We start from the raw sequence: 115,343 nt of genomic DNA on the forward strand, positions 1-115,343 counted from the left end.
ATTATTCTTACAGAAATCCCGAAACTTTAAAATTAAAACGTCAACCTTACATCAAAGCAGGCGTAAACAAATTAAAGACAAAAAGGGAACGTATAGCTTTTTTAAAAACAATGAAAGAAGCCTTGTTGAAATTACTTCAAGCAGGCTTTAATCCTTATCAAGATAATTCGGAATTAGAAGCCCAATTGTTTAGTGATGCTAACGAGAATACTATTTCTGATGTTACTATTGTCGACGCAAAAATAGCGCAAGAAAAAACGCAAAAAGCGCAAATTAATTCAGAAACAATAGCAGAGTTTGAAGAAATCTCTATTGTTAAAGCTTTTGAACTCGGGTTACGTTTAAAAGAAAAATTGATGAACAAAAATTCTTATACGAAATATAAGAGTCGAATTCATCGTTTTTCAAAATGGTTAAATACAAAAGGGTATGAAAAACAGTCTATCAACTCTTTAAATAAAAAACTGATTATTGAATATCTAAATGAAGTTTTGCAAAACTCAAGTGCAAGAAATAGAAATAACACAAGAACAGACATCAGTTCGTTATTTCAAATTTTAGAAGACAACGAACTCATTACAGAAAATTACGTTAAGAAGATAAATGTTCTTAAATCAATTCCAAAAAGAAACAAAACCTATACACCTCAACTTCAAAAAGATATTTATGAGTATTTAGAAGACAACGATAAACACTTACTATTATTTATTCAGTTTATATCGTACAACTTTTTACGTCCAATTGAAGTGTGTAGATTGAAGGTTGAAGATATTGATGTCAAGGACAAAAAGCTATATGTAAAAGCAAAGAACAGTCCTGTAAAAATTAAAATTATCCCTGATATATTACTAAAACAACTTCCAGACCTTACGCAAAAAAGCGCAAAATCATTTTTATTTACACAAAACGAAATAGGAGGAGCGTGGGATATTGAAGAAAGTAACAAACGAGATTACTTTACCAAACGTTTTAAGAAAATCAAAGATTATTTTAAATTAGGAAATGAATATGGTTTGTACAGTTTTCGACATACTTTTATTACTAAATTATATAGAGAACTACGAAAAACAAACTCTCCTTTTGAAACAAAAAGCAAACTGATGCTGATTACAGGACATACTACCATTACAGCCTTAGATAAATATCTAAGAGATATAGATGCAGAATTGCCACAAGATTATTCTTCATTGATAAAATAGGTCTTAGAAACTTGGCAAATCGTTGCAAAAAGTAGCAAAACCTTGCAAATCTTCTTGAATCCTTGCAAAACGTGACAGGGTTATATTAGAAGCTATTACTATTGTGCTTTAATTCAGTTTTAAAGCAAAAAAGTAATATTGAACGCACAAGTAGTATATCAAGTGGTTAAAGCACTTCCAAGGGAAGAGCAAAAAGCATTGTTTGAATTACTACAAAAAGAATTTAGCATCAACACACTTCAAATTAAAAAGGTAAAGAAACCTGTTTTAACCAAAGAAGATGCTATTCAATACTTACTAAAGAATGTTTTTAACAAGAAGTAAAACCAAAATAAAGACTTATTGAAAGATTGGTCTTTATTTTTTTGTCTATTTCACAAAACGTTAAATTGAATAAAATTTAACGTTTTATAGCCTCAAAAAAGTATAAAATAAACTATGAAGATAAATTGTAGGCATTGTAAAGAAGCTTTTATCAGGAAAAGAAGAAATCAAGGGTATTGTAGCGCAAGTTGTAGAACCATGGCATGTTATAAAAGAAATCGGTACGAATATGTTTCAGGTAGCTATAAAAAGAATACTGATAAATTAGGTGTTATAGAACCCCAAACAACAACTCAACTGGTACCCAAAGAACTAGATTCTAAACTCAAAACCCTATTAAAAAAAGAAGAAAAAGTATTTGATACTAAGAGTATGACGAATACGGTTGTTAGTAATTTACTATCAGATACTGCTGTGTATGGAATGAAGAAAATACTCAATCCAAAATCGTTACCTGCTACAAAAGGAGATGTTGAAATGATGTTAATTCAAATTCAAGAACTACAACAATTGTTAATTGAAATCAAGTTTAAGAATAAGTATAGGATATTGTAAGCTTCCCCTAATTAGAACTGCTTGTTTTTCTAAAATTTCTATAAAGCTATTGTTTTTCATTCTTTTGGAGCTAGCTCCAAAAGAATTAAGTTTTGCAAATCTTACAGGTGGCATTTTGCCTAAAGCATCATGCGGTCTGTAATTGTTATAATCTTCTATCCATATTTATGTTTGTTCTCTTACTTGTTCTAGGTTTTCAAAAATATATTTATCAAGTACGCCCCTTAGATAACTAACGTTGAACCTTTTTATAAATGCATTTTGAGTAAGTTTTCCTAGCTGTATGTACTTGAATTCTATAGTATGTATCTTGCTCCAGTTTTCGGTTATTTTGGGAATAAACTCCGGGGCATTATCCATTTTTATTTTTTTAGGCTTCCCTTTTTTATTAATAAGGTGATTAAGCACCCATACAATACGATTGCTGGGTAAAGAAAAATGTATCTCTATATGTAATACCTCTCTGTTAAAATCATCAATTATGTTAAAAGCTCTAAAGCGTGTTTTGGAACTACTACATTTACTCGGACAGGTTTTTAAGACTGTTTAATCAAAAATAAATATCTTAAATAATGAACGAGTTTAAAGTACTGAATTTAAATCTGAAGCAGTCCGATTAAATTATCAGCGAGAAAATATTAAAGAATTAGCAGATGAGCTAGGAATTCAGGTGCAACGTATTTATAAATGGAGGGCTGGTCAAAAATCAAACCCAGTTTCAAAGGTTAATACAAAGCCATTACCAGACTCATTGGAAGTAAAACAATTACGCAAAGCACTTAAAGAAAAAGAACTAGAGCTTGAGATATTGAAAAAAGCTGTTCCCATCGCTCTTGGAAAAGATGTGAACGGCTTTTTTTAATATTGGAATATGTGTTTTTTTTGAGATAGGCAAAAAATAAAGAAGATCTTTTAGTAATGTGTTGTTTTTGATGGTTTTATTTTCTAATTTTGATTTGTAAACACAGTGAAAAAATATGGGGGACGTTTTATATTATGCAAAATTATGGTATTCGTAGTGATATAAGGATACCATTTTTTGTTAGAGATACATAAGAATTTAAATATTTATAGATATAAGATTAATTTATAAATAATAAGATAATCTTATGGTTAAGAAATTATGTTCTGTGACTTATTTTTTAATTTTGTGTCTACAAAATTAAAAAAGATCAATTAACTATAAAGTGTAATGTATGAATAAAAAGTACTTTTTTAAAAAACAAATAAGATGTCTGTTGTTTTTTATTTTAATCTTCTTTTACAAAGAAAATTCTTTTTCTCAAGCGACAGTGACAAGTAATCCTACAGCAAATGATATTGCCGCTCAATTACAAACAGCAGGTATAATAATAAGTAATCCTACTATAACTTCTGGTAGTTCAAGTCAGTTAGGTGTTTTTTCAAATGGTACTGCAGGAGCAGCTTTGGAATTAGATACTGGAGTAGCATTTACAACTTCGACTATTACAAATGCTTTTTCTACTAACAATTTGACAGCTAACTCTGATAATTTAGGAATATCTTATAATGATATTGATGTAATTAATATTGATAATACTGCTAATAATGACGTTGTAATATTTGAGTTTGATTTTGTTGCACAACCAAATTATTCTGGAGTGTTGGTTGAATATCAATTTGGCTCAGATGAATATCCTGATTATGTAGGTTCTAGGTTTAATGATGTGTTTGGTTTTTTTGTTTCAGATCCTTCAGGTTCGGATCCATCAATACCTAATGGAGTGGATTTGAATAGTAATGGGCTTTATGATGGTTTAGAGGAACCTTCCCTAAATTTAGCTTTAGTTCCTGGTACTACTAATTCTGTGTCAATAAATAACATCAATGGAGGTTTTAGAGGATGTAACCAAGATGGAACCGCTGCTGATTTAACACAAACAGCATTATATATTAATAATGGGCATACAGGTGATGGAAGTACTTGTAGTACCAATACAGGAACTAAGCCTATTCATGTTGAGTTTAACGGTATAACACAAAAGTTTTCTGCGGTGATTAATTTGATTGTAGGAGTTACTTATCACATGAAAATAGCTATTGCTGACGTTGGTGATGCTACTTATGATTCTGGGGTTTTTATCTCTAGTGTTGGAGGATTACCTATAATAACAACAAGTAACGATTCTGGTTCTACTACTACCTTGGGAGGAGTTGCAGTAACTAATGTTTTGTTAAATGATACAGTTGGAGGGGTGGTAAATCCTTCAGTTAGTAATGTAGAATTAGCTCAGATTAGCTCTACTAACGCAGGTGTTTCTCTTAATACAGCTACTGGGGAGGTAATCGTAGCTCCTGGAACTCCTGTAGGGGATTATACTTTAGTTTATAATGTTTGTAAACCTTCACCTACTAACTGTAGTTCTTCTTCAGTATTGGTTTCAGTTTTACCGGTTATAGATGCGGTAACAGAGACTACTACACCAGTGAATGGATTACCAGGAGGAACAACTTCTGCATTAACAGCGAATGATACATTAAATGGGTCACCAGTAACAGTAGGTACGAACCCAGGAGATGTAACAGTAACACCAGTAACAGTTCCAACAGGATTGACATTAAATTCGGATGGAACAGTAACAGTGGCGGCAAATACACCAGCGGGAAGTTATAATGTAGAGTATACAATTTGTGAGGTAAACAATCCTACTAATTGTGATACAGTAACTTCTGTAGTAGAGGTAAGTGCACCGGTTATAGATGCGGTAACAGAGACTACTACACCAGTGAATGGATTACCAGGAGGAACAACTTCTGCATTAACAGCGAATGATACATTAAATGGGTCACCAGTAACAGTAGGTACAAACCCAGGAGATGTAACAGTAACACCAGTAACAGTTCCAACAGGATTGACATTAAATTCGGATGGAACAGTAACAGTGGCGGCAAATACACCAGCGGGAAGTTATAATGTAGAGTATACAATTTGTGAGGTAAACAATCCTACTAATTGTGATACAGTAACTTCTGTAGTAGAGGTAAGTGCACCGGTTATAGATGCGGTAACAGAGACTACTACACCAGTGAATGGATTACCAGGAGGAACAACTTCTGCATTAACAGCGAATGATACATTAAATGGGTCACCAGTAACAGTAGGTACAAACCCAGGAGATGTAACAGTAACACCAGTAACAGTTCCAACAGGATTGACATTAAATTCGGATGGAACAGTAACAGTGGCGGCAAATACACCAGCGGGAAGTTATAATGTAGAGTATACAATTTGTGAGGTAAACAATCCTACTAATTGTGATACAGTAACTTCTGTAGTAGAGGTAAGTGCACCGGTTATAGATGCGGTAACAGAGACTACTACACCAGTGAATGGATTACCAGGAGGAACAACTTCTGCATTAACAGCGAATGATACATTAAATGGGTCACCAGTAACAGTAGGTACAAACCCAGGAGATGTAACAGTAACACCAGTAACAGTTCCAACAGGATTGACATTAAATTCGGATGGAACAGTAACAGTGGCGGCAAATACACCAGCGGGAAGTTATAATGTAGAGTATACAATTTGTGAGGTAAACAATCCTACTAATTGTGATACAGTAACTTCTGTAGTAGAGGTAAGTGCACCGGTTATAGATGCGGTAACAGAGACTACTACACCAGTGAATGGATTACCAGGAGGAACAACTTCTGCATTAACAGCGAATGATACATTAAATGGGTCACCAGTAACAGTAGGTACAAACCCAGGAGATGTAACAGTAACACCAGTAACAGTTCCAACAGGATTGACATTAAATTCGGATGGAACAGTAACAGTGGCGGCAAATACACCAGCGGGAAGTTATAATGTAGAGTATACAATTTGTGAGGTAAACAATCCTACTAATTGTGATACAGTAACTTCTGTAGTAGAGGTAAGTGCACCGGTTATAGATGCGGTAACAGAGACTACTACACCAGTGAATGGATTACCAGGAGGAACAACTTCTGCATTAACAGCGAATGATACATTAAATGGGTCACCAGTAACAGTAGGTACAAACCCAGGAGATGTAACAGTAACACCAGTAACAGTTCCAACAGGATTGACATTAAATTCGGATGGAACAGTAACAGTGGCGGCAAATACACCAGCGGGAAGTTATAATGTAGAGTATACAATTTGTGAGGTAAACAATCCTACTAATTGTGATACAGTAACTTCTGTAGTAGAGGTAAGTGCACCGGTTATAGATGCGGTAACAGAGACTACTACACCAGTGAATGGATTACCAGGAGGAACAACTTCTGCATTAACAGCGAATGATACATTAAATGGGTCACCAGTAACAGTAGGTACAAACCCAGGAGATGTAACAGTAACACCAGTAACAGTTCCAACAGGATTGACATTAAATTCGGATGGAACAGTAACAGTGGCGGCAAATACACCAGCGGGAAGTTATAATGTAGAGTATACAATTTGTGAGGTAAACAATCCTACTAATTGTGATACAGTAACTTCTGTAGTAGAGGTAAGTGCACCGGTTATAGATGCGGTAACAGAGACTACTACACCAGTGAATGGATTACCAGGAGGAACAACTTCTGCATTAACAGCGAATGATACATTAAATGGGTCACCAGTAACAGTAGGTACAAACCCAGGAGATGTAACAGTAACACCAGTAACAGTTCCAACAGGATTGACATTAAATTCGGATGGAACAGTAACAGTGGCGGCAAATACACCAGCGGGAAGTTATAATGTAGAGTATACAATTTGTGAGGTAAACAATCCTACTAATTGTGATACAGTAACTTCTGTAGTAGAGGTAAGTGCACCGGTTATAGATGCGGTAACAGAGACTACTACACCAGTGAATGGATTACCAGGAGGAACAACTTCTGCATTAACAGCGAATGATACATTAAATGGGTCACCAGTAACAGTAGGTACAAACCCAGGAGATGTAACAGTAACACCAGTAACAGTTCCAACAGGATTGACATTAAATTCGGATGGAACAGTAACAGTGGCGGCAAATACACCAGCGGGAAGTTATAATGTAGAGTATACAATTTGTGAGGTAAACAATCCTACTAATTGTGATACAGTAACTTCTGTAGTAGAGGTAAGTGCACCGGTTATAGATGCGGTAACAGAGACTACTACACCAGTGAATGGATTACCAGGAGGAACAACTTCTGCATTAACAGCGAATGATACATTAAATGGGTCACCAGTAACAGTAGGTACGAACCCAGGAGATGTAACAGTAACACCAGTAACAGTTCCAACAGGATTGACATTAAATTCGGATGGAACAGTAACAGTGGCGGCAAATACACCAGCGGGAAGTTATAATGTAGAGTATACAATTTGTGAGGTAAACAATCCTACTAATTGTGATACAGTAACTTCTGTAGTAGAGGTAAGTGCACCGGTTATAGATGCGGTAACAGAGACTACTACACCAGTGAATGGATTACCAGGAGGAACAACTTCTGCATTAACAGCGAATGATACATTAAATGGGTCACCAGTAACAGTAGGTACAAACCCAGGAGATGTAACAGTAACACCAGTAACAGTTCCAACAGGATTGACATTAAATTCGGATGGAACAGTAACAGTGGCGGCAAATACACCAGCGGGAAGTTATAATGTAGAGTATACAATTTGTGAGGTAAACAATCCTACTAATTGTGATACAGTAACTTCTGTAGTAGAGGTAAGTGCACCGGTTATAGATGCGGTAACAGAGACTACTACACCAGTGAATGGATTACCAGGAGGAACAACTTCTGCATTAACAGCGAATGATACATTAAATGGGTCACCAGTAACAGTAGGTACAAACCCAGGAGATGTAACAGTAACACCAGTAACAGTTCCAACAGGATTGACATTAAATTCGGATGGAACAGTAACAGTGGCGGCAAATACACCAGCGGGAAGTTATAATGTAGAGTATACAATTTGTGAGGTAAACAATCCTACTAATTGTGATACAGTAACTTCTGTAGTAGAGGTAAGTGCACCGGTTATAGATGCGGTAACAGAGACTACTACACCAGTGAATGGATTACCAGGAGGAACAACTTCTGCATTAACAGCGAATGATACATTAAATGGGTCACCAGTAACAGTAGGTACAAACCCAGGAGATGTAACAGTAACACCAGTAACAGTTCCAACAGGATTGACATTAAATTCGGATGGAACAGTAACAGTGGCGGCAAATACACCAGCGGGAAGTTATAATGTAGAGTATACAATTTGTGAGGTAAACAATCCTACTAATTGTGATACAGTAACTTCTGTAGTAGAGGTAAGTGCACCGGTTATAGATGCGGTAACAGAGACTACTACACCAGTGAATGGATTACCAGGAGGAACAACTTCTGCATTAACAGCGAATGATACATTAAATGGGTCACCAGTAACAGTAGGTACGAACCCAGGAGATGTAACAGTAACACCAGTAACAGTTCCAACAGGATTGACATTAAATTCGGATGGAACAGTAACAGTGGCGGCAAATACACCAGCGGGAAGTTATAATGTAGAGTATACAATTTGTGAGGTAAACAATCCTACTAATTGTGATACAGTAACTTCTGTAGTAGAGGTAAGTGCACCGGTTATAGATGCGGTAACAGAGACTACTACACCAGTGAATGGATTACCAGGAGGAACAACTTCTGCATTAACAGCGAATGATACATTAAATGGGTCACCAGTAACAGTAGGTACGAACCCAGGAGATGTAACAGTAACACCAGTAACAGTTCCAACAGGATTGACATTAAATTCGGATGGAACAGTAACAGTGGCGGCAAATACACCAGCGGGAAGTTATAATGTAGAGTATACAATTTGTGAGGTAAACAATCCTACTAATTGTGATACAGTAACTTCTGTAGTAGAGGTAAGTGCACCGGTTATAGATGCGGTAACAGAGACTACTACACCAGTGAATGGATTACCAGGAGGAACAACTTCTGCATTAACAGCGAATGATACATTAAATGGGTCACCAGTAACAGTAGGTACAAACCCAGGAGATGTAACAGTAACACCAGTAACAGTTCCAACAGGATTGACATTAAATTCGGATGGAACAGTAACAGTGGCGGCAAATACACCAGCGGGAAGTTATAATGTAGAGTATACAATTTGTGAGGTAAACAATCCTACTAATTGTGATACAGTAACTTCTGTAGTAGAGGTAAGTGCACCGGTTATAGATGCGGTAACAGAGACTACTACACCAGTGAATGGATTACCAGGAGGAACAACTTCTGCATTAACAGCGAATGATACATTAAATGGGTCACCAGTAACAGTAGGTACAAACCCAGGAGATGTAACAGTAACACCAGTAACAGTTCCAACAGGATTGACATTAAATTCGGATGGAACAGTAACAGTGGCGGCAAATACACCAGCGGGAAGTTATAATGTAGAGTATACAATTTGTGAGGTAAACAATCCTACTAATTGTGATACAGTAACTTCTGTAGTAGAGGTAAGTGCACCGGTTATAGATGCGGTAACAGAGACTACTACACCAGTGAATGGATTACCAGGAGGAACAACTTCTGCATTAACAGCGAATGATACATTAAATGGGTCACCAGTAACAGTAGGTACAAACCCAGGAGATGTAACAGTAACACCAGTAACAGTTCCAACAGGATTGACATTAAATTCGGATGGAACAGTAACAGTGGCGGCAAATACACCAGCGGGAAGTTATAATGTAGAGTATACAATTTGTGAGGTAAACAATCCTACTAATTGTGATACAGTAACTTCTGTAGTAGAGGTAAGTGCACCGGTTATAGATGCGGTAACAGAGACTACTACACCAGTGAATGGATTACCAGGAGGAACAACTTCTGCATTAACAGCGAATGATACATTAAATGGGTCACCAGTAACAGTAGGTACGAACCCAGGAGATGTAACAGTAACACCAGTAACAGTTCCAACAGGATTGACATTAAATTCGGATGGAACAGTAACAGTGGCGGCAAATACACCAGCGGGAAGTTATAATGTAGAGTATACAATTTGTGAGGTAAACAATCCTACTAATTGTGATACAGTAACTTCTGTAGTAGAGGTAAGTGCACCGGTTATAGATGCGGTAACAGAGACTACTACACCAGTGAATGGATTACCAGGAGGAACAACTTCTGCATTAACAGCGAATGATACATTAAATGGGTCACCAGTAACAGTAGGTACAAACCCAGGAGATGTAACAGTAACACCAGTAACAGTTCCAACAGGATTGACATTAAATTCGGATGGAACAGTAACAGTGGCGGCAAATACACCAGCGGGAAGTTATAATGTAGAGTATACAATTTGTGAGGTAAACAATCCTACTAATTGTGATACAGTAACTTCTGTAGTAGAGGTAAGTGCACCGGTTATAGATGCGGTAACAGAGACTACTACACCAGTGAATGGATTACCAGGAGGAACAACTTCTGCATTAACAGCGAATGATACATTAAATGGGTCACCAGTAACAGTAGGTACGAACCCAGGAGATGTAACAGTAACACCAGTAACAGTTCCAACAGGATTGACATTAAATTCGGATGGAACAGTAACAGTGGCGGCAAATACACCAGCGGGAAGTTATAATGTAGAGTATACAATTTGTGAGGTAAACAATCCTACTAATTGTGATACAGTAACTTCTGTAGTAGAGGTAAGTGCACCGGTTATAGATGCGGTAACAGAGACTACTACACCAGTGAATGGATTACCAGGAGGAACAACTTCTGCATTAACAGCGAATGATACATTAAATGGGTCACCAGTAACAGTAGGTACAAACCCAGGAGATGTAACAGTAACACCAGTAACAGTTCCAACAGGATTGACATTAAATTCGGATGGAACAGTAACAGTGGCGGCAAATACACCAGCGGGAAGTTATAATGTAGAGTATACAATTTGTGAGGTAAACAATCCTACTAATTGTGATACAGTAACTTCTGTAGTAGAGGTAAGTGCACCGGTTATAGATGCGGTAACAGAGACTACTACACCAGTGAATGGATTACCAGGAGGAACAACTTCTGCATTAACAGCGAATGATACATTAAATGGGTCACCAGTAACAGTAGGTACGAACCCAGGAGATGTAACAGTAACACCAGTAACAGTTCCAACAGGATTGACATTAAATTCGGATGGAACAGTAACAGTGGCGGCAAATACACCAGCGGGAAGTTATAATGTAGAGTATACAATTTGTGAGGTAAACAATCCTACTAATTGTGATACAGTAACTTCTGTAGTAGAGGTAAGTGCACCGGTTATAGATGCGGTAACAGAGACTACTACACCAGTGAATGGATTACCAGGAGGAACAACTTCTGCATTAACAGCGAATGATACATTAAATGGGTCACCAGTAACAGTAGGTACAAACCCAGGAGATGTAACAGTAACACCAGTAACAGTTCCAACAGGATTGACATTAAATTCGGATGGAACAGTAACAGTGGCGGCAAATACACCAGCGGGAAGTTATAATGTAGAGTATACAATTTGTGAGGTAAACAATCCTACTAATTGTGATACAGTAACTTCTGTAGTAGAGGTAAGTGCACCGGTTATAGATGCGGTAACAGAGACTACTACACCAGTGAATGGATTACCAGGAGGAACAACTTCTGCATTAACAGCGAATGATACATTAAATGGGTCACCAGTAACAGTAGGTACAAACCCAGGAGATGTAACAGTAACACCAGTAACAGTTCCAACAGGATTGACATTAAATTCGGATGGAACAGTAACAGTGGCGGCAAATACACCAGCGGGAAGTTATAATGTAGAGTATACAATTTGTGAGGTAAACAATCCTACTAATTGTGATACAGTAACTTCTGTAGTAGAGGTAAGTGCACCGGTTATAGATGCGGTAACAGAGACTACTACACCAGTGAATGGATTACCAGGAGGAACAACTTCTGCATTAACAGCGAATGATACATTAAATGGGTCACCAGTAACAGTAGGTACGAACCCAGGAGATGTAACAGTAACACCAGTAACAGTTCCAACAGGATTGACATTAAATTCGGATGGAACAGTAACAGTGGCGGCAAATACACCAGCGGGAAGTTATAATGTAGAGTATACAATTTGTGAGGTAAACAATCCTACTAATTGTGATACAGTAACTTCTGTAGTAGAGGTAAGTGCACCGGTTATAGATGCGGTAACAGAGACTACTACACCAGTGAATGGATTACCAGGAGGAACAACTTCTGCATTAACAGCGAATGATACATTAAATGGGTCACCAGTAACAGTAGGTACAAACCCAGGAGATGTAACAGTAACACCAGTAACAGTTCCAACAGGATTGACATTAAATTCGGATGGAACAGTAACAGTGGCGGCAAATACACCAGCGGGAAGTTATAATGTAGAGTATACAATTTGTGAGGTAAACAATCCTACTAATTGTGATACAGTAACTTCTGTAGTAGAGGTAAGTGCACCGGTTATAGATGCGGTAACAGAGACTACTACACCAGTGAATGGATTACCAGGAGGAACAACTTCTGCATTAACAGCGAATGATACATTAAATGGGTCACCAGTAACAGTAGGTACGAACCCAGGAGATGTAACAGTAACACCAGTAACAGTTCCAACAGGATTGACATTAAATTCGGATGGAACAGTAACAGTGGCGGCAAATACACCAGCGGGAAGTTATAATGTAGAGTATACAATTTGTGAGGTAAACAATCCTACTAATTGTGATACAGTAACTTCTGTAGTAGAGGTAAGTGCACCGGTTATAGATGCGGTAACAGAGACTACTACACCAGTGAATGGATTACCAGGAGGAACAACTTCTGCATTAACAGCGAATGATACATTAAATGGGTCACCAGTAACAGTAGGTACAAACCCAGGAGATGTAACAGTAACACCAGTAACAGTTCCAACAGGATTGACATTAAATTCGGATGGAACAGTAACAGTGGCGGCAAATACACCAGCGGGAAGTTATAATGTAGAGTATACAATTTGTGAGGTAAACAATCCTACTAATTGTGATACAGTAACTTCTGTAGTAGAGGTAAGTGCACCGGTTATAGATGCGGTAACAGAGACTACTACACCAGTGAATGGATTACCAGGAGGAACAACTTCTGCATTAACAGCGAATGATACATTAAATGGGTCACCAGTAACAGTAGGTACGAACCCAGGAGATGTAACAGTAACACCAGTAACAGTTCCAACAGGATTGACATTAAATTCGGATGGAACAGTAACAGTGGCGGCAAATACACCAGCGGGAAGTTATAATGTAGAGTATACAATTTGTGAGGTAAACAATCCTACTAATTGTGATACAGTAACTTCTGTAGTAGAGGTAAGTGCACCGGTTATAGATGCGGTAACAGAGACTACTACACCAGTGAATGGATTACCAGGAGGAACAACTTCTGCATTAACAGCGAATGATACATTAAATGGGTCACCAGTAACAGTAGGTACAAACCCAGGAGATGTAACAGTAACACCAGTAACAGTTCCAACAGGATTGACATTAAATTCGGATGGAACAGTAACAGTGGCGGCAAATACACCAGCGGGAAGTTATAATGTAGAGTATACAATTTGTGAGGTAAACAATCCTACTAATTGTGATACAGTAACTTCTGTAGTAGAGGTAAGTGCACCGGTTATAGATGCGGTAACAGAGACTACTACACCAGTGAATGGATTACCAGGAGGAACAACTTCTGCATTAACAGCGAATGATACATTAAATGGGTCACCAGTAACAGTAGGTACGAACCCAGGAGATGTAACAGTAACACCAGTAACAGTTCCAACAGGATTGACATTAAATTCGGATGGAACAGTAACAGTGGCGGCAAATACACCAGCGGGAAGTTATAATGTAGAGTATACAATTTGTGAGGTAAACAATCCTACTAATTGTGATACAGTAACTTCTGTAGTAGAGGTAAGTGCACCGGTTATAGATGCGGTAACAGAGACTACTACACCAGTGAATGGATTACCAGGAGGAACAACTTCTGCATTAACAGCGAATGATACATTAAATGGGTCACCAGTAACAGTAGGTACAAACCCAGGAGATGTAACAGTAACACCAGTAACAGTTCCAACAGGATTGACATTAAATTCGGATGGAACAGTAACAGTGGCGGCAAATACACCAGCGGGAAGTTATAATGTAGAGTATACAATTTGTGAGGTAAACAATCCTACTAATTGTGATACAGTAACTTCTGTAGTAGAGGTAAGTGCACCGGTTATAGATGCGGTAACAGAGACTACTACACCAGTGAATGGATTACCAGGAGGAACAACTTCTGCATTAACAGCGAATGATACATTAAATGGGTCACCAGTAACAGTAGGTACGAACCCAGGAGATGTAACAGTAACACCAGTAACAGTTCCAACAGGATTGACATTAAATTCGGATGGAACAGTAACAGTGGCGGCAAATACACCAGCGGGAAGTTATAATGTAGAGTATACAATTTGTGAGGTAAACAATCCTACTAATTGTGATACAGTAACTTCTGTAGTAGAGGTAAGTGCACCGGTTATAGATGCGGTAACAGAGACTACTACACCAGTGAATGGATTACCAGGAGGAACAACTTCTGCATTAACAGCGAATGATACATTAAATGGGTCACCAGTAACAGTAGGTACAAACCCAGGAGATGTAACAGTAACACCAGTAACAGTTCCAACAGGATTGACATTAAATTCGGATGGAACAGTAACAGTGGCGGCAAATACACCAGCGGGAAGTTATAATGTAGAGTATACAATTTGTGAGGTAAACAATCCTACTAATTGTGATACAGTAACTTCTGTAGTAGAGGTAAGTGCACCGGTTATAGATGCGGTAACAGAGACTACTACACCAGTGAATGGATTACCAGGAGGAACAACTTCTGCATTAACAGCGAATGATACATTAAATGGGTCACCAGTAACAGTAGGTACAAACCCAGGAGATGTAACAGTAACACCAGTAACAGTTCCAACAGGATTGACATTAAATTCGGATGGAACAGTAACAGTGGCGGCAAATACACCAGCGGGAAGTTATAATGTAGAGTATACAATTTGTGAGGTAAACAATCCTACTAATTGTGATACAGTAACTTCTGTAGTAGAGGTAAGTGCACCGGTTATAGATGCGGTAACAGAGACTACTACACCAGTGAATGGATTACCAGGAGGAACAACTTCTGCATTAACAGCGAATGATACATTAAATGGGTCACCAGTAACAGTAGGTACGAACCCAGGAGATGTAACAGTAACACCAGTAACAGTTCCAACAGGATTGACATTAAATTCGGATGGAACAGTAACAGTGGCGGCAAATACACCAGCGGGAAGTTATAATGTAGAGTATACAATTTGTGAGGTAAACAATCCTACTAATTGTGATACAGTAACTTCTGTAGTAGAGGTAAGTGCACCGGTTATAGATGCGGTAACAGAGACTACTACACCAGTGAATGGATTACCAGGAGGAACAACTTCTGCATTAACAGCGAATGATACATTAAATGGGTCACCAGTAACAGTAGGTACAAACCCAGGAGATGTAACAGTAACACCAGTAACAGTTCCAACAGGATTGACATTAAATTCGGATGGAACAGTAACAGTGGCGGCAAATACACCAGCGGGAAGTTATAATGTAGAGTATACAATTTGTGAGGTAAACAATCCTACTAATTGTGATACAGTAACTTCTGTAGTAGAGGTAAGTGCACCGGTTATAGATGCGGTAACAGAGACTACTACACCAGTGAATGGATTACCAGGAGGAACAACTTCTGCATTAACAGCGAATGATACATTAAATGGGTCACCAGTAACAGTAGGTACGAACCCAGGAGATGTAACAGTAACACCAGTAACAGTTCCAACAGGATTGACATTAAATTCGGATGGAACAGTAACAGTGGCGGCAAATACACCAGCGGGAAGTTATAATGTAGAGTATACAATTTGTGAGGTAAACAATCCTACTAATTGTGATACAGTAACTTCTGTAGTAGAGGTAAGTGCACCGGTTATAGATGCGGTAACAGAGACTACTACACCAGTGAATGGATTACCAGGAGGAACAACTTCTGCATTAACAGCGAATGATACATTAAATGGGTCACCAGTAACAGTAGGTACAAACCCAGGAGATGTAACAGTAACACCAGTAACAGTTCCAACAGGATTGACATTAAATTCGGATGGAACAGTAACAGTGGCGGCAAATACACCAGCGGGAAGTTATAATGTAGAGTATACAATTTGTGAGGTAAACAATCCTACTAATTGTGATACAGTAACTTCTGTAGTAGAGGTAAGTGCACCGGTTATAGATGCGGTAACAGAGACTACTACACCAGTGAATGGATTACCAGGAGGAACAACTTCTGCATTAACAGCGAATGATACATTAAATGGGTCACCAGTAACAGTAGGTACAAACCCAGGAGATGTAACAGTAACACCAGTAACAGTTCCAACAGGATTGACATTAAATTCGGATGGAACAGTAACAGTGGCGGCAAATACACCAGCGGGAAGTTATAATGTAGAGTATACAATTTGTGAGGTAAACAATCCTACTAATTGTGATACAGTAACTTCTGTAGTAGAGGTAAGTGCACCGGTTATAGATGCGGTAACAGAGACTACTACACCAGTGAATGGATTACCAGGAGGAACAACTTCTGCATTAACAGCGAATGATACATTAAATGGGTCACCAGTAACAGTAGGTACGAACCCAGGAGATGTAACAGTAACACCAGTAACAGTTCCAACAGGATTGACATTAAATTCGGATGGAACAGTAACAGTGGCGGCAAATACACCAGCGGGAAGTTATAATGTAGAGTATACAATTTGTGAGGTAAACAATCCTACTAATTGTGATACAGTAACTTCTGTAGTAGAGGTAAGTGCACCGGTTATAGATGCGGTAACAGAGACTACTACACCAGTGAATGGATTACCAGGAGGAACAACTTCTGCATTAACAGCGAATGATACATTAAATGGGTCACCAGTAACAGTAGGTACAAACCCAGGAGATGTAACAGTAACACCAGTAACAGTTCCAACAGGATTGACATTAAATTCGGATGGAACAGTAACAGTGGCGGCAAATACACCAGCGGGAAGTTATAATGTAGAGTATACAATTTGTGAGGTAAACAATCCTACTAATTGTGATACAGTAACTTCTGTAGTAGAGGTAAGTGCACCGGTTATAGATGCGGTAACAGAGACTACTACACCAGTGAATGGATTACCAGGAGGAACAACTTCTGCATTAACAGCGAATGATACATTAAATGGGTCACCAGTAACAGTAGGTACAAACCCAGGAGATGTAACAGTAACACCAGTAACAGTTCCAACAGGATTGACATTAAATTCGGATGGAACAGTAACAGTGGCGGCAAATACACCAGCGGGAAGTTATAATGTAGAGTATACAATTTGTGAGGTAAACAATCCTACTAATTGTGATACAGTAACTTCTGTAGTAGAGGTAAGTGCACCGGTTATAGATGCGGTAACAGAGACTACTACACCAGTGAATGGATTACCAGGAGGAACAACTTCTGCATTAACAGCGAATGATACATTAAATGGGTCACCAGTAACAGTAGGTACGAACCCAGGAGATGTAACAGTAACACCAGTAACAGTTCCAACAGGATTGACATTAAATTCGGATGGAACAGTAACAGTGGCGGCAAATACACCAGCGGGAAGTTATAATGTAGAGTATACAATTTGTGAGGTAAACAATCCTACTAATTGTGATACAGTAACTTCTGTAGTAGAGGTAAGTGCACCGGTTATAGATGCGGTAACAGAGACTACTACACCAGTGAATGGATTACCAGGAGGAACAACTTCTGCATTAACAGCGAATGATACATTAAATGGGTCACCAGTAACAGTAGGTACGAACCCAGGAGATGTAACAGTAACACCAGTAACAGTTCCAACAGGATTGACATTAAATTCGGATGGAACAGTAACAGTGGCGGCAAATACACCAGCGGGAAGTTATAATGTAGAGTATACAATTTGTGAGGTAAACAATCCTACTAATTGTGATACAGTAACTTCTGTAGTAGAGGTAAGTGCACCGGTTATAGATGCGGTAACAGAGACTACTACACCAGTGAATGGATTACCAGGAGGAACAACTTCTGCATTAACAGCGAATGATACATTAAATGGGTCACCAGTAACAGTAGGTACAAACCCAGGAGATGTAACAGTAACACCAGTAACAGTTCCAACAGGATTGACATTAAATTCGGATGGAACAGTAACAGTGGCGGCAAATACACCAGCGGGAAGTTATAATGTAGAGTATACAATTTGTGAGGTAAACAATCCTACTAATTGTGATACAGTAACTTCTGTAGTAGAGGTAACGGGGGCGCCAATAATTGCAACGGATGACTTAACCCCAATTAATTTGTCAAATGTAAATGGATTTACAGGAGGGGTTGCAGGAGATTTAACAGTGAATGATACATTAAATGGAATATTAGTTAATGATAGTGATATTATTATAAATGTAGTTGATGATGGAGGCTTAATTGGTGTTACAATAGATGCAGAAGGTAATTTGATTGTTCCAGCAAATACACAGGAAGGGGTTTATGTTATTCAGTATCAAATATGTGAGGTCTTAAATCCTGGTAATTGTGATACTGCAGAAGCAATTGTAATTGTAGAACCAGATAACGACGGAGATGGAATTGTAGATGCCTTAGATTTAGATGATGATAACGATGGAATTTTAGATGTTGATGAAGGAGATGGATCTGTTGATACTGACGGAGACGGAATTCCAGATAGTTTAGATTCTGATAGTGATAATGATGGAGTACCAGACGTAATAGAAGGAAATGATGATAACGGAGATGGAATTCCAGATGTACTTCCTTCTGGAAATGATACCGATGGAGATGGAATAGACGATTCTTATGATCCAGACAATGGAGGAGATCCAGTTGATATTCCTGATTCTGATGGAGATGGAATTCCAGATTATCAAGATACCGATGATGATAATGACGGAATTGATACCATGGATGAAGGTCCAGGAGATGGAGATCCAACAACAAATGATGCTTTAGATACAAATGGAAATGGTATTCCAGATTATTTAGATTCAGATACCAACCCTTGTGGAACTCCGTACAATATTTTAACTCCAGATGGAGATGGAGATAATGATGTATTCTATATTTCTTGTATTGACAGTCTGGAATATCAAAACAATTCAGTTGAAATATTTAATAGATGGGGTAATACTGTTTACAAAGCATCAGGCTATAATAATGAAGACGTTGCTTTTAGAGGTATTTCAAACGGAAGAGCGAATATAAATGTTGATGAAAAATTACCTTCAGGAACTTATTATTATGTCATTGATCTCGGAGACGGGTCTAAACCTAAAGTAGGATGGTTATATATTAACAGATAAAAAAATAATATGAAATTAAGATATATATATACAATAGTAGCATTGATATTTAGCGGATTAAATATCAATGCACAACAAGATCCACAGTATACACAATACATGTATAATACAATGAGTGTTAACCCTGCATATGCTGGTTCTAGTGGACATACCATAATAAATTTATTAGGAAGAACACAATGGGTTGGGGTTGATGGAGCTCCTGATACGCAGACCCTAAGTTATGATGCTCCGCTTGGTTATAGCGGAGTTGGATTAGGAGTAAACCTTACCAATGATAGAATTGGACCAGCAAGAGAGATTTTTTTAGATATTAATGCTTCTTATAGAGTAAGAACTAGTGATGAAGGGAATTTATCATTTGGATTGAAATTAGGTGGAAGACATTTAAATGTAGACTGGAGTAGAGGATTGATTCAAGATAGGGAAGATAAAAGGTTACGAGGGAATATCAATCGATTTTTACCAACTATTGGAGCGGGAATTTATTACTACACTGATAATTGGTATTTAGGAGGAGCAGTTCCTAATATCATAAGAACGGAGCATTATGATGATGCGAATAGTGGCGGAGATGTAGCAGAAGAAAGAATGCACTTTTTCTTTATAGGTGGATATGTCTTTGATTTAAATGAGAGTATCAAGTTTAAGCCTGCTTTTTTAACAAAAATTGTAAGTGGTGCTCCTTTATCACTAGATGTGTCTGCCAATTTTTTATTCAACCAAAAATTTACAGCAGGAGCAGCTTGGAGATGGGATGACTCCATTAGTGCTTTACTTGGGTTACAGGCTACCGAAAATTTACATATTGGGTTTGCTTATGATTTGACCACTTCAAATTATAGTAACTACAACTCAGGTACCTATGAATTAATGATAAAATGGGAGATATTCCGAGAGTTAGCAACTAAATCTCCAAGATTCTTTTAAAAAAAGTAAAAATGAGAAGAACAATACCACTACAAATATTGATATGTATACTATTTACAACAATTACGTTTGGGCAACGTAAGTATGCTGCAGATAGATATTTTAATGAATTTGCGTATAAAAAGTCAACGGAGTTGTATAAAGTAATTTATGAAAAAGGAGATGATTCCTATTTAGTATTGAGCAGACTAGGCGATTCACATTACTTTAACTTTGAGTTTGATTTAGCAGAGAAATACTATAACAAGCTTATGAATTCTTATATGTCTGTTGCTTCACCAAAGCATATTTTTCGATATTCACAAGTTTTAAAGACTAATGGAAAAGTAAAAGAATCAGACAAATGGTTGTTTAAATTAAAAAATATTGGAAATGATAGTAGAGCAGAAGCTTTGGAAAAAAATGAAGATTACTTTGTTGAATATTCTAACAAGCCAAAGACATACATAAATATTCATAATATTTCATCCAATACTAAATATTCCGATTTTGGAGGATTTCTTTATAAGAATGGTTTTTACTTCGCTTCGGCAAAACCGAAGTCAGAAAAAGACAAGAAGTTATATAGGTGGAATAGACAGCCATTTTTAAATATCTATAAAACAGAAAAGAAAGAAGTTAAGGAAAATAAAGTTTTAGAGGTTGAGGATGCTAACATGATCAATGAGTTGAGTTCAAAATATCATGAATCTAATTTAATTATTACAAAAGATGGAAAAAAAGCATATTTCACAAGAGATAATTTTGATGGGAAACGATTGCAAGGAGATAAAGACCGAGTTTCTCATCTTAAGATTTATTCCGTAGAAAGAATAGGAGATGTTTGGGGGAATATACAAGAATTACCATTTAATAGTAAAGATTATTCCTGCGGACATCCTGCTTTAAGTCCAGATGAAAGAACATTATATTTTGTATCTGATATGGCAAATGGTTATGGAGGAACAGATATTTATAAGGCTGATATTTTAGGAAATAATACTTTCGGAGAACCAGTGAATTTAGGTAAATCAATAAATACAGAGGGAAGAGAAATGTTTCCATTTATGGGGAATAACGGAACCTTGTTTTTTGCTTCTGATGGACATTTAGGATTAGGAGCTTTAGATATTTTTGAGTCAAAGAAAGAAAATAACAGGTTTACATCACCGGTAAATTTAGGAAGTCCTGTTAATGGTCCCTTTGATGATTTTGCATTTGTAATTAATGATGAGCATACATATGGTTTTTTCTCATCTAATAGAAAAGGAGGAGAAGGAGATGATGATATTTATAGTTTTACAATCTACAATTGTAAAGAAGATATAAAAGGAATTGTTTCAGATTCGAGAACTGGAGAACCAATTTCGGAAGTGTTGGTTCAATTAATGAATTCAAAAGGAGAACCTATAGAAGAACAAAGAACGAGGGGAGCGGGAGAATATTTGTTTAAAAAGATAGATTGTGAGAAAAACTTTGTAGTAGTAGTTTCAAAAGAAAATTACAGGAATGCAAAAAAGGATACAAAAACGTTGGATATAAATAAAGAAACAGTGGTTGAGAACATTCAATTAGAATCCTTGATAGTAGAAAATCAAATAGTAATCAATCCAATTTATTTTGATTTCGATTTGCATAATATTAGAGAAGATGCAGAATATGAATTGGAACATATTGTTTCGGTTTTAAATAACAATCCAGATTTAATTATCAAAATAGAATCTCATACAGATAGTAGGGGTACCAAAGAATACAATAAAACCTTATCCAGTAACAGAGCAAAATCTACCAGAGATTATATAATTTCTAGAGGAATTAATGCTGATAGAATTGAAAGTGCTATTGGTTATGGTGAAGATAAACTACTGAATGATTGCGATGATGCAAATCAAAGTAAATGTACTGAAGAAGAACATCAAAAAAATAGAAGATCTTATTTTTATATCGTAAAAAGAGGAGACAATATTAAAGTAACTAATCAAAAAAAGGAATAATTTTTAAAAAGCTATACATATTGTATAGCTTTTTTGTAAGTTAGTGGCAAGAATTAAATATAAAATTACCGTAGTGCACTTTTTATTAAAAACCACAACAAAAGGGTTCGAATATTGGAACACTTAATTGATATGTTTTTATTACCAGTTAATTACGGCTTAACAAAATAACCTCTACTTTTAATTGTAAAGTAGAGGTTATTTTAGATTTAAAATTTTGTTGCTACAAAAATTATTTGTGGTAGTTATCCTGTATTTTCTGGTTTCTATTGTGCTATACAAGACACTTTTATACTACAATTGTTAAATTCTTGATTATTGTTCTTTTTTTTCTAGCAAGTTGTATTTGTTGCTTATAGAGGTCTTTATTTGGAGTTTTACCTTGAATGATTTCCATAGGAGTATATCCATACAATTCGGTTAGATATCTGTGATGATTATAATATTCTATAAAACGCTGTAAATCGAGCAAATGTATTTGTTGATTTAAAGAATGTTTTCCGTGGAGAAACTCGGTTTTATAAATGCTATGCGTACTTTCAGCCATTGAATTAGAAAATGGAAATTCTTTTGTCCTAGCAGTAATTTTAGTAACAAGTGGAGGGGCTTTTATGCTATTAATCCAAGTTAGAAGTTTTCCTTTATTTTCAGAGCCTCTATCAGACAAAATACTAATAGGTTTAGTAGTGTTGAGTAAATCATACTTTGTAAAAGTCTCTTGAAAAAGGTTTTTAATAAACCTGCTTCCTGCTTTTCCATCTGTAGAAGCTACATGCAAAATAGCTTTAGAAAAATTATCTTTTACAAAGGCAACTTTTTGTATGCCATCTTCAATAGTAGTAACTTTGAATCGTTTTATCTTTTGATATCCTAAAGCAGCAGTATATTTGAAAAAGGTAGATTTTCCGCAGGAAATAAGATTGTTTTTAAGAGCGTAATAGTATAAAGTGGTTTTAGTTTTTCCAAAATGGATAGAGTCTTTAATTAATTGTTCAATAGTAATTATTTCTTGTATCGTTAGTTGATTGGGGTATTGTTTATAACATTTTTTTAAGGGGTTTAGGCTACAAATAATTTTTCTTTTTTCTTGATAATACCAATCTTTAGAAATCCCATAATATTTACAAGCAGTAGCTACTGATATTTTTGATAAAGAAGCCAAATGTTGCACAGAAGCAACAATTTTTGAAGTATGTAGTTTTAATAGTTTTTATTTTGTGAAAATTCTCCTAGCATGTGTAAATACCCTTTTCTAGTTTCGATAAAAAACGCATAGCTTTAAATAAAAACTTAGAAGCAAAAACATCTTTGATAGTATCAAACTGATTTTCACAAGTATGAACCCAATCACTTCCATAGTAATGCTCATGTGCAAACTGATTTCAATTATGTTTAGTGGTCTTGGGGATTTGAGTAATTTGTTGATTGTCAGGTATTCAGACAGCGTATAATACTATCATCAATGGATGATAATTTCGCTTATACATTTTTCATAACATTTAAAGGCTGGCGAAAATAAAATAATTTTTATACTTTTTATTAAAAATAATGTATGGAAATTTCTATATTGGGATGCAGTTAATTGTTTAATTTACCGTAAACGGTTTCGTAAACAGTTTACAATTTTTTACATAGAAAAAGCGTGAAAAAAAGGTGATTCTTCGAACTCATAACCCGAAGGTCACAGGTTCGAGTCCTGTTCCCGCTACTAAACAGAAAGGATTGTTAATTAACAATCCTTTTTTTATTCTTTTAATTCAGTAATTTCATTTCTTAAAATAGGAGTAATTGGGCTAAATCCCATATTTACCTTTATTTTTTTTCAAAATCCATTTGGATTCAAACCACTTAGTTGAAAAAATTTTTCACCGATAATTGATTTCGGATAAATTACATTGCTGTCGAAATTGACACTTGAAAACAGCTTTGGTATTATTTAGTTATTCATAGTTGAATTTTTAATGTTTGTCAACGTATTTGTGTATGAAACGTAGCGTATAAAAAGACACTAACTTTAAGAATTAATATGGAGCAGAATTTTTATATTTTGTTTTTTAATGCATTAGAATTGTTCCATTCGGAAACTCACCTTCATATCCACAAGGTAAATGTCCATTTTTGTAAATCGGAATCAAATCAGAATAGAATGTTGGAATATTATATTTTTTATACGCTACTTCTTGGTAGTAACTCAAAATATCCCATTCTAGAGAAGCAAATATTGAGTCGGGTAAATCACTTTGATTTAATTTTTCTCTTGCAGTTTTAAATATTCCGTTATCCAAATAATTCTTTATTCCAACAGTAATTGTGTTCCATTCAGCCGATTCATTTTGTCGAGTTCTGTTCAAGAATGAAGTTAAATCATTTATTTTCTCTAATTGAAAGTTTTCCCATTCAATAGAATTACATAATTCAACAGATTGCGTTAAAGATTCAATTCTTTTTAGCTTGTGTTTAGAAGAGAATTCAATTTCTTTTCCACAATTACTAAACCAATTTATATTTTCTAAACTGGAAAAATGTTCAGGTTTTAGAGGTTTTAAATATCTTAAAGGTTTACCGTATTGAATTATCATTTTGTGGCTTTATTGGTTTTCTTAAATTGCCATTATACATTATTGTATGCAGTTTATTTAAATATTCCTTTAATTTTTTCAATAATCGAACGAGGGGGCAAAGAACTTGAAATATCTGATTCCTTAAGGACTTCTCGAGCTTTAATTTTTACACTTACATCTGCATTATTAGCTAATTCTATTATTCGATTAATCCAAGTTTCTGCTTCTGAAATTTCATCATCTTCATCAAGTTCAATTAAGAACCAACTAATAACATCTAAAAGTTCTATATTAAATTTTGGTTCATTTTGAAAATTAAGATTAGAAGTTAAAAACTCCATAATATCAATATAGATATTTTCAGTTTTAGAATAAATATCCTCAGTCTCAATATCAGTAAGTACTTCTAAATATTCGGGTTTAATTCTTTTATTTTTTGCCAAATTAACCACACGCTGTATTTCCTCGAATAAAAATTCATTAAAATCAATTGAAAATTCAGAAAACGCTTCATAAATAATACTTAAACTTGAAAATTCACTTGGAATAGTATTTATACAGTATTGCTTAATTTCATTCAAGTTAGCTTTTGAATATTTGACCAACTCTTTTGAAAATTTTCGAGATTCTTTTTCATCACTGTTAATCCATTCATCAAGTTCATTTTCTTGATGATATTTTAATTTCTCAATTACATTCATGCTATTTTAGTATTGGTTTTAATTGTGTGCAACGGTCTCGTATAACCGTCAGTTACCGTTTAAAATTACTAATTTTTAATGATGCACCAATGTTTTTAAAGTACGAGTGGATTTGGACGTAGTCGAATCCGCCGTAATTGGGGTTATACATTTTTGGTAAATCGTTTTTATCTTTTCTTGTGTTTTCCATTCTCAATTATACATCCACAATCAATTTCCGAAATTGGCTTTATTCCGCTCTTTTTTATTTTCCATTCTGTTAAACTCAAATCGGGATATACTGGAATTCCCATTCCAATAAAAGTTGAGTCAGATTTTATTATTGAATCTCGTTCAGATTGTAAATATTTTTTGGTGTATTCTCGGTCATTTTTAAATCTTATTTTTTTGTCAGCAACAGAGTAAGTTCCAGTTATTTCAGCTTGACAAGCACTAAGTCCGTATTTGTATTTAAAAGTTCCGTTTGCTTGTAATTCAATAATCGACCATCTTTCGAACTCATTGTCAACTGAGTAATAAGTTCCGACCAATTCAGTTTCTGTGTTTTGTCCAAATAGGACTAAAAATGTTATGGTCAATAATGAAAGAATGATTTTCATATGGTTTAGTTAAATGTTTGTAAACGTTTTGGCTAAGTTGCGTTTTAATGAAGTTTAGGTGGTGTTGTAAGTAGTTTTATTTTTTCTTTTTAATTATAATCGGATGCTTTTTCCCACTGATATATGTCCAACCTTCAACTAAAATCCAATTATCGTAAACACTTAAATTTATCTCAACGTCATTGTGTTCCATAAAATAAAGAACAGTTTCATAATTATATTGATTTTTTTCATTGATTACTATTTGATTCCTTTTTCCGAGGTCGATTTCACGCGCATAAAATTCAGGGGGATAGAGTCCATATCCAAATTCAAAATTATCGTTTTCGCATAGATTTTCATAAACATTTTCATCTGCTTTGATTGTTAAGTCAATAATTTTATTTCCATCAATTTCTATGGTCGAATTACCAGAATCAATTTTAAAATCAAATTCTCCAATGGTGAACTCTTCTATTATTTCTTCCTTTTTCTTTTTAAATACATTTATCATTTTCTCGAATTACTTACAACGTATTTGTGTATGATTTTTTTCGGGAAAAGGACGCGAGTTCTTTTCCGTTGTTTAGGAAATTCAATTTTATTAATTATACATCTTGTTAGCAATAGTTTATTTTAATATGTAATTCCTCTTGTAGATTTGAAATAGAATGAATTCATTTTTTTCATTTTTTCAAATTCAGTTTTATTCACTAAAAACTCAAATTCACCATTCGAGTATAGTTCTCCGTTGTATCTAATAGAATTAAGTAACATTTTTATTCCTTTCTTTACTACAGATTTGTTTGGCAATCTTTCATAATCATAGCGTAATATACTACCGTCACTATTGATAATCAATTCTCCTGTACTTCCGTTAATAATTTTATATTCACCATGTTGGTTTTTCTGTAAAAATAAAATGAGATTTTGTCCTTTTAAATGTTTAATTTGTCTTGAATCACACATCCACTCTTTCCATTTATTTACTGTAATAGTATTGCTGGTTTTTCCTTTTATGAAGTCTGTAATGGAAAATTCATATGTTTCATCATTAACGTTCTTAATTTCTCCTTCTACGATTAAATCTGATTTTGCTGTGACAATTGAATATGATATTACTTGTTTATCTATATCCATATCATTTAAAATTGTTAATAGTAAAACTAAGGAAATTAAGGTTTTCATAATTATTTCTAAAGTTTTAGGCTATGATTTCGTTGTGGAATAAGTTGTAGACTTTTCCGCTTTGGAAATCAGCCTGTTTAAAATTAAAGTTTTTGTTTTATTATTCATTCAGCACGCTGAATTATAGCTGTTGTTGGTGTGTCGTTTTACTTCCCATGTGTCAGTCGTACTATTTTGCAATTCCGAGAATCAATAATTATTGTGAATGTTCCTCCTTTCCATCCTTTCGGTAAAGTTCCACGCAAAAACCAATAATTATCAATTAGAAAAACGTCGTATGGTTTTTGTTTCTTAATATTCTTTTTTCCATAAATATCCCAAAGAACAAGTTCAGCAAATTCAATAACTTTTTTTCGTTTTGTTAGAATCGGTCGTAGACCGATAACATTATGACGAGTTGAGTCAGACAAACTTTCACGAATGATTTCTTTAGCTTGCTTTTCGGTTATTTTCCACCTTTCTGTTTCTTGTCCAAATATGACTGAGCTGGTTAGAATCATTGTCAGTAGAATAATTATATTTTTCAGTTTTCTCATAGCTTTTTTTAATGCAGGCCAACGGTTTCGTATAATCGTTAGTTACGGGTTAAAGTACGCAAATTTTTCGGTTAAGAACTGACGTTAGCAATTCCGAGTGGATTCGGACGTAGTGGAATCTGTCGTAATTGCCGTTATACTTTGTTGTACACAGTATTTTTTAGAGTCCTACTTTTTGTTATCATTATCTAAAGAAGCAAAAAATGTGTCAAGGTCTTCTTCTTCATATTCATTCAATATTATTTCTTCATTTAATAACTTTTGAATCATTTCATAAAGATATCCAGTATAATTAACTTCAAATTTGACATTTACATCTGGACTATTAAAAATATCTTCTCCATTAAAATTTGGCTTAACACTCATTTTGTTATTTCCAAGAAAAAGGATTTGTATGTGAGGCTCTCTATCTAAACCATAGTTTCTATTTCTTGATAATATGAAAGTTGTCAATGTCTGTCCAACTCTTATTTTTTCATCTAACCCTAAATCTCGCATTTGTTTAATCAAGCGTATAGCATCTTTACCTCTTGAACTCCAACTTCCTTCAAAAGAACTGTAAAATTCTTCAATAGAATTCCAACTTTCAATAAAGTCTATTTTATGACAATCTTTTTTAGGTTTTTTCATTTTTGTTTTTGCCTAGTGATATTGTGTACAACGGTCTCATATAATCGTCAGTTACCGTTTAAAATTACTAATTTTTAATGATGCACCAATGTTTTTAAAATACGAGTGGATTCGGACGTAGTCGAATCGGCTGTAATCGAGTTTATACATTGTTGTGCGTTCGGCTTTATTCATTTTCGTTATCGAGATTATCTAAAAACTTAATTGGGTCTTTCAAAAAACTATGAGCGTCCGAATTCCGAATACTTTCTTTAATTTCTTCAAAATCGGCGTTCATTAGTTTGCCTTTTCTGTCCATAAACATCCAGTCGTTTTCTTTTCCCAATTCAATCATATTTTTCAAGAACGTAAATCCATTTTCTCGCAAATCCGTTCTAAAGGAAAATTCAGTTATCGAGAATGTTTCTTCATCCAATCCCATAAATGCATCATTGTCCAAAGTTTCAGTATAAGTTTTCCAATTAAAACTTGAACTACTATTTCCCTAATTAGCTCTTTTTACAATTGAGTCAATTTTTGGCGTTATTTCCTCTGCTTTTTTGTCAATTTCTTTCCAATATAATTCCGCATCAGACTCAAAGTATCCAGATTCGGTACAAACTCCGATTTTGGTTGGAATCAAATCGTGTTTTTTTAGAATTCCTTTTTTAGGAATAGCTGCTAAATAATATTGATAAATTGCCATTTGTTTTAGGTTTCTTCAGCTGATGCTTAACTGGTTATATACAATCAAGTATTATTTTTTATTACTCATTCAATATTGTTAAAATATCCTTTTGCACACTTGTTTGAGTTCTAAGGAGTTCTTCCATCATTAATTTAAGAATGCGTTTTTCTTTAGCACTTGTTGCGGTCAAGTTTGCATAGACAAAGTCTATGATTTTGTCTCTTTTGTATATTAAGAGGTTATTTCCATCTTCAATGTCTGCTAACAGAGATAATTTATCATAAGAAATGAGATCTATTTTTGAGTTAGAAAGGGCTTTCCAATAGTTTAATTTAATGCGAGGACCATTGATACCTCCAGCTTTAGTAATTACATTAATTAATGTCAATTTCTCATTGTTTGAATAAAAACTAAGAGAGTCTACTAACATTTTTTGAGAAGATATTTTATTGTTTATTTCTCTATTGGTTTCGTTAAATTCCTTTTTTAAGGAAGTATAGAAGTTTTTTATATAATTCTTATCTTTTCTACTATCGTTCCAGTTATTAATCCATAAAGCAATTAATACACCTAGCAATACAGGAATCATTTCTTTAATGAATACTTTTAGTTTATTTTTCATCTATAGCGTTTTTTATATTACTTCCTTGATTTAATGAATCAATGAGTAGTTTATAGGATACATTTTTGCTTGTCGAAAATAAAGTTAAATATTAAAAGTCTCAAACGATTTTTAGTTTTTTAGAGATGTTTTGGTTTAAAGGTTTTGAGAGTAGATTGTTTAAAAATTGGTTCCGATTGTGCGTATAATTTATTTTTGACTTCATTTGAGGTTAAAATAAATGTGATTTTATTTGGATTTTATCTAGAAAAGGTTGTATATTTGCAACCGCAAATCGCGGGATAGAGCAGTAGGCAGCTCGTCGGGCTCATAACCCGAAGGTCACAGGTTCGAGTCCTGTTCCCGCTACTAAACAGAAAGGATTGTTAATTAACAATCCTTTTTTTTATTCTTTTAATTCAGTAATTTCATTTCTTAAAATAGGAGTAATTGGGCTAAATCCCATATTTACCTTTATTTTTTTCCAAAATCCATTTGGATTCAAACTACTTAGTTGAAAAAGTTTTTCACCGGTAATTGATTTCGGATAAATTACATTGCTGTCAAAATTGATACTTGAAAACAGCTTTGGTACTATTTCGTGATGTAATGTTTTTGATAATTGTTTTAACGTATCTTCAAGTCCAACTGCATATGTAGGAATATATATGACTTCATTATTCTTCTTAACTATTATTAAGTACCAGTCTGTTGCAATTGGGTCTGCATTTGTAGTGAATTCACCTATGACTTTTAAGTCTGAAATTTTAATATTAACTAGTTGTTTTTGATTGTAGTTAAAAACTATTTCGTTATTTATTATTTCAAGTTTCCCCGCCCACTTTTCTCTTTCTTCGATCTCCTCCTCAGTCAGTTCTCTTTTAGTTTCAATTATCTTTTCCAAATCTTTATCAACCGAAATATTTATCAATATCCATACTCCAAATATTATTGTTACAGTGAGAAATATTGAAAATACGATTGATGAATAATCCTTTCCAAGAAACTTTTCTCCATTTACCAAAGTCATCAACGATATAATTAATGAAACTGTGAAGACAAGTATTTCTTTCCAATTTTTAGCAATCATCTATTTTTTTTCTTTTGGTTACTTAGTTCAATGAATTATAGCCATTGTTGTACTTGGTTTATTTTTTCCAAAATTCCAGCCATTTTTTAGGAGAACTATCCATTTCATAAGAGTCGGCATAACCATTAAAATTGAGAACTAACTTTGCATGATGAGCTACTAAAAAATATTTATGTTCTACGAACCCTTTAATTAGATTGTTAATCCTTTCACTTTTGAATTTTATTAAATCATTAAAAATAGGACCTTGAACCTCGTAAATAAATTCTAATTTTTGCAATTGTTCGAATGCAATATTTTCCATTTCTAAATCTCCGCCTTTTATCTCATTAATGAAACTTGCCCAAGTTATTTTTTCAAAAGGATCTTTAATCGATTCTAATTTTTTCAATAAGGTTGGCACAGAATCTAATGATTTTAATTTGATAAGAGTTTGAGGAATTAGGATGTCATTATCAGTTTTAAGCATTTTTATTAACCCATGCTCAACAATTTTTAATTCTTCTTTATTAAGTTTTGATAGAATTTCATCGTTATTAAACCATTCCCTGTCTTTTCCGTCAGGTCTTGAAATAGTAGGTATAATTTTTTTTAATAATTCTTTATCTTTTTTCATTTTCTTATGGGCTATCTTTTTTTTCAGTTGTATCGGAATGAATTTGTTTCCATTTGTCATTTTCCTGTTTAAAAATAAATTTTATTTTAACTCCTTCATCATGAATATTAACAGTGAAGGAAATTATATGATAACACCTCTTAATTTCTTCAAATTCTAGATAAAAGGTTTCTTGAATTTGTTCTTTAGGTTTAAAGATTGCTTTTATATTCTTAACTTCAATGTTAGCCTGTAATTTATGATAGTTAGCAATCACTAATTTCCGTTCATTAACAGAGTTAAAATGATAAAATTGTTTAATCACATTAGAATTAAGAGCTAGATTAAGAACTTTTTCCATTTGCGTTATCGATTCAGCTTTTACTCCTTTAATATTAGGGTATTGTAAACAACAATTGTCATAAAAGTAAATGGGAGAATTTGGTTTAGACAATACATATCCATATCCTAAATGAACGTCAATTAAAACGTTGTCATCAATTATATATAGTTCGTTGATAGTACTATGCGTTTTCTGATATCCAGAAATTATTCTTATCGTATCATTCTCAATTTTATATTTTCCTTTTACAGTGGTAAATCCATAATGTCCATCTGAAATACGTTTATAATTACCATTTTTTGAAAATTGAAATTTCCAATTCGTATCACCCCAACAACCTTGAAAAGTTTTTTCAATAGTTTGACCATAAGTAATACTTGAAATGAATGTAATTAATAATGTTTTAAAAACTATTTTCATTGGATTGCCCATATGGTGGTTTTGTGAATGATTTTTACAGAAAAGAACGCCAGTCCTTTTCTGTTGATGAGAAAAGATAATTAATAAGATGTGCTGTTTATTCTTTTCATAAAGTCTTCTGCTGAGATAGTATTTCCGTACCAGTTTGCTCCATCAAACTTAGTGTTTAAGAAACTACAGTTTATAAATTCAACTGCACTTAATACACACCCACTTAAATCGGCATTTTCAAAGTTAACATTTTGAAACTTACAGCATTTAAATTTGCAATTTCTCAAATTGCAATTTCGAAAACTACTTCCAGTAAAGTCGGCACTAAAAAATGAAGAGCCTTCAAGGTTTGAGTTGTCTAAAATCAGATTTTGAAGGTTTTCATGTTTTTCAAAGTTACAGTTAGGGAATTGACGTTCTCCCGTCTCATATCTATCTAATAAATCTCCAATATATATCGGGGTTTCATATTTCATTTTTCAATATTTATAGCAGTTTTAGTCATAGTCACAGTTGTAAGTAATTCTTATTCCCAGTTTTCTTTTAAACGATATACTTTTCCTGATTCTCTCAATTCATCATCCAAATTATCATCAAATCGGAAATTTTGAACCTGCCATTTGTCTTTTGGTTTGTAAAATACAAATGTAAATCGAATAGGTTGTCGGTCATATTTAACCATATAACTCACAAGTTTATAGCTCTTACCAATGCTTTTATCTGTAATCTTTTCATGACCATAATAATCGCCAACTAAACCAAGAAAATTTGTTAATTGACTTTTTACGTTTTCAATTCCGTCTTTATTTCGATCAATCATTCATTTGTTAGTTGAAAAGACATAATTAACCGCTTCTTGAGGTGATTTTTTATAGGTGCTAAAAAAATTAGTTATGATTTCTTCAGTAGTTGATTGTGCTGTCAACATAGTAGATGATGTAGCAATCATAATTATCAAGGTAAAAAGTTTAGTTTTTCTATTCATAATAGTTTGTTTTTTAAGTGGACTAAATGCCACATTTAATTATAGATAGGATGAGTAATATTTTTCATTTTTATGTAATTATAAAATGTTTTTGTGTACTGATTTTTATCAAATTTTATAATTAGTTTATCTTTTTCATTATTCTTTGGTATATATTCTGGATTGACGGATTGCCTGCTTTCTTTTTCAAACTCCCATTGAAAATAACCTTTTTTCTTTTTGATCTTTACAAAATAACCTCCATGTTCCAATTCTCCACATTGAGGACATCCATAAATATGGATGTTTTCATTTTTAAAGGCTTCTAAACATTGATTAATTTCATAACTATATTGTTCTATTATGTTATCACAAGTTTCATTATGTTTAGTGTATAATGCAATTACATCATTTTTTTTAATTTCTTGTTTAAGTAATAATTTGATGGTGATTAAATCTAATTTTTTACTAAAAGCTCCTATCATTCCTACCCAATTGTAAATTATAGGTGTTTTATTTTCAAAATATTGATCAAGTATAAATGATAATGGTTTGTCATTTACATAAATTTCATAAAAACTCTGATACACCTTCTTCAATTTACCATCTTTTCTTAATATTTCAACTTCATTATAGTATGATTTGCTTTGGTCATAAATACTCTTTACTGAAGAAAGTGAAGATAAATCTTCTAGAACTCCGATATTACTAATAAAGTATTTAAGTGAGATTTTATCATAGTGAGATATAGTAGGCATTCTTTTTCAATTAACTTATTTCTATCATGTTTACATGCGTATAATATACGTTGTTATGTACCAAAAAAGGTTTTAAAATTGAGATTCTTGGTTACTGATATATAACAAATATAAAAGTTAAATATTGAAATCCTCAAAAAGGTTTTTTTACTTTTCCTCATCTACAAATGCTATTCATTAAAAAAGAGTTTCTAGTTTTCGGATAAATGAGATTTGAAATATCACCCTTTTAGGGTGAAGAACTGCGTTAGCCTATACATTAGTTTCGCTGCGGGAATTTAAATCAATAAAAAAAATGAAAATTAAGAATTACTTTAAGGTATTACCTTTAGTATTAATTACGCTATTAGCATGTAATGAAGAAGAAGAAATAAATTTAGCTCCAGTCATAACCAATCAAACATTAGAAGTACTAGAAAATATTGAAAGTGGTTTAAAGTTTGGCTCTGTTGTAGCATCCGATCCGGAGAACGACCAGCTAGTTTTTAAGATTAAAGAAAATGATGCCGACTTATTTTTACTTTCAGAAGAAGGTGAATTAGCGGTTGCTATGAATAAGAGTCTTGACTATGAAACAAAAGGAATACATAAACTGATTGTTGAGGTTTCAGATGGAACTCAAACAGCATCGGCAGAGATTAGTATTAAAGTGAAAGATGTTGATGAAACGCCAGTAATAAATAATCAAGTATTTACTGTAGTTGAGAATGTTTCGGCGACTCATGTTATTGGAACTATAATTGCTACAGATCCTAATAACGATGTGTTAACTTATAGAATATCAAGTAAACATTTTGAAATTTCTAATTCAGGAGAATTAAGTTTAATTGAAGGGAAAGAATTAGATTTTGAAACAAAAGAAGAATATAGTTTCATTGTTGAAGCTTCAGACGGAACCCATGCTGCTACAGCAGAAGTTACAATTAATGTTACAGATGAAAACGAAGTGCCAGTAATGGAGAATCAAACGTTTACCGTAGCCGAAGATTTAACTGCGACTCAAATTATTGGAAAGGTAGTTGCAACAGACGTAGATGGAGATGAAGTGCGTTTTAGTATGAAATTGAACGATAAAGACATATTTCGAATTTCAGTAGAAGGAGATTTAAAGTTGTCTCCAAGAGCTAGTTTAGATTATGAAACTAAAACTGAACACCAAATAACTGTGGAAGTTTCAGATGGATCTTTAACAACAACAGCAGAAATTATAATTAATGTTACCGATGTTGAAGAAGACCCTGTTGTTCATATACCAGATGATAATTTTAAGAAAGCACTTATAGTTAATACTAGTTTAAATACAAATAACGATACTGAAATTCAGGAAAGTGAAGCAGAAAGTTATGTAGGAAGATTAATAGTATCCAATTATTCGATTAGCGATTTAACAGGAATAGAATACTTTCCTAAGGTAACTCAGTTATATTTTAGTAATAATAAACTAAGCAATGTTGACTTATCAAAAAATGTGAACTTAGAGGTATTGTTCGCAGATGGTAATTCTTTATCTAGTTTAGATGTAAGTAAAAATGTAAAACTAAAGTCGTTGGTAGCAGATACCAATCAATTATTATCAATAGATGTTACCAAAAATCCTTTATTAGAGATAATGATGTTAAGAGAGAATGAACTTACAAGTTTAGATATTTCTCAAAATACAAAGCTAAGGGAATTGTATCTTTCAAATAATAAAATTACTGCCATAAACACTTCAAATAATCCTTATTTGGCAGTAATGGTATGTAAATCTAATAAATTGTCTTCACTAAACTTAAGTAATAATGCAAGGTTGCAGTCTCTTAATGTGTCTCAAAACCTATTGACAGGACTGAACGTTTCAAATAATTTAAGTTTATCTTTTTTAGATTGTAGTTACAATAGTTTAACAAACTTAGATATAGAAGATAATAGTGCTCTAAGAACTTTATTCGCAGCAAAGAATCAATTGACAACAGTAACTTTACCAAATAGTTATATGTTAAACGAAATAAATTTACAGCACAATCAAATTTCAACAATCGATGTTACAAAGATCACTCATTTGAAAATTTTCAAATTAGATTATAACGAGTTGTTTTCTGTAAATTTATCAAAAAACATAAATTTAACGAATGTTTCTATTACCAAAAATAGTAAACTTGTTGCTATCCATATTGCTAATGGAAACAATCGTCTTGTAGAATATTTTAATGTAAGTGAAAATCCAAATTTAATGTGTATTCAAATAGATAACACTTTTGAACCAAACCCATCAAAATGGATAAAAGATAGTACAGCAGGTTATAATTATACTACCTGTCCTTAAATTCCAAATAATAATAACTAATAAAGAAAAGAGGTAATTTTAAATTGCCTCTTTTTTATTTTCCTTAATTTTAAATGGGGTTTTTCCTGTTTTTTTTTAATAGGGTTTCCCTGAATCGAAGAAGATTTTTCTCAAATTTATTTAGGGATTTTGTTAAAAAAGAATCAATGTTTTCAACCTTGATTGCATGGGAGGTACCGAAGTAATTTTACATCGTCAACAAAAAACTTACTCGGAAATGAAAACTACACCACCCATGTATCAATGGAAATTATTCTATTGTTTTGTTTTTACGTACCTATTATTATGTACAATTCAATTAAATGCTCAGAACTTTAGTGGATTAGAAAACAAAAAGCTCAATAAATTAGACGATGTTACAGGATTGTTAACAGGTTTAATTTCGAAATTAGATGGAAAGGTTGAATCTGTCACAGTCACTTATGATAGTGAGAGAACCTTAAAACTTAGCATTGCTTATACTGGACTAAGCAACGCTTATTTTAAAGCAAGCGTTTTAGACGCTCAGAAAAAGCAATTAAAAGGAACTCCTAAGATAGAATATTCATTAGAAGGAAAAACGAGTCCTTTAGAATTAGAATTTGCACTTTCAGAAGATCTTCCCGAAGGGCTTACATTAGACTCACCTTACTTAGAAATCAAGTTATCTAAATCTAAAAATGAATTCGTAAAGAACACCAATTTATATAACTTAAATAAGCAATGGAAAACAGATGTTAATCCAGAAAACATTACTATTCAAGCGGTTTTAGATCCTATTGGAAGTGCCGCTAATTTAAAAGAGAATAATCAGAAAATTATTATTCCTAAGAAAAAACCGCAGATAAAACTTAACTATAACAAGGCTATTTTATCAACAATTAGAACAACTCCTACAAGAACTTTAACACCTACCGTCAATAAAAATACCATAGACGGTACTTGGGTAAATACAAACGCGAATACCAGAAGTATTACCAAAGTGGTAGTTTCTAACAATGGTAAAAACGTTAGAGTGTATGGTAAATGTAGTCCTAGAGATTGTGATTGGGGAACAAAAACGTTATCACCTTTAAGAGGATTAAATATGTATAGAGCTGTTTTTGATAGTAGAATAGCTACCTCTACCTTTACATTCACGTTTAATAAAAACTTATCGGCAAGACATACTAGAAAGTATAAGTCCCAATCAAGAGTTAAAACGACTACAGAAACGTTTAAGAAACTTCAAATTTTTATGCCCATTTATACTGGGATAAGAACTACTACAACTTCAGGAGGAACCACACAACCAGAAGAAGATAAGACACCACAAGGACCAGATAACAATCCGATTTCATTGTGGGAAGATTTAGTGGCGGATAATGATTTTGAGTTTCCATATGAAATAACCAATATAAGAATGGATGTATATCCTGACAAGAATTTAAAATCAGGGGTATTTTATTACTTGCCAAACGCATATCATTTAAGATGGAATGCAGATGAAAGATATAAATTCAGAATGTTATACGGAGAAGCTTCAGAAGGAGATAATGGAGCGAATGTTAGAATGGTGGGTACATTAACACCAGGAATTAGTTCAAAAGAAATTGCACTTATTAAAACATTATTAGAGTCATATGTTAAAAGCAATACGAGCTATAAGTTTACCGATTTAAAGATTATTCCAATTCAATCTGCACCGAAAATTTCACTTTCCTCTGGTTTAGAAGGACAGTATGATATTTCTTCAGATAAAATAAATGTAAACGTAACATCTTCTATCTCTAATCCTATTGACATTTCTTGGGTTACAGACACTAAAACAAAAGAAGAAATTCAAGTGGCTTTATCAGAAGGAGTAGGAGTGCAAGGAGCAATGACACTCGTTCCCGATAGTGAGTCTGTACCAGAGCAGTTAATTCCAGTTAGAATTACGTTAGCAGATAAAAGAACTTTAGGAAAGTTTATGTTACAGCCAAATTCATGGAGAGATAAAAAATGGAAAAATGAAACGCAATTTCCATTAAAGCTAAAAATGATTCATGCATTAATTATAGAAAAACAAGGAAACAAGACAATTCCTATAGTTTACTCATGGAGTTTAAACAATGTAACTGTACCTGCAAAAGCAAGTGTTGAGTTTGACACATCAAAAATGCCAAAGTGGATTGAAACCAAAGGAAAAACAGAACAAATTTGGATTGACTATAGCATTGATGATTGCCCTAGTTGTGTAGATGAAATTATTGAAGAAATATCAAATGCAACCTCTTTGTTAAATAAGGAAATAGCTTTTGAAAGTGTTGGGGTTTTCGAATCTATAAAGCCAGCTTTTATGAAAATTAAAGTTAGAACGAAACAGGCAGATCCAAAAGGAAAAACAGTAATAGAGTTACCAACTATTCGAATAGATAAAGACATGGAGGTGTTTTCAACCGGACCTTTATATCTTAAAAAGGAAGATACTCCAAATTTCGAATACCAAATTACCGTGGTAATGCCCGATGGAGAAGTTCATAGATCAGATAGCTGGATTTTTTCAGATGAAGTAGACCTCATTTTAGGTTCAAAGATTTTAAAAGAGAATATTTCAAGTTTAAATACAACTCCTCAAGACTAGTAAAAAACAGTATACATCACTTCTAAATTTTTAATCATGAAAACCCATCACAGTTTTTTCATAGCACTACTATTGCCTATATATATGGTTTTTGGACAGCCTAATTTAGCATCAAAACAATTGGTTGATAGTGTTGTAGTGTATCAAGATTTCTATAAAAAAGGAGTGTTTTATTATGCGCCATATGGTTTGGAGTTGATAAAATCAGAAGAAGGAAAACCTAGTTTTAAGTTTTTACAAATAAGATATACAGGTACTAGGGCAACAGCAGATCAAGGTACTAAAAGATTTAGAAGTTTAATCCATTTTAAAGTTGTACAACACATACCAACTAAAGAAAGGTTGGCCAGAGTTAGAGAATTTTTAAAAAACTCAAACAAAAATATCAAAGAACTGCAACCAATAGCGGTAAGTAATTTGAAAGCTTATTTAACTCATGGAGCAAGTGACTATAATGATACTATAACAAACAAAGTATCTGGAGGTTTTTTTGAGAATAGCCAAGATGAATCATCTGCCACCAATTGGAAAGAACGTGATTTTACAATAAGACTCTCAGAACATGATTCGCAAATTTTTTGGAGCACCTTACAGGGAGAACAACCTACGTTAAGCGTAAACTACACGTTTTCTGCAAAATTTCTAAACGCTGACGCAACTGAGTTAAAACTAACAGGAAATGGAGACTTAAGAAAAACTTTAGAAGAAAGTTTGTCAAGTATAGATTCAACAAAAACAAACAACCTGTCTGAACAAATATTTAAATCGGAAGCTCTTAATATTCAAATAGATACCCAAAAGTGGCCTGATTTATTAAAAAGAGTTGATATCAATCAACGAACAATTCCTCCAGATTATGCAGCACTAGATATTTACTGTTTCGATTTCAACAATGACATTGCAGAAGGAGTATATGCAAAACGTATAGAAATAAAAGCGAAAGGAGTAAGTGGAAGCGATATTGTTTTGAAAAAAATGTTCAAAGCAAATGAACCAGAAGTTTATGCACAAACTATCCGTTTTACGCATGCAGTAAAACTAAGTGAACCTTATGAGTATCGAATTACTACAATATTCACAGATGGAACTTATGAGCGAAGTAAATGGAAAGAGAATGAATCTTGGCATGAACGATTGGATATAACACAGAAACCAAACAATCAATAAAAAGAATAATTATGAACACAAAAAGAAACATTATAGCCTTAGTAGTTTTACTGTTCGTAAGCCTTAGCATGCTTGCAACGGTAAAATATGATGAAGGTAGAGTGCAAATTGATGGAATTCAATTGTTGCAAGATAGTGAAGATGAAAATGCATATTACTATTTAACACGATTTGTAAGACTCTCTCAAAAAGAAGATGGAAGTTTTGAGTTTTTATGTATTAAGTATGTAGGAGAAGACGAACAAGCTAGTGGAGGTATTTTTCATGCTTTAGTAGAGTTTTCTTTACCAAAAGAAACAGTAGATGCTGTAGAAGCTAAATTGAAAGAGAAAGTAGGGGAGAATGCTAAAATTGTTGGACCGGTGCCTATGCGTCAGTTTACACAAGAAGGAGATAAAGGTATTGGTAAATTTGATGTAGTATCATCAATTTTAACGAATACAGAAGGAGAAGATGCGTTTACTTCCAATATTTTAACCTCAGGGTTTGCACCACTTCTTCCTAATTCAAAAGCAGCAATAGCGGCTAAATTGAATCCAGCAGGAGCAACATTACTTTGGGAATCTTTAAAAGGAACTACTTCAGATGTATCAGTATCTGTTCATGGATATTATGAGGCCGTAGTAAAAGGTTATAACGCCACCGTAAGTGCAGAAGCAAGTACCATTTATACTCACTATAGTAAGATTAAAAATTTTCAAGAAGGATTTACGCGCGATCAAATGCGAAAAATAACCAATCAAATGATTCAAGATCAAGTATTGAATGTAGAAGTTTTTGATCGATCAGAAGGATTGGGAATAGATACAAAAGATATGCAGGGTATTGTAGATGTTGTAACTGAAAAATTAATCGAATTAATGTTCGATACCAAAACAGGTTGGGCTCAAAAACCAACTGAAGAAGTTGCGGTAGAGGCAAATCAAATTAAAGGAAGACAAAAACGAGGATGGTTTAGTAATGTTTTTGGAGGGAAGGACAATACAGAATATTATTCAGATAATCAGTACGTAGTAAAGAGAAGAGAAGATGTTAGAATGAATAAGTTTTACTTAAACTTAAGTAAATCAACAACGATAAAAGTACCAATTCATACTTCAGGAAACATTGGAGGTATTTATGAAGCAATGAAAAATGATGATCGCTATTTTAAAGTAGTCAATTTAGCTGATTCAGACTTTCAAAAAAGAACGGTACACTTTCAAATAGATGGTGGATTTACGGATGCTTTCAATGACATTTTAAACTCTGTGTCTGTTTCTTTCAGAAAAAAGTACTCGGAAGAAACTGATGATGCTACAGGTGACTTAATGTTTACTGCAAAGGATTTAAAAGAAGGTAAAGATTTTAAGCAAATCATTTATCCGAGACTTGGAATTGCTGGAAGTGAATGGCTCGATTATAATTATAAGATTAGTTGGAATTTAAAAGGAGAGCCTAAGCCTATAGAAATTCCAAGAGGAGTAGGTATGTGGAAAACAGACAATACTTCATTAATGACTCTGGTTCCACCTTTTAAAAAGAAAAATGTTGAAATAGATGCAGATGTAGCTGGATTTAAAGAAAGTGGTATTCGATCGGTAGTTGTACGATTCATGGTGGTGTTGAATAAGAAACCAACTACAATACGCACGCTAGTGGTTCGTGAAGGAAGCACACAAAATACTTCCAAAGTAAAGTTATACCATGATGAGGGTGAACCTATCGCATATCAAGTAACCTGGTATAGTAAAAAAGGAAAGCTTGTAGAAGGGTTGAAGCAACTTGAAGAAGACTATTTATTCTTAGTAACTCCTGAAGCAGAAGATTTTAATAGAGAGTAATTATGAAAACGATTATCACATATATTGCTTTACTATGCTCTATTTCAATATTTTCTCAACAAATTTATATTGATCAAGGAACTCAGGTAAATGGTTTATGGTGTTTTCCATTACACAACGATACCAATACCTATCTATATCTGCCTACTCAGGCAAGGTTGGCTTTAGATGAAGAAAAGCATCCTAAGTTTTCATTTATGAGATATATCACTGAGAAGCCTTCAGAAGACAATGCCAATAGTGTTTCAGAAGCAGGAGGTGGAGGTATTCTACATTTTTTAGTGTTATACGATACACCGCAAGAGCAAATTGTAGAGGCGGAAAGGCAGTTAAAAGAAAAGTTAGATAATGATGAGGTAATTATCAAAGGACCTATCATTTTTGAAAGTGCCTCATATACTTTGGTCTCTTCTATTTTAAACAAAGAGAGTAAAGAAAGTGAGCGAAAAATACTTTCTGTAGGAACCGCTCCTGTTATGGAAAACAGTAGAATAGCACTTTCCTTTGAAGTGAATCCGTTAAACTCCAAATTACTGTTAGAGAGTTTTAAAATGGATACACCAGACATCTCACTGATTTTTGATTTACAATTTTCAGGACTTTCAGAAGCATATGATGCTACTTTAGAAATTGATTGGTCTGAAGTAAAAAAGAGCAAAAGTTTTGGCGCAGGGGGAAATGTTTATTTCGTTAGTGCTGATGTGGAATTGGGCTTGGATGAACTTTTCAAAGACAATAGCATAAAACTTATTACGAACGGAAGTGATGATAAAATGGAATCGCTTTTAAATACCGTATATGAAAAACTATTAGAATTAATGTTTGAACCAGTTCAGCCAGCAATTGTACCAGAAGCAGAAAGAGCTGGATTAATGGATGCTTTAACAGCTATGGTAGGTCCAGATGGGCCATTATCAAGCGGAAATACTTTCAATTTCGGATTGAATGCTTCATTTCAAATGAAAGAATTAAGAGTTGAAGGACAATCAAGATTGTTTTTTAAAGGACGCTCAACAGTAGATCGTCATCATTTTATCACTTTTAATATTGGCGATTTACATCAAACCTATGGAGAAGATACACGATTCTTTAAAGATGTACCTATTTGGGATCCTGCATTTCAACAACGTGAAGTTTTTGTAGGAGTTGATGGAGAACTAGAAAAAGAGTTTGAGAACATGTTGAATAGTGTTACGCTATCGCTCCGAAAGAAACATGCCAATGGAAATGAAACTTTAGCCGAAGTATTTATTAACAAAGAAAGTTTTAAAGACTATGATGGAAATCTTTCCATGAGATATTTAAATCAAGGAGATTCTATAAGAACCGATTGGTTAACCTATGAATACAGAACTGTGTGGAAGTTTAAAGGAGGAGGTAGCTATGAGTCTGATTGGAATCAGGAGAATGGAGCTATGGTAAATCTATTTACTCCATTTGAAAGAAAAACAATCTATTTAGATGGTGATTTATCCTCTATGAAAGATCAAGAAGTTCGAGCAATATCCATTCAAATTAAGTATCCATTTTTTAATCAAGTTAAGAAAGATCGAATGACCATACGTCCTACAGATAAGCTGGATGAAAAATCATTTGAAATCACCTTACCCATAACCATTGAAGAAGTAGACTATACCATTACATGGTTAAGGAAGAATAATCCACCTGTGTCTAAAAAAGGTAAAGATAAATACGGGTTAATTTTTATTGATGAACTACCTAAAGAAGAATAAGATGAGAAGAGTAATAATCATACTAATAATGAGTCTGTTTAGCTCATTGTTATACTCGCAAAGAATTTGTGAAAAGACGAGAGAACTTGTTCGATTATCGGGTAATACAACAGTATATCTATATCAAGAAGTAAGCAATAAGCAAGGATTTTACTATGTGCCTGCTGAAGTACAATTGCTTAAGAAAAATGGAAAACCAGCATACTCTTTTTTAGAATACGGGAAAGGAACTCCAACTGGAGCAATTCTTCATTGTATGCTAAGTTGGGGATTGGATAAAAAACAATTGAATGAGTTGAAAAGATACGTACAAAAAAAACATGGAGAACAAGCTAAGCTATTGGGAGGTGTTCATTTAGAAAGTGTCAACAATGAATTGATAATAAGTACTTCAAAGCCTTTAGGAGCGATTTTTAAAAAATCATTAAAAAGTAAAGGGTCTTTACCAACAATGCCTTCAGGTAAAATGGCGGTTTCATTTAGAATGAATACATCAGATGCCAAGCTAGTAAAGCAGGCAATAAAGAATCCTTCAAAGTTTAGAGGAGTACAATTTAGAATGAAGTACCACCTAATTACGTATAACTGTCGTTCTGCGATTAAAGCAGCTAAAAAATCAAGTATTCAAATAGAAGGGAAACTTACCAAATGGTTTTAAGTTATGGAAGCACAGAAAAAATATACAATACTACTGTTTAGCATGTTATTGTCACTTTGTTTCAATTCATATGCAAGTAAAAGCGATGTTTACTTTGTTTTTTATGCAACAATAAATGGAAAAAGTGGGCATGCTGGTATTGCAGTTGACAATTACAAAACAGTTGTTAAAGAGTACAGGAATGAAAAAAATGAACTCGTAAGAAAATATGAAAAGCTTAAAACAGGAACCTTAACCTACTATGACCTGTGGCCAGAGAAAGACGATTTCAATGCTCAAAATGTAGATAAAGATGTAAAAGCTAAATATTTTAAACTTCCGAAAGCTACTTGGGAGGAACGAATCACTGTAAACTCTTTAATTACCAAAGGTATTCCACATGAAGAACATTACCCAGTTGATGGGTTGCTTAAAATTTCATCTACCTCTTCATCGGATGAGATATTAAAGAACTATATAGAAGAGCTTATTGATGAAAACAAAGCCTTTAATGTGAGAACATTTAACTGCGCAGACTTTGTAGAACTCATTATAGAAAAACTTTGTGCATGTGAAATCTATGCAGAAGAAGCAATTCTATTTAGAAAATCAACAACACCAAACAAACTTTACAAAGCAATTGAACAGCTTAGAAATACAAGCATTTTAAAAGATGGGAGTAAAAAAGCTGAGGGATCATTTACACTAGAACGATTAATCAAACAATAATTAAAATTAGAAATTATGAAAACTGTAAAACGAAAATTAAATAAACTATTACTTATGAAAAACATAGGTAAGATGTTGATCTTTATTTTAAGTGTCCATTTCACTCAAGGACAAGTAATAATGGATTCACAAAATAGAGTAGATGTTGTATTAAGCGACGGAACTCAGGTTGTAATGTACGGAAAAGCAAAAACTAGAAATAGATCTTTTTCAAGTGAATATGTGTACCTACCTACCAATCTACACTTATCAAAGCGTCCAGATGGAACACCAGAGTTTTTATTCTTAAAATATACAACTGAAGAAAGAGAAGATGCTGGAGGAACACAAGGAGCCTTAATGCATTTCTTAATGGAATGGGGGTTAACGCCACAACAAGAAGCAGAAGCACAAGTTAAACTAAGGCAAAAAATAGATCAGCTAAATGAAAACCCAAGAAGTAAATACAAAAGAGTAAAGAATCCAGTAATTATAGGAGCAGCGGATGTTTCTGTAGAACAAGGAAACTCATTTAGAATCATCTCTTCTGTATTAACAGATGATGGAATGGCAAAAGTAGTTGCAGCAGGTAGTGCTTCTCCATTACCAGGTGGGAAAATGGCCGTTGCAGCAAAGTTAGATAAGAATGCTGCGCAATTATTGGCGGCTACTTTTGAAAAGAATAGATCTATAACCGATGTTTCATTAGAGCTAAGTTTTAAATATGATGTGTTGTTTCCTGCAGTAGATGGAATCATTATTATCGACTGGAAAAAAGTGCAAAAATCATACGAAAGCTTTCGTGCAAAGTATACTCGTAATGATAGAGATACAAAAAGCGGAAAAGATGATAGATATACCTATAACGAAGTACAACAAATCTATGATTACATGATGGAAAGTAAAGCGGTAGTATTTAATATAGATAAGAATACCACTGATGATGAAACAGTAGATAAAATTGTAGAAAGTTTTATGAATGTATTTACAGAAGCACTAACTGATAGAGATACAGAAACACCACCAGCACCTCCATCGGAAGAAGAGAAAGCTAAGAATCCAAATATTAAGCATGGAAGTAACTATGTGTATAACCGAAGCAAAGCAGAAAAGAGATTTCAAAGATTAAGAGAAGTTTATAGGTTAAAGTATAGAATAGCTATTTCAAAACACTTTCCATTAACAGGAAACTTGGGTTCATGGTACGATGCGGTAAGAGATAATCCGAAATGTGTATCACATGTTAATCTAAACGAGGCATTTTTCAGACATAGAGATATCAACTTAATTTTAGATGTAGAAGCAAAAGATATGTTTGGTAAAGAGGTAAACTATGTAACCGTAAATGTTAGAAAAAAACGAAACAAAGGAAATGACTTTCAAGACCAAATTACCATTGATACAGAGTATTTAAAAAATAAAGGAACAAGAGCTGCATTGACCTATGCTAGAGGAGAAGATAAAAATCCAGATGTATATGAATATAAAATGCAGTGGAGCTTACGTGGAGGTGAAGTTTATCCTAAAGATCCAGATTGGACTGTTGGAGATTGGGAAGGAGTTTCATTAGCTGCTCCAGTAAGTCCTAGAACTGTTGAATTAGAGGCAGACATCGATGAATTAAAAGACAGTGACATTGTTCGTGTTACCGCGGCTATAAGATACTTTAAGTTTGGTAAAGAAGTAGAAACCAATATCCCATTAACAGTATCAAAAGAAACCCCTTTAATTACAGAAACTTTCTTTACAGATAAAGATACCAAAGGTTATGCTTATCGATTAATTTTCACACATAAGAGAGAGGGGAAATTAGCGCTTCCGTGGGAAACAAAAATCAATGATGACTATATCTATGCTTCAATCCCTGAAGAGTTTTTAGATAAGGAATCAGAGATATTTAAAGAAGCAAAAGAAGCTGGAAAAGATATTATTAAAACCGCTAAAGAAACGGTGTTAGATAAGTTCAAGGATTTAATAAAAACAGAATAAAATTAAAATAAAAGAAAGATGAAAGTCATAAAATATATAAGCATATTTCTAATAGCATTGTTGTATAGTTTTTCAGTACAAGCTCAAAGAGATTTCAATATGCAAATCGTTTTAGATAAACCAGTAGATGCTGGAGAATTAAAACTGTTTCCAGGAGTAAAAGACAAGGATTCGTATTGGTATTTACCGAACAAATTACGTTTAGCTAAAAACGAAGATGGTACACCAAAATTATCATTTGTAAAATGGGTACACAATACTACCAATGGAACTAATGAAGGTATTGGTGGAGGTGTGTTGCACTGCGTATTCGGGTTTGAAATTACCGACGAAGAATTGACAGAAGCAAGAAAGGAACTGCGAAAAATTAATGGTAGTGGGAAAATAGTAGGTGCAGTAATCTATAAAAGTGGAACGGTAGCAGTATCGGTGCCAAAAATAAATGATCCAGATAAAGAAGAGATTGTAGCAACGAGTCCTGCACCAACTATGGAAGGAAATTATGTGGCTGTGAATATGCAATTAGATAAGCGTTCGGCTTCTTTATTATGGGACTCTTTTGATACACCAAATCCGCTTGTTACGTTTAACTTTAATATGGTTTTATCGGGATACAATTCTCCTATGGAAGCAAAAATTACCATGAATAGAGAGCAGGTATATGATAGTCAAAGTTTTCAAGCAGGAGTTGCCACTCCTTGGTTATCTGCTGAAATAGGTGTTTTTGTAGAAGAGTTAATTGATAATGGAGCTATAACTATTGAAAAAATAGGAGAAAACTTTAGTATGAAAGAAGCTATTGATAGAACCATTCAAAAAGCAACAGAAGAGTTTTTTACACCATTAGGAAGTTCACAAGGACCGAGTTTACAACAATTAACATCTACGGTAAACTCCCAGAATAATAAAAGTTTTTTAGATAGAGCAAGCGATTTGTTAAACACTTCTCGTAGAGATGCAAGAACTGAACGTGATGCGGTAAGAAGAAGAAATGAAGCAGAAAGAGCGAGAACAGAACGTGAGAATGAAAGAAATCGAACTTCTACAACAAGACCTAATAATGAGCAGCCAAGAGATTCATTAGTAGCAGAAACACCAGGGAATGTTAGACCTGGAGATTCAGAAAGAGCAACTAACGGACGTGCTCCACAAACACCGAATTTAGAAGAAGAACCAAGTGTTCCTTCAATTGCAGTGGTAGCTTCTTATGTGGTAAAGAAAATTAAAATTTCAGGGAAGAAGGTAATCACATTTAAAGAAAGTTATCCAACTACCATTCCAATGCCTTTTGGAGGTAATTTAGGAGTGAGTAGAAATAGCTGTCCGAAGTGTTTTGTTGAAACCAATTTAGATGATCCAGTTTTTAAACAGAGAGAAATTTTAACCTTATTAGATGGTTTAAACGCAAATGATTTTGATAAGTATATCAACTACGGAACGGTACAATTGCGTAAAAAACATGAATCAGGCGAATACACATATGATGAGGTTAGAGTTACACGTAAAAACTTCAATCAAGAAGGTAATTTATTCAAAATGTTATATGGATGGAAAGGAGATAATGCAAGAGAAAAATGGTTTGATTACGATTACAAAGTAGCTTGGAGTTTCTTCGGAGGAAATAATTTTGAAACCGATTGGGAATCTACCAATAGAAGTGCTATTAATTTGGCGCCTCCTTTAAGCAGAAAAATAGTAACCATTGAAGCCGATAAAGATTTGTTAGCAGATGCTAATGTTAGGGCAGTAGATGTGAAACTGTACTATAGTTTGGGAGGTAAAGAGCAAAGAAAACAATTTACTATTAATCCTAAAAAAGATATAGTAAATGGACAAATAGAGTTTATGCTTCCAGATGGAAAACAAGAATATGATTATGAAGTAACATGGAGATTATGGGGTAATCAAGAAAAGAAATCAGGAAGAAAAACAACAAGTTTTGAAACATTATATGTTGATGAATTACCAAACTAAAATCTTAAAAAAAATGAAAAAAGTAACCATAATTTTTATACTATTTTTTGGGACACTATCATCGAATATAGTTTCTCAAACTACAGACAGAGCTTTAATAGCAAGTAAGCTAGAATTCTTTTATTACGACAATCCAAGAGTAGATAGTTTGATTGGAGTAAATAATACACAAGTAGCAGCAGGAACAGAGAATGGAGCTTTTTGGACGAATGCTAATACAGGACCTTTAAGAACTTTTGTTAGAGCATTATTAAAAGATCCAAGCAATGGAGGAGATCAATCATTACAGTATTATACTGCTAAGATGTTACGATTGAATAGCAGGAAAATAGCGGTGTTTTTATGGAATGATTTAACCACATTCAACCAATCGCAAGTTCCTTCTAATATACACAATCCTAGACCAGATAGTCGAGGTAGAGTTTGGCCACATGCATCGCACTGGACAACGAGTCAGCAACCAAATTGGGGAGGTTATATGGATATTGGAATTTATTACATTAACAGAACTTCAAGAGGTACTGCACGAGCTAACGGACAGGCTTGGTTAAAAGAAACATTTTTACATGAATTGATGCATGCAGAAGACCAAACGAATTCGTTACCCCTTCCTTTTTATGTAGATGGACACTGGTATCATTACGGACAAGATGGAACACATTTTTATACCGAAGCTGTTCCTAGCAAACGATTTGCTTATATGGAATCTATTGCGCACGTAGCACCTTTTTATTACAACTTTAGTTTGTTTGAACATCATTTTAATTGGTTTACCTCAAACGGAACTATTAGGGTAGAACGAAATGCACCTCCTCAATGGAGAAGGTGGATGGCACAAATCTTTGGAACATACAGCGGGCATGTATGGTTGTATGATGAGATTCGAGAAGCGACAGGAAGTAATGGAACTAACATAAACTCTAGTTATAGAGGATATAGAATTCAAGACATACCACCTAAATTTATCGTGCATAACGAAACAATTATGGGAATGATTATGACCATGACTTCGATGCATGTTGCCGAGATAGACCCGTTTATGTGGGCTGTAAAAACATTTAATACAAGGATATCTGCAAACCAAAGTCAAGATCCTTTTGCATTATTTATTGAAATATTTGCTGAGGGGATGTTGCAAGATGGAGAATCGTTTTCCGCAATTAAACAAGAGTTAGCTTCAAGAAACTATTCTTCGGCAGACGTAGATACTCCTTACACGTTCATATTACCTTTAGCTTATTCCGATTATTTCTCTGGCTATACAGCTACAAATAAAAATGACTTTAAACAGATGTTTAATAATGAATTGGATTCTGATTTAGTTGACATTTATTGGGATCATTTCAAAGATAGAGTAAGAACAGGAGTTCCAATTCGTAGTGGAAGAAGTTGGACTGATATGACAACAATAGCAACTCAATGTGGAGTTAACCAAAGTTATCTTCCTGGTACCAGCGGAAGAAGGTACGAAGGAAACTAACTTTTGATTGATTGTTTAGTGTTAAGCCGTAATTTTTAATTACGGCTTTTCTTATGATATCTTTCTACGTGGAAAGGAGTTATGTTTAAACTTGTCTTTTTCTCAGAGATAAGTTCAGAAATAACCTTTCCTGTTGCGGGGCCTAAGCTCCATCCCATCATGGCATGTCCGGTAGCCACAGTAGCGTTTTGAAAACGAGATAGTTTTCCTATATACGGCAATCCGTCTGGAGAGCAAGGTCGTAATCCTGATTGAGTATTTTGAATAGCCTTTGAATCTATCTTTAATCCTTGGTAATAATTTTCAGAAGCATTGGCTATTGTTTGTACTCTTTTTATGTTAATGTCTTCATTTATACCAGCTACTTCCATAGTTCCTGCAAAACGGGTGTAACCATCCATCGGAGTTACAGCAACTTTAGCTTCCATTAAAATGGAAGGGACTTGAATTCCTGTTTCTTGAGCTACATTGATACGGTACCCTTTTCCGGCTTGTACAGGAATGCGAATTCCTAGTTTCTTAGAAAGCTTTTGTGTCCATGAACCTGTAGCAATTACAAATTCGTCTGTTGAAATCTGTTGGGTTTTAGTAGTTATAGAGTTAATAGTGTTTTGAGAAGTTGTAAAATCAAGTACTTCTTCATTTGCTATAAAGGTAACACCAGCATTTTCTAAATATGCTTTGAGTTGTTGCATAAATTCATTCGGACTCATATGAGCATCTGAATGATAGTATACAGCTCCTTTAATATTTAAATCTACATGAGGTTCTAATTTTTGAACCTGTTCTTTTGTTAAATTTTCAACTTTCAAACCCTCTTGAATAGCACGCTGACCAACTTTCCATTCTTCTTCCCCTGCTTTATCAGTTTGATAGTGCATTAACAGACCTTTGTCTTGATAATAAAAATCAAAATCGTTACTGTTTTGCATCTCTTCATAAAGCTCTTTACTGAATAGATTGATGTCTTTAATCACAGGAATCGAAGCTTCCACTTTTTGCGCTGTAGAAGCCTTTTTAAACAGCCAAGACCAATAGATAAAATCAAAATCAATACGAGGCTTAATTGAAAAAGGACTTGTAGAACTAAACATCCATTTTATTCCTTTGTTAATCATTCCAGGAGCAGCCAAAGAGATAATATGACTAGGGGTAATTATTCCTGCATTTACATAGGATGCACCTTTGCTAAAATCAGATTGATCTATAACAGTAACTTGATGCCCTTCTTTATGTAAGTAATAGGCAGAACACATACCAATGATTCCACCTCCAATAACAACTACATTTTTACTCATAATTAAATCACTTGAAAACCGAATGCATATGGATCATCTTCATCATCAATAACAATATTGTTATATCCGTATACTTTTGCCCAACCTTGAATACTAGGAACAATAGCAACCTTACCATCGAGTGTGGTTTCTTCTTCTACACGACCAATAAACTTACTTCCAATAAAACTTTCATGAATAAACGCTTCGCCTTTTTTTAGTTTTCCTTTAGCATGAAGTTGAGCAATACGTGCAGACGTACCTGTTCCGCAAGGACTTCTATCAATTGCTTTATCTCCATAAAACACAGCATTTCTTCCTGAAGAAGTAGGGTCTAAAGGTTCTCCAGTCCATAACATATGCGAAACGTCTCTAATGGTATCATTTTCTGGATGGATAAACATATCAGGGTATTTTTCGTTAATCCTTTTTCTAACTTCCTGCGAGTATTGTATAATCTTTGAAGCAGTGAAATTTTGAATTCCTGAAAAGTTTTGTTGAGGATCTACAATCGCATAATAATTCCCACCATAAGCCACATCAAAAGTAATTTCACCGAGTTCAGGGCATTCAATTGTTAAATTTTCTGCTGCTAAATAACTCTTTACGTTAGTTAATCGAACCCAATCTACTTTTTTATTGGTTTGCTGATATTCAATTTCAACCAAACCAGCAGGAGCTTCCATTTTTATTTTTCCTGGAACTTTGGGAGTGATTAAACCTTCTTCAATAGCAATAGTAATAGTACCAATAGTACCATGACCACACATAGGAAGACAACCAGAAGTTTCTATAAATAAAATTCCAAAGTCATTTTCAGGGTTACTTGGCGGATATAAAATAGAACCGCTCATCATATCGTGTCCTCTAGGTTCAAACATTAAACCTTTGCGAATCCAATCATATTCTTTTAAGAAATGTTGACGCTTTTCGCTCATATTGGCACCTGTTAAGTTTGGTCCTCCACCTGCAACCACACGAACTGGATTTCCGCAGGTATGCGCATCAACGCAAAAAAAAGTTTTTTTCATATTAAATTGAACAGCCAACTGTAACCTTCTATTCGAGTTAAATCCCTTCATATTTAACTGTTCAAGATAGGCTAAGTTGGCTTAGTTATCAATTTCTTTAACGACCGCAAAGGTAAGGTTTTTACCTGAAGGGGTGTCTAAAGAAATTCTTAATTTTTATTAATTAATCTCTTCTTTTGTAAAGTTTCCGTTAACCGAACGTAAAATTTGTAAAGGGTTGTTGTTTTTTAACTCTTCAGGTAATAATTCGTTTGGAAAATCTTGAAAACTAAAAGGTCTAACCCAACGATCAATAGAGCTTATTCCTACAGCAGAAAATCTACTATCAGAAGAAGCTGGGTAAGGGCCTCCATGCGTCATTGCAGAAGTTACCTCTACACCGGTAGGTACACCGTTAAAAATAATTCTTCCTACTCTGTTTTGGAGTGCAGATATAATATCAGTTAAGTTTTTATAATCAGTGTCTTCAGCAATAATAGTTCCTGTTAGCTGACCTTCTAACTGCTGTATTATTTCGATTAACTCCTGTTCGTTTTTACATCTTACAACAAGTGAAAATGGACCAAATACTTCTAAATGAGTTTTAGAATTTTTTATAAAATCTGCTCCAGAAATAGTAGCTATTTGTGTTGGAGCATAGTTGTTTGTAGTTTGATCATTAGAAATTTCAGATACAACTGTAACTCCTTCCTGTGCAGTGACGGATGTTTTATTAGCAAGATATCCTTTTTTGATATTTGGATGCAACATACACTGCGGTGCAATAGCAGTTGTTTTTTCTCCTAAATCTTTAATAAAAGAGTCTAATTGCTCATTTTCAATAGTTAATAATAAACCAGGGTTGGTGCAAAATTGACCTGTGCCAAGAGTGATTGAACCAGCATAAGTAGTAGCAATTTCTTCCGCTCTATTTACAATTGCTGTCGGTGTTATAATAACTGGATTGATACTTCCCATTTCAGCAAATACAGGAATAGGTTCTTCTCTATTGGCTGCTAAATTAAATAAAGCTCTTCCTCCGTTAATACTCCCTGTAAAACCTACTGCTTTTATCTTAGGATGTGTAACTAATTGTTGTCCTACTTCAATTCCGGTAGAATTAAGATTAGAAAAAACACCATTTGGCATACCTGTTTGCTGGGCTGCGTTGATAATAGCAGAAGCGATTAATTCTCCGGTTCCGAGGTGCATTGGATGAGATTTTACAATAACTGGACATCCAGCAGCTAAAGCACTGGCAGTATCTCCTCCTGCTGTTGAATATGCTAATGGAAAATTACTAGCTCCAAAAACAACAACAGGACCTAAAGGAATGTTTATTTTACGTAAATCTGGCTTGGGCATTGGCTGTCTATCTGGTACTTCAGTATCAATCGTTGCATTTGCCCAAGATCCATTGGCAACTAATTCGGCAAACATTCGCAATTGAAAAACAGTTCTTCCACGCTCTCCAATAGCGCGTCCTTCTGGCAAACCTGATTCAGACATATAGGTTTGAATTAATTCATCACCTAGGTCTAAAATTCCATCAGCAATAGCGTTTAAAAAAGAAGCTTTTTGAACTCCTGAATAGTTCTTGTATTCTAAAAAAGCACTTTGTGCTAATGCTACAGCTTCATTCACTTCTTCGGTAGTTGCTTCATAAAAATCACAATCATTTTCTTTATTCAATTGTGGATTAAAAGTTTTGTGTGTTTTATTTCCGTTTGATGAAAGCTTGTTTCCTATATAGTTTTTCCCTGTAATTGTTGAGGTTATTGTGGTCATGTTATTTTGTTTTAATGAAGCATTGTTTAAAAACACCAAAAGTAGAGAACGAATTCTCTACTTTAAATTATACGGCTAATTCTAGGTTTTTATAATCTGGCAATGTTGGGCGGTTTTTGAGCCCTTCTTCTATAATCTGTAAAACGCGTTTTCGTTCATCGCCTATTAAAGTTAAACGAGGAGCTCGTACATTTTCGGTACCAATTCCTGTTGCTACTTCTGCTAATTTAATATTTTGTACTAATTTAGCATTAATATCTAATTCAAGCAAAGGCAAAAACCAACGGTAAATAGTTAAAGCTTCTGCTGCTTTTCCTGCTTTTTGTAATTCATAAATAGCAACCGTTTCTTTTGGGAATGCACAAACTAATCCTGCAACCCAACCATTGGCTCCCATAAAAAGACTTTCTAAAGCTAATGTATCTACGCCGCTCAAAATAGCTAATCGATTTCCAAAGCGATTCTTAATACGCGTTACGTTAGATAAATCTCTTGTAGATTCTTTAACAGCTTGAATGTTTGGACAGTCTCTCAATAATTCATCAAACATGTCTAAAGTAACTTCAATACCATAATCTACAGGGTTGTTATAGACCATAATTGGTAAATCTGTAGATTGTGCAGTCTGTTTGAAAAATTCTACAGTCTCCCTTGCATCAGCTTTGTAGCGCATTGGTGGAAGCATCATAAGCCCAGCAGCGCCATCTTCCTTTGCTTTTTGAGCTGCTTCTATCGCTCCTTTGGTTGTTTGTTCTGCAATATTGATAATTACAGGAACCTTACCATCTACAATACGAACTGCTTCTCGAACTAAAGTTCTTTTTTCGTCATCAGATAAAGTAGATGCTTCACCAAGGGTACCTCCTAATATTATTCCGTGAACACCTGCATCTAATTGTGCTTTAATGTTTACTTCAAACATTTGTAAGTCTAAAGTGTCGTCTGAGGTAAACTTAGTTGTTACAGCTGGCATTACGCCTTCCCATTTTATCATAATTCTTGTTTTGATGACAAAGTTATAGGTTAAGAAGTCTTATTTTTTGTTAGTTTTTAGCTAGTAGTGATACAATATTACCCTTTGAGTTTGTTTTAGTATTGTTTTTGGTGTATATTTTATAAGTTTGATGTAAATCCTTAAAAAAATGAAAGTATTACCATTTAAAATTCCAAAGGCAAAAAACATTGGATTAATCTACCAAGAAGATAAGGGAGCATATTTTTATGATAAGTTTCATCAGCATGAAGAAATTCAATTATGTTTTATTGTCAAAGGAGAAGGAACGTTGGTAGTTGGAGATTCTATAGAGGAATATAAAAAAGGAGATATCATTGTTATTGGAAGCAACCAACCTCATGTTTTTAAAAGCGATAATTCCTCCGTAAAAAATTCCTATATGATTTCGTTGTTTTTTACGGAGATTTCGTTTGGAGATAATTTTTTCGGGCTTGATGATTTTAAAGAAGTAGGTACTTTTTTTAATAAGTCGAAAACTAGTTTTAGATTAACATCAAACAAAGAAAAGCTAGAAAAATTGTTTTTAAAATTGCCAAAAAGTAGGGATTTGGAGCGCTTCATTGTTTTTATTAGGATTATAGATGTTATTTTGAATTCAGAAACGAAATCATTGTCTTCATTTGTGTATAATAAAAACTATACGGATAATGAAGGGAAGAGGATGCGTGACATCATGGATTATACACTTACAAACTTTAATAGAAAAATAGATTTAGAGGAAATAGCTGAGGTAGCAAACATGACTTCTAATGCGTTTTGTAGGTATTTTAAACAAAGAACTAATAAAACATATTTTAGTTTTTTAAATGAGTTAAGAATTGAAAAAGCTTGTAAATTATTACAAGATAAAGATTTTCTAATCACTGAAATATCTGAAAAATCTGGGTTTAAGAACATCTCTAATTTTAACAGAAAGTTTAAAGAGTTGAAAGGAGTAACTCCTTCTGCTTATAGAATTATTCATTAATTTAGATTAAATGTTACATTTTAAGCATAGTTTTTTCGATTTTAACAGTAAATCTTATTTAGCTTGGTTATATTTGACGGCTATTTATCAAGTTGGATATATGAAAAAAATTGTTGGAGTATTATTTTTATTATTTTTCTCTTTGAAGGCTACTTCACAAGAGACATTACCTATTTATGCAGATTACTTATCTGATAACGTTTATTTACTACATCCTGCGGCCGCAGGAATAGGGGAGTGTGGAAAAATTCGTTTTACAGCGCGTCAGCAATGGTTCGGTGTAGATGACGCTCCTAGTTTACAAACATTAAGTTATCATGCCAAAGCTGGAAATGAATCAAATTCTGGATATGGTTTTATTTTATTTAATGATAGTAACGGATACCATTCTCAAATTGGATTTCAGGGTACTTATGCATATCACTTAAATATGGGAAATGATAATTTGTTCAATCAATTATCATTTGGATTATCAATGTCGGTAGTTCAAAACCAGGTAGATCAAAGAACATTCTCTGGAGATAGAGCAGATGTAATTAGCCAGGTTATTGAAAGTGATTTTTATTTTAATGCCGATTTCGGTATGGCGTATCACTATAAAGGATTTGCGTCTTATTTTACAGTAAAGAATTTATTTTTAGCCGCAAAAGGTAATTTGAATCCGAATTTTGAGTCGTTAAACCTGAGAAATTATATTCTTGGAGCAAGTTACTTTTTTGGAGAAGAAGATGTATTACAATATGAGCCATCCTTAATGTTTCAGTATAAAGAGTTAACTGGAGAAAAGATTGCTGATATTAACTTTAAAGTATATAAGAAAATTAGAAACACACAGTTTTGGGCAGCGTTGTCATACAGATCTAGTTTTGATGGAAGTGTATTTGGAGAAGCACAATATTTTACGCCAATTGTAGGTGTTAATTTTGATAGATTTATGGTTGCTTATACTTATACGCAACAAACTGGTGATATCGTGTTTTCTAATGGAGGATTCCACCAAATATCTTTAGGTATGAATATTTTATGTAGAAAGAGAAGAGCTTCTGCTTGTCCTAATATTAACGGAGGATTATTCTAAAACGATAACTCATTAACTATTAAACTAGGATTAATAGTTTTTAAAATATTTTCTAAAACAGCTTTGTTTTTATTTATGTAGAATAAATGCGAAGCTGTTTTTGTTTTGGTAGTATTCAGTAAATGGTGTTGTTCTAATACGTTTTGAGTTTGCTTAGCAACAGCTTCTCCAGAGTCAATTAATTGTACTGAATTTCCAGTAATTCTTTTAATGGCATCTATTAAATACGGATAATGCGTACATCCTAAAACGATACAGTCTGCTTTTTTATGTAACATAGGGTTTATGTACTTTTTTAATAAAAGATCCATCTGAGGGGTGTTTATAAGGCCTCTTTCTATAAGGTCAACTAAACCCTCTCCAACCTGTTCAATGATAGTAATATTATTATCTAAAAGAGAAGATGTTTTTTCAAAAAGTTCACTGTTTAACGTTCCTTTGGTAGCTAGAATACCTATAACATTGGTTTGTGTTTGTAGGGACGCAGGTTTTATAGCAGGTTCAATACCAATGAAGGGAACATCATAATGTTCGCGTAAATATTTAATGGCATTGGTGGTAGCAGTATTACAGGCTACAACAATAATCTTTGCGTTTTTGTTTAATAAGAACTCTGTATTTTTTTTTGAAAGATGAATTATTTCCTCTTTAGATTTTTGACCGTACGGAGCATTGATACTATCTGCTAAATAGATAGTATGCTCATTAGGTAATAAGGTGTAAATTTCTTTCCAAATAGAAGTTCCCCCAATACCCGAATCAAAAATACCTATAGGTGAGTTCGTTATTTTGTTCATGTTATAGCAAAAATAAAAATCCTGCTAAACTAGCAGGATTTTTAAGATATATTTTTTTGAAAAAATTAGAAACCTAATTTAGCTTTTACAGCGTTGTAAATATCTTCTCCTTTATCGTAAACGATTAATCCCTTACCTGGAGCAGCATCTAATACATAAACAATTCCTTTCTCTGAAGCAACATCTTTGATAGCTTTTTCAGCTTTCTCTAAGATAGGAATAGTTTTTTCTTGGTATTTTTTTTGCATTTCTTGAGCTGCAGCTTGTCTAGCTTGCTCAATTTTTTGTCTATCTAATTGAACTTCTTGAGCTCTTTTTTGATTTACTTCTTGAGTTTGGCTTTTTCCTTCAGCTTCATACTTCTTTACTTTAGCCTCTAATTTTTTAAACATTCCTTCAATCTCGTCTTGATAAGTCTTGTTTAATTTTTCTAAATCAGCTTTCATTGCTTTAGTTGCAGGCATTTCAGCTAATAATTTATCAGTGTTAATATGTGCTATTTTTTGTGCATTCGCAACACCACCCAAACCAACTGTAAAAATTGCAACTAATAATAACGTTTTTAAATGTTTCATTCTTTGTTGTTTTAATTAAATAATTGTTTTTATTCTTGATTAATTGTCTTTTTTAGCTTCTTCTTGCTCTTTCCTCTTTTTTGCCTCTTCTTCAGCTTTCTTTTTAGCTTCTTCTTGTGCTTTCTTTAAAGCTGCCCTTTTCTCTAATAATAATTTTCTTTTATCAGCTCTTTCTTTTAAGCGAGCTTTTCTAGTTTCTTCTATTTGTTTAATACGAGCTAAACGTGCTTCTTCTTTTTTCTTCCTAGCCTCATCCTTTTTTGCTTGTTTAGCCTGTTGTGCTTCTGATAAATTATTATTTTTTAATAACTCTTTCTTAGCAGCTATTTTATCTTTCTTTTCTTGTTTACGTTGATCAATATTGATCATTTTTACAACAAGGTCGCTAATATCGTGTTTTTTATTTGAATACAACATTACCAATTCACTTGATTTGTCAAAGACAAAATCATACTTCTTTCTTGAAGCAATGGTCTGTACAGCATTGTATACTTGATCCTGAACTGGCTTTATTAATTGCTTTCTTAAATTATACATGTCTCCGTTAGGACCAAAGTATAAAGATTCTAATCTTCTTAACGATTCTTGTTTGATTGTAATATCCTCTTCACGCTCATCAATTAAATCTTTTGTTAAGATTGCTTTTTCATTGGTTAGATCGGTTTTTAAAACTTCTATCTTTCGTGCTTCATCATCTAACCTTTTTCTCCACTTTTCTACCTTGTCATTCAACGTGTTTTGCGCTGTAATATACTCAGGTATATTTTGAAGAATGTATTCCATGTCTATGTATGCAATACGCTGGTTTTTTTGACCAAAACTAACAATGCTAGTAAATAAAAGAACGATTAATAAAATGTTTTTTTTCATCTTGTATAATGTGTTTAGAAAAAACCGTGCCAAAAACCAGACACATTACAAATGTAAGGTTTTTTAGAACTGTCTACCAATAATAAAATGTGTTTGCCATCCAGACTTTGTTGGGTTTAAAGATTGGTCTACTAAAGGTAACGGATCGAAACCATGAGCAAAGTCAATTCCTAATAATCCAAAGGCAGGCATAAATATACGAATACCTACTCCAGCCGAACGCTTAAGCTTAAACGGATTAAATTCACTAAAATTGTCATAAGAATTACCTGCTTCTAAAAATCCTAATGTATAAATAGATGCAGAAGGTTTATCAGTTATAGAATAACGTAATTCTAATTGGAATTTATTGTAAATAGCTCCACCGTCTAAATCAGATAAACTATTGTTTTCGTATCCTCTTAATCCTACAACTTCACGACCATCTAATTGCCCTTGTGCAATACCATCTCCTCCAACAAAATATCTTTCTACAGGAGTTAATCCTAATTTATCGTTGTATGACCCTAAGTAACCCACTTCGAAATTAGACATTAATACTAATTTGTTAGCAAGTGAGGTATACCATTTACCTTTTGCAGATAATTTGTAGTATTCTAACCACTGGTATTTGTTAGCTAAATAATCATTTCTTATTTCATCAGTAGGGTTATCTGGTTCTGTAAAATCTTTTCCGTTTACTAATGAGTAAGGGAATGTAGCTTTTGCTCTAATAGTAAATTCAGAACCATATGTTGGGAAAATTAAACTAGGACCTGCTGAATTACGTGTTAATGCAATGTTATAAGCTAAGTTGTTAAGATTTCCTTGACTCAAGATGTCGTTAGAAGAACCAACTCTATATTGATAGTTATCTAAACTAATTCTTTGGTAACTGATACTTTGCGAAAGTGTAAAATAATCATCAGGCCACTGCAACCTTTTACCTAATCCAATAGAGGCACCAATAATGTTTAATCCTTGATCTTTTAATACTCTATTCGTTTGGAAATCAAATCTAAATTGGTTAGAGTAATATAAAGAGAACGATAATGATTGTGGTCGTTTACCACCTAACCAAGGTTCTGTAAAAGATATACTATAGGTTTCGTAAGTTCTAGCAGCTTGTAATCTTAAAGATAAGCTTTGCCCATCTCCCATAGGTAAAGGTTTGTAGGCATCTTTATTAAAAATATTTCTAATAGAGAAGTTATTGAATGATAAACCTAAGGTACCAATAAATGATCCACCACCATAACCTCCTTGAAGCTCAATTTGACTACCTCCTTTTTCGGTAACTGTAAATTCAATATCAGCGGTTTTATCTTGATAGTTTGGTTTAACATCTGGAGTAACGTTCGTGTCAAAGAATCCTAACTGACCAATTTCACGAATAGATCTGATAATATTTTGACGACTGAATAAATCTCCAGGTTTTACTCTTAGTTCTCTAAAAATAACGTGATCGTTTGTCTTTTCATTACCAACAACAGTAACTTTCTTAATGGTTGCAGGTTCATCTTCACGAATACGAATTTCTACTGTAATAGAATCGTTTTTTACTTGTGTTTCAACAGCATTTACTTGAGAGAATAAGTATCCGTTGTTATGATAAAGTGTTTGAATATCTTGAGAATCAGGAGTACCATCACCAGAAATTCTTTCTTTTAACACTTTTCCATTATAAATATCACCTTTGTCTATACGCAAGAAGGCATGAAGTTGTTCATCTGTATATTGTTTATTACCAATAAACTTAATATCAGCAAAACGATATTGTCTACCTTCTTCTACTTCAATTTCTAAATTGATAGTATTATCATCATTCCAAGTAAGGTTATCAGAAATAATACGAGCATCTCTATATCCTTTCTCACTATACTTTTCTAAAATGCTTTCTAAATCTTCTTTGTAGTCATCTAAAATATATTTAGAAGCTTTCCAGAAACGTCCAAGCATTTTACGCTTTGTATTCTTCATTAAACCTCTTAAAGCACCATCTGAAAAGGCTTCGTTACCAGTAAAACTAATCTTCTTAATTTTAATACGATTTCCTTTATCAATAAATATTTTCATACTTACCGTATTGATATCAGTAGTGTCTTTTTCGGTATTTAAAGTAACTTTTGTTTTTAAGAAACCTTTATCTGTATATTTCTTTTTAATAAAGTTTCTTGTGGTTACAATTAAGTTATCAGTAACCATAGTACCTTTTTTAAGGTCTGTTTCTTTCTTTAAGTCTTTTGCTTTAGATTTACTAACACCTTTAATAATTACATCTGTAAGTTGAGGAAGTTCTGTTACATTAAATTGAAGGTATACAGTGTTTTCGTCTCTTTTAGAAAGATAAACATCTACTTCACTAAATTGCTTACTTTCATAAAGCTTTTTTATCGCACTGGTTAACTTATCACCAGGTAATTTGATAGTTTGACCAATAATTAAACCGGTATATACTCTTACAGTTTGTTCACTAAATTTTTGTAATCCAGTAACCGTAATTCCTCCTAAAATGTAGTCCTTACCCTTTTCATAAGATATAACATTGGTTTTAGTACTGTCTTTAGGAGTTATATCTTGTGCTTGTTGCTTACTTACCGTAAATACGGTTAATATAAATGCAATTAAAAACGAATATCTATTCATTACTTTCAATCTGTTCACTGGTTTTTCCAAATCTTCTTTCTCTGTTTTGATAATCTAATATTGCGCTATAAAGATGTTCTTTTCTAAAATCTGGCCATAAAACTTCAGTAAAATAAAGTTCAGCATATGCCATTTGCCATAATAAGAAATTACTTATTCTTTGTTCACCACTTGTACGTATCATTAAATCAACGTCGGGCAAATTAAATGTATATAAATGACTATTTATAATTTTATCGTCTATTTTTTCGATATCTAATTCGTTATTAACAACTTTTTTAGATATGTTTTTGATAGCATTAACAATTTCTTCTCTTCCACCATAACTTAAAGCAAAAGTTAATGTGATGGTAGAATTGTTTTGGGTAGCATCAATTACTTCAGCTAAAACTTTTCTCGCTTTTTGAGGTAATCTTTCAATGTTACCAATGCTATTTATTTTAATTCCATTTTTTTGAAATTCAGGAAGTTCTTTCTTTAATGAATTCACTAAAAGACTCATTAAAGCGTCTACCTCAAGTTTAGGTCGATTCCAGTTTTCGGTAGAAAAAGCATATAAAGTAATATACTTCGTGCCTACATCAGATGCGCCAGCAACGGCTTCTCTTACTGCTGTTAAGGCATTTTTATGTCCAAATACTCGCTGCATTCCTTTACCTTTTGCCCATCTACCATTACCATCCATGATAATGGCAATATGATTAGGTGTATTTTGTAAATTAATGCTTTGTAGTAGTTTTGACATATGTTTATTTTGTTAATCCGTTGTAACAAGCAGGTCTTCCAAAGGTATAAACAATTGATATTCCAGAAAAGAAATACCAGTCATTTCCGTTTCCTTCAAAGTTTAATGATTGAACTGCACTAGTGCTATAATCTAATTGATCAGTAAAAGTGTATCTAGCTCCAGTTTCTACTGCAAAGGCAAGATCACTAGTTAATCGTCCTTTAATTCCTATACCTACAGGTAGTGCATAAGAAAAAGAGTTTTTTACCTCAATAGTATTGGTGTTAACAAGGCGATTAAAACTTTTATGATTGATTGTAGCAATTTGAGCTAATATATAAGGGGTAAATGAAGTTCTATATTCTGCTATATTATATTCATAGAAATTGAATTCAACACCTGCTGCAAATTCGTGTATTGTGTTTGTGAAACTTCGTCCAGATTGTTGTCTAAATGCATTTTCAGCATCCTTATCGTTTCCAGAAATAGGAATAAGATTATAGTTAGCTCTTAAGGCAATTCGAGGGTTTAAATTGTATTTGTAAACAATACCTCCCGCAAATTCATTAGGATATATATAATTGGTTCTTCCGATGTCTCCAACATAATTAGAACCTCCAAGAAATAATCCAATTTCATGACTTTGCCCCTGTACAAAGCCTATCGAACTTAACAATAATATAAATAATATACGTTTTCCCATTATAATAATAGCGTGCAAATATAGATAATTGAATTTGCTTTAAAAAGTTAATGATATGTCTTTTTTGATTAACTTTTTTTTCTGCGTTTTATTGTAAGGCGATTTTGATTAAATAGATTCATTTCTTGTGTCCTCACCCCATAAGAGTTTGCTTCTTAGAGTTTTTAGGTAAGATTGCTTGTTTAGCTGTATACTTTTTATAGTGAAGCTAGCTTTTTTTATTTTAACCTTGGTCTCTTGGGATACCGTAGTAATCCTAGAATCGAGGGAGATTAAAAAATCTTTTTCTCGAGCGCTTACTTCTAATTCAATTGAAGTATTATCTGGAATTACCATTGGTCTAGCGTTTAAATTATGTGGAGCTATTGGGGTAATCACAAAATTGTTCGCATTAGGTAAGATTACTGGACCATCGCAGCTTAAAGAATATCCTGTAGATCCTGTTGGGGTCGCGATTATTAATCCATCCGCCCAATAATTAGTAAGATATTCATTATTAAGATAGGTTCTCACTCCAATCATGGAAGTAGTGTTTCTTCTAGCGATGGTAACTTCGTTTAAGGCAAAGTTTAATTCAGAAAATTCATGAGTTTTAGGACTGGTTTCGATTTCCAATAAGGTTCTTTCCTGAATTCGATACTCTTTATTAGCTAGTTGTTCAATAGCTTCTACGATTTGATCTTTTTGAACAGTCGCTAAAAAACCTAAACGACCAGTATTTATTCCCATAACAGGAATGTTTAAGTTACGTATATAGGTAACTGCTCTTAAAATAGTTCCATCACCACCAATAGTAAACATACATTCAAAATCGTCGGTTAAATCTTTAAAATCAGAAAATACTGAGTAACTACCATTTAAAGAATTGTTTTCTTGTAAAAGTTTGTGAAAACTACTTTCAAAAAATACTTCTGTATTGTGTTTTTCTAAACAAGTTAAAAGTATTTGTATTTCTTTCTCGGCAGTTATGGTATATGATTGTCCGTATATGGCTACTTTCTTCACGTAATAAAAAATTTGATTAGCTGGTAAGTGTTGCTTACATGTCTAAATATCTTCTCAAATATTCAGCTCTGTCTTTAAGTTCTTCAAGGTAAGTGTCATCTTCGTGTTGTGTAACAACATTGTAATTATATCTACGAAATGTTTGAATGATTTCATTTACCTCTTCAGAAGTTACTTTTAGCGTAACTTGAACGTTGTCTTGGTTTTGAGATGAGATATATAATCCTAATAACTGGGCATTGTTAGCTTCAACAATTTGAGCTATTTGGCTCATAGAATAGTCATTTCTGTTTTTTTCTATAATTAAAGTCTCACTTTCATTATGTAAAAATGGGCTATCAGCAAAAGCATCTAGAATATCACTTAACTCATAGTAACCAATATAATTCATGTCTTTGTTTAAAACAGGAATTAGGTTACAATCATTATCAGCAAATAAAACGATTAAGTCCAGCAAAGTAGCCTTTTCATTAGTGTGAAAATGATCTAATAAATAGGCATATTCTTTTAGAGATTGGTCATTCTCCTCAATCGTTTGTATATCACTTTCAGGTAAGCACCCAATAAGTTTTCCATTTTCTACAATGGGTATATGCGTAATCGGGAGATCTTTACACATTTGTTGTGCACTTTTTACTGTATTACTTAGTTCAAGTGCTTTAATTTCTTTTAGTATGAAATCATTAATATTCATTACTACGAATATAGTTTAAAATCTTGGAATGCGTTACCTTTGTGGTCTAATTTTATGACATGACAAAATTAAGCGTAAATATTAATAAAATTGCAACCTTACGTAATTCAAGAGGAGGAAATGTACCTAACTTATTACAAGTAGCAAAAGATGTTCAGGAGTTTGGAGCAGAAGGAATCACGATTCATCCAAGACCAGACGAACGCCATATACGTTATCAAGATGCTTATGACTTAAAACCAATTGTTACTACAGAATATAATATAGAAGGAAATCCTATTAAGCAATTCATGGATTTAGTTTTAGAGGTGAATCCTACACAAGTAACGTTAGTGCCAGATGGAGAAGATGTATTAACGTCAAATGCTGGTTGGGATACGGTTACCCATCAATCCTATTTAAAGGAAGTAATTGCAGAGTTTAAAAAAGCAGGAATTAGAACTTCTATATTTATTGATACCGATTTAAAATTGATTGAAGCAGCAGCAAAAACTGGAACAGATAGAATAGAATTGTATACAGAGAGTTTTGCGTCTGAATTTGAAAAAGGAAATAAGGAGGCAGTAAAACCTTATACAGAAGCAGCTGTATTGGCTCATGAATTAGGTTTGGGGATTAATGCTGGTCATGATTTAAATCTTGAAAACATTCAATTCTTTAAACAAAACATACCAAATTTAGCAGAGGTTTCAATAGGGCATGCATTGATTTCTGAAAGTATTTATTTAGGAATTGAAAATGTCGTAAACATGTATTTACACAGATTACAATAGCTTATGCAAATTCTCCACTCACGTATTGTAGGTAGCGGTCACCCATTACTAATTCTTCATGGGTATTTTGGAATGGGTGATAATTGGAAAACTCATGCAAACAATCTTGCTGAAGAAGGTTTTGAAGTGCATTTAATAGATCAGAGAAACCATGGTCGTAGTTTTCATGCAGATGCTTTCGATTATGAATTATTAGTTGAAGATTTACATAGTTATATTGTACATCATCAACTTAAAAATGTTGATTTGTTAGGACATTCCATGGGAGGTAAAACCGTTATGTTATTTGCAACAGAATATCCTGAATTGATTAATAAATTAATAGTTGCAGATATTTCTCCAAGGATGTATCCACCACATCATCATGATATTTTAGCTGCCTTAAATTCGATAGATTTTGAAGTTCAGAACTCCAGAAAATTGGTCGATGAAAAACTGGCTGAATTGATACCTGAAGTAGGAATACGTCAGTTTTTATTGAAAAGTGTATACCGAAAAGATAAAACAGAATTGGCTTTTCGTTTTAATTTGAAATCTTTAACAGAGAATAATAGTGAAGTAGGAGAATCGTTACCGTCTTTTACTATTTTTGAAGGAGAAACACTATTTTTAAAAGGAGCGAATTCTGGATATATTTCAGAAGAAGATGTTCCTTTAATTAAAGCGCATTTCCCTGAAGCTGTAATAACTGTAGTAGCTAACTCTGGACATTGGTTACATGCAGAAAACCCTAAAGGTTTTTACGATGCTTTAATAGCATTTTATAACCAATAGGGCAGGGGAATAGGTTGTTAGATTGAATTTTACTTAAGAATAAATTTTTCTCCTTTTTTAGCAGTCTTTACTTTTTTCATATAGATATTAAAAAAGGAAGGAATACTTTCTTTAGAGCCATAAATGATTCGATGTTTGACTTTTGTAAAAGTTAGTATGGTTATTTCAAAGCTGGGATACCCGGTAATTAATGCTGGTTGGTTTAATGACCAATGCCAATCATATTTACCTCCGAAGTTTCTTCGAGCTACTTCAAAAATGTAGCATCCAATACGATGAATAATATTGGTTAGTTCTTGTTCATTCATAACCTGTTGGTTATTATGTAAATGATTTAAGATTTCGTCGTCAAGAACAAGTAAACTTTCTACACTATAATCTAGCGAATTGTTTAAGGCTTGGTTAAAGTTATTCACAAGGTGGTTGGCGTTTACTGTAATATAAGATATAAAGTCATCTTGAATTTCTTTTTTCATGTTTGGTGATTTTACAGAATGTAATTCTTAACGAGAAGAAAGTAACTCGGTTATAAGTTAACTTCCTTACAGGAAAAGTATAGTTGAAATTTGATTTTGAGATATATAATTCTAAACTGGTGTAGTGCTACTGGTGTAGTGCTACAGAAAATTATATATGTATTGAGAGAGACATTAGCTTTTCTTTAATAAGAATGGAGAGAAATAGAGTTAATTAAAGAATATAGGCTATAAAATGTATGGGTAGGTTTAGCATTTTGTTAGTTTCTTTTTCATTTTTTCATAACAAGTCGTTTTTGTTTATTTGGTTAATTAAATTATTAATCTTTAGATGTACTGATTGTTGTTCTTTTAAATGCTTGTTGAAAACTATAATTATTGCCTTGGCAATCATTAAGTTATTTCTCTTTCCAGAATAAACTTTTTGAATCGTTTCTAAAGAAAAATGATGACCTTTTTGAATTAGATATTCTTTCACTTTTTCCCTGTATTTAGGAGGTTTAATTTTTTCTAATTCACTTCGTTGTGTGGTTGTTATCATAAAAACTCTAGCTAATTTTTATAAAACACGTTACAATTCATCTATATTTGTACGTGTCTTGTACTTATAACACTACAAAGACACAAACAAAATTCTTAAAAAGAAACAAAAATATAAATAAATTAGAAAAATGTTATTTTTTTAATGAGTGATTTTATTGATGAAACATACAAGAGAGTTGAAGAGATTATTAATTATAACCGGTTAAATATAAGGTCTTTTGAAGAAAAGATTAATGTTTCTAACAACTCTATTGGTACCGCTATAAGAAGAAAGTCAGCTTTTAAAAGCAATGTGTTAAACAAAATTCTACACGCCTTTCCAGAAGTAGACCCAACATGGTTATTAACTGGAAAAGGAACCATGTTCTTAAAAAATGAAAATGGAGAAATAAACGATACTCCTATTGAATATAGAAAACTAGAATTTAAAGATAAAATTAAAGCGGTACTGCTAGAACTCTTCTTAGAGGAAGATGTTGTAGTTAAAGAAGTAATAAAAAAGGAAATTAAAGGTTACTTAAAAGAAAAGTAATATTCAACTATAAAAAAGCCTCGAGACATTCTCAAGGCTTTTGTTTTATTACTTAATCTCTAAGATAAAAGGAAGTCTAGCCTGTATTCCTTTTAAATTTCTCATTTGATTAATGTTGTTGTATAATCTAAAGTTTTCTTCACCAAGAGCTTCTTTAATAATTTCATCTCTTGAAACTTTACCAAAAGGAGATAATTTAAAAGCGTCTTTAATGTCTTTATGATAGTTTGGGTAATTTCTTACACGATAATTTTCAACCTCTGCTAATTCAGCAGCCGCTTTAACAGCAGTATCTAGTCCACCCAGTTCATCAACTAAACCATTAGCAATGGCCTCTGTTCCAGACCAAACTCTACCTTGTGCAATTTCGTTAACCTGCTCAAAAGTCATGTTTCTTCCTTCTGAAACTCTGTTTACAAAAGTTTTGTAAATATCTTCAACTCCTTCTTTAGTAACATCATAAAACTGTTGAGTCATAGGTTCAAATATACTATAGCTAGGGCTATTATTTGTTGCAACTTGCTCAGCATTAATACCCATATTGTTTGCTAATTCATGAACGTTAGGGATGGCTCCAAAAACACCGATAGACCCTGTAATAGTTGTAGGTTCTGCGATAATTTTATTAGCATTACAAGCAATATAATACCCACCAGAAGCCGCAACATTACCCATAGAAACAACAATAGGTTTCTCTTTTTTGGTTAACTCTAACTCACGCCAAATAAGTTCAGAAGTTAAGGCACTTCCTCCAGGAGAATTTACACGTAAAACAATCGCTTTAATGTTATCGTCTTTTCTAGCTTTACGAATAGCTTTATTAATTAGCCCTTGACCGATTCGGTTTTCATCACCTTCACCATAAATAATTTCTCCTTGAGCGTAAATAACAGCAATTTTGTTTTTAGCAGTTGAAGAAATACGTCCTTTACCAGATTTAATGTACGCTTCAATCGAAATTGTATTTGCTTCTGCATCTGCTGCATTATCCAATTTCTCTAAGTACTCATCCATATAAATAACACCATCAACTAAATTGTTTTCTTTTGCTAGTTCAGGAGTTCTTGCATTTAAACTATCAGCAATTGCATTTAAATTTTCAGTAGAAATATTTCTAGTCTCACTAATATCTTTAGTAATTTGTGACCAAATAGACTTTAAGAATGAAGTAGTTTGCTCTCTGTTGGCTTCACTCATTTTATTCGATAAAAATGGCTCAACTGCACTTTTGTATTTTCCATGACGAATAACTTCCATTTTTACACCATACTTATCTTCAAAATCTTTATAATATAAAATCTCAGTTGATAATCCTTTGAAGTCTACCATTCCTGCAGGGTTTAAGAATACACTATCTGCAACAGAACTTAAATAGTAATTTTTTTGAGTATAAAAATCATTGTAAGCATATACAAACTTTCCACTCTCTTTAAACTCTGCTAACTTTTTTCTAACTGCTTGAGTTTGTGCAATACCAGCACTTACTATGGTAGATTGAATACTAATCCCTTTTATTTTAGAGTCTGTTTTAGCATTCTCAATAGCATTTAAAACTTTATTTAACGCTAGTTTTTCATCTGTTAACTCCAACGCTTCAGCAATAGGATTGTCTTCCTTTGGAGCATAATCTTTAAGAGCAGTAGATAAGTCGATTTCTAAAATAGAATTATTTTCAACAATTACTTCATCTCCGCTTCCCGCAATTGCAGCGATACCAATAAAGAGTAAGAAAATTAAAAATAGGGCAATAAAAAAACCTAAAATAGACGCCAATAAGTTTCTTAAAAATTTCATATGTGTTTTATTTTTAGCGGCAAATATACATTATTTAAAGAATTTCGTATTTACCACTATCGATTCACATTTGTAAAATTACCTAATCGCATATTGTACTTTTGTTGTGCAAACATGAAATAATTAAAAAGTTTATAATTTACCTCATACCCATAATTAATACCTGGTCTATAATCAATAATAGTTTCGTAAATAGCAGGATCAAAACGTGATGGTGTCTGTGCGCGGTAATTCCAAATAGGAACCATTAAGCGATTACGGTTTTCTAAGAACGACTGACTATGAAAACCAACAGGCCTCGCTATTGAATTTAAATACCCCGTAAACCCAGGGTCAATTATAATAATTTCATACTCTAAACTGTCATTTTTAATAACAACAGGTTCTTCTTTTTCAGTTGAAGTAGATGCGCTAGGAGTTGAGCCACAAGCCCATAAAAAAACTCCTAAAATAAATAAGGATAATATATGTGGTAATCTTTTCATAATCAGTAAATTTTAATAGATATAAAATTGCAAAAATTATTCCGTTTTTCATTGATTTTTAACTTGTTTAACAGTAATTTTCAGCATTAAACAAAGAAAAAATGAAGAAAAGATGTTTTTGGGTTAGTGAAGATCCCTTATATATAGAATATCATGATAATGAATGGGGAGTACCAGTATATGATGATGATCGTTTGTTTGAGTTTCTAATATTAGAAACATTTCAGGCAGGATTGAGTTGGATAACCGTACTCAAAAAGAGAGAGAATTTTAGAGAAGCCTTTGATCATTTCGATTACAAAAAAATAAAAGGGTATGGAGAAAACAAATTTGAAGAACTTCTACAAAACGCGGGAATTATAAGAAATAAGTTAAAGATAAAAGCGACTATAAGTAATGCGGCAGCTTATATAAAAATACAAGAGGAATTTGGATCATTTTCATCATACATTTGGGGCTTTGTAAATGGAAAGCCTATAAAGAATGCATTCTCTAAAAGAGAAGATGTGCCAGCAACTACGGCTTTATCTGATCAAATTTCTAAAGACTTAAAAAAGAGGGGATTTAAATTTGTTGGATCTACAGTGATTTATGCATTTATGCAGGCAGTAGGTATGGTAAATGATCACACAACAGACTGTTTCCGATATAACGAAGTTTAATTTGTACCTTTAGGCTCCCAAAACAAATCAATTTAAATATTTATACAATGAAATTAAGATATATGCTTTGTGCTGCAGTGGCAACAAGCTTATTGGTCTCTTGTGTTGTAGAGGTTAAAAAAGACCCTAAAGCAGAAACGAAAACAGAGGCAAAAACAGAAAAAACTTTTGAATATGAAGTAGAACAGTTTGCTGATATTAAAGTATTGCGCTACCAAATTCCTGGGTTTGATCAATTAACATTGAAAGAAAAGAAGTTAGTATACTACTTAACGCAAGCTGGTCTAGCAGGGCGAGATATTATGTGGGATCAAAACTATCGTCATAATCTTGAAATTAGAAAAGCTTTAGAGAAAGTAAACGATGAATTTAAAGGAGCCAGAGATACTGAAGACTTTAAAAAGTTTACAACCTATTTAAAACGTGTATGGTTTTCAAATGGAATTCATCATCATTATTCAAATGATAAAATTAAAGCTGAATTTTCTAAAGAGTATTTAGAAAACCTACTAAAAGAGACTAGCACAACGTTGTCTGGAGAAGCCTTAGAAGTAATTTTTAATAATAAAGACAGTAAAAAAGTAAACAAAAAAGCAGGGGTAGATAACGTATTAGCATCGGCAGTAAACTTTTATGGTCCAGATATTACAAGTGAAGATGTAGATACATTTTATAAAACTGCATACAAAGGACCAGAAGGAAAGCCAGTAGAAGCAGGATTGAACTCTAAGCTTGTTCGTGAAGATGGAAAACTTGTTGAAAAAGTGTGGAAGTCTGGTGGAATGTATGGAGCCGCAATCGATAAAATTGTGTATTGGTTAGAAAAAGCACAGGGAGTTGCAGAAAATGAAAAGCAAGCAAAAGCTCTTGGGTTGTTAGTGGAATATTACAAAACAGGAAGTTTAGATACTTGGGATCAATATGCTATTGCTTGGGTAGAATCTACTGAAGGAAATATTGATTGGATTAACGGATTTATTGAAGTATACAACGATCCAAAAGGATACCGTGGTTCTTATGAGACAATTGTTGAAATTAAAGATTTTGATATGTCTAAGAAAATGAAGGTATTATCAGATAATGCACAATGGTTCGAAGATAACTCTCCCTTAGATCAAGCGCACAAAAAAGAAAACGTAGTAGGAGTTTCTTATAAAACGGTAAACGTAGCAGGAGAAGCAGGAGATGCTTCACCAAGTACACCTATTGGAGTAAACTTACCAAATAACAACTGGATTCGTCAAGAGCATGGATCAAAATCAGTATCGCTAGGAAATATTATTGGGTCATACAACAATGCCGGTGGAACAGGAAGATTAAAGGAGTTTGCTCATGATCAAGAAGAGATTGATTTAGAAATTAAATATGGAAAGTTAGCTGATAAATTGCATACAGCATTACATGAAGTAATTGGTCATGCATCGGGTAAAATTAATGAAGGAATCGGGCAACCAAAAGAAACCTTGAAAAATTATGCATCTACAATGGAAGAGGGTAGAGCAGATTTAGTTGGTTTATATTATTTAATGGACCCTAAATTACAAGAATTAGGACTGGTTGAAGATTGGCAAAAAGTTGGAAAAGCAGCTTATGATGGATATATTAGAAATGGGTTAATGACACAGTTAATCCGTATCAATTTAGGAGATGATATTGAAGAGGATCATATGGTAAACCGTCAATGGGTATCTGCTTGGGCTTTTGAGCAAGGAAAGAAAGACAATGTAATTGAAAAAGTGGTAAAGGATGGTAAAACATTTTTCGTAGTAAACGATTACATGAAATTACGTGATATCTTCGGACGATTATTAAAAGAAACACAAAGAATCAAATCAGAAGGAGATTTTGAAGCTGCAAAAGCTTTAGTAGAAGGATATGGTGTAAAAGTAGATCAAGCTATTCATAAAGAAGTATTAGATCGTAATAAGCAATTTACATCGGCTCCATATAGTGGGTTTGTAAATCCAGTTTTAGAACCTGTAGTTGATGCAGAAGGAAACATTACAGATGTTAAAGTAGCACAGCCTAAAACTTTTGAGGAACAAATGAAGTTTTATGCTAAAAACTATAGTTTCTTACCAGCAAAGAACTAAGATTGATAAAAAGTAAGAATTAAAAACCGATACTTTTAAAGTGTCGGTTTTTTGTATTTTTAAAGCAGAAAGTGAGTAGTATGGCAAAAAAGATAAAAGATCCAGGGTTAGGACATAACTCCAAGAAAAATATCAAGGGGATTGTAAATAAAGATGGGAGTTCTAATGTGATTCATCTTAATAAAAAGTTCAATTTAGATGATTTATATACCTTCTTTATAGAGTTAACTTGGTGGCAGTTTTTCCTTTTTGTGTTATTAGGATATACCTTACTTAATATTGTGTTTGGTTTTGTGTATATGGCCATAGGTATAGAAGAAATCACTCCTTCGAGAGGTAATTTTATCGATGATTTTTTAAATGGATTCTTTTTTAGTGCACAAACATTAACAACAGTGGGGTACGGTGGAATTGCACCGCAAGGAGTAACAGCCAATATGATAGCTGCGTTTGAAGCTATGATAGGATTACTTAGTTTTTCATTTATTACGGGGCTATTGTACGGTCGATTTTCAAAAGCGAAAGCAGCAATTCACTTTAGTGATAATGTAATTTTAAGAGATTTTAAAGAACACAGAGCAATCATGTTTCGTTTAATGAATAGTAGAAAAACGGTAATGATAGAGCCAGAAATTACGGTAACACTTTCTATAAATGAGAAAAATAAAGAAGGAGAATATAAAAGAGAGTTTTATCGATTAAAGCTAGAACGCGATAAGATTATGTATTTACCAACGGTTTGGACCATTGTGCATGAAGTTGATGATAAAAGTCCATTATTCAAATATTCAGATAAAGAAATAGAAAATCTAGAAGCAAAATTGTATGTGCTTATTCAGTATCATGAAGAATCATTTGGACAAAAAGTATATCAAATGACTTCCTATGATTTTGCAGAACTGCAATCTGGAGTGAAATACACTCCGTCTTTTAGTTTTGATAATGAAGGGTACACTATTTTAGATCACGATAAGCTAAATGAAGTGATACCGATGGATTAATTTACCCCTTGATTAAAAACTTCGAAAGAAATAAGAAACCAATAACAGCAATTATACCAATAGCTACATATAATGCTCCGTTTTGATAATGTTTCTTGTTGTTTTTAGCATCTTTCTTATAACTAAAAAGCATCATAGCAACAAAAGCAATTACAAATAAACTAGCAAAAATAATTCTTCCAGTAGTAAACATCTTAGCAGCAATAAGCGTAAACATAATATTTTATATTTTTAAGCAAAATTACATAGAATCTGTGAGATATTGGTAGAAATACTATTTGTAAATTGTAGGCTATTCTGAATATGTTTTTAGATTGTTATTAACCTTATTTAATTTTATTTAAATGAAAAAAGCTATTGTTTTTGGTGCAACTTCAGGAATAGGAAAAGCCCTAACCGAACTTTTGGTAAAAGACAACTATATGGTTGCAATAACAGGTCGTCGGTTAGAAAAGCTAGAAGCCTTAAAGAAAGCTTATCCAACACAAATTTTGGTAAAGCAAAATGATATTCAACAAGTAGCGGATGTAGAAAAAGTGTTTCATGAGATTGTCGAAACATTTAAAGAAGTAGATTTGATTATTCAATCTTCAGGAGTAGGTTTTGTAAACTCTAAGCTAATTTGGGAAAAGGAAAATGAAACCATTCAAACCAATGTAGTTGGTGTAACAAAGCTATATGATTTGGCATACAATCTATTTCGTAAACAAGAATTCGGGCATTTGGTAGGAATTTCATCAATAGCATCTTTGAGAGGTAATAGAGCAGCACCTGCATATTTTGCTTCAAAGGCGTATCAAAAAGCCTATTTGGAAAGTTTATACATTAAAACAAAATCTATCAAATCTAGAAAGGTGTTTATTACCGATATTCGACCTGGTTTTGTAGATACAGCAATGGCGCTAGGAGACGGAATTTTTTGGATGGTTCCATTAGAAAAAGCTACAAAACAAATTTATTCAGCAATAAAAAAAAGAAGGAGGGTAGCCTATATTTCAAAAAGATGGAGGCTCATTGCATGGGTGTTAAAATTAGTACCTTCTTGGATGTTAAAACTAGCAACATAATTTTATGAGAAAGAAAAATCTAATCGTTTTTGATATAGATGATACGCTAACAAAAAGCGAAAATCAGCATCAAACAGCATTCGTAGAGGCAATGCTTGGTATAGGAATAACTGAAATAAATAAAGATTGGAAGTCGTATAAAAACATGACAGATAGTTATATTCTAAAGAAAAATTTCGAACGTAACTTTCATAAAGAATTTAATTTTTCTGCAATGCCTCAATTTGAGGAAAAAATGACAGCACATTTATGCTCTTTACCTGAAACAGAAGAAATAGCTGGTGCGGGAGCGATTATCAATTTTTTTATGAAAGAAACTGATTATGCTATTTGTTTTGCAACAGGGTCATTATTAGAACCGGCATTAATAAAGTTGCAACAAGCCAAGATTAACTTTATACCAGATGTAATTGAAACGGCAAGTAGTTTTTATACAAGAGAAGAAATTGTAACCTCTGCTATTACAAAAGCAAGCAATTATTTTGGTGTGGAGAATTTCGAAAATATTATTTCCGTAGGAGATGGTATTTGGGATTTACGAACAGCTAAAAATCTAAACTTACATTTTTTAGGAATTAGAAATAAAAATTTATCAGATTTTAAAGAAGAAGGTATAAAAAGTCATATTGAAGATTGGAGTTCATTTGATTTTAAAAAAGTACAAACAGAATTAGGAATTATATAATATAACACAGGAATGAAAAGTAAAATAAACGCAGTACACGAGTTTCATACAGCATTCGGATTAGGAATTAAAAACGAACCAACAGCGAGTATTGGTAAAGATAGAAATACACTTCGTTTTAATTTAATGAAAGAAGAAAATGAAGAGTATTTTGAAGCAGCTCAAAATAATGATTTGGTTGAGGTAGCAGATGCCTTGGGAGATATGTTATATATTTTATGTGGTACAATTATAGAGCATGGAATGCAACATAAAATAGAAGAGGTTTTTAATGAGATTCAACGAAGTAATATGAGTAAGTTAGGTGAAGACGGAAAACCAATTTACAGAGAAGATGGAAAGGTCTTAAAAGGACCTAATTACTTTAAGCCAAATATTAAAGAAATCTTAGAAAACTAAAAAGTCAGCATATAGCTGACTTTTTTATTTTTCTAGTATTCTTTCTAATTCTGATGACAGTGTTTTTACACTGTTTACCATTTTTAATATTTTTCCATCCTCATCAACTATTAAGTGAGAAGGATATTGTTTAACCTTTAACTTTTTAGCCATATAGTCTTTTTGCATAGGGATGGTTGAAAACTTAAATGGTTTGGTTTTTAAAAACTCAGCTAGTTTATCTTTTTCATCAAAAGCCAAACTGATAAATTCAATATTTTCATCTTTATATTTATCTACTAAGTCATTTAACTCAGGAAACTCTTCAACACAAATTTTACAAGTAATAAACCAGCACTTTAATACTAACATTTTTCCTTTTGTATCAGCTTTATTGTGCGACTTACCGTTGATGTCTACAAAGTCATATGTTGGAAGTTTTTTTCCTTCCATTTTGTAGTAGCTATTCGCCATAGAAGCTTTTCCTTGAATCGATTTTTTAATTTTTGGATCAGCGTCACTGTTTAAAGGAGTTAACTTATAGTAGTCTTTTCCTTCTTGTTGCATTTTTACAGGGATATAAGCTCCCGTTCTTAATAATGCTAAGAAAATACTTTTCTTTACTTCCTCTCCTTTTTCATCTAAACCACTAAATGAAGACATTAAATCTACATTGTTTTTGGTGTAGTTGTTCCAGTCAGCATAGCTTTTTTGAATTGCTTCTTCTTCACCAGAAGGTTTTGCAGTGTTTGTTTTACTTGCTGTGGTGTTTTCCTTTTTACTTTTCTTGGCAGTTTTCTTTTTAGCAGTCTTTGTTTTTGAGTTGTTTGTTGCAGGAACAATATTTAAATTGTTCAAAGCAAACGTGGTAGCTCCAAAACTTAAAATAGTTGCTAATAATGCCGGAATTAGGTTTTTCATATTTCCCCTATTTGTTATGAAAAAGTGTTTTTTAGTACTACTAATATAGTGTTTTTTAACATAAAAACTAAATTTTCACACGCCATCCGTGGTTGTCGTTACTTTTGTTGTATTGAATATTTAACAGTTTTTCTTTAAAAAGAGAAGCATAAGAATTTTTTAAAACAGGTAATTCAAAAGCATCTGAATTGTGTTTGAATCCTTTAATTGGATTAATTACGGCAGCAGTACCTGAACCAAAAATTTCCTTCAATTCTCCATTGTTTGCTGCCTCTTTGATTTCAGCAACTGAAACACGTCTTACTTCTACGTCAATATTATTGTCTTCTGCTAATTGAATAATAGATTTTCTAGTAATTCCATCTAAAATTCGATCGTTGTTAGGAGCAGTGATTAACTTGTCGCCAACTCTAAAGAATATATTCATTGTACCTGCCTCTTCAAGATACTCATGCGTACTCGCATCTGTCCAAATAATTTGTTGGTATCCTTCTTTGTGAGCTAGACTTGTCGGATAAAATTGAGCAGCATAGTTTCCAGCAGCTTTAGCATAACCAACACCACCATCAGCAGCTCTACTATATTTTTCTGCCATAATTACACGTACATCTCCAGCATAATATGATTGAGCAGGAGAGCAGATAATAATAAATTTATATTCTTCAGCAGGAGAAGCAGCGATAGCTCCTTCAGTAGCTATAATAAATGGTCTTATGTATAAAGAGTTACCAAAACCTTTTTTAATCCAATCATTGTCAATTTTAAGTAACTGTTTTAACCCGTCTATAAATACATTTTCAGGTACAGGGGGCATAGCTAAACGTTCACCAGATTTGTTTAAACGTTTAAAATTTTCATCAGGTCTAAATAAGAAAACATCGTCATTATCGTCTTTAAAAGCTTTCATACCCTCAAAAACTGCTTGTCCATAATGAAAAACTCTTGCAGAAGGCTCAAAGCTAATAGGTGCGTAAGGCATTATACTTGGTGTTTGCCATGCTCCGTCTTTAAAATCACAAACCAGCATATGATCTGTAAAAACCCTTCCGAAATTTAAATTATTAAAATCGACAGTGTCAATTTTAGATTGTTGTATTAGTTGTGTGTTAATGTTCATAAAAATTGCATTTAAGAAGCGCTACGAAGGTACAAAAAGTACATTGATAATTAGTGTATTATTGGTTAAAGCTATTTGATTATTAGCTATCTTTGTTGTATTGTTTTAACTAAATTATTGATAATGAAAAAACTACTGTTTTATAGTCTGTCTTTAATGTTTTTACTTACAGGATGTAAAGTCGAAAAAAATGAAGAGAAAGAAAAGAAAGAGGAAGTAAAAGCAATTGAGCTCGTTTCTTTTGGAAAGGAAATTTCTGCCGATCATGCTATTAGTAAAGAAGATATGGCTAAGAAATTTGAAACGATGAATGTTGGTGATACCCTTGATGTAAAATTTATGGGTGAAATAGGAGAGGTATGTCAGAAAAAAGGATGCTGGATTAAAGTTCCTTTAGATGAGAAAAAAACATCTTTTGTAAAGTTTAAAGATTATGCATTCTTTATGCCTTTTAACTCTGCAAAAAGCAAGGTGATTTTAAATGGAAAAGCATTTAAAAGCGAAGTTTCTGTAGAAGAATTACAACACTATGCTAAAGATGCTGGAAAATCTGAAGAAGAAATAGCAAAAATTACAGAACCGAAAGTAACGTATTCTTTCTTAGCTGATGGAGTATTGTTGGAGGCAAAAGCAGATGAAGAATAAATTTTTATTGGGACTTTTTTTAAGTTTGATGATTGGTTGTCAATCAAAAAAAGAAACAAAAGAAATAAAGATTGTAAAAAAGATTCCGTCAAATTTTCAGATGTATAAAACATCTGAAATGGCGGAGCTTATGAGGAATATGTTGGCAAAGAACAAGGAAGTTCGAGAGCAGATCATTGACGGGAAAGAAATTGGTGATTTTAATAAAGAGTATATTAAAATACATACAGCAAAGTTGACCGATAGTACTGATTATGATGAAACTTTTTTAACATTTGCAAAGCATTTTGAACAAACACATAGAGCTTTGTTTGAAGTAAGCAAAGAAGAAAGAAAAGAGCAATATAACAATGCTATTGAATCTTGTATTGCATGTCATCAAGTCAAGTGTAGAGGACCAATTCCGCGAATTGAGAAATTATTGATTAAATAATTTGAAGCGAGAAATAATCATAACATCCGATGGTTCTACAACCATTCATTTACCCGACTGGAACGAGCAGTATCATTCGAAACATGGTGCTATTCAAGAAGCGTATCATGTATTTATTAAGAGTGGATTAGAAGTAGTAACGAACAATAAAGTTGCTATTTTAGAAATCGGGTTTGGAACCGGTTTAAATTGTTTTATTACTTTTTTAGAAGCAAAGAAACCAATTGAATATGTAGGAGTTGAGGCCTATCCAGTAGCACAAGATGAGGTTGAGAAGCTCAATTATGTAGCTGAATTAGACGCAAAAGAGCATCAAGGTGTTTTTGATAAGATTCATAAAGTTTCTTGGGAAGAAAGACATCAAATTACTACAGATTTTCAACTAACAAAAAGAGAGCAGTTCTTTAAAGATATTGATGATAAAGAAATGTTTGATTTGATTTATTTCGATGCTTTTGGAGCTAGGGTACAACCTGAACTTTGGACTGAAGAAATCTTTAAGAAAATGTATGAGGCATTAGTTCCTAACGGAATTTTAGTAACCTATGCTGCCAAAGGGAGTGTACGCAGAGCCATGCAAGCAGTTGGGTTTTCGGTAGAAAGATTACCAGGGCCTCCGGGTAAACGCGAAATGCTACGAGCTACTAAACCTGAATTGTAAGCTAACTTTTTATACTTAAAGAAAATTATAACTCTTGTTGAATAGTTCCCGTAATTTCTAAATTGTTTTTTTGAACGAAAGCAATTAATCTTAAACGAGTTTCGTTGTTAAACTTTTTAGGAATTTCAATAGAAATGTTTCCGGGGGATGAAGATAGTGGGGTAGTTAACTGATTTAAAACAATATTGCTATTCGTAATTTCTCTATTTCTATTTTCTCCGCTTTTTACAAGTGTAGATTTTCGTTCTAAAACTAGCGCAAACACAATATTCTTGTTTTCAATATTTCCTGTTACTGCGTAGTTAACTTTTATTGTGTGCTTTGTTTTTTGTACTTCAGGTAAAGAAATTGTATTTGAGGCAATGTTAGAAGTATATCCTCGGAGAATTCTTTGAACACGTGCTTGATTAGAACCTACAAAATGCTCATTTCCGTTTACAACCAATTGTGGAGTATATACTCTGTTTTTTCTGAATTTTTTACCATAGGCATATTGAATTTTGGTAAATTCTTTTGAGCTAAAAGGATCATTCCAGCCAATATAATTCCAATAATCAACATGGTATGACAGAATAGAGATGTTCTTATCTTGTGTTTCTTTTTTAATTTCTTCTAGAAGCGCATCTGCTGGCGGACAACTACTACAACCCTGAGAAGTAAATAATTGTAAAACTAAATAGGGTGTTTGAGTTTTTGTGGTAGTGGTTTGAGCATAAAGAGAAAAGTGAAACATTACAGCTAAAAAAAGAAATCTCGTCATAAAAATAAGGTTTGTTGATTTAGGCGGATTAAAAAGGAAAACCTTACTTTTTTAATTCTTTTCAGAATAGAATATCTATCTTCGAAGCGTAAAATACTTGTAGAAATGAAGTTCGAAAAAAGATTTGGTAATAGAAAACGCACTAATCCTAAAAAAGGATTGTTTTTAGTACTTCTATTAATTATTGTACTGTATTTATTTTTTAATGCTGAAAAGTTTTTAGAAAAGATCTTATAAATGAAACCATTTCAATTTAAAGAGTTTGTGGTACATCAAGATAAAACTGCAATGAAGGTAGGTACCGATGGAGTTTTATTAGGAGCTTGGTGTGAGTTAGGTGAATATCCGGATGCAATGTTAGACATAGGTTCTGGTACAGGTGTAATTGGATTAATGTTAGCACAGCGAAGTGATGCTATGACAATTGATGCCGTAGAGGTGGATGAAAATGCTTATGAGCAAACTGTAGAAAATTTTGAGCGATCAGATTGGGGAGATCGATTGTTTTGTTACAATGCCTCTTTTGATGAATTTGCAGAGGAAATGGCAGAAGAGGAAGAACAGTATGATGTGATTGTTTCTAATCCACCATTCTATACAGATACCTTTGAATCGGAGGATGAAGCTAGAAATAAAGCAAGATTTACTTCTTCATTATCTTTTGAATCTTTAATTAACGGAGTTTCTAAATTGTTATCTGAAAACGGGGTATTTTCAGTAATCATTCCATTTAAAGAAGAAAGTAATTTTATTGAATTGGCTAAAAAGCACAATCTGTTTGCTAAAAAAATATGCAGAGTTCGAGGTAATGAAACTTCTGAGATTAAAAGAAGTTTATTAGCATTTACTTTTACCGAAACTTCGGTTGCGGAAGAGGAATTAATCATTGAAAAAGAAAGGCACCAGTATACTGATGCCTATATTAATCTTACCAAAGAGTTTTACTTGAAAATGTAATGTTTTGTTGTTAGTTTTTAGAAACTGTTTGCAAAATCGTTATTGAGAGCAATTTCCATCTATTATATCTTGTCTAGTTGGATTGTATGCATTGTAATCAATATATAAATCAAAATCTTCACCATTACCTGCTAAATTTTCTATTGCGCAAAGGTTTTTTAAGTTACGATTGTTTCTTATGAAACAAGTGTTTTTAACAGAACTTAAATTATTTAAACCGTTAAGGTTTTCTAAACTATTATTCTCACTAATATCTAGAAGATTACTAAGAGAATTGACAACTGATAATCCGTCAATGTTTTTTAAACTCTCATTTCGTATTATTGATATGCTACGAGCGCTAAATGAGTTTATATTTTTTAATCCATCAACATTAAGTAGTGATTTATTATTTAATATCTCTAGTACACCTTTATAGTTTTCAAGATTGCTTAACCCATCGATATTAACCAAATTATCGTTTGAAACTATTAATGAAACCCAAAGACCATCTTTTTCATTATCATCAACAATAGATTTTATATTTTTTAATTCATCAATGTGTGTAATTTTATCTGCATCCATTATCGATAAAAATTGAGTGGATCTGATGTTGTTTAATCCTTCAAGTGAATTTAGATTAATAGTGCCTTGAATATTTAAGCCTCCATTAATTTGAGTCAAACTTTCTAATCCTTTTAAAGAAGTTATATCACAATCTGACAATACACCAATAACTAAAGTACCATTAATAATTGTATAGCCCTTTTTTGCAAAAGTATTAAGTTCATGCTGATTTTTAAGATAAACATTTCCATCATGTATAATATCTGTAGGTGCAGTTGGCTCCGTGCCATCACCTAAATCATCTTCACTGTTGCTTGTACAACTTATTAATACTAAAAAGGAGAATACAAATGATAAATAACTAATAAAATTTGTTTGAGAAAATACTAAGGAGTTTTTTGTTTTTTTCATAATCAATGTTTGTTTTTTCAATGCTTTTTTTTGTTAAAAATAATTCCCCAAACTTACTAATAAATTTGAGGAATTGATATAAGTTTTTTTAAGATAAATTATCCTTTTACACTTTCTGGGTTATAACCTAAATAAGGAACTTTTTTCTCTACAAAAGTAATTCCGTAGTCTTCTAATTCTTTTAAGATTGGCTCGTATACCTCTTTGGTAATAGGTAATTGCACTCCTGGAGTGGTAATTTCACCATTTAAAATTCTTACAGCTGCCATTGCTACAGGTAAACCAACGGTTTTTGCCATAGCAGTATAGGTTTGATCATCACCTTTAATAACCATACTACTTTCTATCTGGCGCTTTTCCTCTTTGTACTGGTAACCAAATTTGTGATGCATTACAATCATGTCTTTATCATCAGCTTCTAATGTCCATTTCTCAGACAATATTTTCTGTAAAATCTGAGCAGGAGTAGCGTTCTTTAATTCCACTTTTTTAGTTGGGTCAAATAAATCTAACTCTAAGAACTTATCCCACATAATATCATCCTGATCAATTTTTAAATACGAACGGAACTTTAATTCTACTGAATCAGATGGAGAATAGGCTAAGAAAAGATTGGTGAAATCGCGATAGCTCATGTTTTCAGAATCCTCAATCGTATAAGTATCATCGGTCATTCCTAATTGAACAAAAGCATTCCATGCTCTAGAAAAACCAACTTTTCTAATCGTTCCACGATACATGGTTGGAATATCATCTAAACCATAAACACTTGTATATGATAAAGAATCACGGTTTGCATATGCTTCAAACTTTCCATGACCTTCAATATCTAAAAACTCAGTTCTTCTAAATAATTTATGATATGGAATGTATTTGTATGTGTTTTCTTGTCTAAACATGGCAGCACCACCTTGTCCTGCTAAAACCACATTTCTTGGATTCCAAGTAAACTTATAGTTCCATAAATTGGTATCACTTTCTGGAGCTACTAAACCACCACAAAAAGATTCGAATAATAACATTTTAGCACCATGATCATGAATTCTATCAATAATTTGCATAGCACTCATATGATCAATACCTGGGTCTAAACCAATCTCGTTCATGAATACCAATCCTTTTTCTTTTGCAGCTTCATCTAAAGCTTGCATCTCCTTAGAAATATAAGAGGCAGTTACCATGTGTTTACCATAGGTAACACAATCTTTAGCAACTTCAATATGAAAACGAGCTGGTAACATCGATATCACGATATCTGCGTTTTGGATAGCTTCAACACGCTGCTCTTCATTAAAAACATCTAATTGAACAGCAGTTGCGTTTGGGTGATTGTTAATTTTTGCTTGTGCGTTTTCAACAGAAACATCACCAATAGTTATATGTAAGTTTTCGTTTGATGACTTATCTAGTAAGTATTTTATTAGAGAAGAGCTCGATCTACCTGCACCTATAATTAATATTTTTCTCATTTATAATGTACTTTTGTTATCTAATGTTTGAGGCGACAATATCGCTAAAAAAGTTTAAAATTAAACAAAAATAGATAAAATGTATAAAAATTTAACAATCGCATCCATCTTAGGAGTAATCGCAATAACTCTAGGAGCCTTTGGAGCACATGCATTAAAATCAAAATTGAGCCCAGAAGCTATGCAAAGTTTTGAAACGGCTGTGAGATACCAGTTTTTTCATGTGTTACTTTTACTTTTTGTAAACATGTTTGCAGGTTTTTCAGAAAAACAAAAAAGAACCATAAGTACATTTTTGATAGGGGGTATTCTATTGTTTTCAGGTTCTATTTATGCTATTTACCTTGGAGGAGTGCCTGCCAAAAGTATTTGGTTTATAACGCCTTTAGGAGGAGTTTTGTTAATTGTAGGGTGGATTTTACTATGTTTACGTTTCGTCGAAAAAGTTATCAAAAAAGAATAGTTAATAAAATTTTTCTATGATTAATGAGTTTAGACAAAAAGAACTATTTTTGTCGAAAATAAAACACAACTAAAATATTTTAAGATGACAAATCTTGATGCGAAAACGATTTCGATAGACAATCTTGGTATAACAGATGCTACCGTGCGTTATCAATTGACTTCAGACGAGTTACATGATATTACAATTGAAAAAGGACAAGGAGAAGAATCTAGTTTTGGAGCAATAGCTGTTAAAACTGGAGAGTTCACAGGACGTTCTCCAATGGACCGTTTCATCGTTAAAGATGATATCACGAAGGATGAAATATGGTGGGGAGATATCAACATTCCATTTGATTCAGACAAATTTGACAAATTATACGATAAAGTAACTGCTTATCTTTCTGGTAAGGAGATTTTTGTACGTGATAGTTATGCATGTGCAGACGAAGACTATAAATTAAACATTAGAGTAGTAAACGAATATCCATGGAGTAACATGTTTGCTTATAACATGTTCTTACGTCCAACTGCAGAAGAATTGAAAGGTTTTTCTCCAGAATGGACCGTAGTAAATGCTCCAGGTTTTATGGCTGATCCAGCAGTTGATGGAACACGCCAACACAACTTTGCTATCTTAAACTTTAGTAAAAAAGTAGCTTTAATTGGTGGTACAGGATATACAGGAGAAATTAAAAAAGGAATTTTCTCTGCGTTAAACTTTATCTTACCAGTATTCAAAAATACCTTACCAATGCACTGTTCTGCAAACGTTGGTAAAGAAGGAGATACAGCTATTTTCTTCGGGTTATCAGGAACAGGAAAAACTACGTTATCTACAGATCCAAATCGTAGTTTAATTGGAGATGACGAGCATGGTTGGACTTCTGAGAATTCAGTATTCAACTTCGAAGGAGGTTGTTATGCGAAAGTAATTGACTTATCTCAAGAAAAAGAGCCAGAAATTTATGGTGCGATCAAGAGAGGAGCAATTTTAGAGAATATTGTAATGGATGGAGAAAAGAACGTAGATTTCAACGATACATCTATTACTCAAAATACACGTGTAAGTTATCCTATTTACCATATTGAGAATATTCAAACGCCATCTATAGGAAAGAATCCAAAGAATATTTTCTTCTTAACAGCAGATGCATTTGGAGTATTGCCTCCGATCTCAAGATTAACACCTGGGCAAGCAGCATATCACTTTATTTCAGGTTATACTGCAAAAGTAGCAGGTACTGAGGCAGGAGTTACTGAGCCACAACCAAGTTTCTCAGCTTGTTTTGGAGCACCATTTATGCCGTTACACCCAACTCGTTATGCAGAAATGTTAAGTGAGAAAATGAAAGAAACTGGTGTAAATGTATGGTTAGTAAACACAGGATGGTTTGCAGGACCTTATGGAGTAGGAGATAGAATGAAATTAAAGTACACGCGTGCTATGATTAATGCAGCGTTAACTGGAGGGTTACCTCAAGAGATTACTCATGAGAACTATCACATTCACTCTGTATTTGGTTTAGCACAACCAAGACAATGTCCTGGAATACCTTCAGAATTATTAAGCCAACGTCAAGCTTGGAATAATGACGAAGAGTATTATAAAACAGCACATAAGTTAGCGGATTCATTTAGAGAGAACTTCAAGAAGTTTGAAGAATATGCAAACGAAGAGATTTTAGCAGGAGGACCACCAAGCGCTAAATAAGAGATAAAACTAAAAGCATCCAATTGGATGCTTTTTTTATGCAGAAATACTACCTATTTTAGCAGTCTTAATTTTGAATCATATGAAAGTACAAGGAAATATAGTTGATATAGAAAACAAACGAATTTTTAAAGGAGAAGTTGAAATAGCCAATGGAAAGATAGTGGCTGTTAGAGAAGCAGATCATTCTATAGAGAATTATATATTACCTGGTTTTGTAGATGCACATATTCACATAGAAAGCTCTATGCTAGTACCTTCAGAATTTGCCAAAATAGCAGTAACACACGGTACAGTAGCTACAGTTTCAGATCCGCATGAAATTGCCAATGTATTAGGAGTAAAAGGAGTTGACTTTATGATAGAAAACGGAAAGAAAGTTCCGTTAAAATTTAACTTTGGAGCACCTTCTTGTGTACCAGCAACTTCTTTTGAAAGTGCGGGAGCGGTAATTGATTCTGATGATATCAAGAAGATGATGGAGAATCCGGATATTAAATATTTGGCAGAGATGATGAATTATCCGGGAGTTATTTATCAAGATGAAGAAGTATTAAAAAAGATAGCTTGGGCTAAACATTACAACAAACCTGTTGATGGTCATGCACCAGGAGTTAGAGGAGAAGATTTAGACAAATATATTGCTGCAGGTATTTATACCGATCACGAATGTTTTACCTATGCAGAAGCCTTAGAAAAGTTACAAAAAGGAATGAAGGTAATTGTTCGTGAAGGAAGTGCTGCTAAAAACTTTGAAGCATTGATAGATTTACTTCCTGAGCACTATGAAAATATGATGTTCTGTTCAGATGATAAGCATCCAGATGATTTGTTAGTTGGACATTTAAACGAACTTTGTGAAAGAGCAGTAGCCAAAGGAATGGATGTATTCAAAGTATTGCAGGCGGCTTGTATAAATCCTGTTAAACATTATAATTTAGATGTAGGATTATTAAAAGAAGGAGATGAGGCCGATTTTATTGTAGTAGAAGACTTAGAAAAATTCAACGTAATCAAAACCTATATTGATGGAGAGTTGGTTGCTGAGAATGGAAAATCGTTTGTTAAGCATGTAGATTTTGAAGTATTGAATAATTTTGATACCGATAAAAAGGAGGTAAACGAGTTTGAATTTTATTCTGCATCAGAGAAAATCAGAGTAATTGAAGCTTTAGATGGAGAGTTGGTAACCAATGAAATTGAAGTAGATTCTTTAATTAAAGATGGAAACCTAGTTTCTAATACTGAAAATGATGTGTTAAAAATGACGGTGGTAAATCGTTACAAAAATGCAGAGCCTTCTATAGCATTTATAAAAAACTTCGGATTAAAAGAAGGGGCTATTGCAAGTTCTGTAGGACATGATTCTCATAATATCATTGCTGTTGGAGTTTCAGACGAAGCCATTTGTAAAGCAGTAAACTTGTTAATTGAAAACAAAGGTGGAATTTGTGCCGTATCGAATACAGAAGAAAAAGTGGTTGCTTTACCTGTAGCAGGAATTATGAGTGATAAACCAGCAGAAGAAATAGGAAAGGCATATGCAGCATTGGATGCGATGGCGAAAGCTATGGGAAGTTCTTTAAGAGCGCCTTATATGACCTTGTCTTTTATGGCACTATTGGTAATACCAGCATTAAAGTTATCAGACAAAGGATTATTTAACGGAAGTACATTTCAGTTTACTTCTGTTGAAGTAAAATAATGGTTTTAATATATGAAATATGCGCTTCTTAACTAAAAGAAGCGCATACTATATAAACTCATATTCACTTAGAATATAGTAACCTATTTAATATTTGGGTTAGGTCCTAACCAAACTTTTTGAGGATAATTAGGATTCACACCTACATTTCCTTTAAAACCTTGGTTTCTTAAAAATTCAACAAATTCTTCTGTTGTTTTTGGCTCCGATACGATTACTTCATAATCAACAGAGACTTCTTTTTTGTCTAAAGTTTTCATAAGATTAGTTTTATTTAGGTTTATAAATAGTTACCATTTAACAACAGTTTCTTTGTTTTTATAAACAACTTGACCATACTCGGTAATTTCAAATGTACATTCTATTGAAGAATTGAAGTAGTTGGTAGTAAGCTCTCCACTATATTCTTGTATCCCTGTATTTTTCCATAAAGTTTGTTGAGGATTTTCAGGGTTCATTGTTCCATTTCCTAATTCTAATCCATCAAAATTTGATGAAGTAGTAATGATATTCGTTGTGGTGTCGATACTGTATGAGATTTCAAGACCTCCCATTCTTTTGACACCTTTAATTGGTGATGTTGCTGTATTGTTTGACATTTTGAATCTGTTTTAGTTATTATTGAATTGTTTTTTGGTAAGTATTATGCTAAAGTAGCTACATCAAAAAATGATACTTCCAGTGTATTTACTTTTGCAGGATCTAAAGAAATCTGCACCGCAGAGAAACGATCTGAATACGCAAAGTTGTATGCTTGCGATAATGTTTGTAAAGTAGCTGCGTACTCATTATAGTAGGCATCGTTACTCTGTAAATTTCCAAATAGTTCTGTGTTTGGTATTTTGCTAAACCAATCACTACTTTTCATAGCTCCAGCTTCTGTACCACTGATAGAAGTTGTAGAACCAATTGCTCCAATATTGAATCCAGCTAATAAATCACCAGTAATCCATCCGTATACATCATTTGCTGGACTTTGTTTAGCAGCTCCGTTTAAAGAGAACATAGCATTGGCACCATAGATTCCATCAGGATTAATTAAATCACCTTTTTTATATACTATAGTTACAGTACTTCCTCCAACAGTTCCACTTAAGGTAATATCTAAACTATCATCAATAGAAGCTGTTAAGTTGTAATCTTGAGCACTTTGTGGACCTGATGTTGGTACGTTAGGTCCTACACCATTAAAATGTCCTGCAATAGTTGCAATGGTACCCTTTCCTAAACCGTTAATACTAACTGCTCCTGCTTTAGGAGATGTTCCGAAATTATCGTTTAAATACGTTAAATACGACTCAAATAAATGGTATGGTGTAATAGGTACTCCGCCAATTGGAGGGTATGAAGATGGACCAATAATTCTTGCAAATCCAGATCCTGGTTGGTTTGAATGTTGTGTGAAATCTCCAGGAACTAAAGCAGGTTTTGCATTGGCTAATCCAGACTTTGGAGTCTGTGTTAACCCATTTAGAGCGTTGTAAACTTGGCTTGAAGTAACGCCAGGTTCTAAACCATAATCTGTTTGTACAGGAATTAAACCATCTAATGAAGTTTCTAACTTCATAGGAATACTCCAATAATCGATACTTGTTAAATCAGCCACATCAGTAGCAGCTCCATTAAACGTAAGTTCCATTTTGTCGTATCTTAAAAAGAAGTTTGGATCGGTAATGTTTTGCGCAGGTTCGTAGTAGGCATTTTGTACCTTCCAAGCTTGTCCGTAACAAACATAAATTCTTCCACTAAAGTTCGTTACTTGAACTCCTTCTTTTAATTCTTCATAAGAATACCAGTTTCCAGTACCAGCTTCAGTGTTTAATGGTTTAATATCAACTTCAAGAGGTTCAAATTCTCCAGCTTTATAACTGATGTTAAACGCATCGTCTGTACTTCCAGAAACAAAACCGATGTAAATGTTTTCTTCGGTTACTTCCCCTTTGTTAAATTTTATAGTTAAAACGCTCATAGTATGTAGTAGTTTGGTTAGTTAAGTTAGTTGAGAGAAATAAGCTCTTTGAAATAAAGCAAAGAGCTTATTGAATTAGTTGAGTTTATAGGTTAAAAGTATCTCCGTTTATAGGAAGGTTTTCATAGTTTTTACCTCTAAAAGTGATTCCACCTGAACCTTTCCAATCTGAATTTAAAGCCATATGAGCTTCAAAAGGAAGTACTATTCCGCTAAATTTGTTCTGTGGAGGAAAGTTTCCTCTAATACTGATCAACCTAACAACATCATTAAGTCCAGAAGCATGAGTAACTCCTGTTACTTGACCTGAGTAAACTTCCTCATCTCCATTGCTTATAGTTAGTTTTACTGTTCCATCAACCGTATTTTCTTCTGGATGAATTAAAAGAGAGAACCTTAATAATGGTGATAAAGGATTAGCAACTTTTCCCATAGTTCCTTTGAAATAAACTGTTTGTGCTGTTTTGTTTGCTGTTGTAGCCATAATAAATTTGTTTTAAAGTTTGGTTAGTATTTTGTTGTTTTAAGCCAATTGAGGTTTTTTAAGAGATTCAGCTTTTGCAGCTTTATAATCTTCTTCATTCGTTAATACTTTTACAAATGGATCCCAAGAATAGAACCCTAAACTAGTTCCTTCTTTATTCATGATTTGAAAAACAACATTGTATTGTGTTATTCCTGTATTTATAACATGAGAAACATAATCTCTTTGTTGTACAATTTGATACCCATATTGATTTGGCTGAGTATAAATGTGTCTAGTTGTCATTACTGCTTCAGGAGGAGTTAAAGAAATTGGATTAGGTTGCGCTCCTGGGTTAACCCCTGCAATAATTGCGTTAAATTGTAAACCAGAGCCAGGACAAGTAAGTTCCCATTGAATAGTGTCTCCTATTCTGGCGTCTATAGTTAATTCTGAATTTGCTCTAATTCTTTCGTCTGAGTCAATAAAACCTTGAGCTGTAATCATGTATACATAAGCATCTGAATCTCCGTAAGACCCTAAAGATGTTGCTGATTGTGGTGAGTTACCACCTTGAAGGTTATTGCTTAAAATAGTTTCAACGTCAATAACGCTTAAAATGTTAATTGTATTTGGCATAGTTAATAGTTTTAAGGTTCCTACTCGTAAGGCTTTTCGGATTCCGCCTCGTTTTTTTTAGTGGGGACTGCTCCACAAAAGGTTGGTTAGTTGAAATAAGTATGCTAGCGATTATTTCTGAAGTAAAACTACAGTAGAATAAGAGGTGAAAAGATTAAAATGGAATAAGAGCGGATTTCTTTTCCATAAAAAAAGGAATTGTTGGAATATGGTAGTTTAGTTATTAGTTGTGAGTTGTGAGTTGTGAGTTGTGAGTTGTGAGAATTTAATATGTAGTTGTGTTATTCGATGTCACTTTGAGTGAAATTGTAAGAAGCGAAGCGAATTAAGTAAGAATGGTTCTCGATACAATTTTTCTTCCATTGCATTCAGAAAAACCACTCGAACTGACAGATCAGGTTATTACGAGCGGAACAAAGTGGAGTGAAGTAATCTTATCAAAGATAAGTTAGTTTTCGGTGTCACTTCGAGTGAAATTATAAGAAGCGAGGCGAATTATAATTTAGTATCGAGAAGAGAAGAAGCAAAAATAGTTCTCGGTACAATTTTTCCTCCATTGCATTCAGAAAAACTACTCGAACTGACAGTTGAGGTCATTACGAACTGAACAAAGTGGAGTGAAGTAATCTTTTTATTTGGGGCTACGAATTTACTTTAGTGTACGGAATCGTTTAATGATATCCTTATAACGTTCGCTAAGCGTTACCGTATGGTTTTCTTGTAGTACAATTAAATTGTCGGTAGGAACAATCTCGGTAATCTTTTCAATGTTTACAATGAAGTTTCTGTGAGTTCTAGAGAATTTGGTATTGTCTAATAATTGTAAAATCTTTTTCAAAGAAATCAAAATAACAAACTTCTCACTAGAGGTAATAATATTGCAATACTTTTCTTCTACCTCAATATAAATAATGTCAGAAAGCAGTACTTTTTTTAAGGATTTCCCTTTTTTAATAAACAAGTAATCATTGCTAATAACAGTATCCTCTTCTTCCGTAATAAATACATCCTCTTGCTCGTAAAACTTCTCCACAGCCATTTCTATGGCATATAAAACCTCTAATTCATTAAAAGGCTTCATTAAAAAACTAAAAGGTTGGGTAAGTTTGGCGCGTTCAAATATTTTACGGTCGGTACTACTGGTTAAAAACACAAATGGTTTCGAAGCTTCTGGTACCGTATTAATGGTTTCTGCAAAAGTAATTCCATCAGGTACTCCATCTAGGAAGATATCAATAATTACAATATCTACTTTTACCTTGTAAAATAACCCCAAAGCATCTTTAAAATTACGGGCAATCCCAGATACCGTATAGTTATTGTCTGCTAGTACTTTAACTAATCGATCGCTTTCTTGAGGGGTATCCTCAATTATTAAAATATTTACATTATCCATTAAGAGGTGTTTTAGGTAAAGATACAATCATTTTAGTACCTTTTCCTAATTCACTTTCAATATCAAATTTTCCGTGATTCTTTTTTATCATCGATTTACATAATTGCAACCCTAAACCGGTTCCAATCACATCTTCATGCTCTTTTTTATTTAAAAGAACAGAGTCTTCTAATAATTTTAAACGGGTTTCTTCGCTCATTCCTAATCCGGTATCTTCAATAACCAAATCGCAATAATCTTCAGAAGAATTTCTAGAATATATTTTAATACTTCCGTTGGGTTTAGAGAATTTAATGGCGTTGTCTAACAAATTTCTCAATACAATTTTAAGAGATTCTTGATCGGCGTATATGACTTCTTTTTTAGAAACGGTATTTTCAAAAGACAATTCTTTTTCTAGTAGTAAAGGTTGGTAATTGTATGAAACGTGTTCTGCTATAATAAACAAACGATGTTTGTCTATATAAAAATACTGTTGTTCGGTTTGTAGTAAAGCCCAATTTAGAAGATTGTCTAATAACCCATAGGCACCATTTACAATACTACTGTTCTTTTGTAATAAGTTCTCTAGGGCAGTTAGGTTTTTAGATTCTAAATTATCAATAAGTACTTTGTTACTCGATTTTAAAGCATTTACGGAAGAACGTAAATCATGACTTACAATAGAAAAAAGTTTGTCTTTGGTTGTGTTGAGTTCATCTAAAGTCTCTTTTTGAGAAGCAATAATTTTATTTGATTTAACCTTTTCTCTATAAAAATAAACAGCAATGCCTAATAGGATTAATAAACCGATAGCAGAATATAAGAAGATCTTACGTTGGGTTTCTTTCAATTCATTTTGTACCTGTAAAATATCAACCTCATTTTGTTTTTGCTGTACAGCAAATTCTTTTTCTTTTTGACCCAATTCATAAATTCTTGCTTTATTATATATTGAGTCTACCCAAATTTCCATTTCTTTTCTATATTTTAAAGCATCTTGAAAATTTTTGCGATTTTCTTCAAAAACAGCCATATTTTTAGCAGTTTTTCTTTTAATATCAAATAAGTCTTTTTTTTGATTAAATTGAATGTTGTTCAATTTCTTTGATAATTTATAAGCTTTCTTGAAATAATTATAAGCTTTGATATCTTTTGATTTTGAATAATATAAATTGGCAATATTATTAGAATTATCAATGAGTTTTAATGTGTCTTTTATGTTATTATCAAGTTTTTTAAAGTAAAAATCAGCTTTGTTATATTCATCTAATAAAAAATGACACAGAGCAAGATTGTTATAAATAGAGTTTTTATCAAAGTAAAGTACTTTTTCTTCTGGTAATTTGGAAAGGGGAATCAAGTATTCTATAGCTTTGGTATAATCAGATATTGACATATATATATAAGCTAAATAAAATTCTTTAATATTGTAAAACTTAAAATCTTTTGAGACCAAAAGCAAATGTTTTTCTGCTTCATTAAAAATTCCTTTGTTAGTTAAACTTATTCCTTTAAAATAGTGATATAATTCAACGGATTTTTTGTTTTTAGAAGATTTTATAACTTGATTTTCAGTATATATTAATGTAGAATCCCACTGTTTTTTTGAGAAAAATGTTGCAGCTTTTCTTAGATTTGGAGAGCTTTTAAATTGGTTTGAATATTCAAGTACTTTTGTATAGAGAAGACTATCTTTTTTTTGGGAGTAAACGAAGCAAAAAGTAGATATATAAAAAAAAAATAAAAGTAATTTTTGACGCATATCTGGTTTAATAAATTACTCACAAATTAAAAAAAAAAACGTTCTGATTTCAATCAGAACGTTTTTTTGTTTTATTTATTTTTTATTTCTTCTTCAGGCGGTTTACTAAAAGATACTTCAGTACCTTTTGAGGTTTCGGTACCATCTCCGTTAACCATTATGTGGATTGAAGTGTTAATAGAGTCATATAGATGAACAGATGGATGTTTAGTACCTGTCAATATTCTTCCATCACCATTTTGAACACTTATGGTCCATTTATATAGATTTGAAGGTATTTCGGTATGTTCATAGTTAAATTCTACAATAAAAGCAGATTCCGAATCGTCATAATATAAACTAGGTGTTCCAGTATATCCTGAGTCTATACCAACTACAATAGTTAAGTCATAAGGCATTCTATTGGGGTCATAACCAATAGGGTTCATGTAAGCACTTAATGGTTTAGCAACAAGTATTTGATTTCCTTTGGCATCAGTGCCAAAATGAAAATCACTGCTAGGAGAAGTAGTATTTTCTTTAGTTGCCGTACTTGGTATTAATGTTTTTCCCATAATAATATGTTTTTTGAATGATTAGACAACCGAAAAGTAGTAAATAAAAAATGGCTAGGTATTAATTTATGAATAAGAGTGAAAATAAATGGAACAAGAGCAGATATTTGTGGAATATGATTAAAATCGGATAGCTAATTTTTTCAACAAACGCAACACTTCTACATACAACCAAATTAAGGTGATCAATAATCCCCAAGTAGCCAGCCATTCACGTTCTTTAGGACATCGACCTACTTGTTTGTCAATATAATAAAAGTCTAAGAGTAAGCTAAACGAAGCCACGAAAGCTGCAATAACGTTAAAACCTATGGCAAACCACGAAGTTCCCCATAAATAAGGAACGTCAATTTTTAAGAACCATAAAATCCACCCAATAAAATAGAACATAAAAATACTTACAGTTGCCGTAATAATAATGGCTCTAAATTCTTTGGTAACCTTAATTATTCGCCATTTATATAAGCTAAGCATTACAAAAAAAGTAATGATGGTTACTCCAATAGCTTGAAAGGGTAGGTTTGGAAAATGTTGATGAGCTATAGCACTAATGCCCCCTAAGAAAAAGCCTTTAGCCAAAGCATATACAGGTAATACATATTTAGCAGCACTATGTTTAAAGGAGATAAATAAACTACAAGCAATGGCAACAAATCCACCAATAGCCGTATACCATTTGGTATTCACACCACTAAAAAATAAATGCCAAGTATAACTTGCAGTTAAAGCAACCAAGCTGAGCATACAAAGAGATTTTAGTAAAATACCTCCAATAGACATGTTGGTTTTTGAGTAGTACCTTGATTTTTTCCAGAAGTATCGATTAAAAGCCGGATTAGATGTTCGTAAACCAAAAACGCCCATAAACAATTTAAATGATTAGTTTTGTGTTTGTACAAAGTACGAAAATTTGAAGACAGAAAAAATCATATTAGGTATTGACCCAGGAACCTCTATTATGGGGTTTGGAATTATTAAGATCATCGGAAAGAAGATGGAATTTGTTCAAATGAATGAGCTACTTCTAAAAAAGTACGATGACCATTATTTAAAGTTAAAAATCATTTTTGAAAGAACCATTGAATTGATTGATACATACAATCCAGATGAAATTGCTTTAGAAGCGCCGTTTTATGGAAAAAATGTACAATCGATGTTGAAGTTAGGTCGTGCACAGGGAGTGGCGATGGCAGCCGGATTATCCAGACAAATTCCAGTAACCGAATATGCGCCTAAGAAAATAAAAATGGCGATTACAGGAAAAGGAACTTCTAGTAAAGAGCAAGTAGCTTTAATGCTAAAATCTTTATTGAACCTGAAAGAACTTCCGAAGAATTTAGATGCTACAGATGGTTTAGCAGCTGCGGTTTGTCATTATTATAACTCAGGAACCAAAATAGGAGGGAAGAACTATACTGGTTGGGCAGCCTTTGTAAAACAGAATCCTAAAAAGATAGGGTAATTCATTATGGAAGCTATTTGTAAAAATTGCGAATCGAAAATAGAAGGGAACTACTGCAATCATTGTGGACAGAGAACTGCTATAGATAAAGTTTCTTTCAAAGAAACGTTCCAAGACTTAGCAAATGCTTTCTTCTCTGTAGATGCACCGTTTTACTTAACATTTAAAGAACTCTTTTTAAATCCAGGAAAACTCTTTAGGGCATTTTTAGAAGGTAAACGAAAAACCTATTACAAACCAGTATCTTTTTTTGTACTTACCATGATTGTGTATTTGCTAACAAGATCGCTTATAAATTATGATCCCATGACTACGGCAGGTGTTAAAGTAGATGGACATATTTTAGCCAAAGCTGGTAAATACATGGTAAAGAATATCAACAATATCATGTTTGTTTTTGTGTTCTCTCTAGGGGTGTTTTTAAAAGCTTTTTTCTATAAAAAATATAGTTTAGCAGAGTATACTGCGATAGCGTTTTATCTAATTGGTGTATATACCATATTCGGAACCATAACGATGTTTTATTTAAAGTATAAAGGACCTAATTACAAAGTAGTTCCAATGATACTTTTTTTGATGTACTTGATATATGCTTTGATTTCTTTTTTTCAGAAAAATAAAATTGTTGTGTTAATCAAAACTATATTTGTGTTTTTATTATCATTTAGTACCTATACCTTACTAGGGTTTTTTATGTCCTTATTGATCGTTTGGCTTAGAAATTAATCATGGCAGGAATTTATATACACATACCTTTTTGCAAGCAAGCTTGCTATTATTGCGATTTTCATTTTTCAACATCATTGAAGAAGTATGATGAGATGCTTTCTGCAATAAAATTCGAGTTAATTTTAAGGAAAGATGAATTGAAGGATGAAGTTGTTGAAACGATCTATTTTGGAGGAGGAACTCCGAGCTTATTGGCTGCTGAAGATGTAGAGTTTTTACTAAACATCATAAAAATAAATTACACAGTTTTAGAAGACCCGGAAATTACGCTTGAAGCAAATCCAGATGATTTATCTAAAGAACAACTCATTAAACTATCTAAAACTCCTATAAATAGATTAAGCATCGGAATTCAATCTTTTTTTGAAGAAGATTTAAAATTAATGAATCGTGCGCACAATGCAGAAGAAGCAAAGAACTGTTTATTAGTAGCAACTCAATACTTCGACAATATAACGATTGATTTGATATACGGAGTTCCGAATATGACTAACAAGCGATGGAAGGAAAACTTACAAATAGCTTTTGATTTTGGGATTCATCATATTTCGAGTTATGCGTTAACGGTAGAACCTAAAACAGCTTTAGAATCTTTTATAAATAATGGAAAAATACCTTCGCCAGATGAAACTGTAGCCAAAGAACATTTTGATATTCTGGTGGAAGAAACAGCAAAAAACGGATTTGTACATTATGAGATTTCTAATTTTGGAAAGCCTAATTACTTTTCAAAACACAATACCTCTTATTGGTTGAATAAAAAATACGTAGGAATAGGTCCTTCTGCACATTCCTTTAACAAAACACATAGAAGTTGGAACGTAGCTAATAATGCTAAGTATATAAAAGTCTTAAAAGAAGGAACACTTCCTTTAGAAGTAGAAGAATTAACCAAAGAAGATCGGTTTAACGAATATTTAATGACGGGTTTACGAACCATATGGGGAGTGTCCTTAAATCAAGTTGCTGAAGAGTTTGGTGCCGAATTCAAAGAAACCTTACTTAAAAATGCCAATCGATTTATTCAAGAAGGATTATTAACTGTCACTTCGAGTGATTTTGATGAAAATCAAAAATGTATCGAGAAGTTAAAAACAACTCCAAAAGGAAAATTTTTAGCTGACGGATTGGCTTCTGAATTGTTTATAATTTAAGTACCTTTGGGTATGCAAGCAACTATCCATCATAATTCTCGTAAATACACTATAGATTTAACCGAACCATTAGATATTTCCATAGCCATTGATACTTCTAAACAGCATATTAATGCGTGGTATTTAGATGACCCTGAAATAGTTCCTGTAGCTTCAGGAGATTGGGTTGGGAGTGTTGCTGAAGGAGCAGATGTGAATTTTAATAATATATCATTTAATCCACATTCTCATATTACACATACCGAATGTGTAGGGCATATTACGGAAGAAGTATATTCAATAAATAAGCATTTAAACACGTTTTTCTTTTTAGCAGAAGTAGTTACCATAGCTCCAGAACAATTGGAAAATGGAGATTTTGTAATTTCTAAAAAGCAATTGCAACATAATTTAGGAAACAAGAAAAGAGATGCAATTGTTATTCGTACAATTCCGAATCTTTTAGATAAAAAAGAGATGAGGTATTCTAATACCAATCCTCCATACATGTTGGAAGAGGCAGCAGTGTATTTAAAAGAGAAAGGAATAAAACACTTGCTTATAGACCTACCTTCAGTCGATAAAGAAAAAGACGATGGTAAATTGTTGTCTCACAATGCTTTTTGGAATACTCAAGGAGTGCTGCGTTTTGATGCTACCATTACTGAGTTCATATATGTGCCCAATAATGTGGTAGATGGAACTTATTTTTTAAATTTGATGGTAGCACCTTTTGAAAACGATGCAACTCCTAGTAAACCAATTTTGTATAAAATCGAAATGTAGTAGGTTTAGCGATTTGATAAAAATTTACTCTTGCGACGACCTTTAATCAAGGTTTGTTATTTACATTTTTTATAAATGTTTCTTTTTAGGGACCTCTATCTGTTTGGCGAGATTTACTTTATGTTTCATTTATACTTCAAAGATATAACAGCATAGGAATAAATTCAGCAACTAAAAGTCAAAGTGTCGTTTTGTATCGATGAATGGAATTTGAATACCTATTAAAGGTATTGCTGTTTCGTTATTTAAAATACTGATATAAAGGTGTTTTTTTATTTAGATTCAATATGAAATAAACGTTAAGGATTGATTTTTTGTAAAACCTGTTTCTTTTTTTTATAGTTTTACCACTCAATTAAATAGACAAATGACAAATTATACTACATGTAAGCAATGGAAATCTACTGTAAGATACAGGAGATATCGGGCTATGTATGTATTATAATTATTTTTAAATAAAATATAACTATTACGAAAAGTCCGACTTCATAGTCGGACTTTTTATTTTTATAAAAAAAGAAAACAACTAAACTTAGAAACTATGAAAAAACTGTATTTAAATTATTTAAACACATTTAAAGGCCTCTCAACAGAGGTATGGTGGTTGGCGCTTATTACATTAATAAACAGAGCAGGAACAATGGTGATTCCTTTCTTGTCTTTGTACTTAACAAAAAGCCTAGATTTTAGTTTAAAAGATGTTGGATGGATTATGACTTGCTTTGGATTAGGGTCGGTAATTGGGTCTTGGCTTGGAGGAAAGCTAACAGATAAAATTGGCTTTTATAAAGTGATGAAGGTAAGCTTATTCTTAACCGGATTATTATTTATAGCATTACAATTTGTAACAACTTTTGTTGGTTTTTGCATCGGTATTTTTTTAGTAATGTTAGTGGCAGATACTTTTAGACCAGCAATGTTTGTTGCTTTGAGTAACTATAGCAAACCAGAAAATAAAACAAGGTCGGTAACCTTAATACGTTTGGCTATTAATCTTGGTTTTTCGGCGGGTCCAGCAGTTGGAGGATTAATTATTACCTCTTTAGGTTATAATGGACTCTTTTGGGTAGATGGAATCACTTGTATTTTAGCTACATTTCTACTGATGAACGTATTGCATCCAAAGAAAGCAAAAATAGTAGATGAGGTAAAAGTAGAAAACCCGGTGTCTATCTTTTCTGATAAGGCGTTCTGGGTATTTTTTGTGAGTATGTTTGTTTTTGGATTCATATTCTTACAATATTTTTCAACGATGCCTTTGTATTATAAGGATACGCATCATTTAACAGAGTTGGAAATAGGTTTGTTAATGGGAATGAATGGATTTATCATTTTTGCATTAGAAATGCCCTTAATTAAATGGTTAGAGGATAGTAAGTATTCAAAAGAGTTTTTAATATTTATAGGACTCCTGTTAACTGGAATTAGCTTTTTTGTACTACTATTAACTAATTGGGTAGGTGTACTAATTGTTGGGATGTTGTTTATGACAATTGGAGAAATGATTGCATTTCCTTTTTCAAATGCTTTTGTAATGGATAGAGCAAAGAGGGGAAAACAGGGAGAGTATATGGCTTATTATAGTATTGCATTTTCCATTTCGCATATATTCGGACATAATTCTGGAATGCAAATGGTAGATAAGATTGGCTTTAATAGTACATGGAGTATTATGGCTATATTATCAATTGTAGGTTTGGTATTTCTATTATTGTTAATGAGTTTAATTAAAAAAGAAGGAATCAAAGGATGAATTTAAATCAAGTTACAATTCCATCAGTAGATGTGAATAGATCTGTAGAGTTTTATAAAAAACTAGGCTTGCATCTTATTGTAGATGCAAGTCCTAGATATGTTCGATTTGAACTTCCAGAAGGCCAAAGTACTTTATCTATTCATCAAGTAGAAACATTACCCAAAGGAGAAGGGATTGTATTGTATTTTGAAAATGACAATTTAGATGAACTTGTCAATCAATTACAAGATAAGGGCGTAAATTTTATTCATTTGCCAAAAGATCAAACTTGGTTATGGAGAGAAGCTCGTTTGGAGGACCCTGATGGAAATAAATTAATCTTATTTAAGGCAGGGGAACATAGAAAAAATCCTCCTTGGCGAATTAATTAGCTGGAAGTTTTATCTTTGAACTCCAAATTAGAATAGATTACAATGAATATACAAGACGCACAAAAGCAAGTTGACGATTGGATTAAGAATCACGGAGTTCGTTATTTTAATGAGCTAACAAATATGGCTCAATTAACGGAAGAAGTTGGGGAAGTAGCACGTATTATTGCACGCCGATATGGAGAGCAAAGTGAAAAGGAAAGTGATAAACAAAAGGATTTAGGAGAAGAACTGGCGGATGTAGTTTTTGTTGTTTTATGTTTGGCAAATCAAACTGGTGTAAACCTACAAGAAGCCTTTGATAAAAAGCTGGATTTTAAAACAAAAAGAGATCACGATCGTCATCATAATAATGAAAAATTAAAATAATGAGTTTAGCGAATAATATTAAAAAAGGATTTTTCTGGATCAATGTTTTAAAAATCGGAATGGTGTTTTTACTCGTTGTAGCTGCGTTCTCATTATTTTTTAAAACAGGAGGAGCTATTTTTTCTGGTGATTTTGAAACAGTTTATAATGTACATTTTGCAAATAACCAATGGGTGCGATTTTGGCTTAGTAAGATTGTTATAAGTTTGTTATATGCAATGTATACCGTGAATAAAAAAATGAAGTAAAATAAAAAACTCAGCAATTTGCTGAGTTTTTTTATTTTTTGATTCTATCTTATTTCAATCGTGTTAAACTTAAATCATTGTTGTATCTAACTAAATACAATCCTTGATTCGAATAAGTTCCTGACTTTTTACGATATTCAAACTTATTTTCTAGTCTAAAAGAAGTACCATCTTTAAAAGTTCTACTTAACTTTTCTCCAGAAGCCAAACGCATAATAATATCGTATGTAATATCAAACCCTTTAACGGCATATTCAGAAGGTAGAGAATTGTTCTTTTCTAAGTATTTTTCATTAAAAACATTCACTTCTTTCGAGTTGATGTCAGCAAACATATTGGTGACATAAGTAAAATGAATTTGGGCTAATTTATTGTTGTCAATTTTGTTATAACCCTTATTTTTATTCACTGCAAAAACTTGAACGCTTACGTCATCAGGAAAACCAATAGCACTGTTTAAGGCATCAGCAACAGCAACGTTGTCATCTGAAGTCATAATAAACCAAGCTTTTTTATTGTCTTTTAGGTTTTCTATAAAACGGTCTTTTTTAATATATCCTTCTTCAGGTTTTAGTATATGAACTGTTTTGATCGAATCATGTCTTCGTAATCCATAACTGATTTTATCTACCATTGCATTTGATACTTTTTTCCCATCTCCAATTACAAAAATAGTTTCATTGTTGTAGTTGTCTTTTAAATACGATAGTAAATACTCTGTATATAAGTTGCTATCTGGAGCGGTTTTCACCAACTTAGATGATGAAAAGTCTTTTTGACTATTTGAAAAGTGAGGGAAAATAATAGGATTGTCTACCTCTCTAGCAAGTTCAATGGCTTCTTCTGAATAAAAAGGACCAATGATTGCATCCATATCGTCTAATTGATCAGATGTAATAATACTTTCAATATTTTTTCCTTTTCTACCAGTGTCTAAAATTAATGTATTAACAGTAATTCCCTGATTACTTAAAGAGTCAATTGCTATTTCTGCTCCTAAATAAAAGTCAGTAACCATATTCGCAAGTCTGTTTCTTTTGAATATTTCTTTATTAGCAATAGTATCGTACTCATTTGCTCTAAAAGGAAGCAATAAAGCAACGTTAACGGAAGCATCTGTTGTAATAGAGTCTCTATAAAACTTATATTCAACTTGCTCTGTCTCTTCGTCTTTTGGTCTTATTTTAATTAGTTGACCTACTTTTAAAACATTGTCTTTGATTTCTGGGTACTCCGGATTTAAATACATTAAATCCTCTTTTGAAATGTTGTAAAAACGAGTAAGACTAAAAATGGTCTCTTTACTTTGTACTTCGTGAGTAACATATTTTTTCAAGATTTCATTTTTATCTACAACAATAGTTCTTGTGTTGGCCTTTACTTTTAATACTTGTCCAACTGACAGTTTATTAAAAACTAAATCAGGAAATTCTGGATTTAGTTTTAATAGTTCATCTTTTGAGATATTGTACTCTTTAGTAATACGATATACCGTTTCTCCTTGCTGTACAGTATGTGTTTCGTAATCGGTAGTAACTACAGTATATACGTCGTCGTTTTTAGTAGCCTCTTCAGTAGTTTCTTCTTCTGTAGGAGTAGATCCTTCCACTATCTCTTCTTCTGAAGTTGTTTCTACAGGAGAGTTTGTACTATTAATCGTTTTGTTAGGAATAATAATAACGGTATTTGTAGGAGGAGTTGCGCTTACATCTGGATTTAAGCGAAGTAAATCATCTTCACTCATATTCAAACGATTGGCAATGTCTTCAATAGTTTCTCCCTTTTGAACTTTATAAGAAACATAGCGTTTCTGTTGTCCACAAGAAACAGCAATTGTCAATCCGAAAAGAAATACTAATAACTTTATTTTTTTCATGTATACACTTTTAAAAAGATGTTATTCCCACTCAATGGTTGCTGGTGGTTTAGAGCTTATATCATATACAACTCTGTTTACACCTTTTACATTGTTTATTATTTTATTTGATATTTTTTGTAAAAACTCATAAGGTAAATTTACCCAATCAGCTGTCATACCATCCGTACTTTCTACAGCACGCAATGCAACTACTTTTTCGTAGGTTCTTTCATCACCCATTACTCCAACAGAGTTCACCGGTAATAAAATGGCACCTGCTTGCCAAACTTTATTATAAAGTCCGTGTTCTTTTAATCCGTTGATGAAAATCGCATCAACTTCTTGCAAAATACGAACTTTTTCTGAGGTGATGTCACCTAGAATTCTAATAGCTAAACCTGGTCCTGGAAAAGGATGACGACCTAATAATTCTTGATCAATACCCATTGATTTTCCAACACGACGAACTTCATCTTTAAAAATCATTCGTAAAGGCTCCACTACTTTTAACTTCATGAAATCTGGTAATCCCCCCACATTATGATGACTTTTAATAGTTGCTGAAGGACCTCCATTTACCGAAACTGATTCGATAACATCTGGGTAAATAGTTCCTTGCGCTAACCATTTAGCATCTTCTATTTGAGCTGCTTCATCATCAAAAACGTCAATAAAAACTTTACCAATTGCTTTACGTTTTGCTTCTGGGTCACTCAATCCAGCAAGTTCATTCAAGAAGCGTGCCGAAGCATCTACTCCTTTAACGTTAAGTCCCATACCTTCATATTGTTTTAATACGTCGGTAAATTCATTTTTACGAAGTAATCCGTTATTTACAAAAATACAGTGTAAGTTGCTTCCGATAGCTTTGTGCAATAATACTGCTGCTACAGAAGAGTCTACACCTCCAGATAAACCTAAAACAACTTTGTCATTACCAATTTGTTCCTTTAAGTTTTTAACAGTTTCGTCTACAAATGAATCTGGTGTCCAGTTCTGTTCAACCTTTGCTATATTAACTAAAAAATTGGCTAATAATTGTTTTCCGTCAGTAGAATGATACACTTCTGGGTGAAATTGAATGGCATAGGTAGTTTCACCTTCTATTTTATAAGCTGCATTTACTACGTCGTGTGTACTTGCTAATAAAACACCATTAGTAGGTAGTTCTTTGATAGTATCTGAATGGCTCATCCATACTTGACTTCCTTCTGAAATATTTTGAAAAAAGGTTTCGTTTTCTTTTACAAAAGAAAGATTAGCTCTTCCATATTCTCTTGTGTTAGAAGGCGCTACTAAACCACCAGAAAAATGAGCTAAATATTGAGCACCATAACAAACAGCTAATAGTGGTTTTTTACCTCTTATTTCTGATAAGTCTGGATGAGGTGCTTCTTCAGAACGAACTGAAGATGGGCTTCCTGATAAAATTACGGCTTTAAAGTTGTTTAAATTTTGAGGAATTTTATTGTAAGGATGTATCTCACAATAAATGTTTAATTCTCTTACTCGTCGCGCAATAAGTTGCGTGTATTGCGATCCGAAATCTAATATAAGTACGTTGTGTTGTTGCATGCGCAAAAATAGTACTTACAATTTAGATTTTTAGTATTTAAAAATAGAATTTTTACAAGTTTTTAATAGCGATAAACAATGGCATTAATATTCATTCCAGCACCAACAGAAGCCAAAATAATAACATCTCCTTTTTGCACTTCTTGGTTTTCAATTTGATTTTTAAGAACTAAATCTAAAAGAGTAGGTACCGTTGCTACAGAGCTGTTTCCGAGTTTATGAATACTCATTGGCATAACACCTGTTGGAGGTTGTTTTTTATAAAGACGGTAAAAACGTTTGATAATAGCCTCATCCATTTTTTCATTTGCTTGATGAATGAATACTTTTTTAACTTCATCAATAGAAACCCCACTCTTATCTACGGCGGCTTTCATGGCTTTGGGCACATTGGTGAGTGCAAATTCATAAATTTTACGCCCGTGCATTTTTATATAGCGTACATCTGGGTGTTCATTTTTATCGTAAGAATTTCCGAAGAATAAATAATAGGCTTCTTCTTTTGTAAAAGTTTGCGAAGCATGACTTATGATTCCGTTACTTGTTTCATTAGAAGCCTCAACGATACAAGCCCCAGCACCATCACTGTAAATCATAGAGTCTCTATCATGTTTATCTATTACTCGTGATAATGTTTCAGCACCAATAACGAGACATTTTTTAGCAATACCAGCTTTGATAAAAGCTTGTGCTTGTATAACACCTTCTACCCATCCAGGACAACCAAACAAAATATCATAAGCTACACAATTAGGATTGCTAATTCCTAATCTGTATTTCACTCTTGTGGCTAAACTAGGTATAATGTCACTTTGTATAGCAGCACTTTTAACATCTCCGAAATTATGAGCAAGAATTATATAATCTAAATCTTCTGGATTAATTTGAGCATCGTCAATGGCTTTTTGAGCAGCAAAATAACCTAGGTCAGAAGCGTTGTATTTGGTTTCGGCATATCTGCGTTCTTCTATTCCAGTAATATCTTTAAATTTATCGATGATCACATCATTTGAATTTCCAAAATCAGAACCATCTGAGTTTAAAAATCGATTGGAGTTAAATTTCGAATTCTCTTTTTTAATATTAGGAATATAAGAGCCAGTACCTGTAATTTTTGCTGAAACCATTTGTTAATTTAGGAAATTGATTGTAACAAATGAACGCTTTTTAATCGTAAAAAACTAAAAATGAATTACTTTTATGAGAGTAATAAATAGAGGTGTTCTTTTTTAATGAAAACTTAAAAATAAGTTGCTTAAATAAGAATACAATAACTCTATAAGTAAGAACTATCAAAAGAAAATGGTAGTAAAGACAACAAAGATTCAGTTTTTACAATTTTTCCAACCTCTCCCATAAATAAAACTTCCATAGGTTCTTTTTGGTTGATTTCGTATTCAGATAATGTTTGTCTACATGCTCCACAGGGTCCAACAGGCTTGTCAACTTTTGAATTAGTAGAAGCAGCGGTGATGGCAATTTTTTTTACTTTAATACCAGGGTATTCAGATCCAGCTTTCCAAATAGCTACTCTTTCAGCACACATTCCAGATGGATAAGCTGCATTTTCTTGATTATTTCCTAATATAACTTCACCATTATCTAATAGAAGGGCTGCGCCCACATTGAATTTAGAATAAGGTGCATATGCTTTTTGTCGAGCTTCCACAGCTTTATTCATTAACATCTGATCTTCTGATGATAATTGAGATACATCATCATATATAGTAGCTGAGGCAGTAAAGTCTATTTTTTTCATGACAAAATTTTAGTCAAAAAAAGCAGTCGATTTGACTGCTTGTATATTTTCGGTACGAATTTATTAAAAATAAACGAATTTCTAATAATCTTCGAAGATTTCTCCTAAATCAAACCCTAATGAAAAACGTAAAGTGTTTTCTAATGGGTTGTTAATTTGAGAAGTGTTAATTAAATATGATAAGTTCAATGTAAATGATCTAGCAGTAAAACCAGCACCCATTGTAAAGTATTGACGATTTCCTTTTTCTGAACTTTCGTGGAAATAACCCGTTCTTAAAGCAAAAGCATTGTTGTATAAGTACTCAGCACCTAAAGCCCATGTAACTTCTTGTAATTCTTCGCTGAAACTTCTATCTCCTAATGAAGTGAACATTCCTTCGAACCATCCTCTTGAAGAGTTACTACTACTAGAAGGAACAAGTAACTTAGCAAATTCTAGATTTAATCCTAAGATGTTCTTGTCATCAAATATAAAGTCAAATCCACCACCTAACTTAGCATTTGTAGGAATAAAGTTTTCTTGACCAGGTGTATATTCTACTTTAGGTCCAATATTAGCAATATTAATACCTAAGCGGTAACGTCCATTAAAACTTCCATAATTTTGTTCGCTTGATTGGTAGTATGCAGATACATCAACACCAAAAGAGTTTACAGCTGTTAAGCTAGAGTTAACATCTAAGTTTGAGTTAATATACTTTAACCCAATACCCATAGAGAATTTTTCGCTTAATTTAAGAGAGTACACCCCTGTAATAGCAAATTCACTTGGATTATCAGAACCTGTAGATACTCCATTTGCATCTGTTAAATCGATTTGACCTAACGAGAAATATTTAATGTTAACACCCCAAGCAGAATTTTCCTTGAAACGATTAATATAAGACACGTCTCCAACAAAAATATCATCTGTTAAATTACGTAACCAAGGTGTGTAATTTAATCCAATACCTATTTTGCTTTTGTGAAAAGCAATTTTTGCAGGATTGTGAAAAATAGAGTTAACGTCTGAAGAGGTTGCAACTCCCACATCTCCCATACCTCCGGCACGTGCGTCGGTATTAACCAACAAGAAGGGGGTTGCTGTAGTTATTCTATCTTGAGCTTTTGTAACAAAAGCAACAAATAATAAGATGAAAGTTAATTTTCTCATGTAAAAGTTGAATTTAGTTTGGCAAATATATAATTTTATTACAGTATTAATAAATCTAATTTATAATTTCAAAGTATCCTTTAAAATTTGCTAATACCTAATAGGTAACAGTTTAGTTCAAAAATACCCTAAATAAAATTCTTTTCTAAAAGAAATAACGCAACTTACTTGTAGTTATTTTAATCTTTTTATTAGTTTCGTAATACTAAAGTAAAAAAACTATCGTTTTTAGTTTGCATGTGAATTGTAAGGTGAATGATATTTTAGAGAGTTTATATTGTAAACTATGATAAATATTGTAAATTGCCACACCCTTAAAAATAGTAAAAGATACATGAGAAGTACATCAAAATTAGTTAGCGTATTAGTAATTGCAGGTTTAGCATTTGCTTCTTGTAAGAGTAGTAGCGGAAGAAGAGGAGGTAATAGTTCCTCATTAACAGGTTGGAATTTTAATGATCCTAACTATGGTAATTTTATTAAAGGAAGTCATAAGCCTAATAAAGATGTTCCTCCTGGGATGGTACATATAGAAGGTGGAGCTTTTACAATGGGATTAGTTCAGGATGACGTAATGTTCGATTGGAATACTACCCCTAGAAAAATGCACGTGCGTTCATTTTATATGGATGAAACGGAGGTTACCAATGCAGAATATGGATTATTCATGCAGTATACGAAAAAAGTATTCCCTGCTGAAGAACCTCAATTTAAAAATATTTATGAGTCTGTTTTACCAGATACCTTAGTATGGAGAAAAGGTTTAGGTAATACAAATTTATTATCTGAAAGTTATTTAAGACACCCGTCTTATGCAGATTATCCTGTAGTAGGAGTTAGCTGGATACAAGCTAATAAATATTGTAAGTGGCGTACTAATGCAGTAAATCTTAAGATTTTAATGGATAAAGGTATTATTAAGAATATCTTTAAAGAAGATTCATTAAGTTTTTACGGTAAAGATAATTTTGATACAGATACTTACTTAACAGATCCATATGCAATTTTTGATGGAGACTCTACAATCTATAAAAAAGGGTTACCAGTTCCTAAAGTAAAAGGAGAACCAAAAGCTCCAAAAGGAACATTCTCAGGAAGACAAGTAACATCTTCAGATGGTATTTTATCTCAGAAATTTAGATTACCAACCGAAGTAGAATGGGAGTATGCAGCAAAAGCATTATTTGAAAATAGAGAGTATAATAACATTAGAGGAAGAAAGAAGTATTCTTGGGATGGAAAATATACGAGAGATAGAGATAAGAGAAGAAGAGGAGATCAGTTAGCAAACTTCAAGCAAGGAAAAGGAGACTATAGTGGTATTGCTGGATGGAGTAGTGATGGTGCTGATATTCCAAATGCTGTTAAGAGTTATCCTCCAAATGCTTTTGGTTTATTTGATATGTCTGGTAATGTTGCAGAATGGGTTTCTGATGTATATAGACCAATTATTGACAACGAAGCAAATGACTTTAACTATTTTAGAGGTAACATTTTTACTAAGAAATTAATCGATGAAAATGGTAAAGTAGTAATCGTAGGAGATGAAATAGGTGAAGTAGAATACGATACTTTAGAAAACGGTAGAATAGTACCAAAAGCTTTACCAGGAAGTGTGAAGTATATTCCAATTACAAGAGAAGATACTTACATGAGAAGAAATTACAACTTAGCTAATAACTCTAGTTTAGGTGATGGAGATCAAGCTTCTTCTAAGTTCTATGATTTAGAGAAAGATCAGTTAGACCAAGGAACAAGAATGTATAATGCTCCTGTAAAGCCAGAAGCGGAAAAGGATTCTTTAGGTAGAGTTATTGATAACTATAAATATGATGCTAAGAATAGAACTACGTTAATTAGTGATAGATCTAGAGTGTATAAAGGAGGTTCTTGGGCAGATAGAGAATATTGGTTAGATCCAGCTCAGAGACGTTATTTCCCAGAGTACATGGCAACAAGCTTTATTGGTTTTAGATGTGCTACAGATAAAATGGGACCAATGATGTTGAATGAAAGAAAAACAGCAACTCCTAGATATGTAAAACAACGTAGATAAGAGTTCAAGATTTAAGATAATATAGAATAACCTCATTGAAATTTCAATGAGGTTATTTATTTTTACAATATGAATATAGAAGGATTATACGAGCTATTTAAGAAGAGTTGTTTAGTAGATACAGATACAAGAAATATTAGGAAAGGTAGTATTTTCTTTGCGTTGAAAGGAGCTAACTTTAATGGGAATAAGTTTGCTGAAGAAGCTTTAAATAAGGGAGCTAGTTATGCTGTTGTTGATGAAGAAGAGTATAAAAGAAAAGGGAATATTATACTAGTGGAAGATGTGTTAACTTCTTTACAGAAATTGGCAAACTATCATAGAAGACAATTAAAGTGTCCAATTATTGCATTAACTGGGAGTAATGGAAAAACCACTACAAAAGAACTTATTAATGTAGTTCTCTCAAAAAAATATAAAGTAAACGCTACTAAAGGAAATTTGAACAATCATATTGGTGTTCCACTAACTTTATTATCTATGACAGAGGATACTGAAGTGGGAGTAGTAGAAATGGGAGCTAATCATCATAAAGAAATAGCTTTATTAAGCGGAATTGCTGAACCAGATTTTGGTTATATAACTAATTTTGGAAAAGCCCATTTAGAAGGTTTTGGATCTGTTGAAGGGGTTATTGAAGCTAAGTCAGAATTGTATGATTTTCTGATAGTAAACGATAAAAAAGTATTTGTTAATCCTTCCGATAAAATTCAAATGCAGAAAACAGAAAAGGCGAAACGAATTTTGTTTTCCTCAGATATTAGATTCGAAGAAGTGAATCCTTTTGTGAAGTTATCTTATAACACGGTTCAAATTCAAAGTAACCTTATAGGTAAATACAACTATAATAATATTGCAGTGGCGATTACTATTGGAGTACAATTTGACGTAGCAATGGATGATATAAAAGAAGCAATAGAATCGTATGCTCCTGATAATAATAGATCTCAAATTATCAAAAAGAATAGTAATAAAATTATATTAGACGCCTATAATGCGAATCCAACGAGTGTTCAAGCGGCAATAGAAAACTTTAAACTATTGAAAGATTCTTTTAAAGTGGTAATTTTAGGAGATATGTTTGAATTAGGTGAGAATAGTCATAAAGAACATCAATATATTGTTGATTTGATGGATGCTTGTGAGTTTGACGAATCGATTGTAGTAGGAGCAAATTTTTATGATACCACAACGAATAGTCAACAGTTTATAAATTTTGAAAGTTTAAAAGAAAAACTTTTGACTAAAAAATATACTAATGCCACAATATTAGTAAAAGGTTCTAGAGGTATGGCGCTAGAAAGGGTTTTAGAGTATCTTAATTAATGTTTTCCTTGTGGAAACTAACTAAGTTGTCAATTGGTCGTTGAATTACTTCTGTAATCTCTAAATCGTACTTGTTAGCTACTTTTTCTAGAATATCTCTAAAATAAAAAGCAATGGATCCGATAAAATATATAGGGGTTTCTTTTGTTTTTTGATAAGGTAAAATACGGTGTTTAAAAAACTCAATAAAACCTTTGCGAATTAGCTTTTTAACGTACTTTTCATCTTTGTAGTCAAACATAAATTTAGCAAAAGAAGCTAAATACATGTTCGGATTCGTTTCTTTATATAAGTGGTGCTTGATATGATCAGCGTCTAAATTAAAAGCTTCTTTGAATTTTTTAGCAATAGTTTTAGGCATTTTTTCATAATAGAAATCACGAATAAGTTTTTTCCCGAAGTAATTACCACTTGCCTCATCCATTAAAATATATCCAAGTGATGGAACTAACATTTCCATAGAGTTACCATTAAAATAGCAGCTGTTAGATCCTGTTCCAAGTATACAAACAATAGAAGGTGTTTTGCCTGCGCTTGCATATACTGCAGCAAGCATATCTTCAGCTACATGAACTTCAGCGTTTGTAAATATGTTTTGAAGCAATTGAGTTAGTATTGCTGAAGGCTTTTCAGTTCCGCATCCTGCACCATAAAAATATATTTCAGTAACACTATCCTTAATGTTCATTAATTGAAACATATTAATAATTCTGTTCTTTAACTCATCTTGGGGTACTACAGCAGGATTTAATCCTAATGTACGAACTCTAAAAACTTCTTCCTTTTGGTTATTAATAGCTATCCAATCTGCTTTAGTAGAACCGCCGTCTGCAATTAGTATCATCTTTACTCGTTATTTGAGCCAAATATAGACGTTCTCTTTTTTACTTACAATAGGTGATAAAAACTCAATCGTTTTCGTTAGTGAATTAACTTTAATTTTAATAAAAAACCATAAATTTGTATTCCTTTTAAATTTTAAATATGCTTTTTTTTAAAAAGAAAGAAATACCTTTAAAAGAACTATTTCCGGATAAATTTATAGATATACATTCGCATTTACTTCCTGGAATAGATGATGGAGCAAAGAGTATGGAGAATACAGTAGAGCTAATTTCTAAAATGTATTCTTATGGTATTAAAAACTTTGTAACGACACCACATGTTTTAGGTGATGTTTATCCAAATTCTTCTACTTTAATCAATGACAAATTACAAGAAGTAAAGAATGAACTTTTATCTAGAGGGTTGAAAGATATTCATATAAGAGCTGCTGCTGAATATATGATGGATGAACGTTTTGTTGGTTTGTTAAAGGATAATGACATTTTAACTATTAAGGATAATTATATTTTGGTGGAAATGTCATATTTCAGTGCTCCTTATAATTTATATGATATACTATTTGAAATTCAGTTAAAAGGTTATAAGCCAATATTAGCTCATCCGGAAAGGTATAATTTTTATCATGATGATTTTAATAACTATTATAAATTAAAGAAAGCAGGTTGTTTGTTTCAATTGAATTTATTGTCATTAACAGAACAGTACGGTAAAGGGGTTCAAAAAAGTGCTCAACGATTGATTAAAGAGAATTTATATGATTTTGTAGGAACAGATACGCATCACATGAAGCATTTGAGTTTATTGAAGAAAATTGGAACCCAAAAAATAAAGAAGCAAATAGCAGGATTATTGCATAACAATACAAAGTTGTTGTAAAAAAAAGGGGAAACTTTTAAGTTTCCCTTTTTTTTAACTAAATATCTTTTTATACCATGGTCTGTCATCTTCTTCAGGAACTCCATAACCATATCCGTAACCATAACCATAACCATATCCGTATCCACGCTTTAAATCGGTATCATTTAAAACAATTGCAAGGTTAGGTAATTTCTTTTCATTGTATAATGTTTGAGGAACTACGAGCATACGTTTGTCTAGATAATTCGCTCTTGTAACATACATTACCATGTCTGCATATTTTGCAATAAGTAAAGTATCAGTTACCAAGTTTACTGGAGCGGTATCAATAATTACATAGTCGTATTTTTCCTTTAACTCATTAAAAAGAGTTTCAATCTTTCCACTCATTAATAATTCAGCTGGATTAGGAGGAATGGCTCCCGATGCTATAATATCTAAATCTTTAATTTCAGGAATATTGAAAGTTAAAGATTCTAAGGTTGTTCCGTTATTAGCTAAATAATTAGTAATCCCTTTACGATCTGGAATCTCTAAGTATTCTGTAATCTTAGGGGCTCTTAAGTCCATTCCAGCTAAAACTACTTTTTTTCCTGATAATGTTAAAGAAGCTGCTAAATTGATTGAAGAGAATGACTTTCCTTCACCACTTGTTGTGGAAGTAACAAAAATTGTTTTTCCTTTGTCATGTGATACATTAGATAAAACAAAGTCTAAATTAGTTCTAATCAATCTAAACGCTTCAGCTGAACTAGATCTTGCATTAGAGTTAATTACTATTTTTTCTTTTACATGAGAATGAGGGATATCTCCTAAGAAAGGAATGTTTGTTAACTCTTCAATATCCTTTTTAGTATGAACTTTTGTGTCTAATAATTCTTTTAAATAAATGAAAGCAAAAGGAATTAGTAAGCCCAAAACTAGTGCAGCAAAGTATACCATTCTTTTTTTCGGACTTATAGGACTTCCATAACCAAATGCTGAGTCAATTATTTTTGCATTTGATATAGTGTTAGCTGTTAAAGTAATTGCTGTTTGTTCTTTTTTCTTTAATAAATAAGCATACAACCCAGCTATAATTTCTTGTTGCCTGTAAATATCGAAAAACTCCTTTTCTTTTGTAGGGATTGAAGATATTTTACTATTGTAAATATTATTTTCTCTTTTAAGGTTGTTTACAGCAATTTGCTGAGAAGATATTGTGTTTTCAATACTTCTTCTTAAAGATGATTTAATACTTTGAATATCGTTGTTTAAATCAATTAAAATAACATTTTTATTACCTGCACTTTTACTTAATTCTTCTTTTTTAGATATTAGGTTGTTATAGTTATTGATATACTTGCTAATATTGGCATCGTCTAAACCTAAATTAGCTGGAAGATAGCCTTCAGTATCTAACTCTTTTAAAAGAGATTTAGCTAAATTTAAATTTGTAGTTGCTTCAATTAATTTTTGTCTCGTTTCAAGATTTGTTGAAAGGTTTAAATCTACTTCTGTGGTGATATTTGTAATTTTGTTC

General features: G+C 32.8%; 102 protein-coding genes, 1 tRNA gene and 2 pseudogenes (2 of these 105 cut by a window edge). 48 read left to right on the top strand and 57 right to left on the bottom strand.

Translation table 11 applies throughout. From position 1 onward, the window contains the following. The 3 genes from ABNT22_RS03685 to ABNT22_RS03695 form a co-directional block, all read left to right on the top strand. Positions 1–1,199, top strand: the 3' portion of a protein-coding gene (locus ABNT22_RS03685; RefSeq protein WP_086031725.1) for a tyrosine-type recombinase/integrase. The gene continues 172 nt to the left of window position 1, outside the view; 1,199 of the gene's 1,371 nt are visible here — the last part of the coding sequence; the start codon falls outside the window, past its left edge; the stop codon is at positions 1,197–1,199. Positions 1,200–1,337: 138 nt separating this feature from the next. Continuing rightward, positions 1,338–1,523 carry a hypothetical protein gene (locus tag ABNT22_RS03690; RefSeq protein WP_086031724.1) on the top strand — a complete coding sequence of 62 codons (186 nt, stop codon included), beginning with the start codon at positions 1,338–1,340 and terminating at the stop codon, positions 1,521–1,523. Positions 1,524–1,637: 114 nt separating this feature from the next. Continuing rightward, positions 1,638–2,078: a hypothetical protein gene (locus tag ABNT22_RS03695; RefSeq protein WP_086031723.1), complete on the top strand. Its 441-nt coding sequence runs from the start codon at positions 1,638–1,640 to the stop codon at positions 2,076–2,078. A gap of 27 nt (positions 2,079–2,105) precedes the next feature. On the opposite strand, the pseudogene ABNT22_RS03700 reads toward ABNT22_RS03695, so the two are convergent. Then, positions 2,106–2,591 (bottom strand): annotated as a pseudogene (locus ABNT22_RS03700) (integrase core domain-containing protein); the annotation flags it as partial. Positions 2,592–2,676: 85 nt separating this feature from the next. Between ABNT22_RS03700 and ABNT22_RS03705 the strand changes: the two are divergent. From ABNT22_RS03705 to ABNT22_RS03720, 4 genes and pseudogenes are all read left to right on the top strand, one after another. Continuing rightward, positions 2,677–2,940 (top strand): annotated as a pseudogene (locus ABNT22_RS03705) (transposase); the annotation flags it as partial. A gap of 334 nt (positions 2,941–3,274) precedes the next feature. Next, positions 3,275–19,645, top strand: a complete 16,371-nt coding sequence (locus ABNT22_RS03710; protein ID WP_348727218.1) for a choice-of-anchor L domain-containing protein — start codon at positions 3,275–3,277, stop codon at positions 19,643–19,645. 9 nt (positions 19,646–19,654) lie between these two features. Next, a complete protein-coding gene (locus ABNT22_RS03715; RefSeq protein WP_086031651.1) occupies positions 19,655–20,575 on the top strand; it encodes a type IX secretion system membrane protein PorP/SprF in 921 nt (306 codons plus the stop codon). 11 nt (positions 20,576–20,586) lie between these two features. Then, positions 20,587–22,548, top strand: a complete 1,962-nt coding sequence (locus tag ABNT22_RS03720) for an OmpA family protein (RefSeq protein WP_086031652.1) — start codon at positions 20,587–20,589, stop codon at positions 22,546–22,548. A 289-nt stretch (positions 22,549–22,837) separates the two neighbouring features. Here the strand turns inward: ABNT22_RS03720 and ABNT22_RS03725 are convergent, their stop codons facing one another. From ABNT22_RS03725 to ABNT22_RS03775, 11 genes are all read right to left on the bottom strand, one after another. Beyond that, on the bottom strand, positions 22,838–23,719 hold the full coding sequence (locus ABNT22_RS03725) for an IS3 family transposase (protein ID WP_143592197.1): 882 nt from the start codon (positions 23,717–23,719) through the stop codon (positions 22,838–22,840). Positions 23,720–24,602: 883 nt separating this feature from the next. Then, the gene (locus ABNT22_RS03730; RefSeq protein WP_348716659.1) at positions 24,603–25,127 is read right to left on the bottom strand and encodes a hypothetical protein; all 525 of its coding nucleotides are present in this window, start codon (positions 25,125–25,127) and stop codon (positions 24,603–24,605) included. Between the two features lie 53 nt (positions 25,128–25,180). Beyond that, the gene (locus ABNT22_RS03735) at positions 25,181–25,810 is read right to left on the bottom strand and encodes a hypothetical protein (RefSeq protein WP_348716661.1); all 630 of its coding nucleotides are present in this window, start codon (positions 25,808–25,810) and stop codon (positions 25,181–25,183) included. 167 nt (positions 25,811–25,977) lie between these two features. Beyond that, positions 25,978–26,409: a hypothetical protein gene (locus ABNT22_RS03740; RefSeq protein WP_348716663.1), complete on the bottom strand. Its 432-nt coding sequence runs from the start codon at positions 26,407–26,409 to the stop codon at positions 25,978–25,980. Positions 26,410–26,485: 76 nt separating this feature from the next. After that, positions 26,486–26,902 (bottom strand): hypothetical protein, encoded by a 417-nt coding sequence (locus ABNT22_RS03745; RefSeq protein WP_348716665.1) that lies wholly within the window; start codon positions 26,900–26,902, stop codon positions 26,486–26,488. A 122-nt stretch (positions 26,903–27,024) separates the two neighbouring features. Next, the gene (locus tag ABNT22_RS03750) at positions 27,025–27,576 is read right to left on the bottom strand and encodes a hypothetical protein (RefSeq protein WP_348716667.1); all 552 of its coding nucleotides are present in this window, start codon (positions 27,574–27,576) and stop codon (positions 27,025–27,027) included. Between the two features lie 146 nt (positions 27,577–27,722). Continuing rightward, entirely contained in the window at positions 27,723–28,112 is a 390-nt protein-coding gene (locus ABNT22_RS03755) for an NTF2 fold immunity protein (protein ID WP_348727220.1), read from the bottom strand. Between the two features lie 168 nt (positions 28,113–28,280). Next, on the bottom strand, positions 28,281–28,742 hold the full coding sequence (locus ABNT22_RS03760; protein WP_348716670.1) for a hypothetical protein: 462 nt from the start codon (positions 28,740–28,742) through the stop codon (positions 28,281–28,283). Between the two features lie 166 nt (positions 28,743–28,908). Next, a complete protein-coding gene (locus ABNT22_RS03765) occupies positions 28,909–29,181 on the bottom strand; it encodes a hypothetical protein (protein WP_348716672.1) in 273 nt (90 codons plus the stop codon). Positions 29,182–29,226: 45 nt separating this feature from the next. Further along, positions 29,227–29,427: a hypothetical protein gene (locus ABNT22_RS03770; RefSeq protein ID WP_348716674.1), complete on the bottom strand. Its 201-nt coding sequence runs from the start codon at positions 29,425–29,427 to the stop codon at positions 29,227–29,229. Between the two features lie 61 nt (positions 29,428–29,488). Continuing rightward, positions 29,489–30,031, bottom strand: coding sequence for a hypothetical protein (locus ABNT22_RS03775; RefSeq protein WP_348716676.1), 543 nt, complete (start codon positions 30,029–30,031; stop codon positions 29,489–29,491). A gap of 275 nt (positions 30,032–30,306) precedes the next feature. On the opposite strand from ABNT22_RS03775, the gene ABNT22_RS03780 reads away from it, so the two are divergent. Then, positions 30,307–30,379 (top strand) — tRNA-Met (locus ABNT22_RS03780). Positions 30,380–30,416: 37 nt separating this feature from the next. On the opposite strand, the gene ABNT22_RS03785 is transcribed toward ABNT22_RS03780, so the two are convergent. From ABNT22_RS03785 to ABNT22_RS03815, 7 genes are all read right to left on the bottom strand, one after another. Beyond that, a complete protein-coding gene (locus ABNT22_RS03785; RefSeq protein WP_348714291.1) occupies positions 30,417–31,100 on the bottom strand; it encodes a hypothetical protein in 684 nt (227 codons plus the stop codon). A 58-nt stretch (positions 31,101–31,158) separates the two neighbouring features. Beyond that, entirely contained in the window at positions 31,159–31,716 is a 558-nt protein-coding gene (locus ABNT22_RS03790; protein WP_348714292.1) for a hypothetical protein, read from the bottom strand. 4 nt (positions 31,717–31,720) lie between these two features. Next, the gene (locus ABNT22_RS03795; protein ID WP_348714293.1) at positions 31,721–32,458 is read right to left on the bottom strand and encodes a hypothetical protein; all 738 of its coding nucleotides are present in this window, start codon (positions 32,456–32,458) and stop codon (positions 31,721–31,723) included. A gap of 80 nt (positions 32,459–32,538) precedes the next feature. Next, positions 32,539–32,925 carry a pentapeptide repeat-containing protein gene (locus tag ABNT22_RS03800; RefSeq protein WP_348714294.1) on the bottom strand — a complete coding sequence of 129 codons (387 nt, stop codon included), beginning with the start codon at positions 32,923–32,925 and terminating at the stop codon, positions 32,539–32,541. Between the two features lie 50 nt (positions 32,926–32,975). Then, on the bottom strand, positions 32,976–33,269 hold the full coding sequence (locus tag ABNT22_RS03805; protein WP_348714295.1) for a hypothetical protein: 294 nt from the start codon (positions 33,267–33,269) through the stop codon (positions 32,976–32,978). Continuing rightward, positions 33,270–33,434, bottom strand: a complete 165-nt coding sequence (locus ABNT22_RS03810; RefSeq protein WP_348714296.1) for a hypothetical protein — start codon at positions 33,432–33,434, stop codon at positions 33,270–33,272. A 35-nt stretch (positions 33,435–33,469) separates the two neighbouring features. Next, on the bottom strand, positions 33,470–34,171 hold the full coding sequence (locus ABNT22_RS03815) for a hypothetical protein (protein ID WP_348714297.1): 702 nt from the start codon (positions 34,169–34,171) through the stop codon (positions 33,470–33,472). Positions 34,172–34,466: 295 nt separating this feature from the next. Between ABNT22_RS03815 and ABNT22_RS03820 the strand changes: the two genes are divergently transcribed. From ABNT22_RS03820 to ABNT22_RS03865, 10 genes are all read left to right on the top strand, one after another. Continuing rightward, positions 34,467–36,476 carry a cadherin domain-containing protein gene (locus ABNT22_RS03820; protein WP_348714298.1) on the top strand — a complete coding sequence of 670 codons (2,010 nt, stop codon included), beginning with the start codon at positions 34,467–34,469 and terminating at the stop codon, positions 36,474–36,476. Between the two features lie 238 nt (positions 36,477–36,714). Then, on the top strand, positions 36,715–39,081 hold the full coding sequence (locus ABNT22_RS03825) for a hypothetical protein (protein ID WP_348727222.1): 2,367 nt from the start codon (positions 36,715–36,717) through the stop codon (positions 39,079–39,081). Positions 39,082–39,117: 36 nt separating this feature from the next. Further along, positions 39,118–40,248: a hypothetical protein gene (locus ABNT22_RS03830; protein WP_348714300.1), complete on the top strand. Its 1,131-nt coding sequence runs from the start codon at positions 39,118–39,120 to the stop codon at positions 40,246–40,248. A gap of 11 nt (positions 40,249–40,259) precedes the next feature. After that, complete coding sequence (locus ABNT22_RS03835; RefSeq protein ID WP_348714301.1) at positions 40,260–42,071, top strand: hypothetical protein; 1,812 nt, start codon at positions 40,260–40,262, stop codon at positions 42,069–42,071. Positions 42,072–42,073: 2 nt separating this feature from the next. After that, complete coding sequence (locus ABNT22_RS03840; protein ID WP_348714302.1) at positions 42,074–43,804, top strand: hypothetical protein; 1,731 nt, start codon at positions 42,074–42,076, stop codon at positions 43,802–43,804. Position 43,805: 1 nt separating this feature from the next. After that, the gene (locus ABNT22_RS03845) at positions 43,806–44,462 is read left to right on the top strand and encodes a hypothetical protein (RefSeq protein WP_348714303.1); all 657 of its coding nucleotides are present in this window, start codon (positions 43,806–43,808) and stop codon (positions 44,460–44,462) included. 3 nt (positions 44,463–44,465) lie between these two features. Beyond that, positions 44,466–45,170: a hypothetical protein gene (locus ABNT22_RS03850; protein ID WP_348714304.1), complete on the top strand. Its 705-nt coding sequence runs from the start codon at positions 44,466–44,468 to the stop codon at positions 45,168–45,170. A 15-nt stretch (positions 45,171–45,185) separates the two neighbouring features. Beyond that, positions 45,186–47,138: a hypothetical protein gene (locus ABNT22_RS03855; protein WP_348714305.1), complete on the top strand. Its 1,953-nt coding sequence runs from the start codon at positions 45,186–45,188 to the stop codon at positions 47,136–47,138. A gap of 18 nt (positions 47,139–47,156) precedes the next feature. Beyond that, the gene (locus ABNT22_RS03860) at positions 47,157–49,112 is read left to right on the top strand and encodes a hypothetical protein (RefSeq protein WP_348714306.1); all 1,956 of its coding nucleotides are present in this window, start codon (positions 47,157–47,159) and stop codon (positions 49,110–49,112) included. Positions 49,113–49,125: 13 nt separating this feature from the next. Next, positions 49,126–50,592, top strand: coding sequence for a hypothetical protein (locus ABNT22_RS03865; RefSeq protein ID WP_348714307.1), 1,467 nt, complete (start codon positions 49,126–49,128; stop codon positions 50,590–50,592). 35 nt (positions 50,593–50,627) lie between these two features. Here the strand turns inward: ABNT22_RS03865 and ABNT22_RS03870 are convergent, their stop codons facing one another. The 4 genes from ABNT22_RS03870 to ABNT22_RS03885 all read right to left on the bottom strand — a co-directional run bounded on the left by ABNT22_RS03870 (position 50,628) and on the right by ABNT22_RS03885 (position 55,664). Further along, positions 50,628–51,890 (bottom strand): NAD(P)/FAD-dependent oxidoreductase, encoded by a 1,263-nt coding sequence (locus tag ABNT22_RS03870; RefSeq protein ID WP_348714308.1) that lies wholly within the window; start codon positions 51,888–51,890, stop codon positions 50,628–50,630. Positions 51,891–51,892: 2 nt separating this feature from the next. Further along, positions 51,893–52,900, bottom strand: a complete 1,008-nt coding sequence (locus ABNT22_RS03875; protein WP_348714309.1) for a 4-hydroxyproline epimerase — start codon at positions 52,898–52,900, stop codon at positions 51,893–51,895. Positions 52,901–53,059: 159 nt separating this feature from the next. Beyond that, the gene (locus ABNT22_RS03880; RefSeq protein ID WP_348714310.1) at positions 53,060–54,667 is read right to left on the bottom strand and encodes an aldehyde dehydrogenase (NADP(+)); all 1,608 of its coding nucleotides are present in this window, start codon (positions 54,665–54,667) and stop codon (positions 53,060–53,062) included. Between the two features lie 67 nt (positions 54,668–54,734). Further along, positions 54,735–55,664, bottom strand: coding sequence for a dihydrodipicolinate synthase family protein (locus ABNT22_RS03885; RefSeq protein WP_348715390.1), 930 nt, complete (start codon positions 55,662–55,664; stop codon positions 54,735–54,737). Positions 55,665–55,809: 145 nt separating this feature from the next. On the opposite strand from ABNT22_RS03885, the gene ABNT22_RS03890 reads away from it, so the two are divergent. Continuing rightward, entirely contained in the window at positions 55,810–56,649 is an 840-nt protein-coding gene (locus ABNT22_RS03890) for an AraC family transcriptional regulator (protein WP_348714311.1), read from the top strand. A 10-nt stretch (positions 56,650–56,659) separates the two neighbouring features. Further along, positions 56,660–57,727, top strand: a complete 1,068-nt coding sequence (locus tag ABNT22_RS03895; protein ID WP_348714312.1) for a type IX secretion system membrane protein PorP/SprF — start codon at positions 56,660–56,662, stop codon at positions 57,725–57,727. Here ABNT22_RS03895 and murI read toward each other — a convergent pair. From murI to ABNT22_RS03935, 8 genes are all read right to left on the bottom strand, one after another. Further along, positions 57,724–58,524 (bottom strand): glutamate racemase, encoded by an 801-nt coding sequence (murI, locus tag ABNT22_RS03900; protein WP_348714313.1) that lies wholly within the window; start codon positions 58,522–58,524, stop codon positions 57,724–57,726. The genes ABNT22_RS03895 and murI overlap by 4 nt on opposite strands. Before the next feature lie 65 nt (positions 58,525–58,589). Next, the gene (locus ABNT22_RS03905) at positions 58,590–59,099 is read right to left on the bottom strand and encodes an OmpH family outer membrane protein (RefSeq protein WP_348714314.1); all 510 of its coding nucleotides are present in this window, start codon (positions 59,097–59,099) and stop codon (positions 58,590–58,592) included. Positions 59,100–59,138: 39 nt separating this feature from the next. After that, on the bottom strand, positions 59,139–59,969 hold the full coding sequence (locus ABNT22_RS03910) for an OmpH family outer membrane protein (RefSeq protein ID WP_348714315.1): 831 nt from the start codon (positions 59,967–59,969) through the stop codon (positions 59,139–59,141). 63 nt (positions 59,970–60,032) lie between these two features. Beyond that, positions 60,033–62,594 carry an outer membrane protein assembly factor BamA gene (gene bamA, locus ABNT22_RS03915; protein WP_348714316.1) on the bottom strand — a complete coding sequence of 854 codons (2,562 nt, stop codon included), beginning with the start codon at positions 62,592–62,594 and terminating at the stop codon, positions 60,033–60,035. Then, positions 62,587–63,339 carry an isoprenyl transferase gene (locus tag ABNT22_RS03920; RefSeq protein WP_348714317.1) on the bottom strand — a complete coding sequence of 251 codons (753 nt, stop codon included), beginning with the start codon at positions 63,337–63,339 and terminating at the stop codon, positions 62,587–62,589. The genes bamA and ABNT22_RS03920 overlap by 8 nt, the downstream gene beginning before the upstream one ends. A 4-nt stretch (positions 63,340–63,343) precedes the next feature. Beyond that, positions 63,344–64,024 (bottom strand): DUF6089 family protein, encoded by a 681-nt coding sequence (locus ABNT22_RS03925; RefSeq protein WP_348714318.1) that lies wholly within the window; start codon positions 64,022–64,024, stop codon positions 63,344–63,346. A gap of 108 nt (positions 64,025–64,132) precedes the next feature. Beyond that, positions 64,133–65,029, bottom strand: a complete 897-nt coding sequence (locus ABNT22_RS03930; protein ID WP_348714319.1) for an NAD kinase — start codon at positions 65,027–65,029, stop codon at positions 64,133–64,135. A gap of 34 nt (positions 65,030–65,063) precedes the next feature. Continuing rightward, on the bottom strand, positions 65,064–65,723 hold the full coding sequence (locus tag ABNT22_RS03935; RefSeq protein ID WP_348714320.1) for an HPP family protein: 660 nt from the start codon (positions 65,721–65,723) through the stop codon (positions 65,064–65,066). 59 nt (positions 65,724–65,782) lie between these two features. On the opposite strand from ABNT22_RS03935, the gene ABNT22_RS03940 reads away from it, so the two are divergent. Together ABNT22_RS03940 and ABNT22_RS03945 are read left to right on the top strand one after the other, a co-directional pair. Beyond that, positions 65,783–66,496: a pyridoxine 5'-phosphate synthase gene (locus ABNT22_RS03940; protein WP_348714321.1), complete on the top strand. Its 714-nt coding sequence runs from the start codon at positions 65,783–65,785 to the stop codon at positions 66,494–66,496. Positions 66,497–66,499: 3 nt separating this feature from the next. After that, positions 66,500–67,270 (top strand): alpha/beta fold hydrolase, encoded by a 771-nt coding sequence (locus ABNT22_RS03945; RefSeq protein WP_348714322.1) that lies wholly within the window; start codon positions 66,500–66,502, stop codon positions 67,268–67,270. Positions 67,271–67,299: 29 nt separating this feature from the next. On the opposite strand, the gene ABNT22_RS03950 is transcribed toward ABNT22_RS03945, so the two are convergent. Together ABNT22_RS03950 and ABNT22_RS03955 are read right to left on the bottom strand one after the other, a co-directional pair. Beyond that, positions 67,300–67,746 carry a hypothetical protein gene (locus ABNT22_RS03950; protein WP_348714323.1) on the bottom strand — a complete coding sequence of 149 codons (447 nt, stop codon included), beginning with the start codon at positions 67,744–67,746 and terminating at the stop codon, positions 67,300–67,302. Between the two features lie 280 nt (positions 67,747–68,026). Continuing rightward, entirely contained in the window at positions 68,027–68,287 is a 261-nt protein-coding gene (locus ABNT22_RS03955) for a hypothetical protein (protein WP_348714324.1), read from the bottom strand. A 144-nt stretch (positions 68,288–68,431) separates the two neighbouring features. Between ABNT22_RS03955 and ABNT22_RS03960 the strand changes: the two genes are divergently transcribed. Next, entirely contained in the window at positions 68,432–68,821 is a 390-nt protein-coding gene (locus ABNT22_RS03960; RefSeq protein WP_348714325.1) for a hypothetical protein, read from the top strand. Between the two features lie 48 nt (positions 68,822–68,869). On the opposite strand, the gene sppA is transcribed toward ABNT22_RS03960, so the two are convergent. Then, positions 68,870–70,615, bottom strand: a complete 1,746-nt coding sequence (sppA, locus tag ABNT22_RS03965; RefSeq protein WP_348714326.1) for a signal peptide peptidase SppA — start codon at positions 70,613–70,615, stop codon at positions 68,870–68,872. A 56-nt stretch (positions 70,616–70,671) separates the two neighbouring features. Next, positions 70,672–71,100 carry a DUF6146 family protein gene (locus tag ABNT22_RS03970; RefSeq protein ID WP_348714327.1) on the bottom strand — a complete coding sequence of 143 codons (429 nt, stop codon included), beginning with the start codon at positions 71,098–71,100 and terminating at the stop codon, positions 70,672–70,674. Between the two features lie 101 nt (positions 71,101–71,201). Between ABNT22_RS03970 and ABNT22_RS03975 the strand changes: the two genes are divergently transcribed. The 3 genes from ABNT22_RS03975 to ABNT22_RS03985 all read left to right on the top strand — a co-directional run bounded on the left by ABNT22_RS03975 (position 71,202) and on the right by ABNT22_RS03985 (position 74,856). After that, on the top strand, positions 71,202–71,762 hold the full coding sequence (locus ABNT22_RS03975) for a DNA-3-methyladenine glycosylase I (RefSeq protein ID WP_348714328.1): 561 nt from the start codon (positions 71,202–71,204) through the stop codon (positions 71,760–71,762). Positions 71,763–71,809: 47 nt separating this feature from the next. Beyond that, the gene (locus ABNT22_RS03980; RefSeq protein ID WP_348714329.1) at positions 71,810–73,855 is read left to right on the top strand and encodes a dipeptidyl-peptidase 3 family protein; all 2,046 of its coding nucleotides are present in this window, start codon (positions 71,810–71,812) and stop codon (positions 73,853–73,855) included. 80 nt (positions 73,856–73,935) lie between these two features. After that, entirely contained in the window at positions 73,936–74,856 is a 921-nt protein-coding gene (locus ABNT22_RS03985; protein ID WP_348714330.1) for an ion channel, read from the top strand. Position 74,857: 1 nt separating this feature from the next. Here ABNT22_RS03985 and ABNT22_RS03990 read toward each other — a convergent pair whose 3' ends face one another. Next, positions 74,858–75,073 (bottom strand): hypothetical protein, encoded by a 216-nt coding sequence (locus tag ABNT22_RS03990; protein ID WP_348714331.1) that lies wholly within the window; start codon positions 75,071–75,073, stop codon positions 74,858–74,860. Between the two features lie 127 nt (positions 75,074–75,200). On the opposite strand from ABNT22_RS03990, the gene ABNT22_RS03995 reads away from it, so the two are divergent. Genes ABNT22_RS03995 through ABNT22_RS04005 form a run of 3 tightly spaced genes read left to right on the top strand, consistent with a single transcriptional unit; the run spans position 75,201 to position 77,007 of the window. Continuing rightward, complete coding sequence (locus ABNT22_RS03995; RefSeq protein WP_348714332.1) at positions 75,201–75,923, top strand: SDR family NAD(P)-dependent oxidoreductase; 723 nt, start codon at positions 75,201–75,203, stop codon at positions 75,921–75,923. Between the two features lie 4 nt (positions 75,924–75,927). After that, a complete protein-coding gene (locus ABNT22_RS04000; RefSeq protein WP_348714333.1) occupies positions 75,928–76,608 on the top strand; it encodes an HAD family hydrolase in 681 nt (226 codons plus the stop codon). 12 nt (positions 76,609–76,620) lie between these two features. Then, positions 76,621–77,007: a nucleoside triphosphate pyrophosphohydrolase family protein gene (locus ABNT22_RS04005; RefSeq protein ID WP_348714334.1), complete on the top strand. Its 387-nt coding sequence runs from the start codon at positions 76,621–76,623 to the stop codon at positions 77,005–77,007. Between the two features lie 24 nt (positions 77,008–77,031). Here ABNT22_RS04005 and ABNT22_RS04010 read toward each other — a convergent pair whose 3' ends face one another. Together ABNT22_RS04010 and ABNT22_RS04015 are read right to left on the bottom strand one after the other, a co-directional pair. Then, a complete protein-coding gene (locus ABNT22_RS04010; protein WP_348714335.1) occupies positions 77,032–77,907 on the bottom strand; it encodes a TlpA disulfide reductase family protein in 876 nt (291 codons plus the stop codon). Between the two features lie 67 nt (positions 77,908–77,974). Beyond that, positions 77,975–79,024 carry a branched-chain amino acid aminotransferase gene (locus ABNT22_RS04015; protein ID WP_348714336.1) on the bottom strand — a complete coding sequence of 350 codons (1,050 nt, stop codon included), beginning with the start codon at positions 79,022–79,024 and terminating at the stop codon, positions 77,975–77,977. A gap of 123 nt (positions 79,025–79,147) precedes the next feature. Between ABNT22_RS04015 and ABNT22_RS04020 the strand changes: the two genes are divergently transcribed. The 3 genes from ABNT22_RS04020 to mnmD are packed head-to-tail and all read left to right on the top strand — an operon-like array spanning position 79,148 to position 80,763. Continuing rightward, positions 79,148–79,669, top strand: coding sequence for a DUF4920 domain-containing protein (locus tag ABNT22_RS04020; RefSeq protein ID WP_348714337.1), 522 nt, complete (start codon positions 79,148–79,150; stop codon positions 79,667–79,669). Next, positions 79,659–80,102, top strand: a complete 444-nt coding sequence (locus tag ABNT22_RS04025; RefSeq protein ID WP_348714338.1) for a hypothetical protein — start codon at positions 79,659–79,661, stop codon at positions 80,100–80,102. Before ABNT22_RS04020 ends, ABNT22_RS04025 begins: the two co-directional genes overlap by 11 nt. 1 nt (position 80,103) lies before the next feature. Beyond that, entirely contained in the window at positions 80,104–80,763 is a 660-nt protein-coding gene (gene mnmD / locus ABNT22_RS04030) for a tRNA (5-methylaminomethyl-2-thiouridine)(34)-methyltransferase MnmD (RefSeq protein ID WP_348714339.1), read from the top strand. A gap of 25 nt (positions 80,764–80,788) precedes the next feature. Here mnmD and ABNT22_RS04035 read toward each other — a convergent pair whose 3' ends face one another. After that, positions 80,789–81,523, bottom strand: coding sequence for a DUF1223 domain-containing protein (locus tag ABNT22_RS04035; protein WP_348714340.1), 735 nt, complete (start codon positions 81,521–81,523; stop codon positions 80,789–80,791). Positions 81,524–81,628: 105 nt separating this feature from the next. On the opposite strand from ABNT22_RS04035, the gene ABNT22_RS04040 reads away from it, so the two are divergent. Together ABNT22_RS04040 and ABNT22_RS04045 are read left to right on the top strand one after the other, a co-directional pair. Then, positions 81,629–81,760 carry a hypothetical protein gene (locus ABNT22_RS04040; RefSeq protein ID WP_348714341.1) on the top strand — a complete coding sequence of 44 codons (132 nt, stop codon included), beginning with the start codon at positions 81,629–81,631 and terminating at the stop codon, positions 81,758–81,760. Further along, on the top strand, positions 81,761–82,480 hold the full coding sequence (locus tag ABNT22_RS04045; protein WP_348714342.1) for a tRNA1(Val) (adenine(37)-N6)-methyltransferase: 720 nt from the start codon (positions 81,761–81,763) through the stop codon (positions 82,478–82,480). It abuts the gene before it with no gap. A 39-nt stretch (positions 82,481–82,519) separates the two neighbouring features. Here ABNT22_RS04045 and ABNT22_RS04050 read toward each other — a convergent pair whose 3' ends face one another. Then, complete coding sequence (locus ABNT22_RS04050) at positions 82,520–83,437, bottom strand: hypothetical protein (RefSeq protein ID WP_348714343.1); 918 nt, start codon at positions 83,435–83,437, stop codon at positions 82,520–82,522. Between the two features lie 98 nt (positions 83,438–83,535). Beyond that, a complete protein-coding gene (locus ABNT22_RS04055) occupies positions 83,536–84,906 on the bottom strand; it encodes a saccharopine dehydrogenase family protein (RefSeq protein ID WP_348714344.1) in 1,371 nt (456 codons plus the stop codon). Positions 84,907–84,985: 79 nt separating this feature from the next. Between ABNT22_RS04055 and ABNT22_RS04060 the strand changes: the two genes are divergently transcribed. From ABNT22_RS04060 to ade, 3 genes are all read left to right on the top strand, one after another. Continuing rightward, entirely contained in the window at positions 84,986–85,369 is a 384-nt protein-coding gene (locus ABNT22_RS04060) for a DUF423 domain-containing protein (protein ID WP_348714345.1), read from the top strand. An 84-nt stretch (positions 85,370–85,453) separates the two neighbouring features. Beyond that, on the top strand, positions 85,454–87,064 hold the full coding sequence (gene pckA / locus ABNT22_RS04065) for a phosphoenolpyruvate carboxykinase (ATP) (RefSeq protein WP_348714346.1): 1,611 nt from the start codon (positions 85,454–85,456) through the stop codon (positions 87,062–87,064). An 82-nt stretch (positions 87,065–87,146) separates the two neighbouring features. After that, entirely contained in the window at positions 87,147–88,769 is a 1,623-nt protein-coding gene (ade, locus tag ABNT22_RS04070) for an adenine deaminase (protein WP_348714347.1), read from the top strand. A gap of 83 nt (positions 88,770–88,852) precedes the next feature. On the opposite strand, the gene ABNT22_RS04075 is transcribed toward ade, so the two are convergent. The 9 genes from ABNT22_RS04075 to ABNT22_RS04115 all read right to left on the bottom strand — a co-directional run bounded on the left by ABNT22_RS04075 (position 88,853) and on the right by ABNT22_RS04115 (position 96,398). Then, complete coding sequence (locus ABNT22_RS04075; protein ID WP_348714348.1) at positions 88,853–89,029, bottom strand: hypothetical protein; 177 nt, start codon at positions 89,027–89,029, stop codon at positions 88,853–88,855. 30 nt (positions 89,030–89,059) lie between these two features. After that, complete coding sequence (locus ABNT22_RS04080; protein ID WP_348714349.1) at positions 89,060–89,368, bottom strand: hypothetical protein; 309 nt, start codon at positions 89,366–89,368, stop codon at positions 89,060–89,062. Positions 89,369–89,412: 44 nt separating this feature from the next. Next, on the bottom strand, positions 89,413–90,738 hold the full coding sequence (locus ABNT22_RS04085; protein WP_348714350.1) for a beta-1,3-glucanase family protein: 1,326 nt from the start codon (positions 90,736–90,738) through the stop codon (positions 89,413–89,415). A gap of 85 nt (positions 90,739–90,823) precedes the next feature. Further along, on the bottom strand, positions 90,824–91,222 hold the full coding sequence (locus ABNT22_RS04090; RefSeq protein WP_348714351.1) for a DUF1842 domain-containing protein: 399 nt from the start codon (positions 91,220–91,222) through the stop codon (positions 90,824–90,826). A 39-nt stretch (positions 91,223–91,261) separates the two neighbouring features. Continuing rightward, positions 91,262–91,840, bottom strand: a complete 579-nt coding sequence (locus ABNT22_RS04095) for an AidA/PixA family protein (RefSeq protein WP_348714352.1) — start codon at positions 91,838–91,840, stop codon at positions 91,262–91,264. A 649-nt stretch (positions 91,841–92,489) separates the two neighbouring features. Further along, entirely contained in the window at positions 92,490–93,236 is a 747-nt protein-coding gene (locus tag ABNT22_RS04100; protein WP_348714353.1) for a response regulator transcription factor, read from the bottom strand. Then, positions 93,229–94,614 carry a HAMP domain-containing sensor histidine kinase gene (locus ABNT22_RS04105; protein WP_348714355.1) on the bottom strand — a complete coding sequence of 462 codons (1,386 nt, stop codon included), beginning with the start codon at positions 94,612–94,614 and terminating at the stop codon, positions 93,229–93,231. Before ABNT22_RS04105 ends, ABNT22_RS04100 begins: the two co-directional genes overlap by 8 nt. A 437-nt stretch (positions 94,615–95,051) precedes the next feature. After that, a complete protein-coding gene (locus ABNT22_RS04110; protein ID WP_348714357.1) occupies positions 95,052–95,534 on the bottom strand; it encodes a hypothetical protein in 483 nt (160 codons plus the stop codon). 120 nt (positions 95,535–95,654) lie between these two features. Then, positions 95,655–96,398, bottom strand: a complete 744-nt coding sequence (locus ABNT22_RS04115) for a Bax inhibitor-1/YccA family protein (protein WP_348714358.1) — start codon at positions 96,396–96,398, stop codon at positions 95,655–95,657. Between the two features lie 46 nt (positions 96,399–96,444). Here ABNT22_RS04115 and ruvC point away from each other — a divergent pair, with 46 nt between their 5' ends. The 8 genes from ruvC (at position 96,445) to ABNT22_RS04155 (ending at position 102,388) form a co-directional block, all read left to right on the top strand. Continuing rightward, complete coding sequence (gene ruvC / locus ABNT22_RS04120) at positions 96,445–96,996, top strand: crossover junction endodeoxyribonuclease RuvC (RefSeq protein WP_348714360.1); 552 nt, start codon at positions 96,445–96,447, stop codon at positions 96,994–96,996. Between the two features lie 6 nt (positions 96,997–97,002). Continuing rightward, positions 97,003–97,722 (top strand): DUF3667 domain-containing protein, encoded by a 720-nt coding sequence (locus ABNT22_RS04125; protein ID WP_348714361.1) that lies wholly within the window; start codon positions 97,003–97,005, stop codon positions 97,720–97,722. Positions 97,723–97,724: 2 nt separating this feature from the next. Then, the gene (gene hemW, locus ABNT22_RS04130; RefSeq protein WP_348714363.1) at positions 97,725–98,879 is read left to right on the top strand and encodes a radical SAM family heme chaperone HemW; all 1,155 of its coding nucleotides are present in this window, start codon (positions 97,725–97,727) and stop codon (positions 98,877–98,879) included. Positions 98,880–98,891: 12 nt separating this feature from the next. Continuing rightward, a complete protein-coding gene (locus tag ABNT22_RS04135) occupies positions 98,892–99,644 on the top strand; it encodes a cyclase family protein (RefSeq protein ID WP_348714365.1) in 753 nt (250 codons plus the stop codon). 541 nt (positions 99,645–100,185) lie between these two features. Beyond that, positions 100,186–101,397, top strand: coding sequence for an MFS transporter (locus ABNT22_RS04140; protein ID WP_348714367.1), 1,212 nt, complete (start codon positions 100,186–100,188; stop codon positions 101,395–101,397). Continuing rightward, the gene (locus ABNT22_RS04145) at positions 101,394–101,771 is read left to right on the top strand and encodes a VOC family protein (protein WP_348714369.1); all 378 of its coding nucleotides are present in this window, start codon (positions 101,394–101,396) and stop codon (positions 101,769–101,771) included. Before ABNT22_RS04140 ends, ABNT22_RS04145 begins: the two co-directional genes overlap by 4 nt. A 42-nt stretch (positions 101,772–101,813) precedes the next feature. Continuing rightward, the gene (locus ABNT22_RS04150; protein ID WP_348709991.1) at positions 101,814–102,140 is read left to right on the top strand and encodes a nucleotide pyrophosphohydrolase; all 327 of its coding nucleotides are present in this window, start codon (positions 101,814–101,816) and stop codon (positions 102,138–102,140) included. Next, a complete protein-coding gene (locus ABNT22_RS04155) occupies positions 102,140–102,388 on the top strand; it encodes a hypothetical protein (RefSeq protein WP_348714371.1) in 249 nt (82 codons plus the stop codon). Before ABNT22_RS04150 ends, ABNT22_RS04155 begins: the two co-directional genes overlap by 1 nt. 49 nt (positions 102,389–102,437) lie before the next feature. Here the strand turns inward: ABNT22_RS04155 and ABNT22_RS04160 are convergent, their stop codons facing one another. The 5 genes from ABNT22_RS04160 to porV form a co-directional block, all read right to left on the bottom strand. Then, positions 102,438–104,264 carry a LysM peptidoglycan-binding domain-containing protein gene (locus ABNT22_RS04160; RefSeq protein ID WP_348714373.1) on the bottom strand — a complete coding sequence of 609 codons (1,827 nt, stop codon included), beginning with the start codon at positions 104,262–104,264 and terminating at the stop codon, positions 102,438–102,440. A 21-nt stretch (positions 104,265–104,285) separates the two neighbouring features. Further along, positions 104,286–105,821 (bottom strand): glutamine-hydrolyzing GMP synthase, encoded by a 1,536-nt coding sequence (guaA, locus tag ABNT22_RS04165; RefSeq protein WP_348714375.1) that lies wholly within the window; start codon positions 105,819–105,821, stop codon positions 104,286–104,288. A 62-nt stretch (positions 105,822–105,883) separates the two neighbouring features. Further along, positions 105,884–106,948 carry a 3-oxoacyl-ACP synthase III family protein gene (locus ABNT22_RS04170; protein ID WP_348714376.1) on the bottom strand — a complete coding sequence of 355 codons (1,065 nt, stop codon included), beginning with the start codon at positions 106,946–106,948 and terminating at the stop codon, positions 105,884–105,886. A 149-nt stretch (positions 106,949–107,097) separates the two neighbouring features. Next, positions 107,098–107,580, bottom strand: a complete 483-nt coding sequence (gene cdd, locus ABNT22_RS04175) for a cytidine deaminase (RefSeq protein WP_348714378.1) — start codon at positions 107,578–107,580, stop codon at positions 107,098–107,100. Between the two features lie 81 nt (positions 107,581–107,661). Then, positions 107,662–108,735, bottom strand: a complete 1,074-nt coding sequence (porV, locus tag ABNT22_RS04180; RefSeq protein ID WP_348714380.1) for a type IX secretion system outer membrane channel protein PorV — start codon at positions 108,733–108,735, stop codon at positions 107,662–107,664. 334 nt (positions 108,736–109,069) lie between these two features. Here porV and gldJ point away from each other — a divergent pair, with 334 nt between their 5' ends. Together gldJ and ABNT22_RS04190 are read left to right on the top strand one after the other, a co-directional pair. Beyond that, positions 109,070–110,791, top strand: a complete 1,722-nt coding sequence (gene gldJ / locus ABNT22_RS04185; protein WP_348714382.1) for a gliding motility lipoprotein GldJ — start codon at positions 109,070–109,072, stop codon at positions 110,789–110,791. A 69-nt stretch (positions 110,792–110,860) separates the two neighbouring features. Next, positions 110,861–112,117, top strand: coding sequence for a UDP-N-acetylmuramoyl-tripeptide--D-alanyl-D-alanine ligase (locus ABNT22_RS04190; RefSeq protein WP_348714383.1), 1,257 nt, complete (start codon positions 110,861–110,863; stop codon positions 112,115–112,117). Here the strand turns inward: ABNT22_RS04190 and ABNT22_RS04195 are convergent. Then, the gene (locus tag ABNT22_RS04195) at positions 112,110–112,961 is read right to left on the bottom strand and encodes an N-acetylglucosamine kinase (RefSeq protein WP_348714385.1); all 852 of its coding nucleotides are present in this window, start codon (positions 112,959–112,961) and stop codon (positions 112,110–112,112) included. The genes ABNT22_RS04190 and ABNT22_RS04195 overlap by 8 nt on opposite strands. A 140-nt stretch (positions 112,962–113,101) precedes the next feature. On the opposite strand from ABNT22_RS04195, the gene ABNT22_RS04200 reads away from it, so the two are divergent. After that, positions 113,102–113,839, top strand: a complete 738-nt coding sequence (locus ABNT22_RS04200) for a tyrosine-protein phosphatase (RefSeq protein WP_348714387.1) — start codon at positions 113,102–113,104, stop codon at positions 113,837–113,839. A 33-nt stretch (positions 113,840–113,872) separates the two neighbouring features. Here ABNT22_RS04200 and ABNT22_RS04205 read toward each other — a convergent pair whose 3' ends face one another. Further along, a protein-coding gene (locus ABNT22_RS04205) for a polysaccharide biosynthesis tyrosine autokinase (protein WP_348714389.1) crosses the window boundary here: on the bottom strand, positions 113,873–115,343 show its 3' portion. It continues 899 nt past the right edge of the window; the window shows 1,471 of its 2,370 coding nt (coding positions 900–2,370); its start codon lies off the right edge, out of view; the stop codon is at positions 113,873–113,875.

This window comes from Tenacibaculum sp. 190130A14a (assembly GCF_964048965.1).
Classification (GTDB): Bacteria; Bacteroidota; Bacteroidia; order Flavobacteriales; family Flavobacteriaceae; genus Polaribacter; species Polaribacter polynesiense.

What these genes read in the sequence shown, in the direction of transcription:
- ABNT22_RS03695 (WP_086031723.1), top strand. Translation starts at nt 1,638, where the DNA reads ATGAAGATAAATTGTAGGCATTGTAAAGAAGCTTTTATCAGGAAAAGA.
- ABNT22_RS03710 (WP_348727218.1), top strand. Translation starts at nt 3,275, where the DNA reads ATGAATAAAAAGTACTTTTTTAAAAAACAAATAAGATGTCTGTTGTTT.
- ABNT22_RS03715 (WP_086031651.1), top strand. Translation starts at nt 19,655, where the DNA reads ATGAAATTAAGATATATATATACAATAGTAGCATTGATATTTAGCGGA.
- ABNT22_RS03720 (WP_086031652.1), top strand. Translation starts at nt 20,587, where the DNA reads ATGAGAAGAACAATACCACTACAAATATTGATATGTATACTATTTACA.
- ABNT22_RS03730 (WP_348716659.1), bottom strand. Translation starts at nt 25,127, where the DNA reads ATGATAATTCAATACGGTAAACCTTTAAGATATTTAAAACCTCTAAAA.
- ABNT22_RS03735 (WP_348716661.1), bottom strand. Translation starts at nt 25,810, where the DNA reads ATGAATGTAATTGAGAAATTAAAATATCATCAAGAAAATGAACTTGAT.
- ABNT22_RS03740 (WP_348716663.1), bottom strand. Translation starts at nt 26,409, where the DNA reads ATGAAAATCATTCTTTCATTATTGACCATAACATTTTTAGTCCTATTT.
- ABNT22_RS03745 (WP_348716665.1), bottom strand. Translation starts at nt 26,902, where the DNA reads ATGATAAATGTATTTAAAAAGAAAAAGGAAGAAATAATAGAAGAGTTC.
- ABNT22_RS03750 (WP_348716667.1), bottom strand. Translation starts at nt 27,576, where the DNA reads ATGAAAACCTTAATTTCCTTAGTTTTACTATTAACAATTTTAAATGAT.
- ABNT22_RS03755 (WP_348727220.1), bottom strand. Translation starts at nt 28,112, where the DNA reads ATGAGAAAACTGAAAAATATAATTATTCTACTGACAATGATTCTAACC.
- ABNT22_RS03760 (WP_348716670.1), bottom strand. Translation starts at nt 28,742, where the DNA reads ATGAAAAAACCTAAAAAAGATTGTCATAAAATAGACTTTATTGAAAGT.
- ABNT22_RS03770 (WP_348716674.1), bottom strand. Translation starts at nt 29,427, where the DNA reads ATGGCAATTTATCAATATTATTTAGCAGCTATTCCTAAAAAAGGAATT.
- ABNT22_RS03775 (WP_348716676.1), bottom strand. Translation starts at nt 30,031, where the DNA reads ATGAAAAATAAACTAAAAGTATTCATTAAAGAAATGATTCCTGTATTG.
- ABNT22_RS03785 (WP_348714291.1), bottom strand. Translation starts at nt 31,100, where the DNA reads ATGATTGCTAAAAATTGGAAAGAAATACTTGTCTTCACAGTTTCATTA.
- ABNT22_RS03790 (WP_348714292.1), bottom strand. Translation starts at nt 31,716, where the DNA reads ATGAAAAAAGATAAAGAATTATTAAAAAAAATTATACCTACTATTTCA.
- ABNT22_RS03795 (WP_348714293.1), bottom strand. Translation starts at nt 32,458, where the DNA reads ATGAAAATAGTTTTTAAAACATTATTAATTACATTCATTTCAAGTATT.
- ABNT22_RS03800 (WP_348714294.1), bottom strand. Translation starts at nt 32,925, where the DNA reads ATGAAATATGAAACCCCGATATATATTGGAGATTTATTAGATAGATAT.
- ABNT22_RS03805 (WP_348714295.1), bottom strand. Translation starts at nt 33,269, where the DNA reads ATGATTGATCGAAATAAAGACGGAATTGAAAACGTAAAAAGTCAATTA.
- ABNT22_RS03810 (WP_348714296.1), bottom strand. Translation starts at nt 33,434, where the DNA reads ATGAATAGAAAAACTAAACTTTTTACCTTGATAATTATGATTGCTACA.
- ABNT22_RS03815 (WP_348714297.1), bottom strand. Translation starts at nt 34,171, where the DNA reads ATGCCTACTATATCTCACTATGATAAAATCTCACTTAAATACTTTATT.
- ABNT22_RS03820 (WP_348714298.1), top strand. Translation starts at nt 34,467, where the DNA reads ATGAAAATTAAGAATTACTTTAAGGTATTACCTTTAGTATTAATTACG.
- ABNT22_RS03825 (WP_348727222.1), top strand. Translation starts at nt 36,715, where the DNA reads ATGAAAACTACACCACCCATGTATCAATGGAAATTATTCTATTGTTTT.
- ABNT22_RS03830 (WP_348714300.1), top strand. Translation starts at nt 39,118, where the DNA reads ATGAAAACCCATCACAGTTTTTTCATAGCACTACTATTGCCTATATAT.
- ABNT22_RS03835 (WP_348714301.1), top strand. Translation starts at nt 40,260, where the DNA reads ATGAACACAAAAAGAAACATTATAGCCTTAGTAGTTTTACTGTTCGTA.
- ABNT22_RS03840 (WP_348714302.1), top strand. Translation starts at nt 42,074, where the DNA reads ATGAAAACGATTATCACATATATTGCTTTACTATGCTCTATTTCAATA.
- ABNT22_RS03845 (WP_348714303.1), top strand. Translation starts at nt 43,806, where the DNA reads ATGAGAAGAGTAATAATCATACTAATAATGAGTCTGTTTAGCTCATTG.
- ABNT22_RS03850 (WP_348714304.1), top strand. Translation starts at nt 44,466, where the DNA reads ATGGAAGCACAGAAAAAATATACAATACTACTGTTTAGCATGTTATTG.
- ABNT22_RS03855 (WP_348714305.1), top strand. Translation starts at nt 45,186, where the DNA reads ATGAAAACTGTAAAACGAAAATTAAATAAACTATTACTTATGAAAAAC.
- ABNT22_RS03860 (WP_348714306.1), top strand. Translation starts at nt 47,157, where the DNA reads ATGAAAGTCATAAAATATATAAGCATATTTCTAATAGCATTGTTGTAT.
- ABNT22_RS03865 (WP_348714307.1), top strand. Translation starts at nt 49,126, where the DNA reads ATGAAAAAAGTAACCATAATTTTTATACTATTTTTTGGGACACTATCA.
- ABNT22_RS03870 (WP_348714308.1), bottom strand. Translation starts at nt 51,890, where the DNA reads ATGAGTAAAAATGTAGTTGTTATTGGAGGTGGAATCATTGGTATGTGT.
- ABNT22_RS03875 (WP_348714309.1), bottom strand. Translation starts at nt 52,900, where the DNA reads ATGAAAAAAACTTTTTTTTGCGTTGATGCGCATACCTGCGGAAATCCA.
- ABNT22_RS03880 (WP_348714310.1), bottom strand. Translation starts at nt 54,667, where the DNA reads ATGACCACAATAACCTCAACAATTACAGGGAAAAACTATATAGGAAAC.
- ABNT22_RS03890 (WP_348714311.1), top strand. Translation starts at nt 55,810, where the DNA reads ATGAAAGTATTACCATTTAAAATTCCAAAGGCAAAAAACATTGGATTA.
- ABNT22_RS03895 (WP_348714312.1), top strand. Translation starts at nt 56,660, where the DNA reads ATGTTACATTTTAAGCATAGTTTTTTCGATTTTAACAGTAAATCTTAT.
- murI (WP_348714313.1), bottom strand. Translation starts at nt 58,524, where the DNA reads ATGAACAAAATAACGAACTCACCTATAGGTATTTTTGATTCGGGTATT.
- ABNT22_RS03905 (WP_348714314.1), bottom strand. Translation starts at nt 59,099, where the DNA reads ATGAAACATTTAAAAACGTTATTATTAGTTGCAATTTTTACAGTTGGT.
- ABNT22_RS03910 (WP_348714315.1), bottom strand. Translation starts at nt 59,969, where the DNA reads ATGAAAAAAAACATTTTATTAATCGTTCTTTTATTTACTAGCATTGTT.
- bamA (WP_348714316.1), bottom strand. Translation starts at nt 62,594, where the DNA reads ATGAATAGATATTCGTTTTTAATTGCATTTATATTAACCGTATTTACG.
- ABNT22_RS03920 (WP_348714317.1), bottom strand. Translation starts at nt 63,339, where the DNA reads ATGTCAAAACTACTACAAAGCATTAATTTACAAAATACACCTAATCAT.
- ABNT22_RS03925 (WP_348714318.1), bottom strand. Translation starts at nt 64,024, where the DNA reads ATGGGAAAACGTATATTATTTATATTATTGTTAAGTTCGATAGGCTTT.
- ABNT22_RS03935 (WP_348714320.1), bottom strand. Translation starts at nt 65,723, where the DNA reads ATGAATATTAATGATTTCATACTAAAAGAAATTAAAGCACTTGAACTA.
- ABNT22_RS03940 (WP_348714321.1), top strand. Translation starts at nt 65,783, where the DNA reads ATGACAAAATTAAGCGTAAATATTAATAAAATTGCAACCTTACGTAAT.
- ABNT22_RS03945 (WP_348714322.1), top strand. Translation starts at nt 66,500, where the DNA reads ATGCAAATTCTCCACTCACGTATTGTAGGTAGCGGTCACCCATTACTA.
- ABNT22_RS03950 (WP_348714323.1), bottom strand. Translation starts at nt 67,746, where the DNA reads ATGAAAAAAGAAATTCAAGATGACTTTATATCTTATATTACAGTAAAC.
- ABNT22_RS03955 (WP_348714324.1), bottom strand. Translation starts at nt 68,287, where the DNA reads ATGATAACAACCACACAACGAAGTGAATTAGAAAAAATTAAACCTCCT.
- ABNT22_RS03960 (WP_348714325.1), top strand. Translation starts at nt 68,432, where the DNA reads ATGAGTGATTTTATTGATGAAACATACAAGAGAGTTGAAGAGATTATT.
- sppA (WP_348714326.1), bottom strand. Translation starts at nt 70,615, where the DNA reads ATGAAATTTTTAAGAAACTTATTGGCGTCTATTTTAGGTTTTTTTATT.
- ABNT22_RS03970 (WP_348714327.1), bottom strand. Translation starts at nt 71,100, where the DNA reads ATGAAAAGATTACCACATATATTATCCTTATTTATTTTAGGAGTTTTT.
- ABNT22_RS03975 (WP_348714328.1), top strand. Translation starts at nt 71,202, where the DNA reads ATGAAGAAAAGATGTTTTTGGGTTAGTGAAGATCCCTTATATATAGAA.
- ABNT22_RS03980 (WP_348714329.1), top strand. Translation starts at nt 71,810, where the DNA reads ATGAAATTAAGATATATGCTTTGTGCTGCAGTGGCAACAAGCTTATTG.
- ABNT22_RS03985 (WP_348714330.1), top strand. Translation starts at nt 73,936, where the DNA reads ATGGCAAAAAAGATAAAAGATCCAGGGTTAGGACATAACTCCAAGAAA.
- ABNT22_RS03990 (WP_348714331.1), bottom strand. Translation starts at nt 75,073, where the DNA reads ATGTTTACGCTTATTGCTGCTAAGATGTTTACTACTGGAAGAATTATT.
- ABNT22_RS03995 (WP_348714332.1), top strand. Translation starts at nt 75,201, where the DNA reads ATGAAAAAAGCTATTGTTTTTGGTGCAACTTCAGGAATAGGAAAAGCC.
- ABNT22_RS04000 (WP_348714333.1), top strand. Translation starts at nt 75,928, where the DNA reads ATGAGAAAGAAAAATCTAATCGTTTTTGATATAGATGATACGCTAACA.
- ABNT22_RS04005 (WP_348714334.1), top strand. Translation starts at nt 76,621, where the DNA reads ATGAAAAGTAAAATAAACGCAGTACACGAGTTTCATACAGCATTCGGA.
- ABNT22_RS04010 (WP_348714335.1), bottom strand. Translation starts at nt 77,907, where the DNA reads ATGAAAAACCTAATTCCGGCATTATTAGCAACTATTTTAAGTTTTGGA.
- ABNT22_RS04015 (WP_348714336.1), bottom strand. Translation starts at nt 79,024, where the DNA reads ATGAACATTAACACACAACTAATACAACAATCTAAAATTGACACTGTC.
- ABNT22_RS04020 (WP_348714337.1), top strand. Translation starts at nt 79,148, where the DNA reads ATGAAAAAACTACTGTTTTATAGTCTGTCTTTAATGTTTTTACTTACA.
- ABNT22_RS04025 (WP_348714338.1), top strand. Translation starts at nt 79,659, where the DNA reads ATGAAGAATAAATTTTTATTGGGACTTTTTTTAAGTTTGATGATTGGT.
- ABNT22_RS04035 (WP_348714340.1), bottom strand. Translation starts at nt 81,523, where the DNA reads ATGACGAGATTTCTTTTTTTAGCTGTAATGTTTCACTTTTCTCTTTAT.
- ABNT22_RS04040 (WP_348714341.1), top strand. Translation starts at nt 81,629, where the DNA reads ATGAAGTTCGAAAAAAGATTTGGTAATAGAAAACGCACTAATCCTAAA.
- ABNT22_RS04045 (WP_348714342.1), top strand. Translation starts at nt 81,761, where the DNA reads ATGAAACCATTTCAATTTAAAGAGTTTGTGGTACATCAAGATAAAACT.
- ABNT22_RS04050 (WP_348714343.1), bottom strand. Translation starts at nt 83,437, where the DNA reads ATGAAAAAAACAAAAAACTCCTTAGTATTTTCTCAAACAAATTTTATT.
- ABNT22_RS04055 (WP_348714344.1), bottom strand. Translation starts at nt 84,906, where the DNA reads ATGAGAAAAATATTAATTATAGGTGCAGGTAGATCGAGCTCTTCTCTA.
- ABNT22_RS04060 (WP_348714345.1), top strand. Translation starts at nt 84,986, where the DNA reads ATGTATAAAAATTTAACAATCGCATCCATCTTAGGAGTAATCGCAATA.
- pckA (WP_348714346.1), top strand. Translation starts at nt 85,454, where the DNA reads ATGACAAATCTTGATGCGAAAACGATTTCGATAGACAATCTTGGTATA.
- ade (WP_348714347.1), top strand. Translation starts at nt 87,147, where the DNA reads ATGAAAGTACAAGGAAATATAGTTGATATAGAAAACAAACGAATTTTT.
- ABNT22_RS04075 (WP_348714348.1), bottom strand. Translation starts at nt 89,029, where the DNA reads ATGAAAACTTTAGACAAAAAAGAAGTCTCTGTTGATTATGAAGTAATC.
- ABNT22_RS04080 (WP_348714349.1), bottom strand. Translation starts at nt 89,368, where the DNA reads ATGTCAAACAATACAGCAACATCACCAATTAAAGGTGTCAAAAGAATG.
- ABNT22_RS04085 (WP_348714350.1), bottom strand. Translation starts at nt 90,738, where the DNA reads ATGAGCGTTTTAACTATAAAATTTAACAAAGGGGAAGTAACCGAAGAA.
- ABNT22_RS04090 (WP_348714351.1), bottom strand. Translation starts at nt 91,222, where the DNA reads ATGGCTACAACAGCAAACAAAACAGCACAAACAGTTTATTTCAAAGGA.
- ABNT22_RS04095 (WP_348714352.1), bottom strand. Translation starts at nt 91,840, where the DNA reads ATGCCAAATACAATTAACATTTTAAGCGTTATTGACGTTGAAACTATT.
- ABNT22_RS04100 (WP_348714353.1), bottom strand. Translation starts at nt 93,236, where the DNA reads ATGGATAATGTAAATATTTTAATAATTGAGGATACCCCTCAAGAAAGC.
- ABNT22_RS04105 (WP_348714355.1), bottom strand. Translation starts at nt 94,614, where the DNA reads ATGTCAATATCTGATTATACCAAAGCTATAGAATACTTGATTCCCCTT.
- ABNT22_RS04110 (WP_348714357.1), bottom strand. Translation starts at nt 95,534, where the DNA reads ATGGGAAAAACATTAATACCAAGTACGGCAACTAAAGAAAATACTACT.
- ABNT22_RS04115 (WP_348714358.1), bottom strand. Translation starts at nt 96,398, where the DNA reads ATGGGCGTTTTTGGTTTACGAACATCTAATCCGGCTTTTAATCGATAC.
- ABNT22_RS04125 (WP_348714361.1), top strand. Translation starts at nt 97,003, where the DNA reads ATGGAAGCTATTTGTAAAAATTGCGAATCGAAAATAGAAGGGAACTAC.
- hemW (WP_348714363.1), top strand. Translation starts at nt 97,725, where the DNA reads ATGGCAGGAATTTATATACACATACCTTTTTGCAAGCAAGCTTGCTAT.
- ABNT22_RS04135 (WP_348714365.1), top strand. Translation starts at nt 98,892, where the DNA reads ATGCAAGCAACTATCCATCATAATTCTCGTAAATACACTATAGATTTA.
- ABNT22_RS04140 (WP_348714367.1), top strand. Translation starts at nt 100,186, where the DNA reads ATGAAAAAACTGTATTTAAATTATTTAAACACATTTAAAGGCCTCTCA.
- ABNT22_RS04145 (WP_348714369.1), top strand. Translation starts at nt 101,394, where the DNA reads ATGAATTTAAATCAAGTTACAATTCCATCAGTAGATGTGAATAGATCT.
- ABNT22_RS04150 (WP_348709991.1), top strand. Translation starts at nt 101,814, where the DNA reads ATGAATATACAAGACGCACAAAAGCAAGTTGACGATTGGATTAAGAAT.
- ABNT22_RS04155 (WP_348714371.1), top strand. Translation starts at nt 102,140, where the DNA reads ATGAGTTTAGCGAATAATATTAAAAAAGGATTTTTCTGGATCAATGTT.
- ABNT22_RS04160 (WP_348714373.1), bottom strand. Translation starts at nt 104,264, where the DNA reads ATGAAAAAAATAAAGTTATTAGTATTTCTTTTCGGATTGACAATTGCT.
- guaA (WP_348714375.1), bottom strand. Translation starts at nt 105,821, where the DNA reads ATGCAACAACACAACGTACTTATATTAGATTTCGGATCGCAATACACG.
- ABNT22_RS04170 (WP_348714376.1), bottom strand. Translation starts at nt 106,948, where the DNA reads ATGGTTTCAGCAAAAATTACAGGTACTGGCTCTTATATTCCTAATATT.
- cdd (WP_348714378.1), bottom strand. Translation starts at nt 107,580, where the DNA reads ATGAAAAAAATAGACTTTACTGCCTCAGCTACTATATATGATGATGTA.
- porV (WP_348714380.1), bottom strand. Translation starts at nt 108,735, where the DNA reads ATGAGAAAATTAACTTTCATCTTATTATTTGTTGCTTTTGTTACAAAA.
- gldJ (WP_348714382.1), top strand. Translation starts at nt 109,070, where the DNA reads ATGAGAAGTACATCAAAATTAGTTAGCGTATTAGTAATTGCAGGTTTA.
- ABNT22_RS04190 (WP_348714383.1), top strand. Translation starts at nt 110,861, where the DNA reads ATGAATATAGAAGGATTATACGAGCTATTTAAGAAGAGTTGTTTAGTA.
- ABNT22_RS04195 (WP_348714385.1), bottom strand. Translation starts at nt 112,961, where the DNA reads ATGATACTAATTGCAGACGGCGGTTCTACTAAAGCAGATTGGATAGCT.
- ABNT22_RS04200 (WP_348714387.1), top strand. Translation starts at nt 113,102, where the DNA reads ATGCTTTTTTTTAAAAAGAAAGAAATACCTTTAAAAGAACTATTTCCG.